The following is a 115343-nucleotide window of genomic DNA, read 5'->3' as shown; positions in this document are numbered from 1 at the left end:
GCGAAAACAGCCAGCCTGAAAGCGGATGCAATCACCAGCGGTGACGGTGGCACTATCACGGTTTTGTCTGAAACTCTGACGAACTTTGCCGGTAGTATTTCGGCAAAGGGCGGGGCTACGGGCGGTAATGGCGGCTTTGCCGAGGTGTCGAGCCACAAGGGTGTCAAACTGACCGGCACGGTTGATTTGACAGCCCTTAATGGTGATATCGGGACTTTCCTGCTTGACCCTGATAGCCTGACGATTGTTGCCGGGGCAGGTGGTAGTCTGGATGGCGTGGCTGGCGACGGCACTGTTGCAGAGAATGACGATAACAACGGGGCGAACACAATATCTGCCGGTGTTCTTGAAGGAATTGCCGGAACGACTAACATTGTTCTTGAATCAACCGGTCTGATTACGGTCAGTACCGACCTCAGTTTGCAAACGACCAGCGGGCACAGCTTTACTCTGCGATCAACCGGGCTGGGTGGCATTACGTTTTCTGACGCGAGCTACAAAATTGTCACCCAGGGCGGTGACATTGTGTTGCAGGCAACATCGCCGGGTGCGTCCATTACCAATATTGGTCAGCTTTTTTCAAATGGTGAGGGTAACCCGGGGCCCGTATCTGCTGGCGGGAATATCACGGTGCTGGCTGCCCGCGATATTCAGCTTAAAGGTGGGCTTTATGCTACTGGTCAAACAACTAGTGGCAACATAACCCTTACGTCGATTGCCGGATCGATCACTGCGTCATCTCTGTCGGGTAAGTCAGCGAAATTGTCGACGGGGACGGGCAATATTGGCGCATCTGGTAACGCCATTAGCGTGAGGGTTGATGATCTTGAAATCAACGCGGGGGGAAGTTTCTTCGTCAACGTTTCCACGCCCTTGAAATCGCTTAATCTTTCGCTCGATCATTTGTTGTCAACCGATACCCAGACCTATCAGCTTACAACAAGTCAAGGCTTCCAGTCTTTTGATCTGACCGATACCGCTGATGCCTATGTTCTGAACACAATTTTAACCCACACCCCCAGTCTGAATTTCACCTTTAGCGGTGAAAAAAGTCTGACCCTTGGTACAGTTAGTGTTGGTACAGGTGATGTTTCACTGACTGTGAATAAGGGGTCGGTGACCGGCGCAGAAGGTGGCAAAGTTACGGCCAGTGCTTTGACCATTGCCGCGCGTGATGGCATTACGGGCGTCTCGGGCGACAATCAGGCTCTTGCGACAGATATCAGCACCTTGAATGCGACCACCGAAACGGGCGGTATTCGTATTTATAACAATGATGCGGACGATAGCGGCCTTTCTGTTGTCAATTTTGTCGCAGGCGGCGGGGCCGAGTTTACGTCCCTTGTGGCTTCGACATATAGGATAACACTTGGACATGTTTCGGTTGGCGCGGGTGAGATTGGGATAGGGTCGCTTGGCAACGATGTTATTGATGACGGTGATGATTCAACTTTTATCGATGCCGCAAAGCTGACTTTGCTGGCGGGCGCGGGCGACAACGGCAGCCTAGGGAAATCCGGGCGGGCACTTTCCACCAACGCCCGTGAACTTAGTTTATTCGCTGCAAATAATATCTATCTTGACGCGACAGCGACAAGTGGCACGGTGACTTTCACGAAGGTTCAGGCCGCAAATGGCGAGATCGGGCTGACCACTCATACCAGCACCAAAATCAATGATATCGGGCACGATACCTATGATGGCCCAAGCAGTGGCAATTCGGGTAATATTGCAATTGTGGTTGATTCTGCCGCAACCTCGGGGACGGCTGCATTCCTTGATATTGATGCGCTGGATGCCGGCGCCGAGGGTGACGTTACCCTTACGCTGACCAACGGTTATGTTAATGCCGATGATCTAAAGGGCGACGATCTGGTGGTTTCGGCTACTGTTTTGGCATCTGCGTCTAATAATTCAACTAATAGTCTGAAAACTACCGTTAATACCGTCGATGTTACGACGCCGGGCGAAAGTGCAAATCTTGTTATTGCTGAAACCGATGCTTTGACGGTCAGGAATGTCCAGACGGCTGCGGGTACCTCATCAATTACGATCAGTAATCAGTCGGGCGATCTGACAATTGCGAAAATTGACAGCACCGCTGCCGTTTCCCTGAATGCAGCGGGCGGCGCCGTCGTGGCGCTGGACGGAAACAGTGTCAAGGGAACGACGTTGAAGCTGGCAGCAAACGGTGCCATTGGATCGTCGGAACATGCCCTTTATACCTATGTGACCGCGCTTGATATTGATAATACGGGCAACATTTATATCCAGAATATCAATTCAACACTGACCAGCCTTGTTATCAAAAATGCTCATGATCAGAACCAGTCTGCGAACGTAATCTCACTGACATCGGATCATTTGGCATTTGCTGTATCGGATGATGCAACCTCGGTATCGCTGAACAAACTCACAAGTGCGAACCTTGAGACGGTTTCCTTTGAGACCGACAGCAATCTTGTTGTTGGCCAGATTGGCACGGCCAATGCGTCAGTATCCCTGACGGCAGGTGGCAACATCGCCGATGATGGCAATGCAAATACCCGTATTGTCACCAGTGGCAAATTGTCGCTTTCCGCACAAAAAGCTATTGGTACCAGTAGTGCTTCTGTCGAAGTGATCGCTGATGACGTTACCTTGAACGCCGGGTCGGACGTTTATTTCCGCGATATCTCGGACCTTGATACATTCTCGCTGACACTTGGTAATGCCGATTCCGAGCACGCAAATAATTATAAGATTGAAGCACAGGGACTTGAATTTGCGCTGACGCACAGCCTTGAGACGGGATACCACCTGGACAAAGTGTTTGATCTGTCTGGCCTGACGTTTGACTTTGGCACCGATGCTGATCTGTCGGTCGGGGCGCTTGATGTCAGCTATAGCACCAGTAATTCGATTACACTGCGGTCCAAAGGTGCCATTAAAGACGACGGCAGCAGCACGACAAGCGTGCTTGCAAACACCATCACACTTTCTGCCGACAAGAATATCGGCGAAAGCAATGACCATTTGTCATTGATGGCTGAATCCCTTACGGCAGGAGCCGCTGATGGCGGGATTTATATTGATGTCAGGAACCCGACTGGTTCGTCTAACTATGTCGGGGCCCTGTCTGTTAAGTCGCTTAACGCCGCAGGTGATATTGTTCTGACCGCCAACCATGGCGATGTCATTTTGGCGGGGCAGGTTAAGACCAATGATCACAACCTTACCCTGACCGTAGAAGACGGTTCCCTTCTTGGCACAAATAGCGGTTCGATTAATGCCGGTACGGCTGCTGCTACCGTTATTACATCGGGCGACATTGGCCGCGATAGCGACGGTGATTACAGCAATGTCTTTACTGTATCTGCGGCGCAACTTGATCTTCAGGCCGGTGGACTGATCCTGACATCAGGCTCGCGTGCGGCAACTATTACGCTGCAGGCCGATGGGGATACTGCGTCATATACGCTCAGCAATGGCGATTTAACCGTGCAGGGTATTTCTGTCGCGGATGGCAATGGCACGCTCAATTTGACGGCGAAAAGCGGCTCGATCATTGACGATACGCAAGATCAGGGCGTGATCTCGGCTGACAAGGTTGCTCTTGTCGCGCAGTCAGGTAGCATTACCAACATTTCATCGACTGCAACCGATGTGGCCCTGACCGCGGCTAACGGTATTTCCTTTACGTCGTCGAACACGCTGACCAACCTGTCGGTTGAAGCCAAATCGACACTCGCGGATGGTGCAACAGTTGGTGCTAACGGGCAAAGTGTTGCTATTTCTTCTGCAAATTCGGTTCTTACTGTTGGTAATGTTACTGGCGGTTCAGCGCTGGATTTCTCCTTCACGGCGGTTAACGATGTTGTATTGGGCCAGGTGGCCCTTGGCTCTGGCAAGGCTGATATTAAAACATCGGGTTCCATTTTCGATGACGGTGATCATACCAACACTAAAGTTACAGCAGGCAGTGTCAGTCTGACCGCAGGCTCCAGTGGCGATATTGGTGCCGATGGCAATGCCATTGATCTTGATGCAGCGAAGCTGTCGGTTTCTGCGGGCGGCGATGTTCGGGTTTCCAGTACACAGGAGCTGACGCATCTGGCGGTGACAAGCACCAATGCCTCGACCGGTTCGACCAAGGTTTTTGACTTTGGCGCAGGCTCCCTCGTTACTCTTACCGATGAGGGCGAGGATCTACGTCTTGGTGTTGGAAGTCTGGGTCATTCAATCACCGATTTCAGTCTGACAACGGCAAAAAATATTGTTGTTAGCGATGTTTTTGCTGATGGAACGGTGTCGTTGGAAACAACCGGTACCGGCCAGTATAGCAATATTAGTCAGTCGGGAAGTGACACCAAAATTGAAGCCGGGAAGGTGGTACTTAAAACCGGTGCGTCGAATAAAACCTATGGTGCCATTGGCAACGCCAATCAGGCGCTGGTTCTTTCGACCAGTGATTTATCGATTACCTCAAAGGGTAGCATCTATATCGATAACAGCAACACGGCACTGACGGGGTTGAACCTTGATCTTGCGCATGTTGATAGTAACAAAGCGACAAAACAAACTTACAGTTTTACCAATATTTCCGGAACAACGTTTACGTTGACGGACAATGGTACAGAAGTGGCGTTAGGAATGACGTCATCCGGGGTGATGAATTTTGCCCTGTCCATGGACCGCCAGATTGCTGCGTCAACGATTGATGCGGGTACGTCTTCTACCGGTTCTGTTTCTCTGACCACGACAGGCCAGGCATCGGGGCAAAACGAGCATGGATCCATTTCTGCCACGTCGATTACGGCCGGAAGCGTTACGCTGAATTCTTATGAGTCTGTTTCGGCGACGACCACGACCCAAAACCTGTCAATTAATTCCAGCTATAACGTCAATGTTACCAATAATACGACGCTCGACAGCCTTAAGCTGGATGTAGATCGGGCCAATGTCGATCAAACTGACAGCTCGAGAAACATCACCTATTCTATCTCCAGTACAGGCCTGACTTTTTCTGGCGTGACCGATAATTACTCCGGTAACAAGGGGCTTGAGATTGGCAATATTACCCAATCCGGGCTTGAGCTTGAAATTACGGCGGCAAAAACGGTTACAGTTACCAAGGTCGATGTCGGGAGCGGCAAATTTACCCTGAATGCCGGGGAAAGCTCTATCAGAGCGGAAACGGGCAATGCCGTGATTACAGCTGACCAGCTGACGTTGAATGGCGGGAATGTCGGTCGGTCTTCGTCGGGCTATTTTACGGTCGATGTAAATAAACTGTCGGGCAGCGTTAAAAGCTCGGTGATGCTGTCGAATTCCGGGGATTTGGCAGTTTCCGATCTGTCGGTCACGAGCGATGATGGTTCGATTAATCTGGAAGTTACCAACGGTAACTTGACCGGTATTGCCGGCACCAACAACATTTCAGCCAGAGATGTTTATTTGCAAGTGGCAAATGGTAATATTGGCGTGTTTGGCAATGCTGTTACAACGAATGCCAGGAATCTGACAATCGAAGGTGGCAGCAAGATCTACCTCACTAATGCATCCGATCTGTTTGCTCTTAATTTGACGGCCAACCACAAAGATAGCAACGTAAACTCATATGATATCCGGGCTCATGGCCTGACATTGAATATCCAGGATATCGGCTCGGCTCTGGATGTTACCAAGCTGATGGATGATACTGGCATTAATTTCGATTTTTCCAGTGACCGCAGTGTTTATGTTGGCGAATTGAATGCAGGAGCAGCCAATTCTCTCAGCATAACGGCAACTGGTTCCGGGAATAGCATTTCTGCCGATACAATTTTCTCGGCAGATGGCAGTTCACTCTCTGCTCGTAATATCAGTCTGACTTCCAAAGGTTCGATTGGAACAGCTGGTGATCAGAACCGTATTAAAACCACAACCAAAGACCTGACGCTGAATACCCATGCGAATGTTTATGTTGATAACCAAATTCATCTTGCATCGCTGTCTTTGACGTCGGATCAGGCAACCGGCGGGGATGCGCCTGTTTATATTTTGACGTCCTCTGGTTTGACCTTTGATGTTACGGATAACGGCACTACGAATGTTAACCAGGTTAAGGATGCGGACGCAGGGCTGATCTTTAATCTTAATACCAAGCGCGCACAGGTCATTGGTACAATTGATGCGGGGTTAAGTGGTTCTGTTACACTTACCAGCCCGGCCAATATTACTGGTGCCGATATCGACAACCATATTACAGCGGGTACTGCGACGTTTAATACCGAAGGCGCCGCCGTGTTGGGAAGCGACGCAACCCCGCTTAATCTGTCGGTCGCAAACCTGAGCACTAATACCGCCAGTGATATTTATCTTACAAATGACCGGTTGCTGAGCAGTCTTGCCATTGCAACGCATGGCGACACAGATGCAACAATTCGTATCGTCGGGGCGGAAGAGAATCACACACTTGTTTCCGGTCAGGTTTCTTCTGCAAATGGTACTGAATACAGTGCGATTGACGATAATACAGGCTTAACCCTGACGCTTTCGGCCGATGGTGACATGACAATCCAGGATATTGATCTTGACGGGATTGGCGAGGTCAATGTCTCAAATAGTAGTGGTGGTAGTCTCTACGGCGACAATGACAGCGAGACGACCATAAATGCAGCGATTGTAGATCTGTCTTCCTCTGGCGGATCGGTCGGAACTGATGGCAAGACGATCCATATTACAGGTGGTGAACTCTCTGTTTATGCTGGTGGTGGCACGGATATCGGCCTTTTGGGACGGGCTAATTTTGACTCGTTGAGGGTTGGTAGTGGCACTGCCAAAGTGGTGAACACGACAGGTGATATTGCCCTTGGTGAGAGCGTTTCATTGAATGGTCAGGATTTTTATCTGAACAACGCTGGCGGATCGATCCTGAGTGGAAAGTTGTCGTATGCGGGTAATGTAACGTTGATCGCCGCAGGTTCCATTGGGAATGTTAGCGCGATTCAAACAATTGCCAGCGGAAACGGAACAACCACGTTAAAGGAAATTTCGGCGACCACCAATGGTCGGGGTGCAACCGGTTCTGTCAACATTGCGGAAACCTACGGGTTAACGGTGACCAGTGTTTCGGCGACTTCTGACGTTACCTTGTCGGCGGGAACCAGCGAAAGTTCCACACGGACACTTACAACCGGGGACATTGACGCTGGCACGGCAACTGTCAGCCTGACGTCTGGTCATGGTGCAGTGGAGGCAAGTTCTGATACGTTGATTACGGCTGGTAAACTGGTCATTTCAGCGACCAGCGAAAGTATCGGGACGAACAGTACCGCTGTGAAAACAACGGCGACTGCTTTGGATTTACGCGCTCCTGGCAACATCTATGTTGAGTCAACCAGTGACCTGTCCAGTCTTTCGATTGATCGTAGCAACGATAAAGATAACAAGTATCATAGTTCGGGCAGAGTTTCGATAACGGCAATTAACCTGACATCATGGGGCGTCGACGTTGATGATTATGACACTACCCTAGATATAACCGACACCACCGGGCTTGATTTTACTTATAAATCAATCGAAGCGTTAAAAATTGGAACCATCAATACTGGTGAAAACGGGTCTGTAAATCTGTCGGCTTCTTATCGTAATCGGGATGATCTTGAACCGGAAGATACCAGGTACTATGGGGATATTACGGCGGTAAATGGCAGTTCCCTGATTACGGCGGGATCCGTCAAACTGACCGCTCAGGGCAGTGCTGCCGCGATTGGTTCGTCTGGAACGTCCCTTAAAATCGATACCAAAACGCTGGAGGCATCGTCGCAAAGTGGTGGCATTAATGTCACCAATGCTTCGGCCCTGGCCTTGAGCAATATTACGACGTCGGGCGATCTAAGCGTTACGATTTCGTCTGGCGATCTGACCGTCGATGCATTGTCTTATGGCTCTGGTAAAAACCTGACATTGACGGCATCGAATGGCCATATCTATACCGGTGTGGGCGCGACACTCTCCTTAAATAGCGGTAATATTTCGCTTTCGGCATCGGACGGTATCGGGTCGAATACATCGCGCCTGCAATTGTCGGGAAGTGGTGCAGGGGAATTCACCGCAGATGTGACCGGTACAGGCAGTATTTACCTGAATGCCCAGAACGGTATGTCGAACAAACTTGTGGCGAAGACAGCCAATGGTGCAATTGACATCGTGTCGAACGGCAATATTGCCCTGACCGATTTGTCTGTGGGCCAGGATGCGGTTGGGAACGATATTATCGTTTTGGCAAAATCGGGTAACATCACCATTGGCGATAGTAATGGCTCGAACGGTGTGGTTGCGGGTGCCAATAACGGCAAGATTAACCTGACAGCACAAAATGGCGCGATTTATGCCGGGAATGCCAGCAGTGCCCTTGGCGCGTTTGAGGTGCGTCTGACGGGCGCGAATGGCGTAGGGACGGCTGACAATGCCATTGCCGCCAGTGGTCAGCGCGTGCTGGTATCGGCAACAAATGCCCAAGCCGGTGTTTACCTGCGTTCTGAAGTTGATGGCACCTTTTCGTCTGTGTCGACAAATGGTGGTAATATTTCGATCAAGGGATCGCAGGGGGCCACCATCCTGGTTGCCAATGCGGTTTCGGGTGCAGGAAGTGCTTCAACGGCAGGGAACATCACCATTTCGACAGCGGGCTCTGGTGGCGATCTGATCCTGGGCAATATTAATGCCAAAGGCTCGTCGTCCGACGGTCAGATCACGTTGACTTCAACGAATGGCAGTGTGGTTGACGACGCCATTGATGCAACCCGCATCGTGGGTTCCTCGCTTGAGGTTAATGCCGGTACAGGCGTCGGCACAACCGAGCGCCACTTGTCGACCACGGTTTCTCAAATCATCGGTAATATTGCCGCTGGTGATGTGTATATTGATGACAATAATGCTGCGGGTGTCACGCTGGGGACAAGCCAGAATGCCTTGTCGCTGGATGATGGTTCGCTGTTGTTTTCGGCAACCAACGCTGTGACACTGACCAACGTTGTCGCAAAGAAAGATGGCGAAACCATTGATGTGACGGCAGCTGATGGCGACATCTCGGTTAACTCTGTTCTGGCCGGGGCCACCTCGTTTGACACCGATACGCAACCATCGACATCAACGGTTAAACTAAAAGCAACCAATGGTTCGATCCTGAACGCACGCAGCGATAATTCGACGGTTATCATGGCAGGGACCCTGTCGCTGGATGCCAAAAACAACGTGGGTGCCCTTACCTGGGAAGACGGTGAGAGCGGCGATAATTCTGTTCGTAAGCCATTGCAGGTTATTATCAAAAACCTTGAGGCAACAACGGGGAGTGATGGTTCTGTTATTGCCATCCGTAACGGCGGAACTGACACGCTGAGCCTGGACAAGATAAACGGCCAGGCGATGACATCTGTTATGGTTTATTCCCAAGGGGATATTACCTGGGGGGATGCCGTTACCGGCAGAACCCTGGACAAACTGATGCTGTCAACTTCTGGTACATTGACGCTGGCAGATACGGTTTCGGCGACGGCCATATATCTGAATGGCGTTAAAGATATTGTCTCGACCAATGTTGACCCGCGTAAATTGACCCTTGAAGCGACAGGGGCCAGCGGCATTCAAATCTATAGCGGTTCACAAGGTGGCACGACCACTTTGAACAGTACCGCCAAGGCATTGGATGTGCAGCTTCTTGAAGGTGATACCAACTCGGCGCTGGTTGTGAGCAACACCGGCGCGCTGACCAAGGCTAATCTGTCTGCCTATAATGACGTGTCCCTGACCAACGATGTCGGCGTATCCGGTGCAACCATTACGACGAATGGCGAGAACCACACTGCACGTATTACGGCAACTACTGGTGATGTGACGGTTGGTACGATCAATTCCGGGCAGACCGGCACTGTGGCGCTTACGGCAACGCAGGGTGCGATCAAATTTGATGGTGACCAGTCGGTGGTAACGGCCAACGTGTTAACCCTTACCAGTTTTACCGGGATCGGCACCGAAGAACAAAGCTTCTCCACGGATGTAAATACACTGAACGCCACGGTAACCGGTACGGGCAATATTTACACCAGTTACAAGGCCAACAGCTCAACTGGCCATCTTGAAACGCATGATGGCGACATTTACGTAACGGGCACATCAAGCCTTGATGTGGACCTTCATCATGTCTGGCTCGAAGACGGGCCAAATAATGAGAGCAGGAAACTTGTCGTTACTGTTATTGGCGGCGATGTGGCCCTAAGCAACGCCTTGAATGGTGGCAATACGGTTGCCAGCCTTGAGGTCACAGCAGCCAATATTTCGACTGACGCCCTGACGACAGGTGGCAGTCAGAGCTATACCGGCACCACGACCCTGAATGGTAACCTGACTGCATCGGCCATTTCCATTAACGGAAATGCCATTCTTGGCGCAAATACCATGACGCTGGCATCCACCAATGGCGGCGATGTCAAAATCACGGGCAGTGTCACGGGCAAAGATGACCAGACGGGGACGGCGCTTACGGTTAATGCCGGGGCCGGAGACGTTGGGGTCGGTTCGGCCACCTCGCACATTTCCCAGATCGCCCTTACCGGTGGTAATATAACGGTCGGTAATGTGACCACTTCAGGCACACAGACCTATACCGGCACGACCACGCTGGGAGGGGGCACTTATATCTCCGGCGGTGACTTCAAGGTTGCGGGTGCGACCTTGCTGGGAACCTCAACAACGGTAAATACATCGTCAAACAACAGTAATGTGACCTTTGACGGTGCCGTCGACAGTGACGGGCAAAACTATCAGGGTCTGGAAATCAATTCCGGTTATGGCACGATCAATTTCAATGGCGCGCTTGGCGGAACCCGTTTGTTGAACAGCATTGTTCTGACCTCGACGAGCAGTCAGAATGACGCGCCAACGGATGGTCAGATCGTGTTTGCCTCGGCTGCCAATGTCAATGTTTATGAAGACTTCAAACAGAATGGTGGTCGTCGTATTGCCTTGCCGAGCTCGATTGAAAGTGAAATCGGCGATATTAAAATTGATGGTGACGCATATCTTAAAGCCGGTGCTTCAAGCATCAAGGCACTGAACGACAACGAAGGCGGATTGGTGCGTTTCTTAGGAACGATTACTGGGAATGGCTCTCAGTTAACTGTCAATGCCGCTTCGGCGATCGAGTTTAATGGCGCTTACGCCGATAATGCTCAGGGTTCGACTCTGGCACTGACAGCACCCAATATTACGGTAAATGCTGTCACCACCAAAGGGGCGCAGTCCTATACCGGGGCGACCCGTATTCTCAATAACCTGACGGCAGGCTCCATCCAGATTGATGGTGCTGCTTCTTTGGCGGCCCAAATCGTGACATTCGGGTTACCGGAAACCCAGACCACCACGTTTGATACCAGTGCAGCCAACGGGAATATCACTCTGACAGGCACCCTTGATGGCGGCAGTGACATTGTGGTTATGAAAGCCGGGACGGGGGCAGTTTCTATTGCTGGTGCTGCGACCAACGTAAATAACATGACCGTTTCGGGCAGCACGATTTCTGTCCATGACGTGACAACCGCAAATGCACAGGATTATACCGGTGTTACGACCCTGAACGGGACCTATCAGGTTGGCAGTGATTTCACCGTTACCGGGGCATCCTGGATTGACGACGACACCACAATCAAGACGCAAGATGGTACTTTGTCCCTTAAGGGAACAGTGAACAGCGTTGCACATGCGGATCTGACGCTGAAGTTAAACCTGAATGGCGGGAATACCACCACTCACTTTGATTACGCCCTTGGCAATACCAATGCTTTGGGAATGCTGACCATCAATGCAGGCGAAAACGGGGTGACCGAATTTGCCCGCACGGCGAATATTTCGGTCATTGACGGTCTTGTTTATACCGGGGGCCTTAAGCTTCTGTTGCCAGCCAATATCACGGCCAGCAACGGCCCGATTAAACTTGGGACCCTGAAACTGGTTGATGACACCGATCCTCTGGATGAAATTGCGGTTAAGCCGCAATCGATTTCGGGTGTTATTGCGACGCTGCCGTCGGGCAATGTCACCATTCGTAGTGGCGATGACATTACGATTGCGGGTTTGATTGGCAAAAATACCAATCTGGTCATGACATCGGGAACGGGTGATATTCGTATCGGGTCCAAAGAAGGCACTAGCGACCAGAAAATTGATGTAAAATCGCTTAATGTTGCGACGGCACGTACGGCCAATCTTTACGGAACCATTGGGGGCATTACCGGTTTTGATGCCTCCTACGAAATCGGCCCGTTAAAGTTTGCGCCGTATTACATCAACGATGCTTTCTGGCGGAACCGCGATTTGCCGCCCGCAGCAACCAAAACAACACCATTGCCCAAGCCGCCAAGCACTCCGCAGGTTGATGCGCTGTTCAATCTGAACACCACAAGTACGGGCATTACGCCGAATGTTGTGGGTGCCTTTGCCGCTCCGACGGTATTGAATGTCGGGACCGCGCCAACAAATCTGTCAGTGGCACCAAGCCCGACCGTGATTACAACACCGGTTAGTGGTTCGACCGGAGCAGGCGTTGTGGTTACACCGCCGTCAGGTTCGGGCGGGATTGCAGGTGGCAACGGGGCTGCATCGAGTGGCGGAACGGCGACTGGCGATGGGGCCACCGGTACAACGACCGAGGGTGGTGATCAGCCTGGTGTGATTGGTGGTCAGTCAGATGATACCGATCTGATCCAGTCGAACGACCAATAAGTCATATCGGGCATTACATAATACTAACCTGAAATGTGAGGAATACCTTGGCTAAGCAAAGCAAAACGAACGGTGCGACAAAAACCGAAACAGCGGGCGCAAACCTGCCACTGTTTTATAGCAAGCCGCGCGCTGTTCTGGCCGAGCGTCATGGCAGCATGTCGTTGACACCAACGTCGGATTTTTCGTTTGCAGCGACCACCAATTCAGTGCCGGTTGTGGCAACCGAACTGCCGATGGTGTGCAAGCATTATCCGATCCTGTTTACCGATGGCGCGCAGCCCCAGATGGTGGCATTGCTGGGTTTGCGGGCATCGGAAAACCTGATGGTTGACGATAAAGGCAACTGGACGCCGGGCACCTATGTTCCGGCCTATATCCGTCGTTATCCGTTCATCTTTTTTGAGAACGAAGAAAAAAGCCAGTACACCCTGTGTGTGGACGAAGACGCAAAAACTGTTGTCGAAGGCACGGAAAATCCGTTCTTTGTTGATGGTGAACCGTCAAAAATGACACAAAGTGCGCTTGATTTTTGCCGCGATTACCAGGCGCATTATGCGGCCACAGCCGAGTTTCTGAAGGCTGTCACCGAAGCCGGGTTGCTGGTGGAAAACCGTGCTGATGCTACACTGGCCGATGGCCGCAAGCTGAGCCTGTCGGGTTTCAAAGTGATCGATGAAGCCAAATTTAATGAACTGGACGATGAAACCTTCCTGGCATGGCGCAAACGCGGCTGGGTGCATCTGGTTTATTGCCATTTCATTTCCAATGGCAACTGGTCAACCCTGGTTGAACGTGCAGCCATGAAGGTTGCCAACTGATCTCATAGCGCCAATATTGGCCGTTGATGAGAAAGCCTCCGACCGTTTTACGGTTCGGAGGCTTTGCTTTTGGCGAACCTGTTAATCAGGAACTGCAGGTCATAATAATAAATTTGATATCGGCTATAACACTGGTCGTTTGTGTTTCGTCCTTTTTATGAAGCCGGGCAGCTATTGGTTTTCGGTGGTTGCCCCGCACGACGAAAAGGCAGGAAAGTAATATGAATATTGTTGTTATTGGTGGTACAGGGCTGATCGGTTCTAAAACCGTTGCCTTGCTGAAAACTCGGGGCCATAGCGTGGTGGTGGCCTCGCCGGCGACGGGCGTTAATGCCTTTACGGGCGAAGGGTTGGACGCCGCCCTTGAAGGGGCGGACGTTGTACTTGATCTTGCCAATTCGCCATCGTTTGAAGACGACGCTGCGATGGCATTTTTTAAAGCAGCAGGTGCAAACCTGTTGCGTGCCGAGCAAGCTGCCGGGGTGCGACACCATGTCGCCTTGTCCGTTGTGGGAACAAATAACCTGCAAGATAGTGGCTATTTCCGCGCCAAGCAGGCACAGGAAGATCTGATCAAGGCAGGATCTATTCCCCTTACCATTATCCAGTCGACCCAGTTCTTCGAGTTTCTGGGCAGTATTGCCGGATCCGCATTTGATGGCGAGACTGTCTGTTTGTCTAATGCGCTGGTTCAACCCATTGCATCGCAGGATGTTGCAACGGCGGTTGCCCGTGTGGCGCTTGCTGCCCCGACCAATGGCACGGTTGAAATTGCGGGACCGCAGCAATTTGGTTTGTGCGAACTGGTTGAACGCTATCTTGGCTGTATGGGCGATGTCCGCCCGGTGATCTGTGATCCGCATGCGCGATATTTCGGCGTGGTGTTAAGCGAACATTCGCTTGTTCCGGGCACGGGGGCATCATTGGGCCAAACCACATTTGAAAAATGGCTGGGGCAATCAGTGCTGGCGAAAAGCGCGTAACAGGAAAACGGAACACGATAATGATCAAACAAATGATGACTGCGGTGGTTCTGTTTGGAGCCGGCTTGGTACCAGGTGCGGTACAAGCCAGCGATGCGCCAAGTGAACAGGCCAAAATCACGGTGGTTTACGATCATAAACTACCCAATGTACCGGGCAAAAGCCTGAAAGGTGTTTTGGTGGAATATGGCCCGGGTGGATCATCACCAGCCCATACCCATCCGTCATCGGCCTTTATTTATGCAACGGTTCTGACGGGTGCGATTACAAGCCAGGTTAATGGTGGACCGATAACAACATACCATGCAGGGGAAAATTTTTCGGAAAACCCCGGCGATCATCATAGTGTCAGTGCTAATGCCAGCGACAGTGAACCGGCGAGTTTGCTAGCCGTTTTTGTTGTTGATAGCGACGAGAAAACGCTAACAACACCGGAATAATCAGTCATTTTTTTAAGCAGGTGGTTTGCTCGTGCAGGGGGCGCCACCTGTTTTCATGGCAGCGAAATTACACAAATCAGGCCCAGCCTAACCGGCTTTCAATGCGTTTGGCGCTGTCTTTTACCAGTTTGATCAGGTCCGGTTCGTTCTGGTTAACCTTGATATCGGGTACTACGATGGAAATTGTGGCAAGGCATTCGCCGTCCGGGTTGCAAACCGGTGATGCGATGCAGGCGACGGAAAAATCAGATTCACCAGCTTGAATGGAAAGCCGGTCAGACAAGGCACGGGCTGCCTTTTGCGACAGGGTAACGGGATCAACTTCTGCCCGCCCGGTTGGCGAGTTTTTGGCACAGCGCCTAAAAATTTCAACCTGTTCATTCTCGGCAAGATGTCCGACCAGCAAGCGCCCCGATGCCGTCCAGTTTAACGGGGTGCGCGTCCCCACCCGCGATGTTACCTGAAAATGGTCACGGCCTTCTTCCATTGCCAAAACCACCATCATGTCGTTATCGCGACCGCATATTTGCACGGTTTCACCCGATTTTTGCGCCAGTTCGTGCATTTCGGCATTGGCCACACCTAACAGGTCCAGCCGGCGCGAATAGGTAAGGCCGTAATAATACAGGCGCGGGCCCAGCCATAATGCGCCGTCATTCTGGCGAATTAGCAGGTTTTTGCCGACCAGATCCTCGACAATGGTGTAGATGGTCGATAGTGGCGCACCAATGCCGTGCGCTATTTCATAGGCGGTGGCCGGTTTTTCGGCTGCTTGCAAAAAATCCAGAATCTGGAGGATGCGGTCAATGCCACTGGTGCGCGACCGGCGTTTGGGCGCGGCTGTCGCGGTATCCTTCATGGCGACTGACGGCATTTTGTCCTCCTGATCCGGTTTTGTTTATCGTTTATAACTAGCGGTAATTTATCAGTCAGGCCAGTTCAGGATCGCCCGTTCCTTGTTTAACGTCCGCTCTTCAAACGGCGTTGCAATAAGGTCGTTGGATTTTTGGGCAATATCTAGTTCTTCGGCCAGGCGGGCGGCGACAATTTGTTCCTGGTCCGGCTGCAAATTGCAGGGATCAAGGAAGAAATAGCCATGTTCAACTTCATGATCGCGGGCAACAATGGGCTGCGCCCCTTTTGCCAGCCGGTCGACCAGATCCCACGCGGTGATGTGGGCGGCGACACGATCAATATCGATGCGTAAACGGTCCAGCGGGTTGTGGGTGGGGTCTGGCGTAATGCGAACCGATACACCGGGGCGACCGTCCAGCGTTGCGTACCATAAATCAAGGGCACGTTTTTCCCGGGCGCGAATGGCAGCATGGTCGCGGGTTTTCCAGGCTTCCAGCGCGGCAATGGCCCCGGCAATGCCTTCCTTGCCCACTTTCATGCCACGGCCAATGCCGCGGTTTTGCAGGTAAATATTGCGCACAATATCTTTACGGCCCGCAACAATGCCCGATGTTGGCCCGCCCAAAAATTTATGCCCGGAATACAGAACAATATCCGCGCCATCACGGATAAAGCCGGTTAAATCATATTCGGACGCGGCATCGACAATAACCGGAACATTATGTTCATGCGCGACAGCAGCAAAGGTTTTGAAAGGGATTTGCCCGTATTCGACCGTGTGGTGCGACACAACATATAAGGCCGCCAGTGTATTTTCATTAATCGCACTGGCAAGATGAAAGGCCGACGCGCTGGTGGCTTGGCCGATGGGCACAACACGCGCGCCGGATAACCGCACAGCCTGATCGACCGGAGCACCATAATTGACCATATGGCCCATTTGCATGATGACATCGGATTTGGGGCCAACATGATTTGGCAATTGTTCAATTGCGCCCAGATCATTTCCGGTCATAAGGGCTGCAATTGAAAGCGTGATACCGGCTGAGCATGATGCTGTGATAAACCCGCATTCGGCCCCGGTCAGTTCGGCAATGGTTTTGCTGGCCCGGCGTTGTAAATCATCAATTTCAACAAAATTACCCAGAATATCGGCAATCGATTGAATGGATTGTTGCCCGACGATAGAGGCACCAAGGCCCGTCATGGTGCCCGACGCATTGATAACGTGGCGCAAGTTCAGTTTTGCAAGAATATCAGCTGACATGATGGGTCCTGTTATTCGTCGTTAAGGGCAATGATGGCTTCAATTTCAACCGTGATCTGGTTGGGCAGCGACCCCATGCCAATGGCTGAACGGGCATGAACACCTTGCGGGCCAAACACATCGTTAAACAGGTCCGAACAGCCGTTGATAACTGCCGGATGGTCGCAAAAATCAGGGGCAGCATTGACCATGCCCAGCAGTTTGACAACCCGTTTCACCCGCCCGAGATCGCCAAGAGCTTCCTGCATGACGGCGAGCAGATTGATCCCGGTCAGGCGGGCATCGGCATAGGCTTTTTCTATGCTAACATCTGCACCGACCTTACCTTTGCTGAGGTTGCCGCTGGTGTCTAACGGCCCTTGGCCCGAAAGAAACAAAAGGTTGCCTTCGCGCACATGGGTCACAAAATTGGCAATCGGGGCCGGGGCCGGGGGCAGGGTAATGCCCAGTTCGGCAAGGCGTTGGGCAGGGGTGTTGCCGGTTGTGGTGGAAATAGTCGACATATTTAACAAAGGCTCCGTTTGGCGGATATTTAAGGTATGTAAAACGTGAATTTATGGGGCGGTATGCCGGTAAAAATGGTTTGGCCCTGCGGTTTTGATATGCGGATGCAGCTGTTTGGCCTGTTCGCGCACAGCGTTGACCGATGCAGGATCAAGGCGTGATTGCGGGTCGTCAAACCGGATTTCCGGGTTGGGCACGGCCGATAACAACATGCGGGTATAATCGTGCTGCGGGTTGGACAACACCGCATTAACGTCACCCCATTCCAGAATTTGCCCGCCATACATAACCAAGATGTCCTCGGCCACATAATGGGCGGTGGCGACATCGTGGGTGATGTAAAGCAGGGCCAAACCCAGATCGCGTTTCATGCGGTTCAATAGTTCAAGCACGCCCTGGCGCACCGAAACATCCAGCATCGATGTTGGTTCATCGGCGATAATAACCTTTGCGCCAACGGCAAGGGTGCGCGCGATGTTGATGCGTTGGCGCTGCCCGCCCGAAAGGTCATGCGGGTGTTTGGGGGCGACAATTTCCGGGTCCAGCTCGACCTGGCGTAACAGGGCATGAATTTCGTCAGTGACGGCTTTGCCCTTTAAATCGCGGCGATAAAGTGCCAGCGGGCGGCGTAAATGATAGTCCACCGTATGGGCCGGGTTTAGCGATGCAAACGGGTCCTGAAAGATCATTTGCACGTTTTTGCGATATTGTTTCAACCCCTTGGGCGTGTTGTCGGTAACGGGGGCGCCATGAAACAAAAGCTGGCCTTCATCGGCGATATATTCGCGCATGATGATGCGGGCGCAGGTGGTTTTGCCACTGCCGGATTCCCCGACCAGTGCCAGGGTGCGCCCGCCCTTCAGGTCAAAGGACAGATCGTGGGCACCACGCACCTTGTGCGCGCCCAGATGAAAGGTTTTGCCAATGTTTTGCAGGCTAACGATGGCAGGGTTTGCGGTCATTGTGCGTTCTCCTGCCGAGGGGCGGGGGCGTGAAAGGACGGAAATGACGCCCACAGTTTTTTGGTGTAATCGTGTGTTGGTGCGCGGTAAATCTGATCCGCTGTGCCCTGTTCCACCAGTTTGCCATCCAGCATAATGCCGATGCGGTCACAGAACTGCACCATCAGGCCCAGATCGTGGGTAATAAACAGCACTGAAAAACCCAGTTGCCGGCGCAGTTCATTAATGCGTTGCAAAATTTCGCGTTGAACCACGACATCAAGGGCGGTGGTGGGTTCGTCCATTACAATCAGTTTTGGTTCCAGCGCCAGGCAAATGGCGATTACAATGCGCTGGCGCATGCCGCCGGAAAACTGAAACGGATAATCGCGCATGCGGTCTGCCGGGATATCGACCAGTTTTAACAGTTCGGCACAGCGTTCGCGCGATTGCGCCTTGCTATAACCGCGATGGCGTTTCAGTAAATCGTGAAACTGGCTTTCAATACGCAAAACAGGGTTCAGCGAATTCATCGCACTTTGAAACACCATGGCGACTTCGTGCCAGCGAAACCGCGCCAGTTCGTTCGCATCAAGGTCGAGCACATTGCGCCCGGCCACCGTAATGTTACCGCCACAAATTAATGCGGGGGGCTTGTGCAGACGGCTGATTGCAAAGGCAATGGTGCTTTTGCCACAGCCAGATTCCCCGGCCAGGCCAAAAACCTCGCCAGGGGCGACATCAAAGCTGACATGATCAACGGCGCGAAAGTCGGTTTTATCACCAACATATTCAATCGACAGATCCTGAACGGATAATAGCGGATTGTTCACAGGCTGCCCTCCCCGGCGCGAACGCGACCAACCCAGCGGGCCAGCGAATTGCCGGTCCGCAAACGTGGGTTGGCAACTTCGTCGATGGCAAAATTAAGCAGTGACAGGCCGGTTCCCAAAAAGACCAGGGCAAAGCAGGGGGTTAAAATATCCCACCATGCACCAACCTGAAGGGCCGACGCATTTTGTGCACTATAAAGCATCACGCCCCATGAAACGGCTTGCGGATCGCCCAGTCCTAAAAATTCAAGTGTGGCTTCAGTAATCACAGCAAAAACAACGCTGCCGATGAAATTGATGCCGACAATCGACACCAGATTGGGAAAAATCTCGGCCGCCATAATGCGCCAGCCTGGTTCGCCCAGCATCTCAGCAGCTTTGACGAAATCCTTTTGTTTGATCGACAGGGTTTCGGCCCGCGTAACACGTGCGCCCCATGCCCAACTGGTGCCACCCAGAATAATGGCAATCACAACCGGGCTTGCCTGCCCGATAAACGATGCCAGAACCAGCAAAAGCGGCAGGTTGGGCACAACAAGGACCATATTGGTCAAAAAACTGATGGCTTCATCAACCTTGCCACCCTTATAGCCTGCGGCAATGCCCATGACGGTGCCAACGGCCGTAATGATGAAACCGGCCCCAAAACCAACCGCCAGCGATGTGCGCGCGCCGTAAATCAGGCGTGAAAACACATCCTGCCCAATGCGGGTGGTGCCCAGCCAATGGTCTGCACTGGGGGGTTGATGGGGCAGGCCAACGCGACGGGCAGGATCAAACCCGGTTAAAAGCGGGGCGGCAATGGCGGCCACTATAATAATTGCCAAAATCAGTAAACCCGTCAGGGCCTTTTTGTTGCGTAAAAGCCCTAGAATAACGTTTTTCATTTCAGGCCCTCCGCAATCGGGGATCAAGCAGAACGTAGCTGACATCGACAATGAAATTGGCGGTTAACATTGCCAGTGTCATAATCAGCAACTGCCCCTGAATAACAGGGTAATCACGGGCCAGAATGGCGTGATAAAGCGTGTTGCCCAGGCCGGGATAGTTAAAGACGACTTCGGTCACAAGCGATCCGCCCAGAACCGTGCCAATGGCAATTGCCAGGCCCGAAACCGTTGGAAGCAGGGCATTACGTGCGGCATACCAGAACATGACCGTGCGGTCCGACAGGCCCTTGGCCCGGCCCATGGTGATATAATCTTCGCCCAAAAGGTTGATCATGTTGTTGCGCATGGTGACAACAAACCCGCCTGTCAGCACAATGGACAGGGTGATGATGGGCAAAATGGCGTGATAAATAACGCTGCTGATATATTCAAACGAAAATGCCGGGTCCAGTGCCGGGTCGGCGGCATAGCCGGTGGGAAACCAGCCCAGGGTGAAACCAAAAAAATACAAGGCGACCAGCGACGTCACCATTGCAGGAACTGACGTTGCGACAATGGCGGATACGGAAAAGATGACGTCAAATTTGCTGCCGCGTCGCCAGGCGGCAACGATGCCCAACATGGTGCCCAGCGTAAAGCTGATCAATGTTGCCGTGCCCATTAGGCCAACCGTCCACACCAGCGCGCGTCCCAGCACCTCGTTGACGGAAAGCGGGAAATATTTGATCGACAGGCCAAGGTCACCGGTAAAAATACTGGCAAGATATGTCAGGTATTGCTGCCATAACGGGGCATCGACAAAGCCGAAAGTCAGTTTCAGGGCCTCAAGATTTTCTGGTGACAGGGTGCTTCCTGCGCTGGAAAACATGATCTGGATCGGGTCACCCGGCAAAAGGCGGGGCAGAAAAAAATTGATGGTCGCCGCCGCAATGAAGGCTGCCAGATAAAAACATAATCGCCGAAGCAGAAAAACCATTGGAACCTCTGAAACTGTAAGTGTCGCGGGCTGCCTGGGGAGGAGGCGGCAGCCCGCGACGATCATTGCGAAGCGGTTTTACTTAACCGGGCGCAATGCAAGCAGGTGCAACAAACGGGCATGGTTCTGGCGTGACAGGGTCGGGTTAACGAACGGATTGTCCTGGGTTGACCAGCCGGTAAAGCGCGTTGTGTTGTACTGATACCAGGTCGGGTTGTTATACACCGGCAGTAACGGCAGGTTTTCTGCGACGATCCGCTGGGCCCTGGTCATGATTTCCTTTTGTTTGTCCATGTCTGACGTCAGGGTGAAGTCATTTAGCAGCTTGGACAAATCATCGTTAAACCAGCGTTGTGCAGTGAAACGGGTTTTACCCACATCATTGCGGTTAAAGGCCTGCTGATAGGGATAATAAGGCAGGGATGCCGCACGAATGCTGTTGATCGCGGCGTCAAATTTACCCGTGATCAGGTCCTGGCCCCAAACGGCTTCTTCCGGGGTGCCGATATTGGCATTGATCCCGGCATCCTGCATGCCTTCAACGGCAATGCGTACCGTATCAATCCAGTCGGTCCATGAATTGGGAACGATAATGTCAAACTTGATAGGCGTTCCGTCGGGATTATCGCGAAAACCGTCATCATCGGCATCGACATAACCGGCCTCGTCTAAAAGGTCCTTGGCGGCATCGACGTCATATTTGGTATATTTGTCAAATTCTTCCAGAACTTCCGGGTCAGTCCAGCTGGAATAAACTTCGCCAAATGTGGTCGGGTCCTGGTTCAGCGTCGGGTAACCATAACCAGCCACATTGACCATGCCCTGACGATCCAGTGTCATGCTCATTGCCCGGCGGAATTTTACATCCTGAAAGGCTTTTTTGTTATCCGCATTGGCGGTTTCCTGGTTGAAAATAAACTCAACCATGCTGCCTGCCGTATACCAGTAATGGAAATGATCCGGGTCCTTGGCAACATAGGTCTGCTCGACATTGGGTAGGAACGATGTGCCCCAGTCCAGCTCGCCGCTGGCAGTGGCGGTGAGCATCTGGTTGTTATCGGCCAATTGCGGAAAGCGGAAACAATCAACCTTCAGGTTTTCGGCATCCCAGTAATACGGGTTGCGGCACTGGTCGTATGTTTGTGGGGTAAAACGGGGGATTTCGGTCATCGGGCCGCTGCCAACCGGGGTTTCGTTGGCAAAGGTGACCGGTTCGGCAATGTCGGCCCAAACATGTTCAGGCACGATCGGCAGTTCGATCAGGCGGTTTACGGCCAGTGAACTGGGGCTGGACAGGCTGAATTTTACGGTGTGTTCGTCAATTGATTCAACTTTATCAAGGATATTCCAGATGGAAACAAAATCCAGTGCCGGGTTTTTTTTGACATAGTTAAAGGTGAAAACAACGTCTTTGGCGGTAAATGCTTTGCCGTCGGACCATTTCAGGCCGTCGCGCAGGGTGAATTCCACGCTTTTCAGGTCGTCCGCGATTTTATAGCTTTTGGCGAGGCGGTAATTGGCCTTGTCATGATCAAAGCGGTTAAAAATCACCAGCGGTTCATAAATGAAATCCGATGTGCTTTGGCGGGCCGATGTCTGGTTGAACGGGTTAAAGTTCCGGACCCAGGTGGTGGCTGGCTCGATATTGGCCGTCAGAACCGTTTCGGCGCTGGCTGCTAGCGGCGGCAGAATGGCAAGGCCAAAAACGGCGGTCGCCAAAAGGCGTTTATGTGTGATCATTGATCTTTCCCTGATAGTAAGATTGTTTTGTTATGCGCCAAAGATTTCTTCGACTTCGGCATGCAGTTGCCTGATATCCACGTTCAAGTTGCCCAAACGGGCTTTGGCTGCGTCCATGCGGCGTATTGTTTCGTCACTTAGCGGACGGGCAGCTTTGGCGGCAGCCAGTGTTTCGGAATTGGTGCCATGACTGTGCAGGGCAATGTCACAACCCGCTTCCAATGTCTGCCGTACCCGTTCGGGCAGGCTGCCCGACAGGGATTCCATATAGACGCAATCCGAAATCAGAACGCCGTCATAGCCCAGTTCGTTTCGGATAACGTCTTTGCAAATAACCGGCGAAACCGAGGCCGGGTTTTGGTCGTCGTAGGCGGAATACACCACATGCGATACCATTGCCCATGGCGTGTCGATCAAATCGATGAACGGCTTGAAATCGGTGGCGCGCAAAAGTGATTTCTCGGCATCTACACGCGGGCGTTCCTTGTGGCTGTCTACCGTAGCGCGGCCATGGCCGGGAATATGTTTCATGATCGGCATGTTGCCAACTTCAAGCAAACCATCGACCACTTCACGGCCCAGCGCACTGATCAATGCCGGATCCTGCCCAAAGGCGCGGGCACCAATAACGTCACTGGTATCGCCAAACACCAGATCAAGGACAGGCGAGCAGCCGCTATCAAGGCCCAGTTCGCGCATCATGGCCCCCATCGCCTGCGATGACAGGCGCAGCGCACGTTTGCTAAGCTCAAGATCGCGGCGTGCCAGTGCGCCAAATTCACCAAATGACCGAAATAACGGCCATGATCCGCTATCAAGATGCGATACGCGCCCACCTTCCTGATCGGTAAAAATCGGGGCATCGTCGCGGCCAACGGCAGTACGAAACTGTTCGGTAAGCTTTTTGACCTGATCGGGGTTTTTCAGGCTGCGGCGGCCTACAAATAACCCTAGCGGATTGGTTTCGCGAAACAGGGCAATTTCGTCGATCGACAAAGTATCATTGGGAATGCCGACAAACAGGGCCAGCGGTGTATTCGAAGACATGGATCATTCCCTGAAAATAAAAGGCCGGTTGGCCCGGAAATTTGCGCAACGAACCGGTAATAACCGGCCCGGATCAGAAGGCACGTATTGTTTGCTAGGGGGCCGGGGCGCGCAGCATGTCGGTGTAAATTCCTTTGCCGGGTAAAGGAATTTCAATGGCGCCAACGGCATCGACATAAAACTGTGTCGGGCCGGGATCACCGACAATAGCGTAGGCGTAACCCATGTTTTTCATGGTTGTCAGGGTGCTGTGTAGCAAAGCCGCCCCGATGCCTTGCCCGCGGGCGTTGACAGCAACGCCGGTTGGCCCAAAAAAACCACGGGCGACGGCGTCGTAGCAGGCAAAACCCATGATCTGGCCATCGCGGATTGCGATCAGGCAGGACGCGGGTTGACGGGCGATGGCTACAAGGGCCTCGCTGGCCCAGTTATCGCTAAAATTATCGCGCACCCAATCGACGACAAGGCGCTGTTCCGGGGCAAGTACCGGACGAATAGTAATGTTCGTTGCGGCAACCTTGCGTCCCAACGCATCAAGGGCGGGCGCATAAAGGCTAACAACCAGATCTGCCATTCCCTGTATTCCATTATTATGTTATCTATGTCGTTATTAAGTATGCTACGGGCAACAAGGAACCACGTCAAGAAAAATTGGCATCGAATTGGTATTTAAAATGGATACAAGATGCGAAAGGTGGCAGCGGCGGGATGCCCGGTGGGGCGATCAAGGGGGCCGATTTATCCGGATGCAAATTAGCGGGATGGGAAGGGTGGTGTCGTCGTGTCTGGTGGATCAGGCCAGTAGATGTTTGCTACCGTACTAGGTGTGTTCAGTGCCGTTGGTTGGGTTGAAATGTCGGTTTGCTATGCTATGCCCGGCGTCGGAACTGGCGATGTTCGCCTATCGGACCGGAGCTGAAGATTCGTCGAAAAATGGCGGGGGTGCCAGTTGTCGATGTCATTTTGTAAAAAAGACCGGGTTTTGTTGTGATCATCCTGACGAAAGGCGAACAGGTTTAACGTTGCCTGGCGAAATTGAATTTCCCCGGCATTGGGTCTTTTGCGCATTAGGCCAGAACTTCGCCAATGTTTCGCGGTGGTGGCGATGTGTTTTTGTGTACGCTGGTTGGCGCTTTAAGGCGCAAGAAATCACCAATGCTTTGCCATCACAATAAAAACCGGCATAGAGACATTTAACCGGTTATTTTCAATTTTTTAAGGTCGGCAGCAGGCACGGTGCTGCGTTTGGCCAGCGCATGGCGCGAAAGCTTTTGGCCTTTGCGCTGGCGTTTTACCGTATTACATAGCGACGGTCGAAGTTGCATCTGCCGTCTGGATGTTATCGTCATTTAAATGGCACGCGGAAAAATGGCGGGGCGCGATTTCGCGTTTTTGGGGCACGGTGGTGCGGCATTTTTCCATGGCAAAGGGGCAGCGCGGGTGAAAATGACAGCCGGGTGGCGGGTCAATCGGGCTGGGCAATTCGCCGTCAATGACCTTGAATTTTCGTTTGGTCAGCTCAATCCGCGGAATTTCTGACAGCAATGCCTGTGTATAAGGGTGGTTGGGGCGGCTGAAAATTTCTTCGGTTGGGGCCTCTTCGACAATACGCCCCAGATACATAATCACAACCCGGTCTGAGATATGCTCCACCACGCCGAGATCGTGGCTGACAAATAAATAGGTCAGCCCCAGTTTTTCGCGCAAATCCATAAAAAGGTTAATCACCTGCGCCTGGATGGAAACATCAAGGGCTGCGACACTTTCGTCGCAGACCAGAAAGTCGGGCCGCACGGCAAGGGCGCGGGCGATATTTACGCGCTGTCGTTGCCCGCCGGAAAATTCGTGCGGAAAACGAAATTTCATTTCCGGGTCAAAGCCAGCCATGCGCAAATATTTGTCGGCATGTTCGGCTCGCGTGCCTTCCAGCATTCCGTGGGTTTTGGGGGCTTCGGTGACGATATCGTCGATCCGCATGCGCGGGTTAAGGGCCGCCATAGGATTTTGAAAAATCATTTGAATGGCAAGGTCGGCACTGGCTTGATCGCGCCGGGTCATGCCTTCGCGTCCGTGGCGAATAACCTCGCCGTCAGATGGCGGAATAATCCCGGCGACAACGCGGCCCAGCGTTGATTTACCACAGCCACTTTCACCGACCAGCCCAACCACTTCGCCGCGATGAATGGTTAAGTCCACCCCATCCATGGCATGGACAACCGGTGGCGTTGGGCTAAGGCCAAGGCGAATTAAGGCCTTGCCAAGTAAGTCCGGGGTGGCCCCAAACCGGCGCGATACGTTTTTCAGTTCGACAATCGGGGTTTTGGCGACAGTTTCAGTCATGGTTAAAGCCCCTCGGTCACGGGATGAAAGCAGCGATATGTGCGTGTGCCGGTATCTGTTCGTTCCGGTATGGTGTGGCATTGTTCGGTGGCATAGCCGCACCGGGTACGAAAGCTGCACCCGCCCGGCAGGCGGGTTAGGCTAGGCGTCATACCGGGAATTTGATGCAGGCGATGGCCTCGCTGGTTCTGGCTGGGAACAGACTGGATAAGGCCCCGGGTATAGGGGTGGCGCGGATCACCAAGAATTTGTTCTACCGGGCCGGTTTCAACCAGGCGCCCGGCATACATTACGGCAATATCATCGGCCAGACGTGAAACAATCGCCAGATCATGGGTAATCCAGATTACTGCTGTACCGCTGATTTCAGCCATTTTTTGAAATTCGGCAATGATCTGCGACTGGATGGTAACATCAAGTGCGGTGGTGGGCTCATCGGCAATGATCAGATCGGGGTGATGCAACATGGCAATGGCAATGGCAACGCGCTGGCGCATCCCGCCCGAAAATTCATGTGGATAGGCATCAAGCCTTTCTTCGGGGCTGGGAATGCCAACCAGCCCTAATGCGTCGCGGGCACGGGCACGGGCGGCTGATTTTGTCATGGGGTCATGGGCCTGTATGGCCTCGGTTATTTGCGTGCCTATACGCAAAACCGGGTTTAGCGTCATCATCGGGTCCTGAAACACCATCGCAATGCGTTTGCCACGCAGGCGGCGCATTTCTTCCGGATCAAGGCCGATCAAATCACGGTCGTCAAAAATGATGCGGCCGCCGGTAACCTTGCCGGGTCGGTCAACCAGCCCCATGATCGAAAACCCGGTTACCGATTTTCCCGAGCCACTTTCGCCGACAAGGCCTAGAACCCGACCTTTTTCAAGCGTGAAGGAAACATCGTTTACCGCCCGCAAACCCGGTGCGGTTTTGGTGCCACCAAATTCGGTGACAAGGTTGGACACCGTTAAAAGGTTCGCCATATCACATGCTCCTCGGGTTCAGAATGTCACGCAACCGGTCACCAACCAGATTAATGGCAACAATCGTGATCAACAGGGCAATGCCGGGGAAAAAGCTGATCCAGTACAGGCCGGATAACAGATATTGATACCCGTTTGAAATCAGCATACCCAATGATGGCTCGGTGACCGACGCCCCCAGCCCGAGAAATGACAGGGTTGCCTCAAGCCCGATGGCGCGCGCCACTTGCATGGTTGAAATCACAATCACCGGGGCCAGGCAGTTAGGCAGAAGGTGGCGAAATAAAATACGATAGCCGGGCAGGCGCAAACAATGGGCTGCCTCGATATATTCTTTTTCACGTTCCACCAGGGCCGAGCTTCGCACCGTGCGGGCATAGGTGGCCCATTCAGCAATGATCAGGGCAATGACAACATTGGTTAGCCCCTTGCCCAGAAAGGCCAGCATCATCAAGGCCATCAAGATGGTTGGGAAGGACAATTGCAAATCGACCAGGCGCATCAAAAGCGTTTCAACCCGTCCGCCAATATAGGCGGCAATCAGGCCAATACTGGTGCCAATGGTGGCCGCCGCAAATGCCGACAGAACCCCGACAATCAGCGATGTACGCAGGCCATAGAGAATCCCTGATAAAATATCGCGGCCCTGATCATCGGTGCCCAGATAATAGGGAACGCCATCGAATGACGATGATCCCGGTGCCAGGCGACCGTCAAGGATATCAAGCTGGCTAAGATCATAGGGGTTTTGCGGTGAAATAAGCGGTGACAGCACGGCCAGAAAAATGATCAGGATCAGTACGCCCAGCCCGATCGCAGCGCCGGGGGACATGACAAATTTTTGCGCCAGTTTACCTGATCGCGCCAGTAAGGATGTCGAAGCCATGCCGGTTGGTAGTGCTGCTGTTTCCTGTGGTCCGTTTGCGGCTTGGGACATGTTATTTGCCCTTTGTGTCCAGCCGGACGCGGGGGTCCAGCAATGTATAACAAATGTCGATGATGAAATTCAGCGCGACAAACAGGATCACCATCATCATCAGATAGGCAACGATCACCGGACGATCGAGATTGTTGATGCTGTCAATGATCAGCTTGCCCATGCCTGGCCATGCAAAGATGCTTTCGGTTACAACTGAAAATGCAATCAGGGAGCCAAATTCCAGGCCGGTAATGGTCACAACCGGGATCATCAGGTTTTTGAGAACATGGGTATAAATCACCCGGTTTTCGCTAAGCCCCTTGGCGCGGGCAAACTTAACATAATCCTGTGGCAGAACTTCCTGCACGCCGGCACGGGTCAGGCGCAGAACCAGCGATGTTTTAAACAAGGCAAGGTTAAGGGCCGGCAGGATCAGATGATGCAAACCATCGGCAGTCAGAAACGACCAGCTGGCATCCAGAAAACTGGCGGTTTCGCCGCGCCCGCCAGATGGTAACCAGCCAAGTTGCACGGAAAACAACAGGATAAACATTAACCCGACCCAAAAGGTGGGCAAAGAAAAACCAAGGATCGATCCGCTCATGATCAGGCGGGAAGACATCCGTTCGGGATGTAACCCGGCATACAGACCCAGGGGTAAACCCACCACAATTGCGATTAGAAGGGCGCTGATTGCCAGTTCCAGCGTTGCGGGCAGGCGCTCGACAATCAGGGAAAGGGCAGGTTTGTTATAAACAAAACTGGTGCCGAAATCGCCGTGGAAAATACCCTGGATAAACATCAGATATTGTTGCCAAAGCGGACGATCCAGCCCCAGATGAGCAACAACGCGGGCATATTCCGCCTGACTGGCATCAGGATTGATCAGGATATCGACCGGATTGCCGATGACATTAACACCGACAAATACAATGATCGTCATGGCCAGAATAACCATGATCGCCTGTATCAATCGCCGCAATAGGGATGCAAGCATTGTGCGTCTCCTGCCCTTGGCTTAATCGATTGAAATGGCAACGCCATCGCGTTGCGGGTCTGCGGCCCCTTTGGATATGCCATTTTCAATGCTGATGGCATGGAGGGCGGCAAAGGCGTAACTTTGGGGCGAACGGGCAACATCATAACCGTCTGCGCGCAAGGAATGTTCAACCGAACGACGGATACGGTTGCAGATATCAATTTTGTTCGATACGCCAATAACGCGCGGTGCGGCAACGGATTCTGTTATCGACATGCCAAAATCAATTACATTCATAATGCCTTGCGCCACTGTCGGCGCAATATAACTGCCACCTGGTGCACCAATGACCATGCGGGGTTTTTCACCCTGAAAAACGATGGTGGGGGCTGCCGAGCTGGCGCGACGTTTACCCGGTGCGATGGATGCCGCCCGCCCCGGGCGCGGATCAAACCGGGCCATGGTACCATTATACATAAAGCCCAGCCCGTCGGTGATGGCACCTGAGGGGCTGCCCAGTGTGTGGGTCATGGAAACGGCGTTGCCATCCTTGTCGATCACGGAAATATGGGTGGTATCGCGTTGCGACATTGCCAGCCGTTCGACCGATGCACGGTCCCCTGCCCGAATGGATGCTGCCAGTTTGGCGGTATATTCCGGGGTGAGCAATTGTTCAAAAGGAACATCAATATAGGCGGGGTCGCCCATATAGGTATCCTTGTCAATCGTCATGCGTTTCATGGCTTCAAACAGGGTGCGCACATGATCATGGCTGCCGTGTTTCATGCTCGCAATGTCGAAATGTTCCAGAATATGCAGCAGTTCGAGCATCGGAAAGCCCGAGCCTGGTGGCGGGCTGGTGGCAATGCGGTGGCCGCGATATTCGCCCCAGATCGGGTCGGTTTTGGTGATGTTATAGGCCGACAGATCGTCTCGCCCGATTAAACCGCCCGATGCCGCAAAGTCATCGGCAATTTGTTGGGCGATTTCCCCATGATAGAAAATGTCGGCACCGCCGCTTTGAGCAATGCGCTCAAGCGTGTTGGCCATGTCGGGATTGCGCAAAATGTCGCCGACATTGCGCAAACGGCCGTCCTCGTGAAAATAGACTTCGCGCCCGGTTTTGGAAAATTTCAGTTTATCAAGGGTGTTGGCATATTGGTCGTTTGACTGGTCTTTGGCCCAATACCAGTGCATGTGCGGGCGGATCAGAATACCGTTGCGGGCATAACCAATCGCCGGGGCGATGATGTCGGCCCAGTCAAAGGTGCCATAATCGCGCAATGCCGTTTCGTAGCCCTTAAGTGACCCCGGTGTGCAAACGGCCAGATAACCGATGTCGGAGATATTGTTTTCCAGAATAAAGCCAAAACCGTCGCGGCTTTGCCCGACCAGTTTGTCTTCCCACATGGTTTCGGTCGCGGCCAGCGGGGCGCGGGCATAAAATTCCAGAATTTCGTGAACGCCCTTGCCAGGCATATAAACCTGCATGGAGCCAAAACCGCCAATGCCGGACATTTGCGGGTCGGCGACCCCCTGGACAAAAGCACAAGCCAGGGCAGCGTCAATGGCGTTTCCGCCCCGTTCCAGAATTTCGGCACCGGCTTCGGCGGCTTCAGGCTGCGGGGCTACGATGGTTGCATTTGTCATTTTTGGCGGATCTCTTTTAACGTGCGGGTCAGAAACGCCTTGACGGTATCAAGCACTTTCATGCGGTCATGCGAAACGCCGGGAACTTCGGTAAGGCTGACGGCAATGCCAGCTTTTTCAAACGATTTTGCCAGTGATTTCAGGCGTTCGGGGCGGGTGTTGCCAGCATCATTGGCCCCTTCCATATAGTATTTGGAACCTGGTGCGTGCATGATTTCCCAGTTTTCAAGGTCGGCAGACCCGACAACCATTTGCACGGCAACCTTCTGCAGGGCAGGGATATCAAGACTAATGCCAAACTGTTCTTTAATGTCCTTAACGCCAACCCACCAGTTGCGTTCGGTATCCAGCAGGGTGACAGATCCTGGTGCCCCAATGGACGCGGCCCACAGTTTTTGCGGATGCAGCAGGGTAAAGCGGTGTGTGAAATGCCCGCCGCCGGAAAAACCGAACATGGCAAATTTTGACCAGTCCTGATCATATTTTTGGGCCATTTCGTCGACCATTGAAATCAGGATTTCGTCGTAACGAATGTCGCCTTCCTGAATGTATTTATAACCTGAACGCGCTCCGTCGCCGCGGGCGTTCATCGGGAAGATCGGGCACAGGATTGCGCAATCGTTATACAGGCCGAATTCGGCAAACCCATCGCGAAATTCGATGGCCGATGTGCGGCCGGTGCCATGAACGGCGACCAGAAGGTCAACCTTGCGGCCCTCTGCGGCGGCTGGTGGCACATAAAGCAGCATGTGAAAACGCGGATCGGCGGTGCAGGCGAAAATTGCCGTATGGCCATAGTCATAGATCGCCTTTGCACGCGCGGCAGAACCGCTCGAACTTAGTTCCTGCATTCGATTTCTCCTGGGGGATGACCGGGGAGGGGGGGGGGCACGCATCGGGCAAGGGAGAGAAAACCCGATGCGCACCGGGGTGGATCATTTAGTTGGCAGCGCTTTTTACGTCGTATGCCAGGGTGTATTTGTCGCCACGCGGGGCGTAGCTGATGGATTTTTTCGCAGCCAGCACAACGTTTTCGTAATGCAGCGGCAAAATCCACAATTTGTTGAAGGTCAGCTCGGATACTTTTTCAAGCAGCGGTTTGCGCGGTGCTTCGTCCAGTGTCGAGGTGGCTTCGTCCAGCAATTTATTGATTTCCGGGTCGTTGACACCGCCGCCATTGTAACGGCCTGTGCCTTTTTCATCGTCGCGGCCTGCAACAACAGCCAGTGCCGGGTTTGAAACTTCACCGGTGTTAATGCCCCATGACCCCAGAAATACGCTGTAGTCGCCGGTGGTGTATTTTTTTGAATACATGGACCAGGGCATAACTTCGACCGAGGTTTCAATGCCAATGCGCGAGAACATCTGACCAACGGCCTGAAGAACGGCGCTGTCATTTACATAACGGCCAGCCGGGCCCTGAATGGTCATTTTAAACTCGTCACCCCAGCCGGCATCTTCAAGCAGCTTTTTTGCGCCTTCCGGGTCATATTTAACCGGCTTGACGGCATCGGAATGACCAAAATAACCCTTGGCAACAAACTGGTCGGCAACGGTGCCGTTTTTCTGCATTACACGATCAACAATTGCCGGGCGGTTGATCGACATCAGTAGCGCACGGCGTACGCGTTCATCCTGTAACGGGTTTTTGTCCAGTTTCGATCCATCCTTAGCAGTGATAAAAGCGGTCGGGGTGTCCATCACATTCACACCCAGAAAAACAAGACGGGTGGACTGACCGCGGATCAATTGCAGATTGTCGGAATTTTCAACCCGATCAACGCCTTCGGCGGGCATGGTTTCGATCAGGTCGAGATCGCCAGACAAAAGAGCCGCCAGACGCGCACCGTTATCAGGGATCATGCGCAGGGTAACGTTTTTCCATTCCGACGGACCGGCGAAATAATCGTCGTTGCGCTCCAGAACCAGGCGATCACCGGGCGAATAGGACACAAATTTGAACGGCCCGGTGCCAATGGCGGCTTTGCCTGAATCAAAATCGGCAACGCTGTCTTGGGCGTGGTCAGCACTGATGATTCGAATGCGGCTAAGGGAGTTTAAGATCATCGGGTCGGGAACTGTGGTTTCGACCACAACGGTATAGGGATCAGATTCCGTAACGTTCTTGATGTTACGAGTATAGGAAGCAAATGCCTGGCTGGGCTTGTCGCGTGCGCGTAAAAGCGAGGCAATGACGTCTTCGGCATCAAATGTCGTGCCATCGTGGAATTTAACGCCCTTGCGCAAATGAAATTCCCAATGGGTCGGATCAACGACTTTCCAGTCGGTTGCCAGTTGCGGATTGTTTTCCGCGGCACCGCCCCGGTTGATCAGGCTGTCAAAAATGTGACGGCTGGCCGCATTGTTGGGCGAACTGGATGTTTCGTGCGGATCAACGGTGGTGAAGGTGGTGGACATGCCAATTGTCAGGCTGGAGTCAGCTGCCATGGCCATTGACGGAATTGCCATGCCAAGCAGCAATCCCAGGCCGGCCTTGCGGGCCATTTCCAGTGTCGGGGTGAGCGACATTATAGTCTCCATTTCATTTAAGATCTCTAGCGGAGCCAGTCCCGGATCGAATATTGGGTTTTGTGCAACTCTGTGGGTTGCTTATGACGCATGATCGGCAGTTCGGTGGATTTGTGTCAATTTTTTTTCTTGTGATGTTACATTGTGTGTAACACTATTACGGCGGTATTTTTGATGGTTCCCATCGGGGGGTAATTACCAGTGTTTTTAGAGTCCGTAACAGATAAAAAGTATGTAATTCAATCAGTTGATACAGCTTTGTCCGTGCTGTTGGAGGTGTCGCGCGAACCGGGGCAAAGCCTGTCATCCCTTGCCCGAAATCTGGGAGAGACAAAGCAAAAAACTTTAAGAATGTTACGCACAATGGAACAGCGAAAATTCATCCAGCGGGCCGAAGATGGAGGATATAACCTTGGCAACGCCATTCTGGTGTTGGGAACTTCCGCGTCCACCCAGATTGATCTGGTAAAACTGGCGAGTCCGGTTTTGGAAACGCTGGGTCAAAAAATGAACGAAACGGTGCAAATCCGGATACGGGATAATACCGAAGCCTTGTGTATTGCCAAATTCGAGCCCTCGCGCGATTTGCGGGTTCATGCCGTGGTGGGGCGGCGGCGTCCGTTGCATGCCGGGTCGAGCAAGATTTTGCTGGCGTTTTTATCGGACAATCTGATTGCACGTATTTTGCCCGACACGCTTAACCGTATTACCGGCAATACGATTACCAACCGTTCCGCGCTGATGCGTGAATTGATGAATATTCGCAAACAAGGCTTTTGCATCAGCCACGGGGAAGTTAGTGATCAGCTGGTATCGGTATCGGTGCCAATTTTTGCGGTTGATGGCTCGGTATTGGCGGCATTGAATGTGGCGGCCCCGGCATTTCGCACGCAGAAATCCGATCTTGATCGTTTTGTCAGTCTGCTGACCGAGGCGGCAAAAGGCATTTCGCGTGGTTTGGGCTGGGTTGGTTAACAGACCTGTTTTGTAATCCGGGTTGGTGAAAGTTACGTTTCTGATGAATTTATCTGACATTGTCGTGTTGCAGGTTATCCCCCGGTTAAATAGTGGCGGGGCAGAACGAACCACGCTGGAAATTGCGCAAGCCCTGACCCGGGTGGGGGCAAAGGCGATTGTCGTAACCGAGGGTGGACGGTTGGCCGATGATATTTGTACGGCCGGTGGCGAGGTTATAAAGCTGCCGGTTGCCAGTAAAAACCCGATCCGAATTATTGCAAATATCTGGAAAATCAGGAAAATTATCAGGGATTACGGTGCGACACTGGTACATGCCAGAAGCCGGGCACCTGCGATTTCAGCCTTCTTCGCTGCCCGTTGGCAGGGGGTACCGTTTGTAACGACCTATCATTCCACTTATTCGCAGCCCAGGCGCGAACCGTTTAAAAGCATCAAGAATTTTTACAGCAGCATCATGGCCCGGGGCGACCGGGTGATTGCCAATTCGCACTTCATTGGCAAGCTGATTGCGCAACGCCACCACACTGGCAATGATCGGGTACGGGTTATTTATCGCGGGCTTGATAGCACATATTTTGACCCGGAAAAAATCACGCCAAAGGCGGTTGCCGCCATGTGCGCCCAATGGGGTGTTGATGAAAACGACCGTGTGGTGCTTTTTCCATCGCGTATTTCGCCCACCAAGGGGCAAATGGTGGTTATTGAAGCGGTCGCACAGCTTGGCCCGGCGTTAAAGCAAGGATTGAAGGTTGTGCTACCGGGGCCTGAACTGGCAACGCCGGATTATATTGCCTTGCTGCAACAACGCATCGGGCAGGCCGGGCTGGGCGATATAGTGAAACTGGTGCCCGAATGCCGAAACATGCCAGTGGCTTATCTGGCGGCCGATGTTGCGATTGGCGGATCATTGGTCCGGCCAGAGGCCTTTGGTCGCACCGCGATTGAAGCACAGGGCATGGGATGCCCTGTGATTGCCAATCAGGAAGGCGGCCCGGCTGAAACTGTGCTGGATGAGGATGCGATGGGGGTGGATGCTTTCACCGGCTGGCTTATTCCCCCGGAAAACCCGGGGGTATTGGCCGTCGCCCTTGAGAAAGCACTTTCCCTAACCCCGGCAGAACGGGCGCAATTGAGAACCCGCGCACGCGCCCATATTATGGCCAGGTTTAATGCCGATCAAATGCGTATCGATACGCTGGCAGTTTATGATGAATTGCTTGGATGTGATTTGGCGGTTTTTTATAAGAAGATCGTTAAGCAGGCAAGTTTGTAAATGTTTCGCGTTTTTCGCTAGATTTTATCTTTGAACTGGGGGACGTGAGGAACGTAAACTTTATGGGTGATCAATGAGTTTGATATGCTAAAACCTGAAATATCTTGATAAGTGTTTTTTTGCGTTTTGGGGGGATTATTTTGAGTAAAGTTCTTGTGACGGGCGGGGCGGGTTTTATTGGTCGTTATACTTGTCGGGCGCTTGTTGCATTGGGGCATGATGTAAAAATTTATGATAATTTTAGCAATGCCAGCCGAGAGGGTTTGACGGGTCTTGGACAGGTGATTGATGCTGATGTTCGTGATCGAGCAGCATTGAAAGATGTGCTTGTTACTGTTGATCATATTGTACATCTTGCTGCGCTTGTTAGTGTGCCGATTTCTATCGAAATGCCCAGGCAGGTTTTTGACATTAATGTAGCAGCTACTGAACAGCTACTTGATATTTGTCGGGAAATTCGATTCCCCGGGCGTGTGATTTATGCAAGTTCTGCATCTGTGTATGCCAATGAACTTACAGGAAATTTCAAGGAGGAATGGGCAACGGGACAGGGGTTGTTGTCGCCTTATGCTTCCAGTAAATTTATGAACGAGGTTCAGGCTGGTATATATAATACCTGTTATGACCTTAAAACGACCGCCTTTCGCTTTTTTAATGTCTATGGTGCCGGACAAGATCCGAAAAGTCCGTACAGTGGTGTTATCACCCGATTGCTGGACGCCCGGGATGAGGGCAAGAAATTTACCATTTTTGGTGATGGGTCCATTACTCGGGATTATATTGCCGTTGAAGATATTGCCGGTGCAATTGCGTTGCTGATTGGATCTAATGGTACCGCACCGCGGGTTATGAATCTTGGTACGGGGTTCGCAACGACATTGAACGAGCTTGTTCAATTCTGGCAGGATGCGACAGGGAAAATTCTTGATTATTCTTATGGTCCTTCGCGCTCCGGTGACCAGCAACATAGCTGTGCCGATAATAGTTTGGTTCGTGAAATTCTCCCTGAATGGCGGCCTGTTTCCTTATCTGAAGGATTGGCGCGCTGGGTTGGTTCATAACCGGACTTTTAGCATCAGAATTTTGTGAAGGATCGGATATGTTTCGGCCTGATCGGACATTGCCTGATCTTCGGGATTTTTCTGTTGAGGATTGCCCCGGTCGTATTAATGAAAGTCATGGCTATCCACCTTAAGTCGGGTGGGTTTCGCCTGATCCTGTTCGTGGTGTTTCCTCAGATTTTCAAGTTGTCGGGTTGTATCTGATGCGAATGATGCAGAAGATGAAGATGCTGAAAGAGAGGGAGCAGAGGTGCCCGGTATTCCGGTGGCCCAGCGTAAATTGCGCGGATGCCCGCCAGACTGACGGTCGATTTTGGTGTTGTCGGTCAGGCTTTGCAGCATGCCGGAAAGATCGACCAGTTTTTCGGCAATGATGTGGGTGACATTGTCTTCGCGTTGCAGTTTGCCTGATACACCTAGCATGGTTGCGGTCATGATTTCACGGCGAAATTCCTCCATTACCTTGGACCATACCACCAGATTGCTAACCCCGGTTTCGTCTTCTAACGTAATAAAAACAATCCCTGATGCCGTCCCGGGGCGCTGGCGGACAATGACCAGTCCGGCATGGGTAATTTTATCGCCGTTGCGCGCAGCATCAAGATCAACCGCGCGTTTGATGCCTGCACCGTTAAGCGCATCGCGTAACATGGAAATCGGATGACCCTTCAGCGACAGGCGCAGGCTGGCGTAATCTTCGATAATTTCTTCGCCCGGCCCCATGACTGGCAGGTTCACGGCGGGTTCCGGGCCAAATTCGGCGGAAACGCCCATATTGTGGTTAAAGTTCTGGGCGGCTTCAAACAAGGGCAAGGCAGCGGGGGCTTTACGTCCTTTGCCAAAGCGTTTGACCGCCCACAGGGCCTCGCGTCGGCGCAGGGCCAGGGATTGAAAAGCATCGGCTTCGGCCAGTTTTTCAAGCGCTGCTGGCGATAGCCCGGTTTGGCGCGCCATCAGGTAAATATCCTGAAAGCCGCCAACCGGGCGGTTGGCGATCAATTTGGTGATTTCAAGTTCCGCCAGCCCGCGCACCTGCCGAAACCCCAGACGCACCGCCAGATAACCCGAAGCACGGCCCATTTCGCGTTCCATTGTGTTGTCCCAGAAACTGTAATTAACATCGACCTCCAGCACCCGGACCCCGTGGTTTCGGGCATCATGAACCAACTGTGCCGGGGCGTAAAAGCCCATGGGTTGGGCATTGAGAAGGGCACATAAAAACACATCGGGATGATGATGTTTTAACCAGGACGACGCATAGGCCAGAATGGCAAAACTGGCGGCATGGCTTTCGGGAAAGCCGTAATCGGCAAAACCCTCGATTTGTTTAAAGCAGCGTTCGGCAAAATCGGCATCATAGCCATTGCGCAACATGCCGTTGATGAATTTGTCGCGATGTTCGCCAATGGTGCCGGTGCGTTTGAAGGTCGCCATCGCCCGGCGTAAATTATCGGCTTCGCCGCCGCTATAGCCCGCGCCGACAATGGCAATCTGCATGGCCTGTTCCTGAAATAGTGGCACGCCTTCGGTCCGTTTCAAAACCGCTTCCAGTTCATCAGACGGGTAATTGACTTTTTCCGGGTTCTTTCGTCGTTCCAAGAACGGATGCACCATGCCGCCCTGAATGGGACCGGGGCGGACAATGGCAATTTGAATGGTCAAATCATACAGGCATTTGGGTTTCAGGCGCGGCAGCATGCTCATTTGTGCCCGGGATTCCACCTGAAAGGTGCCAATGCTATCGGCCCTGCACAGCATTTCATAAACGGCAGGGTCTTCCTTGGGCAGGGAGGTCAGGTCGTAATCGATGTTTTTGTGATGGCGTAATTCGTCAAAGGCCTTGCGAATACAGCTGAGCATTCCCAGTGCCAGCACATCGACCTTCAAAATGCCCAGCGCATCAATATCGTCCTTGTCCCATTCAATAGTGGTGCGGTCTTCCATCGCGGCATTGGCAATGGGGGAAAGTTCGCACAATGGCCTGCGGGTAATGACAAAGCCGCCCACATGCTGCGATAAATGGCGGGGAAAACCGGTCAGTTCGCCAGTCAGGCGCAAAATGGCCTGAATGCGTGTTTCATCGGGATTGATGCCCGACTGGCGCATCATGGCATCATGCGGGCCTCTGCTGCCCGATCCCCAAACGGTTTTGGTCAGTTTGACAATGTTGTCTTCCGACAGGCCAAAAACCTTGCCAACATCGCGCAATGCACTGCGCGAACGATAGGAAATAACCGTGGCGGTCAGCCCGGCCCGGTCACGTCCGTAACGCCGATAAATGTACTGAATGACCTCTTCGCGGCGTTCATGTTCAAAATCGACATCAATATCAGGCGGTTCATCGCGGGCATTGCTGATAAAGCGCGAAAACAGCAATTCAACCTTTGCCGGGTCGACGGCCGTAATATGCAAACAAAAACAGACAGATGAATTGGCTGCCGAACCACGCCCCTGGCATAAAATTTTCTTTGATCGGGCAAAGGATACAATGTCATGCACGGTTAAAAAATAGGGGGCATAGCCCAATTCTTCGATCAGGGCGAGTTCGGCCTTTAACAGCCCTTCAACCTTGGCCGGGATGCCATCAGGATAGCGTTTATGCGCCCCTTCCCAGGTCAGGCGGGCCAGGCGCTGCTGGGTGGTTTCCCCGGAACCATCATTTTCATCGGGATATTCATAGCGCAATTCACGCAAATGAAAGCGGCATTGCTGGGCAATTTCAACGCTGCGTTCCAGCCAGTGGGGATGATCGGGGAACAGGGCCGCCATTTCCCGGGGGGATTTGATATGGCGTTCGCCATTGGGAAATAAACGGTATCCGGCATCCTCGATCCGGCAGTGATGGCGAATGCAGGTGAGAACATCCTGTAATGGTTTACGGGATCGGACATGCATATGCACATCGTTGGTTACGACCACGGGAATGCCCAAACCGGTTTCGACCTTTTGCGAAAACGCCAGTCTTTCGGGATCAAACCCGTCCATAAAACGGCTGACGGACAGCCATAGCTGGTCGGAAAAGCAAGATTGAAGCGTTATAAGCTGATCATAAAACGTCGCAGTGGGAACATGTGGCGGGACGGCAATAAATAAAATCCCGTCGCTGTGGGCCACCACGTCGCTGAGGTAAAGTTCGCATTCTCCCTTGGGCGCACGGCGTTTTCCCAATGTTAACAACCGGCAAAGCCGTGCATAAGCCTGTCTATCTGTTGGATAGCATAAAAGTGACGGGGCATCGGCCAGATCCAGCCGGCAACCAACAATATATTGCAACTGGTCCTGGTGGGGTTGATGGGCGCTAAACCCGCGTACAATGCCTGCCAGACTGTTGCGATCGGTTATGGCAAGGCCGTGAAGCCCTTTGCTGGCAGCGGTTAAAACCAGTTCTTCGGCATGAGATGCCCCGCGCAGGAATGAAAAATTGCTGCTGACCTGAAGTTCGGCATATCGCGGACATTTGGCTGTGCCGCTATCAATCGCAAGGTTGTATTGCGAGGGGGTAACGACTGTGACGGGGGGGATATCTGCCATGATCGCGCTTATGCAAACAGGCCGTGAACGGACCACAGCTCCTGAAGCGTACGGGTATTTTTGCGGGGCTTTGGGCTTTGGGATGTTGTAACGCTCAATGCGTCCTGCGTTGACGGTGTGGGGGTGGCAAAACCGATTTTAAAAGATGGAGCAAATGACATATCGGACGCTGGTTCTGTCGGGCGGCACCCCAGGGTTCGGCAAAGCCAGAGCCATCGGCCAGTATGGTCGTGGATGTGAAAATAATCACGGGTTTGCTCATGCAAGGCAAACCCGCCTTGGTCGAGGTGATCCCACCATTCCGGGCATAGGCGTTCTGGCCCGCTGATTGCGGTAATTTCCAGATCCATACGCCGCCAGCGCAGGGTGGCGGGGGCGCCATCGGCAGTGCGGTGTAAAATTTGAACCGGTTCAGGTGGCTCAATCAGGCGGATGGGGCGTTTGGGTAAATGAATATCAGGCAGGCGTGCCGCTGAGGGGGGAGTACCCACCGGCTGGCGGTTGGTGGCCTTTTCAGGCAGGTGGCAGGCATGGTGGCCGGGGCGAAACAATTGGTCGCGCGGGCCAAGGTGATGACCGATCCGGTCAAACAATTGGGCCAGGGCAATTGAATTGCCATTTTGGCTGACATTGGCGTCCAGGTTGATCTGGCGAAAGGCAACATGTTCGACCCAGGGGGCATAGAGAATGATTTCCTCGATCCCGAAACCGGTATCGACACCAGGCATTTTTTCGGCCAGCAGGCGGTCAATATGCGGGGCGGACTGGCAAGCGGTGCTGGTGGTGATTTGTACCGTATGGGCATGGCCATCTACTCGCACACAGCGCAGAATGATACGGCGCAAACCTTTGTTTTCGTTTTGTAACTGTGTGCATAATTGCGCAACCATCTGTCGAACCGCAGCTTCCAGATTGGCGGCATCGCCCAGCGGTTCGCCATATTTCTGGCGGATCAGCCAGGGTTGATCAGGTAAATGGAAGTTCAAGTGTTCCGGCAGGCGGCCATAAAACTGATCAAGTTTTTGTAAAACATCGGCGCCAAGACGGGTGGTTAAAGTGGCCCGTGGCAAGTCGGCAACATCTTGTAACTGACGAATACCCAGTCGGTGCAGGGTCGTCAGGATATCGGGCGACAAGCGCAGTCCTTCAACGGGGAAACCGCGCGCGGTATTATGGTGGGCAGGTAAGGATAAAATGCGGTCACCGGCATGAAAGCGTGCACAGGCCCATGCGGCACCGGCACTATCGGCCATGCCCGCTTTGCAGGAAAATCCCAGTGTGGTGAGGTCGTGTTGGGCTTGTTTGATCAGGGTTTCTTCACCGCCAAACAAATGGCAGCCGCCCGTCATTTCCAGCCAGAAACCGCCTTCCCCGGCAAGATTATCGCGCATTAAAACCCGGTCCGGGGCAATCCACGGGCTATAGCGGTCCAGATGCTTGATCAGCCGGGTTTGATTGCGGGCATAAAGGCCCGGATCTTCGTTGATATTGAGCAGATCGGGCATAATGCTGCGCGCTTCGGCAAGGCGCATGCCGGGTTGAAGTCCGGCCCTGCGCGCCCCTTGCGACAAACCACAGGTAAGCACACCTTTATGGTCGCTACGCGTGACGATAAAGGGTGTTGTGGCAGGTTGCGACGTTTGATCAGTGTCGGATGACGTTCCGCTCGCAATGCTGTCACGCATGAACGGGCTGTTTATGGGCCGATGTTGTGTGGCAGCAGCCCGGTGACAGTCGGTTTTCCAATGTGTCAGCCACAGATACAAAAAGCGTTGCTTCATCGATAGTCACTTTCCAGCTTGCCGGTCGAACCCCGCGTCCCCCGATCAGGCTGAGTTTTCGATAGGTCCCTTGTGGTTTTATCTGCCAGCGCGACCATGCCGGGGACGGGGCAATATTTTGCCCGGCCCGGTGGTGACGCAAAACAATCAAGCGCGTATTGCCTGCCTCGCATGCCAGTTGCAGGCGTCGTGCGGCGGTTAAATCATAATCGGTGGTTTCAAGGATGATCGTTGCGATTTGGCCCGATTTGGCGGCTTCCTCGCAGGCCCAAAGTGCCGTTTGTTGTTGGTTAATTGTCATCATCACCAGGTTATGGCGGGCCGGGCTGGCAAACAGAGCGGGCGGGTAAAGCTTGCCCTGATCCAGGGCTTTGCGCTGGCGCACCCATAAAACTGTTGGCATCTGTGCCTGTGGCGACGCGGTGGCCTGCAACCCGGCCACATACCAGGCCAGCGCCGATGTTGCGCTGTCATCATGCTCGGTCATGATCTCGTGCAGGCCGGTTGGCATTAAGCCACCAGCAGCAAAATACGGTTTCAGGTCAATATCGCCAAACGCCCGGGTGATAAGGTGTTCTCGGCCGCTATTTACGCTGGCGGCACGGCCTTGCCATTGGTTTTCCGCCTGCATAAGGGCGGCGCGTGCCTGTTGCAATTTGCTGGCCATAAAATGACGCCCGCTATTTGTTCCTATTTTGTTCTTATTTATGTGGGCAGGCAGGTGTCAGAGTCAAGATCAAACCGTTTGGCATCGGACCGGTTTCATTTTTTGATATATAGTCCCGTCACTTACACAGATCATTCCGGTTTCACGATGTGATGTTTATCAATTGTCGATGAGAAGAACTCATGGACAATTGGATCGGCGCGATGCCGCCGCGCGGCCGGTGCCGCGAAAGGCAAGGGCTTCGTCGAGCCTGCCCACCGATTGAGGGGCTTGTTGATCGGTTTTGATCAACGGGTTTTGGCCTTAAATGCCGGACCAGGTGGTGCCGATTGCGTTGAATCGCCAGAGTTAGCCGGAACGGGGATGTTGTAACAAGGTCCGTCCAATTGGTTTGGCAGGTTCGGATCGTAAAACAAGCGACGTGGTAACGGCCCCATGTCGCGCGATGCGATCGACAATGGTTTCAAGGTCGCCCGGTGTGGGGACCAATACTTTTAACAAAAAGCAATCTTCCCCGGTAAGCCGGTGAACCTCGATGATATGGGGCATATTGGCAAAGTGCTGCAGGCAGTGTTGGATATGTTCATGGGTGGTTTTTAACCGGATTATTGCCATTAATCCGAACCCAAGGGCTGCCGGGTTAATGCGCGCGCCATATCCTTGTATAATGCCACGTTCTTCCAGCCTTTTTACCCGTTCGGACATGGCTGGTTGCGATAGCCCGATTTGCCGTCCCAGTTCTGCAAGCGGGGTGCGGGCATTTTCCTGCAAGGCTTCGATGATGGCGATATCAAGCCGGTCAAAATCTGTATGTGCCATTTAACCAATCCTGCCGTAAAAAGCGATGAATCATCGGAAATAACGTAACACAGCCGATGAGTTGCCATGTTGGTTTTTAGGCGATTGATTATAATCGGAAGCCTGACCTTTAATTTTCAGGGGAACGGTTATGAAGTCACCTGTGGTTATTTTGCCCGGTATTGGCGGTTCTGGCCCGAAGCATTGGCAAAGCCTGTGGGAAGACCAATGGCGGGTATCTGCGCGCCCCTTTTTGCGAATGATGCCCGCAGATTGGGATCATCCAGACCTGGAAGACTGGATTATGGCACTGGATGCGGCCTTGGCGCAAATTCCGACACCGCCGGTTCTGGTGGCGCACAGTCTTTCGTGTCTTTTGGTCGTTCATTGGGCTGCCCGGCAGCAAAACACTGCCCTGCGGGCAATTAAGGGAGTGTTTATGGTGGCGCCACCCAACCCGGCGAGTGCACAATTCCCCGTTGAGGCGGCTGGTTTTGCGTCGGTGCCACAGCACGAATTATTGTTTCCAACCTTGCTGGTCGGTAGCGAAAATGACCCTTATGCCCACCCGGAATACATGGCCCGCTGCGCCCGGAACTGGCAGGCGGGTTTGGTGATGGCGGGGGCGTTGGGCCATATCAACGAAGCCAGCAATATCGGGGACTGGCCCCAAGGGCAGGCTTTGTTGGCAGCCTTTGGCACCGGGTTGGGCGATTAAATGATATGCCTGTTTACCCGGTGCATCATGGGCTGGGGGCGGTGACTTTGGCATTGTTATGTCCGGCTGGCAGGGTATTACGGTTTGTGTTCACCCGTACGGATTTGGCAAATGCCGCTATCAACCGCTTGGTCAGGGCACCCACTGGCCAGTGATAAACATGGTTGCGTGTGGCAAGTTCGATAACCGGCAGAATTTCAACCGAGGTCCCGACGACAAAAACCTCGTCGGCGTCCGCCAGCATATCAAGGGTGACGGTTTGCTGGCTGCTTGTCAGTTTCATATCCTGTGCCAGGGCAAAAACATGGTGTTTGGTAATACTGTCGAGAAAACAGATAGGTAAGGGGGAAATAAGCCGGTTATCCTTGATCAGAACAATGTTGGTTGCGGTGGTTTCGGCAATGTTATCGTAGCTGTCGAGCATCAGGGCATCGTCAAAGCTGCCATTTTGCGCCATATGCCGTGCCAATGTGCCGATCATATACATGCCCGAACATTTTGACGCCGTCGGAGCCGTATTGGGGGCTGGTCGGCGCCAGTCAGCCAGCACCAGCCGAATGCCTGTTGTTGCTGTGCCCAGCCTGGCCGGGGTGGGCCAGTCCCAGGCGGCAATGGCAACATGAATGTGGGCGTTGGGGGCGGCGACTGACACACTTTGCGATCCCCGCCATGCGACAGGGCGAATATAACAATCATCAAGGCCATTGGCCCAGATAACGGCTTCGATTGCGCGGGTCAGTTCAGTGACGGTCCATGGAAGGTTATAGCCAACCAGTTCGGCAGATTTTCCCAGTCTTTCAAGGTGGGCCTGACCCAGAAAAACATGTGAATTATAGGCGCGCATTCCTTCAAACACGGCCCCTGACATGTGCAGGCTATGGCTTAATATGTGGCATTCGGCTTTTTCCCATGGCACGAGTGTGCCGTCTATCCAGATAAAGCCGTCGCGGGTACCAAAATCGGTGTGGGTCATAACTGTTCTGCCAGTGTTGAAAACGGAATTAAAGTTGAGGGCAAAACAAATCGTAAAACCAGTGAGCTGTTCTCAGCCCGGTTTGAGGATTCATCACATTGCCATTACGTCAAACCGCTGTAACAATTGTCAGATGACAGTCAGGGGCCAGAGCAGAAATGACGGATCTTTCCCAAAACCCGATGCGCCTAAACGTACCGTTAAATGCCCTGCGCGCGTTTGAGGCCGCAGCCCGACATTTGTCGATCAAGGATGCGTCGTCTGAACTGGGTGTGACGCCGTCGGCGGTAAGCCATCAAGTACGCATTCTAGAAGATATTCTGGGGCTGGAACTATTACGCCGGGCGGGGCCGGGGCTGGAATTGACAGAAAGCGGTGAAAGATTATCGCCTGATTTAAGCGACGGATTTGCCAAGATTATTCAGGCGGTGGGCGATTTGCGACAGGACCATGTGTCGGGGCCATTGCGGTTGACGATGCTGCCCACCTTTGCAGTGCATTGGTTGTCCCCGCGCTTGGCGCGTTATCCGTTTGAAAAGGCTGGTTTTGAATTGCTGATTTCAACCAGCCAGCAGGCAGTTGACCTGGTGGCTGGGGCGGCCGATGTTGCCATTCGCCATGGTCAGGGCAATTGGCCCGGTCTGATGGATGATTTATTGTTTAGCGAAAATGTGACCCTGCTGGGCAAACCGCAGGATGCCGGGGGGACGAACGCCGATATTCGCGCCCGAATTGCCGAGGCTAACCTGTTTTTATCCCAGCATCGACGGGCGAATTTTGCCGCCTGGAATGAAACCTTGCCAGGCGGGCCGATCAAACCGGCGGCTGTTACATTTGTTGATTCCGCCGGTTTGGGCCTGCGTGCGGCCATAGATGGGGCTGGTATTACCCTTGCAAGTGGTGAAATTGCAGCCAGTGATATTGCAGCCGGGCGTCTGGCCCGTTTGTTTAACCATAATGTTGCAGCCGGGGCAGGGTATTATCTGGTTTATCCTGATCGGTTAAAACGCGATCGCCGTTTGCGCAACTTGCGGGCATGGTTGCAAGAGGTTGCGGTGCCACCAGCACTGACCCGACCAGAAAAAGCACAAAATACCTGACCTTGTTTCTGATCCCGATAAACACCCTTTGGTCTTAATCCTCGCCTTCCCAGTAATCAATTGCATCGCGGGTGGCAAAATTAAGTGAAAGGCGACGTTTTGCCTTGTCCCCGCCCGGTGCGGCCCCGGCGAACAGGGCAACCTTGCCTGAATCCGGGTATTGCAGAATATCGGGTTCGTTCATGCTGCTGATCGCGATATAGCGCAGTGCAGTGTTCGTGCCAGCCTGTAACTGGTGGGCGGTTTCGGGGCCGCCTGCCGGGCAGACCACCACATCACCGGTTTTCACGGCATAAATATTGTCGCCAAACCGGACTGTGCCATGCCCCGATAAAATAACAAACATTTCGTCATTGGCATGATGGCAATGAAACGGCCACGCCTTTTTACCTGCCGGAACCTCAACCAGACGCGCGCCGAGCCGGGTTGCGCCAAGCGGGGCGGTAATGGCGGCAAAAGCAGCGGTAAAATGTTCGCCGTACGTTTGTGAACAAAGTTCCAATGCATCCAGGTGAATGATTGGGGCTTTGGGGGGCATATTGGCAGGGTTCATGAGAGACCTCCTGTGGTTATATTATTATTCAGGAGGCAGACGGGGGCCTTGTTCAAGTGAATAAACCTCAGCCTGGTACGAGAAAACTTCAATTGCGAAGCAGGATTGAACCGAGGTTAAATGATGCGAATTTGACAGGGAAAAGGGCAGGAAAGGGGTAAAATGGTACAAACAATAGTCCCGGCGCGCTTTACGACCCGAAGCATAGACGGAGTGGATATTACCGGTTTTGAATGGCGATGTGATAGCCGGGGCGATCCGTGTTTTCGCCCTGTTGTGGTGATTTGTGCCGCAACAGCCGTACGTTGCCGGTATTATGCGCGGTTTGCTGCCTTTTTATGTCGCAATGGCTTTGATGTACTGACATTTGATTATCGCGGTATTGGCGAATCCCGCCCGCACCGCTTGCGGGGGTTTCGTGCCGGTTGGGGCGATTGGGGATTATATGATGTGGATGCGGTTTTGCGTTATGCGCAAACCGGTTTCCCCGGCCAGCCGATTTATGCCGTGGGCCATTCGATTGGCGGGTTTGCCATTGGGTTGGCCCCGTTAAACCATGTTTTAAAACACGTGGTAACCATAGGCGCACAATTTGCCTATTGGCGCGATTATGAAAAAGTTTCGCGCTGGCGGATGTTTTTGAAATGGCATGTTGTCATGCCGGTTTTGTCGCATTCGTTTGGCTATTTCCCCGGTGCCCGTCTGGGCTGGCTGGAAGATGTGCCACACCATGTTGTGCGCGACTGGAGCCGAATGGGCCCGGCATTTGAACACAGCTTGTCTTCGCCGGTATCCGCCGGGCAGCTCAGGCAGAATTTTGCGACGATGTCGGGAAAATTGCTGGCGATTGGTTTAACCGATGATCCGTTCGGAACGGTTGCGGCGGTTGATCGGTTACTGGGATATTACCAGGGCGCATCGCGCACCCATTTGCGGGTTGCACCGGGTGATATCGGTGCCGCAGATATTGGCCATTTTGCCTTTTTCCATGACCGGTTTGAAACCAGTTTGTGGCCGATTGCTCTGACGTGGCTGCGGGACGGGGTTTTGCCTGCCGATGCACCGGGAAACGTTGTGATGAATATAGTGCCTGAACATAATCTGACAGTCGGGGTGGGGTGATAATGATTTATATCGTACAGGCGCAATCGCAACATCGCCCTGGCTGGGAAAAATTGTGGCGTCAGAACATCGTCAGCTTTGGTGCCGGTGACATGACCGACGATGTGATCGACATGTTATGGTACCGTATTCTTGACCCTGACCATGCCATGCAGGCGTGGTTGGCGGTTGAGCGTGCCGATGGCGGTGGTGCGGCGACAGACAGAGTGGTTGGGTTGGCCCATATCATTGTTCACCCCCATACATTTTCCTTACGTAATGTTGCTTATCTGGAAGATTTCTGGGTGTCGGCCGATCAACGTGGTTTGGGCATTGGCGGGCAGATGATGGCCGCGTTGGAAACACAGGTGCAACAGCAAAACTGGGCCCGATTATATTGGTTAACGGCAGGCGATAACCATAATGCCCAACGCCTGTATGATCGGCTGACAGATCGTGTGGATGCCGTGTTGTACAAAATTGATACGGTATGAAAAACGGGCACCATGAGAAAAGGCAACCTCTTGGAGACATGATTTTTCGGTGTTTGACGTCAGAACTTCTAACACCGGTGTTTCAAGCACAGTGTTGTTAATGATATCGACAATGCCCCGGTTGGTTTGACCAGCGCCAATTGCCCGCCTCTGATACGCAGCATTGTTTTGCTATCGTTTTTCGGCCCGTAAAAGGGCCGCGCGTGTGCCCGGTGCCACCTGTTACTCATGAAATGCGGGCGCCAAATATCCCTATTGTGTTCCTTTTTTTTCTGATAGCGAATGGCCAGAGTCAAAATGAAAGCCTGATATATTTGCGCTGCGAGAGAGAATACCGGTTTATGGGGTAATGAAGCCCTGTTTGATGGCGGTTACAACCGCCTGTTCCCGTGTGCGGGCGTTCAATTTCTGGCGACAGTTACGTAAATGCATTTCGACGGTGACGCGGGTAATGCCCATGCGGTCGGCAATGGCGTCATTGCGTAATCCTTTGCACAGCCAAAGCAGACATTCGCGTTCGCGTGGGCTGAGTTTGGGATGATGCCTGATTCTCTGTAGCATCAGGTGAACGTCTGTTTGGGTAAATTGATGATCAAGTTCCTGGCAACGCTGTTGTACGGCATGAGCAGCCAGGATCAGGGTGGTTTCCTTCCCGCGATAGAATTTTGAAAATTCTTCCGCGTTCATTGTGTTGGAAATGGCCAGGGCGCTTAGTTGCTGCGGCATGGGTGTAATTCCCGGAATGACCAGCCCGGCAGTCGATTCCGTTTCGCCAAACTCATTGAGTATTTGCCTGGCTTTGGGCGAAAGGGTGACGGGGAAATCGGTGAAGGGCGTTTCAAATTTTCTAGGTGCAATATAGGCTCGGGCAATATCGATCAGCGGATCGTAGCTGGCATAATTGTTGTCCTGGTAATGGCTCAGCCACCAGTCGGGTAGGGTGGTTAGAAAAACAATGCTGCCATCCAGTCTTTCAAAGCCATAGGTGATCTGACGGGCCCCGAATTTCCTGAAAAAACGCAAGCCAGCCTGCCAGGCGGCTGGCACATCCTGTGCATTATCAAGGGCGTTTAACAGATCAAAGAGATCGTTATTCGGGTTCGAGATCATTTTTGCCCATTATTAATCTGGTGAAAATGAAAACCTGAGGTTTTATATTGTCCGGAGATTTTACCTTGATAAGGTAAAATCTGCCAGGTTGTCAGTAAAAAGGCAGATGCAGGCGATTTAGGATCATGGGACAGGCCATAAAGAAAAGCGTGTTCAGGGCGTAATGAAGCCCCGTTTTATGGCGGTTACAACAGCCTGTTCCCGTGTGCGGGCGTTCAGTTTCTGGCGGCAATTGCGCAAATGCATTTCGACGGTGACGCGCGTAATGCCCATGCGGTCAGCAATGGCGTCATTTCGCATTCCTTTACATAGCCAAAGCAGACATTCCCGTTCTCGTGGGCTGAGAAGGGGGTAGGAAGTGTTCTTTTTCGGGGCCAGATGGACGTCCGTTCGGGATAATTGAGGATCAAGTTCCTGACAGCGTTGATGCACGGCATGCGCAGCAAGGACAAGGGCGTTTTCCTTATCGCTATAAAATTGCGAAAATTCCTGCTTTTCCATTGTATTTGCAATGTTGAAGCCACTGATTTTCAGGGTAGAGGGGGCCATTGTTGGAATGACAAATCCGCTACTCGAGCCTGTTTCGGCAAATTCCTGAAGCATTTGAGCGGCGGGCGCAGAGAGGGAAATTGGCAGATTAACCGATCTGGTATCAAACCGGGTTGGTTTGAAATAAGCGCGCCCGACATCAATAAACGGGTCCAGGCTGGCATAGTCATTTTCGAGATAATAGGTCATCCACCAGTCTGGAAGGGTGGTGAGAAAGACGATGCTGCCATCCTGTCTTTCATGGGTATAGGTAATTTGATTACCCCCATATTTCTTGAAAAACCCCAACCCCGCTTGCCATGCGTCTGGCACAGACAGCGCATTGTCCAGTGCATTTAACAGATCAAAAAGATCGTTATTTAGCTGAAGGGCCATCCCTGCCATTCCGGTAAAAGTGCCTACCTATGGTTTTCCATAGATTGTTTCTAATAATTTATAAGACGAAAATTACCCTGTTGTCAGCACAAACGCATCCGGAGCTTTGAAAGTAAAAAAAATGACATCGATGAAAGTGCTGAATAACGAAGACGTAATATATCATTTTGATAAGTGTTACATCTGACGTTAATGACACATAAGGATAGTTTTTGATTCTATACTTTAGAGTGAGATAGTGAAGATGGTCACTTTTTAAGTCAAAAATATTTGAAAATATTTTTCCGTTTGTAATTATAGATCGCAATAGGGGTGGCTTTGGCTGGGTAGACGAAAACCTGATCAGAGCATAATGCAAGACTTTGGGACACTTGCAAGCAGGGCATTGAACTTGCCTTCTTGGGTTTAAATGGGGAAACTCAGCATGACTTCGAACATGAATAGCGTTGTTACGTCTGCGGATACAGTTGTTGGCGATCTTGCCAATGCGATTGATCGTGATACCAGTGCCGCATTTCTGGCGGGCCATTTTTTACCGTCGGTTCGGGTGGCGCATCAGGATGTCGGGTTGGACCGGTTTGATGCGTTAGAAGCACGCGAGATCCAGATTCCCCAGGGACGGCAGGCATTTCTGGAATTTATTGCTGATTGGCAGAAGAAATATAATGCCAACCTGAAGATCGGCATTATTTCTACCCTGATTTTACCTTTGGCGGCTTGCGGCGGCGGTGGCGGCGGTGGACTGGGGGGTGCGTTTGGTGGTGGATCCGGCGGCAAGGTTGTCGATGGTTACATTTCTGGCGCCACGGTGTCGCGTGTTGATGGATCGGGCAATACAGTTACAACCGATGCCAATGGTAATTTTACCGGCCTGACCGGCAGTGGCGCCATTAAGATCACAGGTGGTACCGATATCAGCACTGGCCTGGCGTTTGAAGGAACATTGACGGCTCCTGATGGTTCCAGCGTGGTCACGCCACTGACAACACTGGTGCAAAAGCTGATTGATGATGGGGAGAGTGAGGCGGATGCACTTTCTGCGGTCAAGGCGGCTTTCAACCTGACTGACGATTTGAAAACCGTTGATCCTGTCGCGACCAGCAACGAAGCCTTGTTCAAGGCTGGCGTTCAGGTTGCCAATATTATGACCATGGGTGCCAAGGCTCTTACCGGGTCGGGCACGGAAGGAAATTCTTCCTCGGCGATTGACATGGTGGCAACAGCCCTTGCTGCCCAGATCAAAGGTGCTGCGGCACCTGTGGCGTTAGACAGTACAGCATTAAATACTGTGTTGCAGTCTGCCGGGGTTAGCTCGACCATTGCTAATGACGCAGCTTCGATAATTTCAGCCAGCAATACCAATGTTGGAAACGCGGGTTCGATAAATGATGTGGTTAAGAGCCAGTATATCGCCCAGGGTGAAGCTGCGAATGCCATTGGAGAAGGGGCCGCATCTGGTGATTTGTCGCAGGCTGCTTCTGAATTTGATGCGGCAGCGCAATCGGCCAAAGCGGAAAATGTTTCGCTAAACAATGGCGGTGTGGGTTCCTTTACGGCTTCGGTTACCGAGGCGGGAGTACTGTCGCTGTCCAACCTGCCGACATCGGGTAATATCACACTGACACTGGATGAAGACGGTGGCGGATCAGTGGTTTATACAGGCGGAACACTGACCATTCCGGCAACCAATGTGGTGACATCCCTTAATTTATCCGGTGTTGGGCGCCCGGTGATTGTTAACGATTTTGGTGCCGTCACAACATTGACTGCTGCAGCAGATGCCCGGACAACGATTGTTGGATCCTATGATGTGCTGCGCGCGTTTATTCCAACCGGAGACGAGCAGCAGGGGGACCCGGTTAATACGATTACGGGAACATTTACGTTCCGTGTTACCGGTATTTCCGACCTTAGCGCTGGCAACACAAATTTCTATAATCTGGCGGACGACATTGTCGATCTTGGCGGCAATAATCGTATTGCTGTGGTTGGGGACACCGATGTCAGCTTTACCATCGCTGCGAGCGGTGCGCAGTCTTTGGCATCCTTATACAGTCTGACAACAACGGGTAACGGCACCGTTACGTTGACGGGCGCAACAGTTGCAAATCTGGCGTCTTCGGTGGCGAAGGTGACGACAGCAGTCAGTACCGGAATTTCCGCCGAAATTACGGATACTGATGGCGCAACGCTTACCTTGTCCAAAGCCTTGTTGAACCGCCTGTCCGCGCTTGATTTTAATGTCGATAACGGCATCGTCAATTATAGTGGGGCAACCAGTGCTGCCTTGCAGGCAGATTTAACCAAGATCGATGTTTCCGGGCATACGGTTGCCATCAATGTGACCGGCGTGATCAACGGTAATTTTTCAATTTCGGACGACCAGCTTGAAGGTCTTGCATCGTTAACAGCAACGGGTACCGGCACGATTACCCTGACAAGCCTTGATGGTGCTGATGATGTATCAGCTATTCTGGCAAAATTGACCGTTGCCACCGGTTCAAGCATTTCCTTTGAAGCTGCGACGGATGAAAATATTGCCCTGACCAAGGCCCAGCTTGATCAGATTGCCAGCTTAACGGTAAGCGGAACAGGTACTATTGCTTATAGTGAGGCAACCAGTAGCACGCTTGTCGCTGACTTTGCCAAATTGCATGCCGGCAGTGAAAAAATTTCAATTTCGGGGGCAAACGGGCAAAGTTTTGAAATTACCAAGGCATTTCTCGATCAACTGGCCCAGTTTACAACCATTTCGGGTGATTTGTCGCTTAGTGGCGTGACAGCGGCTGATCTGGTTGATGATATTGGCAAGATAACTGTCAATGGCGACTTGTCCTTACAAGGTGCGGATGGTGAAGACTTCATTATTGCCAAAGCGTTTCTTGATAATGTGGCGGCGCTGGAGGCCACAGGTAATGGCACCATTGATTTTGAGGGGGCAACCAACGCGGATTTTGGGACGGATTTGGCTAAATTAAGCGTTGCCAATACCGGGTCTATTTCAGTTTCGGGCGCTGATGGCGAGGCCTTTATCCTAACGGAAACACAGCTTGATAAACTGGCAGCGTTTAGTGCCGCGGGCACCAGCACCATTGCAGTATCAGGTGTGACCAACGCCAGGTTGGCAGACGACCTTGGTAAATTGTCGGTGGTTAGTGGTTCGATTACGATTGCAGGTGCGGATGGCGAAAACCTTACGGTAACGCAAAACCAGCTGGATGGTCTTGACAGTGTTTCTGTCACGGGGGCAGGCATTATCACGCTTACCGGGGTAACCGCCGCTAATTTTGCTGGTGATCTCCAAAAGCTTTCGGTGCAAACAGGCAGCATTTCGCTTGAAGGTGCAAGTAATGAAAACTTTGCCCTCAGTAAGGCTCAACTCGATACGCTGGGGCATTTCAGTGCCACCGGCAATGGCACCATTACGTTTAGCGATGCAACCAGTGCGGCCCTTGTTGCCGACCTTGATAAGTTAGGTGTTGCGGATGGTTCGATTTCTGTTTCCGGGGCATCGGACGAGAGCTTTACGATCACTGAAGCCCAGCTGGAAGGGTTGTCTGCCCTGGCGACGACAGGGGCGGGTGATATTACCCTGACCAATGTCACGAATGCGGGGCTGTCGACAGATCTTGGTAAACTGACAATTGGCAACGGCGAACTGGTAATACAGGCTGCTGCGGGTGAAAATATTGTAATTTCCCAAACCGAACTTGCAAATGTTGATCAACTGACAACAACAGGTGGCGGCAACCTGACCATCAATGATGCAACTGGTGGTGCCCTGGATGCGAATTTGGCCAAAACAACGGTTGATGGGGATTTGACGATTAACGGTGCGGCGGATGAAGATTTTACGCTGACCCAAAGTGACCTTGATGCCATAACGGCCTTGAATACAGCTGGAACCGGCGGCATCACCCTGACAGGGGTAACGGCCGCAAAGCTGGCGTCGGATTTGGCGGTAATTACGGTTGAAAACGGCAGCTTTGCAATTACCGGTGCCGCAGGCGAGACATTTAATATTACAGAAACGGATCTTGCCGAAGTAACGACACTTCAGGCAACAGGGGGCGGTAATATCGTTTTGAACGGTGTAACTGCCGGTGGATTTGCGGGCGATCTGGTAAAAATATCTGCCATTGATAACGGGACGATTACCATCACCGGTGCAGAGGGTGAAAACCTGAGCATTACCAAAACCCAACTTGATGATCTTGCGGCCCTGAGTGTGGCGGATGGATCGACAATTACGGTGAGCGGCCTGATAGCGCAGGATTTTGCGGGTGACCTTGGCAAATTGACGGCTACGGGTGGTCTGGTCTTGAGCGCAGCCAATGACGAGAGCTTTTCGATTACGGAAACCGATTTGGCACATATCAACAGTTTTACCGTTAGTGGTTCTGGCGATGTGACGCTGACCGATGTAACCGCCGCTTCACTTGTCGCTGACAGTGACAAAATTACTGTAGATAGCGGCGTGATCAACATTGTTGCGGCCGATGGCGAAAATCTTGGCCTGACCCAGGCACAAGCGGGTTCCTATGGCAGTATTGAAGCGACCGGGGCGGGTAATATTACCATTACCGAGGTATCTGGTGATGTTTCGTCGGTTCTGGATAATCTGACGGTAGCAAGTGGTGTGATCAGTGTTTCGGCGGTTGCTGATCAGGATCTTTCAATTACGGAAGAAGCACTGGGGGATCTTGGTGGTTTGGCTGCAACCGGCACGGGCAATATCGCCCTGACGGAAGCCAGTAGCGCATCTGTTGGCAGTGATCTTGCGAAACTGACGACCGATACCGGTACAATATCCATTACCGTTAAAAGCGTTGATACATCGGCTGTGGCGCTGACATATACCGATATAGCGGGCAAGACGGTTGATATTTCGGCCACAGGTAATGTCGATGTCACGATCACGGCGAACGGAGCCTATGATTTTTCCAAACTGTCTGGCGGGACGGTTCGTTTGGTCATCGATACGACAAATGGCGATGTGAGCCTAAGCGATCTTGATCTGGGTAGTATTGATGAGGTGATTGTTACCGGGCCGAATAATGCCCTTATTCAGGCCGAAGATGTTGACGGACTAACTGTGACATTTAGTGCGACCGGTGAGGGCAACGTGGTTGTTGCCGTTCCTGAAGGCACCACGATTGATGACACAGGCCTTAGTGGCGATGTCGAATATCAGTCCAGTATAACCTACAACGAAAGCGGCACGGCCCTTGACGGGTATCTGGTTGGTGCAACCGTGATGCTGGTGGATGGCGATGGCAACCAGGTGGGGACCCAGACATGGACGACCGATGCCAACGGCCACTACAGCATTGAAGGGTACCAGTTTACCGGGATTCTGCCCGAGAATGTTTCTGTCCGGGTGACGGGCGGTACGGACATGACGACGGGGCAGGCATTTGATGGCGCGTTGTCGGTTTCTGTTGGCGAGAATGCCACCGTGGTAACATCGCTGACTGCAGTAATGCATCAGCTGGTTGCAGGAAATATTTCAACCGATGCTGCTGATGCTCAAAGTGATTTGATCGCCGGATTGGGGCTGGATGCATCGTCGCTTTCCAGCGCCAATGTTTTAACCATTGACCCGGTTGCGGTTGTGGCTTCAGGCAGTTCATCGGCGGTTGATGCCGCCAATGCGGCCACGCTGCAAATTGCGGCCGCGGAAATGCTAACCATTTCGGCGCAGCTTGCAGAAGCACTGCAGCCGGTTCTTTCGTCAGGCGAAAATGATTTCAGCCTTGCCGAAATTTCCGATGCGGTATTGGCACAGATCGCGGTTGCAATTGGCAATGCAAATGGTGCCAGTGTGGACTGGACCAACAGCACGGTTCTGGGCAATCTTGTTCAAAGTGTTGGCAATGCTCTGGTTGGGGCTGAAAACTTTGACGAAACTCAAGAAGTTGCCACTGGCGTCACATTGCAAGATGTGTTTGGCGAAGTTGCGGAACTACTTGCAAATACGGTGGGTTCCCTTGCCGAACTGATGCCGAGTGAACTGCAAATGCAGGATGCCTCCAGCATTGATGCGATGAACCTGATGATTTCAGCGATCAAAATTCAGGCAGCATCAAATGCCACTTTGGGAAATCTGTTAGATGGGTTGTTTGACAGCAATGGTGCTTTCCAGGAAGCCGGCTATCAAGCATTGCAAACTTATAATGACAATTTCTCAGCCAGCTTCCCGACCGATGTTGCAGGTGTTTCGATTGGTGAACTTGTTGAGGGAACGATTTATGGTTCCGCCGGGGCCGACATACTGACAAACGGCGACGAAGGCGGTCGTTTTTACGGAAACGGCGGCGCAGATACCATGACCGGGGGAACCGGCGATGACAGGTTCCATCTTGAAGCGGATCATTTGGTCAGCGGGCTTTCCATTACCGGAACCGACGGTGATGAAGGTAGCAGGGACCGCGTGGTCTTGCACGGCGAAGCCAATGACAGCTTTGATTTCACCGCCAGTGGTATGTCGTTTAATGGTGTTGACCGGATCGACATGAACAATGACGTGGCCGGGCAGACCGTGATTATTGGTGATCAGCTTGCCTCGACGTCGGATGCGAATAATGATGAAACGACAGGCGACATTCGCATCGTTTCACGCATTTATGATAGCAATGACCTTGATGTCGGGATGCAAAATGGCATCACGGTTGATGCATCGGGCCTTACGGAAAACAACCATCTGTATTTTGATGGCGAACGTGCTGTTGACGGTGAAGAAACCTATGGCGGTTTCATGGGCAACGACACGGTAACGGGGGGTGCTGGCAATGATACCCTTATCGGTGGGGCTGGCGATGATACGCTGAGCGGGAATGCCGGGAATGATACCCTTATGGGCGGCGATGGTAATGATGTTCTGAGCGTCACCGAAGGCAAAAACTCCCTTTTGGGGGGCGATGGCGTTGATACCCTGATGGGCGGTACAGGAAATGATACCTTAATCGGTGGCACGGGTGCCGATACGGTTATGGGCGGCGAGGGTGATGACCGCATCTTTATTGAAGGGGACGGGGACTATCTGGTTGGGGGCGAGGGCAAGGATCGTTTCTTCCTGAACTCGACCGCGGATCTTGCCGGCAGCCTTACAATTCATGGTGATGGAACCGAAGTTGGCAGTACAGGCGAAGACCGCCTGGTGCTTCAGCTTGAAGAAAGTCAGAACCCGGTAGCGGTGGACCTGACCGCTGATAACCTGACATTGACGGGAATTGACCGTATTGATGTGGGTATGGATATTGCAGGCATGACCCTGACAATTGACCATGCAATGGCGGCATCTGCCGATAACAATCAAGATGATAATCTTGGTGATATTCGGGTAAACAGCCGGGTTTATGTTGAAAATGAAAGTGAAATTGGCCTGACGGCATCGCCGATCCAAAACGGGATCGTTGTTGACGCATCGGGTTTGGAAGCTGGTGATTCCCTGCTGTTTGACGGCGAAGTTCATGTTGGACTGAATGATCCCCAGACCGGTGATGAAACCTATGGTGGTTTTAGCGGAGATGACACCGTTTATGGCGGCGCCGGGGCCGATACCATCAATGGCGGTGCAGGCAATGATCGCCTGTATGGCAATGATGGTAACGATTACCTTGATGGGGGTGACGGTAAAGACCGGCTTTATGGCGGTGCCGGCGTTAACACCCTGATTGGCGGTGCTGGCGATGACCGGATTTATCTGACCGATGTGTCGGGCCTTTCGGGCAGCGTGATTGACGGTAATGGCGGGTCGTCCACCGAAGCCAATACTGTTGCCCAGGACCGGCTGATTATCGATCTTGAAACGGGGGCTGATGTTGATCTGACAACAGCGCAGGTAAGCAATATAGACCGCATTGATGTGGCGATGGATGTCGCAAACCTCAAGATTATTCTGGGGCATGACCTTGCCATTGCATCGGATTCAAATAACGACGGTACGGGCGGCGATATTCGCATCAACAGCCGGGTTTATGTTGATAATGAAAGCGAAATTGGCCTGACAGCATCACCGATCACCAACGGTGTTTTTGTGGATGCAACAGCATTTGAAAATACAGATTCCCTGCAATTTGACGGCGAAGTTCATGTTGGTTTGAACGACCCGCAAACCGGTGACGAAACCTATGGCGGCTTTAGTGGGGACGACACCATCTGGGGCGGTGCTGGCGGTGACTTCATTATGGCGGGCGAGGGTGATGACCGCCTAAACGGTAATGGTGGCGACGATGTTTTGAACGGCGGGGCCGGATCCGACAGGTTGCATGGTGGGACAGGCATTGACACCATGATTGGTGGCTTGGGAACTGACCGGATTTATATCGACAGCCCATCGGAACTTGAAGACGGAACGTTCATTTTTGGCGGCGCCTATGACCTGGACACGGAACAGGCAAGTGCTGCTGAAGCAAACACAAATGACCGGCTGATCCTGGCTGCGCACGGTGAGTATGATTTCACCGACAACAACCTTGAAACGCACGATATTACGATTGGGCAGATTGACCGTATCGAAATGCGTGAAAATGCTTCGGGTTATACGCTGGCGCTGGGCGATGGCATGGTATCAACGGCGGATGCCAACGGGGATGGAACCCTGGGCGATATCCAGATCGTATCGCGGGCATTCGTCGAAGATGGTGATACTGAAATCGATGTTCCCATCACGGCAGGGGTTGTCGTTGATGCCAGCAGCCTGTCGGCGGATCATTCCATTCATTTTCAGGGTGAAATCCTGATTGATGATGAAACCGGCCTTGAATATGGCGGGTTCTCGGGTAATGACCGTATTCGCGGGGGGCTGGGAAATGACACCATCAATGGTGGTGCCGGTGATGACCGCATCTATTACAGCGGTGGAGCCGATACCCTGATCGGGGGCACGGGACGTGACCGGTTTTATTTGACGACGGCTGTTCTGGCCGCCGGATTGATGATCGACGGCACGTTGGAGGCGGCCACAAATGACCGCCTGTTGCTGACAACGGCGGGCAATTTTGACCTGACAGATCAATCTCTTGCCGATGGCAACGTGACCATTACCAATATTGACCGTATCGAATTGCGTGCCGACGAAGCTGGAAATAATCTTAAAATCGGTTCGCAGCTTGCCTCGACAGCGGATGAGAACGGCGATGGTACCCTTGGGGATATTTCCGTTGTTAGCCGTGTTATTGATGACAACGACAATGATGTCGCCATGACCAATGGTGTGGTCATTGACGGGTCAGAACTGACATCCACGCAAAGCCTGATTGTGGAAGGCGAAATCCAGAATGATCCCGTGGACGGCGATTATGGCGGGTTTACCGGCAATGACACCATGATTGGTGGTGAAGGCAACGATACCCTGCAAGGGGGGGATGGCAATGATACCCTGATCGGCAATGGTGGCGATGATTATCTTATGGGGGGTAGCGGTGCCGATGTGATGACCGGCGGGGCGGGGAATGACATCTTCGCAATGCGTCTGGGTGGGGAAGCTGTAACCGTCGAGTATCCCGATTACACGCCGACCCAGGGTGATTACTTTGAGGTTGTGATTGACGGTTACGCCTATGGCGCAAGGGCAGACGAGAGCGAAACCTCTATCGAGAGTGTTTTGTCCGACCTTGCCAGTGTCATTAATAATGACAGCGGGCATGATTATCACGCCCGTGTGCATGACGGGATATTGCAAATTGCGGGGGTTGGCGAAAGCGTTGCCGTTGATGCCAACACCTATTCACAGGGCACGGCATATGGAACCCAGCCAGAGTCCGAGGGGCTGTTTGCTTTCAGCTTCACCGACACCACCACACCACAGCCAGGTGACTTCCTGCGTTTAACGGTTGGAGACGACGTTTTCCAGGTTCAAATGAGCGATGGCGATACACCGGGTGGGCTGATTTTTCAGTTGGCGGCACAAATTGCTGCCAAGGCGCAGGTGGCCTATGATGAAGACGAGAATGCCGATGTGGTTGACGCGGTTGCGCTTGATACGGATGGGGATTCAAATCACGAAGCGGACCGGCTGTTTATTCATGTCCCTGACGGAAAATCGATAGATTTTGATAATTCAGGCACCATTCATGCCGATAGCGGTTCTGTTTTTGTTGAAACAGATGCAGGTGACAGCTTCAGTGTTGATGTGGACGCGGATACAAATGTTGCGCAAACAGGTACTTTGACATTATCGACAAACGACGCCGATTATGTTGCCGGATCGTTCCTGTCGGTCACGCTGGTCATTACAACAGCGACCGGTGATGTTGAAACCAACTATCTTTCGACCCCGGTTGTTGCAAACAGTGCAGCAGAGAGCATTCAGGCACTTGCCGATGAAATCAAGGCACAGGATGCAGCCTTTGCCAAAAGTGATGGCGACCCGGATGCGACTTTCTTTGACACCATTACTGTTGATGGTGGAACCATCACATTTGCTGGCAAGGAAAACGATTCCGATTTCACCATGGATGCAACATTCCTTGGCGATTTGGGTCCAAATGCGGGTTATATCGATCCTGCACAGGGCGAGAACGATACGTTTGATGCCGTTCTGTTTGATTTTTATGACTTCGCCCAGGAAAATCAGTCGTTGCAGGACCATGGAACTTTCGTTTTGTCGATAGACGATTTCACCCTTACACAACCGGTACATGGTTCGGACAGTTTGGCTGATATTGTTTTGCGCTTTGCCGATACCCTTAAATCCTTTGGCTATACGGTTGGTCTGGAAGATGAACACACGTTGTTTGTGGCGTCAGACGAAGAAATAACCGGCCATTCGATTAATGCCTACCAGGCAGGTTCGGCTTTGGATAACGGTGTTGATGATACGGCAAGCGCACTTTCCGATAGCACCGCATCAATGCTGGACGTGATTACCGACTTTGTGATTGGCGAAGACAAGTTTGATTTGTCGGCCTTGGGCGGGGATCACAATGTTCCGAGCAGCATATCGGTGGACAGTTCGATCACCAATTCGGCGGATCAGGGATTTGATTTGTCGACGGCCTTTGAAGGCCTGACCTTGCAAGGTGATGGTGCCGCCATGTTTGTTGAGGTTTCTGGCGGTGGGGAAGCCGCCGGGGCATATCTGATTGTCGATAATGGTGACGGTGCAGTGAATAGTTCGGAAGACCTGTTTATCAATGTCACCGGCATTAGCGGCGATATAGATACGGCCAGTGTTTCGGATCTTTTTTATTCAGAAACATAGGCTTATTTAAAATCACGGGCGCAGGGGGTGGCAGGTCCACCCCTTGTTGCTTTTCGGGGACATGCACCCTTTGCGGGGGAAGCGGGATTGGTGTTTAACCCAGAATGGAAAACAGGATAGCCTGCCTGGTGCTGATAACGGGGTTGATCAGCACCGCAATATTACCGGTTTCGGGGAATGCAGCCAGCAATCAGGCCGCAGGGACAGCGGTAACGGTGTCGCCTGCGGGGCTTGCGGACAGCATGGACGCGCAACTTGAGGCGCAGAAGGTTGCCGATAGTGCCGCAGGTTCAAGTGCGATGACACCGCTGTTTCGCGACATCGCCAAAAGCATGAACGGTTCGGAAAAACTGGTAAATCAGTTTTTGCAGCAACCTGGAAATGGGGCACGCCCCATGGCAGAAACGGTGTCACAGCCGGGTTTTATCGCCAAGGTTCGCCAGGCGGTGGAAACCCATCCATCTATTCAAAGCAGCATTTATGGTGCCCGCCAGGCCCGCGACAGCGTGGCTGAAGCCAGTGGCGCGTTATACCCCCAGGTCGATTTTGCCTTGGAAGGCGGGTATAATGTTGCGCGCGCCAATGAACGTGTTGGCGAGGATAACGACCCTGATGGTGTTTTATCGGTTAGTCAGTTGCTGTTTGATGCCGGGGAAATCTTTAACCGTATTGATGCAGCGCGTGAAAACGTGACGGGTAGTAAATACGCTGCACTTGATGCGGCGCAGCAATTTTGTCTACGGGCAATTTCCGCGTATTTTGATATTGTTCGGCTGCAAACCAAGGTGTTGCTGGCCACTGACAATCGTGACCGCCACGAACTGATTTTTAAAAGTGTAAATGACCGTGCCGCAGGCGGGGCGGGGACCACGGCTGATGTTTACCGCACCGAAGGCCGCCTGGCCGAAGCCAATGCAAATTTGACCGAACTTATTGGTGAACTTGACCGGACGCGGGCCAGCTATCGCGAATTGTTCGGTGCCGAGGCAACGCACGGCGAACGCCCCGGCCTTGTCCCTGATATTCCCCAAAATGCCGAAATTGCCTTGCAGCACGCCTTGCAGCAAAATCCGTCTCTGGCACAAAGCGAGGCAGGTAGCCGTGCGGCGTCGTTTGAATATGATGCCAGCAAGGCTGCCTGGTATCCGCGTGTATCGATGGTTGTTGAGGGGCGGCAATATGATTTGTCCGAACCGCGTGGCAACGACAATGAAATGCGGTTTTATTTACGTCTGAACTATAACCTGTTTGATGGCGGCAGTGATCAGGCCCGCGAAAGCCGGGCATCGAACCGTTTGTCACAGGCACGCGAACGTGAACGACAGTCCCGGCTGGAACTGGAACGTCAGATATCAAGTTCAATGACCGATATTGTTACCCGTGAACAACGTCTCGCAGCGTTGTCGCTGGCCGCGCGGGCCGAAAAAGAAACCTTCCTGACCTACCTTGACCTGTTTTCGATCGGACGCCGCGATCTGGTAGATGTGCTTGATAGTCAACGTGAATTTTATCAAACCGCGAGTGCGCTGATCGACGCCCGAACGATGGCCGATTTGTCGCGATATGTGTTGTTATCCCTAACCGGCGAACTGTTACCTGGCTTTGGTATAAATGATTTTGGCTGGGAGGCGAAATGAACCGTTCCCTTGGACGTTTGACCCCGCTGCGCGCGATTGATAATGCAGGCGATGAAAAAACGAAAGACCGCCAGGAACTGCCCCCGGAAACGACCCTTCCCCCTGCCCGGAGGTCGGGCAAGGCTGATCGTTCGCCGAACGCCGACGAAAAAAAGCAGATGGAAGATAAACCGGCATTTTCTGCGGATGCCGATACACCAAAACCTGGCGTCAATGGCCCGAAAATTGATTATGTCGAGCAATGCCTGGTTTATTTGTGTCGCCATCATGACATGTCGGTAACAGCCAATTATTTTCGCAATATTGCAGATGGCAATAAGGATATTACCCCGCAAATCTTTGCCGAAATGGCCCGCAAGGTTGGCCTTGCCTGTATCGCGGGTGAGTTTCAACTGGAAACCCTAAGCCATGTATCCTTGCCGGTGGCGGCGTTTCTCGATGATGGCAAGGTGGTGGTAATTGTAAGCCGCGAAGGCCCGCATAAACTGGCGGTATATGACCCGGATTACGGCGATGCCCCGGTGATCATGCCAATTGCCGATTTGCGTGGCGTGTTTAGTGGCCTTGGTATTGCCGTTCGCCCTTATTTTCGTGAAAAGCAGCATGTTGACCATCAACTGGCAAAACGCGGGCGGCACTGGTTTTGGTCGGCACTTGGCAAAAATAAACCGATTTATCTTCAGGTTATTATCGCCGCAGCCCTAACCAACTTTTTAAGCCTTACAGTATCGCTGTTCACGATGGTGGTTTATGACCGCATTCTGCCCAACGAAGCGATTGATTCCCTTATCGCCATGACTTTTGGTGTCGGGTTTGCCATCTGTTTTGATTTTGTCATCAAAATGCTGCGGGCCCATTTTATTGATCGCGCCGGTATCCGCGCCGATCAGGAAATTGGCAGCGAAATTTTTGATCATTTGCTGGATATGCAAATGAAGGATCGGCGCGGGTCGTCGGGGGCCTTTGCCAATACCCTGCGCGAATTTGAAACCCTGCGCGAATTTTTCACCTCTGCTTCGCTGGTTGCGTTGGTGGATATTCCCTTTATCATTCTGTTTTTGTTCGTGATTTACGGTATTGGTGGGCCACTGGTGTTAATCCCGGCTCTGGCTGTACCAACAATTATTCTGGTCGGTATTGGTGTGCAGCCATTATTGGCCCGTTATGCGCAGTCAGCCTTTGAAGAAGGCCAAACCAAGCAAGGTGTGCTGGTGGAAACCATTTCCGGGCTGGAAACGGTTAAAACATCGGGTGCGGCCCGGCTCATGCGGCAACGGTGGAAAGACAGTCTTAAATTTCAGGCCGGGGTTGGTGCACGCAGCCGTCGTATTTCGCATATGGTTGTCAATATGACGGCGACGGCCCAGCAGGTATCGCAAATTGGCATTGTGGTTTTTGGCGTGTTCCTGATCGCGGCGGGCGAAACCTCGATGGGGGCTTTGGTGGGGTCGGTTATTCTGGTGGGGCGGGCTTTGGCGCCCTTGGGGCAAATTGCCCAAACCCTGACCCGGCTCAATCAGGTGCGGACATCATATCGTAATCTCGACGGGTTAATGAAACAGTCAACCGAACGGCAGGACGGGCGGCATTATCTGGCGCGTGCGCGGCTGGCCGGACGGATTGAATTTCAAAATGTCAATTTTTCCTATCCGGGGCAAAATATTGCTGCCCTGCGCGATGTATCCTTCGTGATCGAACCGGGTGAAAAGGTTGCCATTCTGGGCCGTATTGGATCGGGGAAAAGCACGATCCTGCGTCTTATGCTGGGGCTTTATGAACCTGATAGCGGGTCTATTCTGGTCGATGGCACTGACATTCGCCAGATTGACCCATCTGATTTGCGTGCCAACATTTCGGCAGTATTGCAAGATGCGTGGCTGTTTTCAGGGTCGGTCAAACAGAATATTGCCGTGGGGGCCTATCGTCCCAATGATGATGATATTTTGCGTGCCGCCAGCCTGTCGGGTGCCCATGATTTTATCAGCCGCCATCCCAGCGGGTATGATTTGATGATCCAGGAACGCGGTGAAGGATTATCAGGTGGGCAGCGCCAGTCCATTTCACTGGCACGCGGGCTTGTTGGGGCACCACCGATTTTGCTGATGGATGAACCCACCAGCATGATGGATATGCAAACCGAACAAATCGTGGTGAACCGTTTGCGAACAGAGGCCGAAGAACAAACCATTCTGGTTGTGACCCATCGCCCCAGCATGCTTGATATGGTTGATACCGTGATTGTGGTCGAAGGTGGTGCGGTGGTGGCGCGGGGGCCGAAATCGATTGTAAATAAAAAGCCGCCGACATCCACAGAGACATCTGAATCAGTTGAGACATCATCGCCGCCGCAAGGCAAGGCAAACCCGCAGCCAAACGGGGAAAGTGGCCCTGCAGCCGATGCCAACGCTGCCAGCGTAGCTTTTAAGCGCATGGCAAGGGCCAGAAGTGCCAAACCGGTTGCAAAGATCGTACGTCACCGTGACAGCGTTGATGAAGCCCCCCCTAATTCCGACCCCGGTAAAATTGAAGAAAGAGCGGCATTGGGAACTGATAACGACCTGCTGGAGGGTGAAAACGGCCCGCCATTGTCACAGACGTTGGCGCAGCCCCGTGTGGATGATACGGCCACAGGGCAGGCAGCCGCAAAACCGCTAGCCGATGGCAAGGAGAACGGAGATGCGTAACCGTGATCTTAATTCCGAAATCATTCGTCAGATAAACGGTCGCAAATCGTTTTTTTCAGGTTGGGCGTTGTTGTGCGTGATTGCCTTGTTCGTGATTAGCATGATCAGCTGGGCTGCAATTGCCGAGGTCGATGAAGTCACCCGTGGATCGGGCAAAATTATTCCGTCGCAGGATTTGCAAAAGGTGCAAACCATGCATGGCGGCATGATTAAGGATTTGCTGGTGCATGAAGGGCAACGGGTGCATCGCGGCGATTTGTTGCTGGTACTTGATACTACGGCATCGCAAAGCGAATATAACCAACTGGAACAAAAACAGTTTGCCCTGCAAGCCCAGATTGAACGGTTAACGGCCGAAATTCAGGGAACTGATTTGCAGTTTTCACAAGGTCTGACGCAAAGCGCCCCGGCTGTAACCCTGACCCAGCAACGCCTGTTTAAAGGGCGGCAATCGGAACTGGCATCGGAACTGGCGGTGCTGGAACAGCAAAAACAGCAAAAGATAAAAGAACAGCGCGAAGCCGAAAGCGAATTTAATACCGCAAGCGAGGGGCTGGTGCTGTCGCAATCGGAAATCGATATGATCCAGCCGTTGGTCGAACGTGGGATCGAACCTAAATTATCGCTTATTCAGTTGCAACGTACCCATGCAGAGCTGCTGGGAAAACAGCAGACATCGCAGATCCGCATTGAACGGCTTAATCTGGCACTAGGTGAGATTGCCGAGCGTTTTAAAACCATGCATGAAACCTTTCGTAAGGATGCCTTGCAGGAGCTATCCAAAGTTACAGCGGACCTGGCGGAGCTGGAGCAAAGCCTGCCCGCTTATGCCAGCAAAGTGGACCGGTCTGAAATACGCTCTCCGGTCGATGGTATTGTTAACCAGATTTTGAAAACCACTCTGGGCGGGGTGGCGCAACCGGGCGAAGCATTGGTTGAAATTGTGCCGATTAACGATGATTTTCTGGTTGAAGCCCATATCAAACCTGCCGACATCGGATTTCTGCATCCCGGCCAGCGGGTAAAGGTTAAACTGACGGCTTATGATTTTGCCCGTTACGGGTCGCTGGATGGTGAATTGACCACGATTGGGGCTGATGCAATTGAATTGCCCGAAACAAAAGAGCCGGTTTACCCGGTTGTTGTAAGGGTATTTTCGCGTTTAACCGATGGTGGGGGAAATGATCTTGAAATTGTGCCAGGCATGATTGCCGAGATTAACATCCTGACCGGCAGCAAAACCGTTTTGAACTATTTTGTTGAACCGGTGGTCAAGGTTAAGAAAAACGCCTTCACTGAAAGCTGACCAATGATGAATAACAAGGTTCTATAAGCAGGCATGATGCGTGCAATGTTTGCGGGCCTTGTTTCTGCAAACAAGGCCCGCCTGCGACGCCTGGTGAAGGTCCGGTTATGTCAGGATTTCCAAAACCGGTGTTTCCAGCACGGTGTCGCTGATGACATCGGCAATGCCCCGGTCGGTTTGGTGCGGGCCGATATTGCAGGCTAGTGTGGCCCCGAATAACGCCTTGAACACCAGATAGGGCGGGTTCCAGTCGACAATATTGTCGGTTGCACTGCGGATGGCAGTGAATTGATCGGCGACATCGCGCATCGATGCCTCGGACAGTAGCCCGCATAACGGCAAAGGTAGTAGTGCATCGATTTTACCGTTCGATGCCACGGCCATGCCGCCGCCAGCGGTAATAACGGCATTTGCGGCAATTGCCATATCGTGCGCGTTACCGCCAAAAACAGTCAGGTTGTGGCTGTCATGCGATACGCTGGTGCAAACAGCACCTCGCCATTTACCCCAGCCGGTTAAAAAGCCAACCCGGGGCCGGGCATCGACAACGCCGTGGCGATGGGCAACCGCTATAAGGGTAGTTTCTGCAGGTGGTACCACATAACCGTCTTTAACATCGGCAATGATTTCACCCCAGCGGGTAAATCGGGGCTGGTCGATGGTTGCCAGTTTTACCTTGCTGCCCGTTGCCTGTACGCGAAAATCGTTGGGGGTTAACGGTTTGATTTTCATGGTGTCGTAAAGCGGGGCCGGGTCCAATGCCAGGGGAGCACCTATGATTTCACCATTTTGGGCGACCAGGGTGCCGTTGGCGAGAACATGGCTGGCGCTAAAGTTGGTCAGGTCGTTAAAAATGGCGATGTCGGCGCGGCGCCCGGCGGCGATAAGGCCCAGATCGTTGCGGCCCAGCCGGGTGGCTGCATTTAGCGTTGCGGCGCGCAAGGCCCAAATGGCGGGCATGCCATAGGAAACCAGCCGACGTACAACATCGTCCAGCCCGCCATTATCGGCCAAATCATCGGGAAAAACATCGTCTGTGCACAGCGAAACGGTTTGCGGCAAAAAGCCCAGTTCGTTGATGGTTTTAACAAAACCTGGCAATAAATGGTCGTGCGACCCACGCATTTCGATGTGAATACCGGCGCGCAATTTTTCCATCAAATCGTCATTCGATGTCAGTTCGTGATCGGAACTGACACCAGCGGTCATGAAGGTTTGCAGATCCGCCCCGGTTAAACCGCGTGCGTGACCACAAATCATTTTACCCGATGCCAACCCGGCCTGCATGATATTGGTCATGCGGTCGGTCCGGTTAATGACACCGCGCATATTCATGACTTCGGCAACACCGGCAATGTCAGGCCAGGCCAGAAGGTCGGCCATCGCTGCGCCGTCAAAATCCGCGCCGGAAACTTCCAGTCCCGGTGCCGCAGGCACACAGGACGGGGCCAGAACGAGGGCACGTAGCGCCAGATTGCGGGTGGCCGCCGTGGCCCATTTTACACCATCCTTGCCAAGGACATTGCCCAATTCATGCGGGTCCCAGACAATGGTGGTCACACCGCGCGGCACAACGGTTTGCGCATAAATTGCGGGTGTGACCATTGAACTTTCGACATGCATGTGGCTGTCGATCAGGCCCGGTGTGATGAATTTGCCGTTTGCATCAAGGGTGCAATTGGCATCCTTGCGGCTGGCCGGGGCATGGACGCTGGCGATCAGGGGGCCGGTTAGGCCAATATCGGCCGGGCGCATTTCCCCGGTGACCATATCGACGATCTGGCCGCCGGTAATCAGCACATCAAACGGGGCATCGCCGCGTGCGGCCGCGATGGCGCGGCTGCGCAGGGTTTCATCATTTAGATCGGCGGGTTCGCTGGTTCTGGTATTCATTCTTTTTCTGCTTCTGCTTGCAAGGCGGCAAAAATCATTTCGCGGGCGGTAACCGCATCAACACCAACGGCATATTCGGCATTTTTTATGGCGGCTGGGCGCGGGTCCACAATGGTGCGACCGCGTGACGGCCCGGTATTAAGGTCTATGTCAATTCGGGCCGGGGCAAATGTGATGACATCGTCATTTGTAACCGCAATTGCGGCACAGGGATCAAATATGGCCATGCCTTGTCGCCCGCGTGACAGGCCGATATTGATATAGCCTTGGGTCAGGTCGGCTAAAAGCGGGGCGTTTTTGCCTCTGGCCTTTCTGATCGCAACAACATCTTGCGGGGTGGCAATTACCTGACGGCATAAATCAAGATCCACCATCCGCAAGGGCACATTATGGGCAAGCACAATGGCAAGTGCTTCGGGGTCGGCGAATGCATTATATTCCGCCGATGGCGTATGGTTGCCCAGGCTTACGGCCCCGCCCATCCATGTTAGACGGTCTATTTTGGCGGCCAGTTCCGGGCGGGCCAGTATCAGCGCGGCAATATTGCCAAGGGGGCCTAATGCCAGAATATGGCGTTCATCGCCGGGTGCGGTTGGTGCTTGCAGCCAGTTACACAGGGCATCAAATGCCGGGATGTCTGGTTTTAGGGTTGCGGATGGCAGGGATTGGCCGGCGGTTAACATGCCGGTTGGTCCCATAATGCGTTCGGCGGTTTCAAGACGGCCCAAAACCGGGCAGGCCCGTCCGGCATGAATGGGAAATTGCCAGTTAAACAGTGATGCGGCGGCGGCGGCATTGCTGCACACTTGCGGTAACGGGCAATTGCCCGCCACCAGCGACATCCCGTCGATTTTCAAACCGGCATGGGTCACGCATAGCACAGCAGCTATGTCGTCAAACCCCATGTCGGTATCAATCCATATTGCCATCACAGGCCCCCGAAACGGGCCAGTGGGGCTGCTTTTTCGACTTTCAGATCAAAGGAAACGGTGCTGCCAAACGGATGAACCGGCAGGTGCGCATCACATTCGGCCTTAATCTGGCCCAGGGGTGTATCAAGCAGATATTCCCGTGTGCCACCGGCAAAGGATGTGCCACGAACTTGCCCATGGTGGGGACCAGAACCAAGCGTGATGGTGCCGGGGCGCCATGCAAGGCCCTTGGTGTTTGGTGGAACCGTCCCGCGCAGGTCGACATGCTGGGCACCGGTTTTCAACATGCCGTTTTCCAGGGCAAAGACATTTTCGAAGCCGACAAAATCGGCAACAAAATCCGACACCGGGTGATTATAAATTTCTTCAGGTGTGCCGATTTGTTCGATCAACCCGTCTTTCATCACAATGATGCGGTCTGCCATTGCCAGGGCTTCGACCTGGTCGTGGGTGACAAAAATCATGGTCACACCGCTTTCCTTTTGCACCCGTTGCAACTCGGTCCGCATTTCAAGGCGCAGGCGGGCATCAAGGTTTGATAACGGTTCGTCTAGCAGTAATACCTTGGGTTCCATCACCATCGACCGTGCCAGCGAGACACGTTGTTGCTGCCCGCCGGAAAGTTCGGCCGGTTTGCGGGTGGTGAATTTGCCAAGGCCAACGGTTTTAAGGCCCTGATTAACCCGGTCTTCAAGGTCTTTGCCTTTGACGCCCATCAAACGCAGGCCAAAGGCAACGTTTTCGTAAACATTAAGGTGCGGAAACAGCGCATAGGACTGAAACACCAGCCCGACCGGGCGTTTGTTGGCCGGGGTGCGGGTAATATCGGTGCCATCAAGGCGGATGGTGCCCGATGACGGGCTTAACAACCCGGCAATGGCGCGCATGGTTGTGGTTTTACCACAGCCCGACGGGCCAAGCAGGGCGACGAGTTCACCTTTGCCAATATCAAGGTCCATTTCCGGCACGGCAACGTTTTTGCCATAGGACAGGGTCAGTTTTTCAAGGCTGAGAAAGCGGGAATCAGACATAGCGGGAAAATCCTAGGAAACGTTCGGCCAGAAAGACAATACCCAGTGACATGAAAGCCAGAAGTGCCGACAAGGCCGCGACCGACGGGTCATAGGTGATTTCCATATAAGCCAGCATATCGATGGGCAGAGTGCGCACACCGGGGCCCGACAAAAACAGCGAGACCGGTACCTGGTTAAAACTGGTGACAAAACCCAGAATGAAGGCCGCCAGAATACCGCCGCGAATATTGGGCAAAACCACGCGGAAAAACGCGCCAACTCGCGAGGATCCCAGCAAAACGGCGGCTTCTTCAATATCGGATCGTAAGTTGGTCAGACTGGCGGAAACCACGCGCACCGCATAAGGCAGGATTAATGCAGTATGGGCGACAAATAACGCAAACAGAATGCCGGTGTTAAATGGCACGACAAAATAACGCAGCAACGCCAAACCCACGATGATGCCGGGCACAATGATGGGCGAGGAGACAATGGTACGGATGGTTTCGGCGCCGGGCACCTTATAGCGCGACAGAGCATAGCTGGCAGGAACACCCAAAATCAGCGCCATTAAGGTGCCGCCAATGGCGAGAAACAGTGAAATGCCGAAACTTTGCCGGAAACTTTCGATTTCAAAAACCTTGAAAACCCAGCGCAGTGACAATCCTTGTGGCGGGAAAGCCAAAGTTTCACCGGCCGAAAGCGAGGCGGCAATGATAATGGCGAAAGGACCGATCAGAAACGCCAGTACGAGGACAAGAACGAGGGGGGAAAACAGGCGTGATGTCATCGTTTGTTCCTCGCCGTTGCCAGACGTTTAAGCAAAAGATTGGCCGAAAACGCCATGACAATCAGGATTAATGCGATGACACTGGCCGATACAAAGTCATTCGCGACTGTGACACGCTGATACATCAGGGTTTCCAGCATCAAAACCTTGGACCCGCCCAGAATGGCCGGAGTGATATAGGCAGTCATGGAACCGGTAAAAACCAGCGTGCCGCCAATCACCAGCCCTTCGCGGGTAAGCGGTAAAATAACGCGGGTGAAAACCTGTAACCAGTTTGCACCTAAAACCCGCGCGGCGGGCACCGCATCGCGCGGCATGTTTTCAAGCGCGCTGATCAGCGAAATGATCATGAGCGGTAAGAACAACTGCAGCAGGCCGATAAAAACAGCCGTTTCGGTAAACAAAAACCGGATCGGTTCGTCGCTTAGACCAATGGCCACCAGCGCCTGATTGACAAAGCCGGTACGCCCCAAAATAACCAGCCAGGCATAGGTACGTGCGACCGGTGAAATCATCAGTGGCAGGACGACAAGCCCGGTGATCCGGCCTTTGCCTTTGGCGGGCAGGTTCACAATCGCAAAGGCCGCGGCATAGCCAATGACGGCGGCGGCCGCGGTGACCATTGCGGCCAGTTTCAGGGTGCGAAAAAACACCGCCTGATTAAGCGAATGGGAAAAGAAATCAATATAGGCCTGTATGCTCCAGCCGTCGGCGGTGTGAAATCCTTCGGACAGAAGAATAAGCACAGGAACCAGAAAGACGGCTCCGGCAAAAACGGCGGCAGGCATGACCAGGGCAAAGGCCTCGGCCCGGTTCTGAAACATTTTGGGTGCTCGCTTGGGTGGTCATATGTGGAATGCCTGGCGTTGGTGGCGCGAGAGGGCATTCAAAGCTAATTCGGCATTTCGCGGACAATAATGCAGTATGATCAGGGTGCCGTAGCGATTGCATGGCACCCTGGATGCAAGCGTTATTGACCTACTTTTTCGTTCCACTGGTTCAGCCAGGCATCACGATTATCGATCATGACATCGGACGGGATCAAATGCAGGTTGGCAACGGTATCGGCACCATAGGTCAGGTTGTCGGCGATATCGTCGGAAACCTTGACGTCCTTGTTCGCGGGGCTGTCAACCAGACCTTCGGCAAGTTTTGTCTGGATATCGGTCGAGAGCCAGAAATCCATGAATTGCAGGGCCAGATCGCGATGTTCGCTGCCTTTGGTTAAAACCATCACGTTCATGCCACCGGACTGGCCTTCCTTCGGGGTGGCCCATTTGATTGGCAGGTCCATTTTGGAGAAGCCTTTCCAGGCAAATCGGCCAATTGGTGCCGCCCAGATTTCTTCCTGCTGCATCAACTGCACCAATTGGGAGGAGCGGACATAGAAGGTAACGATATCGTCTTTGTGCTTGCCGACTTCTTCAATCGGAGCTTTCAGGGTGGTGTCGTCATCGCCCATAGCCTTGCCCAGCATATAAAGGGTGAGCGGACCCTGGCTGGTGGTGATGTTGGGCAGGGCAACATGGCCGGCCAGCTTGTCAGACAGAAGATCTTTCCACGATGTCAGGTCGATTTTATCGGAACGATAGGCGATCGAGCTTGTGTAAAAGGTATAGCCAAGACTGTGACCATCGCCGTTAGGGTCTTTGGCAATGTCGTAAAGTTTGTCAAAGTTTGCCAGTTTGGATGTATCGATTTTATCGGTCAGGTCCTTGCGGTGGGCAGCAAGGGCATCCTGCGTGGTCATCACCGCGAGGTCAATTACCGGATGGTCCTTGTTGGCTTCCATTTTGGCAAGACGTTCGACCGAATTTCCGGTTTCCACAACCAGTTCACAGCCGCATTTTTCTTCAAACGGTTTATACAGGATTTCCTTGAAGGCATCCTGGGCAAAACCATAAACCGAAATTGTCAGCTTTTGTTCGTCGGCCTGTGCGGAATTAAGGGACAGCAAAAGGGCGCATGAAGCCAGCAGCAGTTTTTTCACAACGTCTCTCCATTGGGAACGTGGGTTTGATAAGGGAAAGCCGGGCCGGTGGAAGACCGAATGATCAGTTCCATCGGAACCCTGGACGTATCAGCCATGACGGTATCGGGGACCGTTCTTTTTTGAGGGGGTGTTGTTGTTTTTATTGCGCGGTTGCCAGTTATTTCAGCCAACAATGCCACAACGGCAATTTCGGCTATTTGTGCCATATCCATATGAACGGTTGTAAGCGCGGGGGTCACAACCGGGGAGAAAATCAAATCATCAAAACCGGTAACACTGACGTGTCCGGGCACCCGAAACCCCGCTGTTTGCAGTTCGGTTAATACCCGCAATGCCAGCAGGTCGGATACGGTAGCAACTGCCGTTACGCCGGTTTCAACCAGATGGGGCAGTTTTAGGGATGCTGTGGTGCCCCCGTTACGCAATATCGGTTCCAGCCAGATGGTTTGATGGCAAATCTCGTGGCCAAGGGCGGCTTTCATGCCGCCAATGCGGTCATTTTGCACGTTCGATGCCGGGTCATTGCCGAGCAGCAATATCTTTTTGTGCCCAAGATCGCTGAGGTGACGGGCAATTTGTTCGCCGCCATTCCAGTGGTCGGCGGAAACAGTGTTGCCTGGAGTGGACGGGGTATCGACCATGGCGACAGGGCAGCCAACTGCGCCAATGCGGGTGCCACGTCGTGGAATAACAATAAGCCCGTCGACACCACGTTCGATTAAGCGGCCAATCGCATCGGTTTGGGTGGTGACTTCGCCGCGTGAATCGGCAATGAGCACGCCATAACCATTATTTGAGGCCGCCATTTCCATGGCCTGGGCAATTTGCGGGAATAGCGGATTGGCAATGTCGGGCAGGACCAGCCCCAAAACACCCGAGCGGCCCGTGCGCAAGGCTCGGCCAGCATTGCTGGGTACATATCCCAGTTCATCAGCTTTTTGCCGGATTTTTTGGACCAGATCTGCCGAAACCCGACCTTTGCCAGACAGCGCATTGGACACGGTTGCCGTCGACACCCCAAGGGCGGAGGCAATTTTGGTCAGGTTGGGTCCTGTGCGCTGAGCGGCCATCAAATACCTGTGCAGAAGCGTTTGGCGATGATTACGGAATTGATTAATCGATTAACCAAACGCTAGTCGAGTCTTTAAAAAGAGTCGAGAAGAAATTGTGGCAAGGTTAGGGGAAATTATTCCGCAGGTGCGAGAAGATTTATAAGCATTTGAAAAACAACAATTTCAAATTTTGCGAATGACAGACAAGGGAAAGCGCCCCGCCAGGGACGAGGTTTTTCTTGACAGTTTATCAGTCACAACTGTAGCATTGGTTCATAATAATGAACAAGTTCAAAATACTGAACTTTAGAAAATACCGGAGGAAAGATGAGTGGTCGTGGCGCTGAACGTATTCTTGAAGTGATCGAATGGCTGGCACGCCAGCCCGCCGGACGAACTCTTACGGACGTTGTTGCCAATCTGTCTTTGCCCAAAAGCAGTGCATTGATGTTGTTACGTACATTGGTGGAAACTGGATATGTGCGCCGTGATGAGGCGGGCCTTTACCACATTCGCCGATTGCCGGGAGAGGCAAGTGCCGACAGCCGTGCCTGGGGCACGGTTTTGCGACTTGTCGATGCCAGCTTGCGCGAAGCAGTCAGTCTGACCGATGAAACCGGATTTATTGGCGTTTTTGATGATGCGCAGCAGGTGCGGTACCTCAACAAGGTGCTGCCGGCGCGCGAAATTCGCTATGACCGCGACATTTCGGTGGCGCGGATTGCCGCACATGTTGCCACCGGGCAGGTGTTGCTGGCGGGGTTAAGCGACGCCGCATTAAATGCCTATTGCGCCGACTTGGCCCGCGAACGTGATGATGTCGACATCAACGAACTGATTGCACAGATCAAAACGGTACGGACCGACGGTTATTCATTGAATCTACAGGGACGGGTCGAAGGGGCGGCTGGCATTGCTGCACCCATTTTTGACCGGAACGGAAACATGGTTGCGGCGCTGAACATAGCAGGACCGCGCGAAAGAATTGCGGCACGGCAGGATGAAATTCTGTCTGTCGTTATTAAGGCAGGGCAACAGGCTTCGGCCGCGCTGTCGGAAATACGTTGCGAAAGCCGATAAAAACAGGTTTTCCGACGCCAGGTCGATGCAATTTCCATCCTACGGGAAAACAGGACATGAAATTGCGATTTAAAAACATTGGGAGGAAGAAGATGACTTTCGCGAAATTGATAAAAGGTGCACTGGCCGGGGCTGTTGCCCTGTCATTCGCCGGGGTTGCACAGGCAGATGATTTTCCGTCACGCGGTATTGAATTTGTGGCGGGTTATGGCCCTGGCGGCGGGCACGACACCATGTTGCGTGCCATGGCAAAGATCATCCAGAATAACGATTTGTCGGAAGTTCCGATTAATGTGGTCAACAAACCCGGTGGCAGTTCTGCCGTGGCCCTTGGATATTTAAATTCGCATAAGGGTGACGGGCATTTTCTGATGTCGGCGACTTCTTCGTTCATTACGACGCCGCTGACCTCGAATATCGGGCTTGATTACACCAATTTCACCCCGATTGCCCGCCTTGGTGTTGATCCGGAATTATTGGTTGTTAACGCATCTGGCCCCTACAAGACACTTGACGATATTGCAAAAGCCGCCAAGGTTTTGAATGTGGGTGGTACGGGCACCGGAACAATCGAAAACATCGTTACCATCAAACTGGCCGAAGCCCTTGGCAAAAAACTGAATTACATTCCGTTTCAGGGTGACGGCGAAGTTGTTTCAGCATTGCTGAGCAATCAGGTTGATTTCACCATTACCAATACCGGCCCGGTCGGCGATTTCATTAAAACCGGTCGCTTTAACGCGCTTGCAATCAGCACGGAAAAACGTGTCGAACTGTTTCCCGATGTTCCGACCTTTATCGAACAGGGTTATGACATCAATCTAAGCCTGTTTCGCGGCGTTGTAGCCGCGGGTGATATTGGTGATACCGAAAAGGCCTACCTTTTGAAAATGGTCAAGGCGATGAGTGAAACCAAGGAATGGCAGGAAAATTATATTCAGCCGAACTCGGTTGTGCCTGACTTTCTGGGACCAGATGAATTTGCCGAATATCTTAAAGGTATGAACGATGTTTACAAAGCATCGCTGACCAACCTTGGCATCATCAAGTAAGAAACTTCCGAAGAAACGGAGTTCTCCATGAAAATTTCGGAGATCATTCTTCTGGGCGGGCTGTCGGTATTTTCCGGCAGCCTCCTTTGGGGCAGCCTTGACATGCCCTATTCAACCGACACCACGTTTGGTCCGGGTTTTATTCCGCTTAACATTTCCATTGCTTTGCTGGCATTGGTTGGTGTTGTCGCTGTTCGGGCAGTGTTGCGTTCAAAACGTGGCTTTGTTGCTCCGCAAGATACCGCTGCACACGGCGGGGATGGGGGCGAAAATGGCGGCGCGGAAACGTTGGGTGCTCTTATGCTTGGCGGTGCAATTTTTGCAATTGCGATCAGTATCTATGCCATGTCGTATATTGGTGTGCTGATCCCGCTCGGTCTTTTGCTGGTCCTTCTGTCGTGGCGGTTTTCGGGGCACGGGTTGCTTAAATCTGTTGTGATCAGCCTGATTGTGCTGGCAGCGATTTACCTGATCTTTTCGGTCTGGTTGCGCATCCCCCTTCATTGACCGCCCGTCCCTTGAACATCTGTTCTGGAAACAGTCATGCTTGATACTCTCGCCAGTCTCAGCGGCGGCTTTGAAACCGTGCTGACTTTTCATAATATTGTTCTGATTTTCCTTGCCGGAATTATCGGGACTGTCATCGGTGCTTTGCCCGGCCTTGGCCCGTCGGCGGGTATCGCGCTGATGCTGCCTTTGACATTTGGCATGCCCCACGCATCGGGCCTGTGCCTTTTGACCGGTGTTTACATGGGGACCATGTATGGTGGCCGCATAACGTCGATCCTGATTAATACGCCCGGCGATGCGCCCGCGATTATTACGGCCCTTGAGGGGTATCCGATGATGCGCAAGGGCAAGGGGGGCCTGGCATTGGGTATTTCGGCCATAAGTTCGTTTGTTGGCGGATTTTTCGGCCTGGCCGTGCTGGTTTTCTTTGCACCCGTGGTTGCGGAATATGCCATTTTTCTTGGGCCGCCGGAATATTTTATGCTGATGCTGGTAGGCCTTAGCACGATTGTTCTGTTAGCGGGCGCTGATGTTTTCAAGGCATTGATCGTTACCTGCTTTGGCTTTTTGGTCAGCACCTTTGGCAGCGATTACATTTCCGGTCATGTCCGGTTTGCGTTTGTGCCTGAATTAATTGAAGGCATTGATTTTGTTGCCATCATCATTGGTCTTTATGGCCTGGGCGAGGTTTTTTATAACCTTGAACGCAAGATCGTTCTGAATTTGGGTAAACCAAATTTCAGTTTTTCCGATTATATTCCTGGCAAAGCAGACCTGAAAGAAGCATCCGCCCCCACAGTACGCGGATCAATTCTGGGAACATTCATCGGCATTCTGCCCGGTGCCGGCGCGACAATTGCGACATTTCTGGCTTATGCGCTGGAACGTAAATTGTCAAAAAAGCCTGAAACATTTGGCAAAGGTGCGATTGCCGGTCTTGCCAGCCCCGAAGCCTCAAACAATGCCGCTGTTCCGGGATCGCTTATTCCGCTTATTACGCTCGGCATTCCGGGGTCCGGCGGAACAGCTATTATGCTGGGCGCGTTGATCATGTTCGGGTTGCAGCCTGGCCCGCTTTTGATGATTCAGTCTGGCGATGTGGTTTGGGCCATGATTGCCGGTCTGATTTTGGCAAACTTCTTTTTGCTGGCATCAAATGTGTTGTTGATCCCGTTATTTGTGAACCTGCTGCGTCTGGTGCAAAAGCACTTGCCCAGTATTGTGGTTGGGCTGTGCATTGTCGGGGCGTTTTCGCTGAATTACGGCACGTTTAATATCTGGATTGCGCTGATCTTTGGCGTTATCGGCTATTTGATGCGTAAGAACGACTATCCGACTGGCCCGTTTATTCTGGCAGTGGTTTTGGCCCCGCTGGCGGAAAACTATTTTCGTCAATCGATCATGCTTGCTCAGGGGTCATGGAGTATCTTTGTCAACCGCCCGGTTTCATTGACGCTGGTTGTGTTTATGGTTTTGGTGGTCTGCGCCAGCATCATCAGCAAGCAGTTTTTACGTCGCCGCCGTGTCGGTACCGAATAGCATTATGCCGCGATCAGACGTTGGTCTGGTCGCGGCCCCGTAAAACTGAATTTTCAGAATAAAAATATAGAATTGAAGGACCGAATTTTCATGGATGCACCCACATCACATTGGCGCAAGGCAGCCTTTACCCCCGAACAAAGCGGTGCTTTGAAAGGGCTTGTGGTTGTTGACCTGTCACGTCTTGTGGCGGGAAATATGACCTCGCTGCAATTGGCCGATTTTGGTGCCGATGTTATCAAGGTTGAACCGGTTTCATCGGGCGATCCGTTACGGGCGTGGCAAAATGCCGGTGTTTCGTCTTTCTGGAAGGTGTATGGGCGTAACAAACGCAGTATCGCCCTGGATTTTCGCAAGGATGGCGCGATTGATATCTTGCGCGGTCTGATCGCCCGCGCCGATGTGCTGATTGAAAATTTCCGCCCCGGCACGATGGAGAAAATGGGTCTGGCACCTGATCAATTGCGCAAGGATCACCCGGGACTGGTGATTTTGCGGGTGTCAGGTTTTGGTCAGACCGGACCCTACAGCCCGCGTCCGGGTTTTGGCACGATTGTCGAAGGGATGTCGGGCTTTGCGCATCGCAATGGCGAGGCCGATGGCGGGCCGTTATTGCCGCCCTTGGCCCTGGCCGACATGATTGCCGGTTTATACGGGGCGTTTTCGGTTATGACGGCCTTGCGGGTGCGCGATGATACCGGGCAGGGGCAGGTGATTGACCTGTCGTTGTTAGAACCGATTATTTCCACCCTAGGCCCCGAGGCACTGGATTTTGCCCTGACGGGCAAGGCAAAGCCCCGGGTTGGCAATGGCTCCAATACATCCAGCCCGCGCAATGTTTATCAAACGGCAGACGGGTTGTATGTTGCCCTTTCAGGATCGATGCAGCGCATGGCAGAACGCCTGTTTCGCCTTATGGGCCGCGACGATATGAACAGCGACCCCCGCTATGCCACCAATGCGGCCCGTGTTGCTCATCGGACAGAGGTTGATAAAATCGTTGGTGACTGGATCGTCCAATATACTCGCGATGAAGTGATGGAAAAATTTGAGGCTGCCGAAATAACAGCATCACCACTTTATAACATTGTCGATATTCACGAAGATCGCCATTTCATCGAACGTGGCGTTTATGTTGATGTGCCTGACGATGACCTTGGTGAAATCGCCATGCACAGCCCGGTTCCGCGTTTGTCTGATACCCCTGGCACCATTCGTTTTGCTGCCCCCCGACTGGGCGAGCATAGCGAACAGATCCTGCGCGATATTGGATATGATGATGAGCGGGTTAAAGCCGTCTTTGACAGTGGTTTGGTCAGCCGGAGTAAGGATAAATGACGGTTTTGCCGGATCAATCCCCTTGTTCGTGGCGGTCCTTGCTGTATGTGCCCGCCAATAATCCGCGATTTGTCGGCAAGGCCCAGCAACGCGGTGCTGACGGTGTCGTGTTGGACCTTGAAGACAGTGTGCCCGACACAGACAAGGAAAATGCCCGCAACCTGTGCGCCGACGCCATTGCCGAGATGGTCGATGGCCCCAGCGATGTATTGGTGCGGATCAATGCCAGCCTGCGGCAGGCCATTCCCGATCTCGAAAAAATCGTCCAGCCGGGGTTAAAGGCCATTCTGCTGCCCAAGGCCGACCGGCCCGATAAAATTGCCCTGCTGGCCGAAACCCTTGATGAACTCGAAGTCGAGCGCGGGATTGCACCAGGAAGCATCAAGTTCATTCCTATGATCGAGGCCCCTGCGGGTTTTTTTGCTGCCAGTGACATTGCCACGGCGTCGTCGCGTTCGGTTGGCTTGCTGTTGGGCAGCGAAGATTTCGCGACCGAGGCCGGTATGGAACCTGACCCGGAAACCTTGTTATTACCGCGCCAGCAACTGGTCTTTGCCGCACGCAAGGCAGGGCTTGTGCCTTATGGCTTGCTGGAAAGTGCGGCCGATTATTCCAATGTTGAAAAGACCCTGGAAATTGCGCGCCGTGCTGCCCGGTTTGGTTTTGAGGGATCGACCTGTGTGCATCCGGCACTGGTGCCGGTTTTAAATCAGGCTTTTTCCCCCAGTGTTGAGCAAATTTCCCATGCCCGCGAGGTGATGGCAACCCTTGGGGTGGCGGCGGCACAAGGCAAGGGCGCGGCGGTTTTGAAGGGCCGCATGATTGACGCCCCGATGCGCAAACGTGCCGAAAGGCTGCTGGTTCGGGCACAGCGTTTCGGGTTGATCTGACTTTTCAGTGTCAGAATAGCACAATAGAAAAACGGGAAACGGCAAGGGCTGTTTCCCGTTTTTGTTTTTCCGTCGGGATAATCAGGCCGCAGGCCAGACCGATTGCAGTTTTTCACCGGTCAGCAGACGGTCGCGGGCGGATTGTTCGTTTTTGCCCAAATCATCGGCAGCATCGGCGATGGCGACCAAATGTTCCTTGGGCAGGGCAACAACGCCGTCAATATCAGCAAAAATAACGTCGCCGGGGCGAATGGTGACGCCTGAAATGGTTACAGGGACCTGCGAATGGCGGGGTTCCTTTTTACCCGTTACACCAACCGGGCTGGGATGGGTGCCAAACAGCGGATAACCCAGTTCACGCACCTGGGCTAGGTCACGGACCGTTCCGTTAACGATGGTGGCAGCAAGGCCGCGGGTTTTTGACCCGGTTGACATTAGTTCGCCCGTGCAGGACCCATCGGCACAGGATGCATCCACCACCATGATGCCGCCCTTGGGCGCATTATCGATGGCGTTGTGATACACATCTTGCGGTTCGCCTTTGCGGTCCGATGGTTCAAACAGAACCGTTACCGCAGGCCCGCACACAACTTCGCCCGGTGCCAGGGTGCCAAACAGGGAAATTCCGCCCAGATAGCCCCACAGGCCCAGATGTTCCATGCTGTCATGGATGTCGCCGGAATACCATTTTTTCAGGCGTTCGATGGCGTTCCAGTCGGTGTCTGAATAGTCAAATTTGTCGGGGGTCATTCTTGTGCATCCTTGTTCTGGGCCTTGGCGATGGCAACTTGCAGATAATTGCTGCTGTTATTGATATGTGCGGCCATGGCTTTCTTGGCTGCATCTTCATCGCGGTTTTTGATCAGGTCATACAGGTGTTCATGTTCCGCACAGGCAACGTCGAGCGATTTGACCGGCACCCGGCTTGTCACCCGGATCACATCCGTGATCAGCCCGTACAGATTGTTGTATAAAACCGCCATCACATCGTTGCCGGCAGATTGCACCAGCGCGCGATGGAAAGCAGCATCACAATCGGTAAATTTGCCAAATTCGTCCGCATTTGCTGTGTTGCGCAGATTGGTCATGGCGGCATCTATTTCTGGTGTGATCGGGTTGTCCCGGGCGACAAGAGCACCGATGACTTCAACCTCGATCATGCGTCGCACATCCATCAACTGAACCAGATAGTCCGGGTTGGTGGAAAAAAGTTGCCGCACGGTCGTGGCCAGGGTGCCGAGAAATTCGGCAACGTCGTCACGCACGATCATGGCGCGTTCGCCATGTTTGCGCCGGACCAGCCCTTTGGTTTCCAGAATTTGCATTGCTTCGCGTACAGATCGCGTGCTGACATTGAAATCGCGCGCGATGGCACTTTCCGATGGCAGGCGGTCGCCAATGGGCAGGTTGCCGCTTAAAATCCGGTTTTCAAGGTCCTCGGCCACGCTTAAATGCAGCCTTTCACGATCTGCCGGGCGAACGGCACTTTCTGTCACCATGCTGTAAATCCTCCATCAACCACAACGTTTGACCCTGTCATATAGGATGAGGCGTCAGATGCAAGAAAACGGATGACGCCGTTATATTCGGTAATTTCAGCCTGGCGGCGCATCGGCACGCGATCCAGGAAGGCATCAATGAATTCTTTGTCAAAGCTGGCTGTTTTAACCCCGCCAAAGGAAATAAGGTTGGTGCGCACCCCTTTGGTACCCCAATAGGTTGCCAGATAGCGGGTCAAATTCAATAGGCCGGATTTCGACGCGGCATAAGAAATGGCCTTCACAAACGGCACCCCGTCGCGTTCTTCGCGGTAGGCATACAGGGCCTGATTGGGCGAAACCATGCCGTAAATCGACCCGATATTAATGATCGATCCCCGCCCGGCTTTTGCCATTTCGCTGCCAATGACCTGGCTGGTCAGCATGACACCGGTCAGGTTGGTATTGATAATTTCATCCCAGTACTGCTGGGGATAATCCTCGAACGGGGCGTTTTGTTCGGCCGATCCGTCGGGTTTGGAATCAATCCCGGCATTGTTGACCAATACATCTGGCACACCCCAATCGGCAATCAGAAGGTCGGTTGCTTTTTGCAGGGCTTCCTTGTCGGTCACACTGGCAACGTAAACCCGGATGTTGTCGGCAACATCGGGGAATTTTTCGGCAATCTGGTCGCGATCAAACGGGCGGCGGCTATAGATGGCAACTTTGGCCCCGGCCTGTGCCAAAGACTGGGAAAATTGCGTGCCCAACTGTCCCAGACCACCGGTGACAACGATGACTTTGTTTTTGACGCTGAAAATATCAACCATGTTCGTTTCTCTCTTGTATGTGGTCGTCAGGATTTATGGAAAAATGTTTACGGATGTTTCGTTCGGCCCACACCGCGCCAGATGGCACGGGCAATTGGCAGGATCAGCAGCGAACAAACGATAACGCCCAGAACCGCCGCAATTGGCCGGTCAAAAAACCCAAGCAGATCGCCATTGGCGATTTGCATCGACATGATGAAGTTGCGTTCAAGAACCGGCCCTAAAACCAGCCCCAGAATGATCGGGGCAATGGGAAAGCCGTTTTCTTCAAGCAGGTAACCAACGATGCCGGCAACAAACATGACGCCGATATCGAAGGTGGAATTGTTGATCGCAAAGGACCCGAGAATGCAGCAGGCCAAAACCACCGGCACGATAATGCCCCGTGGTACCGACAAAACCCGACGCGCCCCTTTGATTGCCAGATACCCGATGGGGAAAAGCAACAGATTGGCGACAAAAAACGTCATGATGATTGCGGTGGGCATGGATGGATTTTCAACAAACAGGCGCGGTCCGGGGTTAAGGCCCTTCATGAACAGCACACCAACCGCGATGGCGGTAACGGCATCGCCGGGAATGCCAAAAACAAGAGCCGGTATCCAGGCGCTGGAAAGCCCGGCATTGTTCGATGTGCTGGCTTCAATCAGGCCTTCTTCGTGGCCTTTGCCGAATTTTTCCGGGGTTTTCGACATCCGTTTGCTCATGCCGTAGGCGATCCAGGCCGCAACGTCGCCCCCGACACCGGGCAAGGCACCAACGGCCGTGCCCAGCGATGCCCCGCGCAAAAAGCTGAACGGATAGCGCATCAATAAACGGCCCATGCCATGGAACGGCCGTGCCCGTGACGTATCAGGGGCCGGGGGAAATGATGCGTTGGCCGAAAAACCGCGTAAAACTTCGGCAAAGGCAAACATGCCGATCATGACGGGAATAAAGCTGACGCCGCCCATGAGGTCGATAGAGCCAAAGGTAAACCGGGGTTGACCACTGGTAACATCCAGCCCGACCGTTGCGATGAGCAAGCCGATCAGCAAGGATATAAAACCCCGTGCCGGGTCGCTACTGCTGACCAGGGCCGATGTCATTAAACCCAGCATGGCCAGCCAGAAGAATTCAAAACTGGAAAACATCAGGGCGACATGGGCCAGAAGCGGCCCGGTCACCAGCAACACCGTGGCCCCGACAAGCCCGCCACAGGCAGAAAAGAAAATACCGATGCTAAGCGCGGTTTCGGCCTTGCCTTTCATGGTCAGGGCATAGGATTCATCGACATAGGCGGCCGATGCCGGGGTGCCGGGGATCCGTAACAGCGCACCGGGAATATCCCCGGCAGTAATCGCCATGGCAGTTGTTGAAACGATCAGGGCAATCGCCGGAACCGGGTCCAGATAAAAAGTTAATGGTACCAGAAGGGCCGTTGCCATGGTGGCGGTCAGGCCCGGTATGGCCCCGATAAACAGGCCATAAACCGCACCGCCCAGAATGGCGAGCAGGACCGGAGCCTGAAAAACGATATTTGCAGCGGTAGCGAGAGTTTCAAATGTCATGCTTGTCACCACGGCAAAGGAAGTGGCCCCGCCGACAGCGGAACATACAGGATTTGTGCAAACACATATTGCAGGCCCAAAATCACGAACAGGCCAACCGGCAGCGCAATAACGAGGCGGATTTGCAAAAGCAGCATCAACCCGATGGTGTAGACCAGCCCAAGAATGGGAAAGCCGACAACCGGTAATGCGTAAATGGCGACAAGAACGCCTGCCATGGTCCAGATTGCGCAGATAATGCCGCGTGTGCGACCGTGCCATGCCGATATATCGAACCATGGCCCGTGATGGGCGGCACGCAGTCCGGTTATCATGATCCTGATTGACAGGCCCAGCATGGCAACACCGATCAAGGTTGGCATCAGGTTGGGGCCAAAGGTGGTTCCTGGCACAGCGGGAAGCTGCTGTGCCAGAAAGATGACCCCAGCCCCGAGAACGGCGAATATCAAACCGATAAGGCGGTCATCGATACGCATGGTAATGCTCCAGCCTATCGCTATTTCGCCAGTCCAAGGGTTTTCATGGTTTTCACCAGCCCTTCACGCGACTGCATGACGGTTTTGGTGAAATCTGCGCTGTTCTGATAGGCAACCGAAAACCCGCGGGATGCCATGAATTTATGGAATTCCGGGTCCTCAGTAATGTCTTTCAGGGTTTTTGACAGGGTATTTGTGATGTCTTCCGGTAGGCCCTTGGGTGCTGCCAGCCCACGAAATGGCAGGGGCGACCAGTTGATGTCAAAGGCCTCGGTGGTCGTGGTAAGGTCAGGCCAGGCATCACTGCGTTCGTTTGAAACAAGGGCCAGTGTTTTGGCTTCGCCAGCTTCTACCAGCGACCGTGCCTCGGCCGGGGATGTCGACACAACATCAATGGCGCCCGCCGCCAGTTGCTGCATGGCCGGGGCGGCCCCATCCGAGGCGATCCAAGGGCTGGCGTCAGGGTTTACGTCAAGCGTGTTTAACAAACCCGCCCAGGCCAAATGCGACAGGCCTCCCCGGTTTGCCCCGGATGCCTTTATATCGCCGGGGTGGGCTTTGACGGCTTTGATAAGGTCTTCCACATTGTTATAGGGCGCGTCGGCGCGGACATTTACGGCAATTGGGTCGGCATTAAAACGACCGATCAGGGTGAAATCTTCGGGCGTCGCACCGGGAATACCCTGTGCGTCATACATGGTCATTTCAATGGTCACAACGCCCAGCGTATAGCCATCGGCAGGGGCATTGGCGATGGCAACATGGCCAACAACACCGCCACCACCGGTCCGGTTGACAACGTTAAACGGCTGACCAAGGCGTTGTTCAAGTTGCTGGGCAACGGCACGGGCCGTGGCATCGGTGCCACCACCAGCCGACCACGGCACAATAATGGTAACAGCCCGTTCGGGCCATTTGGCAAAGGCTGATTGGGAAAAACTTGCACAGGCAAGGGCAATCGCACCAAGGGCGACTAAAGTCCGTTTCATTTTGTTTCCTCCCGAAAGGATATCGCATTTTTGCGTGTTCTTGTCCGGGTTGTTCCCGGTGCTTCACCATCTTATGTCATAAGTCATATGTCAAGAGTAAAGCGACTCAAAATATTCTGCCGGGATAAAATGATTAACTGACGGGAAGAACGGAATGTTGCGCGATACGATTGCCCGATGCGAGACAATGCCGGTCGAGGTGAAGAGCACATAAAAAACGGCCCGGGTCCCCCAATATCTGGCGGATCCGGGCCGTCAAAATTTCAGCCTGACCTGGCTTAACGGTAAAGCAGGGTTGGCAGTGCCATGCTAAGTTGCGGGATGAAAGCCAGCAAAAACAGCACGATCAACAGCGGGATGAGGAAAGGTGCCGTTGCCTTGACGCATTCCTCAAACCGTACGCCGGAAACGCGCGACAGCACATAAAGCACCATGCCAACCGGCGGCGTTAACAGGCCCAGCATTAAATTCAGAATAACGATGATGCCAAGATGCACCGGATCAATCCCCACGCTATGGGCCACGGGCAAGAGCACCGGTACCAGAATGGTGATGGCGGCAATGGTTTCCATGAAGCAACCAACCACCAGAACCAGCAGCATGATCAGGATAATGATCAGATTTTTATTATCGGTGAAACCCAGCACAAAGTTTGCCAGATGCTGGGCGGACTGGTTGGCCGTTAAGATCCAGGCAAAAACCGCGGCCGCGCCGACAATCAGCATGATGGCGGCAGTGGTTTCGATGGTGTCCATGGTGACGCGCAGCAAATGACGGATGGTCAGGGTGCGATAAATTATGGTGCCTAGAACCAGTGAATAGGCAACCGCGCCCACAGCGGCCTCGGTCGGGGTGAACAGGCCGGTGGAAATGCCGCCAATAATAATGACCGGGGTCATTAGCGGTAAAAAGGCTTCCTTGCTGGCCTTGCCGAGAACACCAAACGAAAAGGCCAGATCGCGCGGGTAATTGCGGCGGCGCGAATACCAGGCCACCATGATCATGAGCGAAACCGCCATCAGCAGGCCGGGAACAATACCGGCAAGAAACAGCTGGCCGATCGATACCTGGGCAATGACACCATACAGAACCAATGGCAATGACGGCGGAATAATGGGACCGATTGTTGAGGATGCAGCTGTAATACCAACAGCGAATGAGGTGTCATAACCGGCGTCACGCATGGCTTTAATTTCGACATTACCAAGCCCGCCGGCATCGGCAACAGCGGCCCCTGACATGCCTGCAAAAATCACGCTGGCGCCGACATTAACATGGCCCAGTCCACCTGGCGCCCAGCCAACAAGGGCGCGGGCAAAATTGAAAATACGCACGGTAATGCCGCCGGTATTCATCAAATGACCGGCCATGATGAAAAACGGCACGGCCAGCAAGGGAAAGCTGTTCACTCCGTTGATCATGTTGTGCAGCATGGTTATGGGCGGCATACCGGCAATAAACAGATAGGCCAGCGATGACCCCGCGAGCGCCACGGCAACCGGTGCACCACATATCAGCAGCACAGCCAGCAGAATAAACATAATGGCCAGGCTCATGGTGCAGGTCTCCGCAGGGAATGAAACGCCCGAACCAGTGTAACAATGGCGGTAATGGCCAGGCAGATAACAACGGCCCAGAACATCCATGACCGGGAAACATCAATACTGATCATGCGCTGGCGGCCCATGCGGTTTGCCAGCATAACGCCCGACCATGCGGCATAGGCAAAAAAGCCGGCCGTGATAATATCCATCAGGAAAAACAGGGCCCGTGATGCGGCCTTGGGAATGTAAAGGTGGAAAAAATCCAGATAGATGTGGCTTTTTTTACGGGCGCAAATTGCAGCCCCCGAAAATGTCACCACGATCAGCAAATAGCGGGCGATTTCCTCGGTCCAGGAAATGGAATTATTCAGTACATAGCGCGAAAAAAATTGCAGGAAAACAACCAGAATTAACGCCCAGAACACAGCGAATATCGGTGCATCCCACCAGGAAATATCGCTGATATCGGTTTGTTGGGCATCTATCTGGCTGGTAATTTCCTTGGCAATTTCACTGTCGCTTGAAAGGTTGTTCATGGGCCACCTTCAGCATCAAACAGCAAGACAGGACGGATGAAGCAGGGAGACACCCCATCCGTCCCACTGGTCAGGCAAAGGCAAGCAGCTTACTTGCCAATCGCCTGCAAACGCTCGAACGTTTCGGGCGACCACGGCATATCCTTGCCTTTCAGCAAGGGCTGAACAATGTCCATGAACGGCTGGCGGTCCACATCATGAACCTTCACACCCTGATCCTTGAACCACTGAACCAGGGAAGCTTCCTGATCGCGGACTTCTTTGGTGGCCGATGCCGAGGCATCGCGCAGAATGCTGATAATGATCTTGCGGTCGGCATCATCGATATTGTCATAGGTGGTGCCTGACATAAGGGTGGTCAGGGTGGCAATGGTATGACCGGTCAGGCTGATGTCGCTTTGTACTTCATAAAACTGGCCCGCCTTGATGGTTGGCAGCGGGTTTTCCTGGGCATCAACAACGCCCTGCTGCAAGCCTAGATAAACCTCGGAGAAAGCCATTGGCGTGGGATTTGCACCAACTGCTTTGGGAAACAGGGTATAGGCCGGTGCGTTGGGAACACGAATTTTAAGGCCTTTCATATCCGCCGGCTTTAAAATCGGTTTATTGGCGGTGACCTGCCGGGTGCCATAATAGGTATGTGTGATCAGCACGTTGCCGGTGGCGTCCTGGTAACCTTTTGCCATTTCATCGCGCAGGTCGCTGTTCCAGAAGGCATCCCAATGTTCGTAGTTGCGAAAAACAAACGGATAATCGATCAGTCCAATTTCGGGGTAGCTTTGCGCCATAAAGGCCGGGCCGGTGTAAATCAGATCGACGGTGCCCAAAGACAGGCCTTCATTGATGGATTCTTCGTTGCCCAGCGAGGATGACGGAAAAACCTGCATTTCATAGCGGTCATCAGTTTTGGCTTTGATTTCTTCGGCGGCCTTAAGCAGGACTTTGTGATAAGGCGTTGATTCATCATAGACATGAGCGAACTTCAGAACCGTTGTCGCCTGTGCTGATGTCACAAGGCCAAAGGCAAGGGTTGCAGCAACCAGCGCCGAGGATGGAATTATTGCTTTGAATGACGAGAACATATTAGGGGTTTCCTCCCGAATGGTGATGTAGGTGATTGTATTATCATCATTATTGTTTTTGCCGCCTTCGGGCGGAAAGGCAGGATCACAACGTATTTTGCAAACCTGCCAGTCTTTATTTCGTTATAAGCCAGGGTGTGTCGTGAAATGGCCGGTTACAGAACCGCGCCGATTTTCCACGGCACAAATTCATTGTCGCCATAGCCGAAATCTTCGCTTTTGGTTTTGGTCCCTGACGCCGTATCGAGAATGGTATTGTAAATTTGCAGGCCCAGTTCTTCGTGGGTTTGCAAGCCGGTAATGACGGTGCCGCAATCGATGTCCATGTCTTCGGGCATGCGGGCAAACAGCGTGCTGCTTGATGCCAGCTTAAGCGACGGTGCCGGTTTTGCGCCAAAGCACGACCCGCGACCGGTGGTAAAGGCAATGATATTCGCCCCGCTGGCAACCTGGCCGGTGGCCGATACCGGGTCGTAACCGGGGCTATCCATATAGACCAGGCCGTGTTTGCGCACGGGGTAGGCATAGCCAATGGCATCGGAAACCGGTGCCCGGCCGGATTTGGCAACCGCACCTAACGATTTTTCCAAAATGGTGGTCAGGCCGCCCCGTTTGTTGCCCGGGGAAGGGTTGTTATCAAGGGTGGCATTGTTCTTTTCGGCGTAGTCTTTCCACCATTCGATCATTTCAGCAATGCGTGCGCCGGTTTGAGCGTCGGACCGTGCGATCAACAAATGTTCTGCGCCAAAAATTTCCGGGGTTTCCGACAGCAGGCTGGTGCCGCCAGCTGCAACCAGAAGGTCGCTGGCAACGCCAAGGGCCGGGTTGGCTGACAGACCGGAAAAACCATCAGACCCGCCACATTGCATACCCAAAACCAGTTCGGAAGCCGGGCAGGTTTCGCGCTGGTCCTGCGAGACGATTTTGGCAATACCATCGAGAATTTCGACAGCTTTGCGCACGGCTGATGACGACCCCGCGGCTGACTGGATGTTGAAGCTGGCATAGCGCGCCGCATGTTCCGGGTCTTCGATTTCACCATAGGCGCTAAGCTGGTTTACTTCGCAGCCCAGCCCAACCAGCAAAACACCGCCAAAATTGGCATGGTCGCGATACCCGGCAAGGGTACGCACCAGAATGTCATAGCCTTCGCCGTGATTGACCATGCCACACCCTTGGTCATGCACAATCGGGGCAAAACCATCAATTCCGGGGTATTTGGGCAGCAAAGTACGGGTGGCGGCCTCGGCAATGGCGCGGCATACCGTGGCCGAACAGTTTACCGTGGAAACAATGCCAATATAGTTGCGTGTGCCGACCCGGCCATTTTTACGGCGATATCCCATAAAGGTGTCGCGCGTCGGGCGGGGCAGGGTTGGTGTGTCGGCTTTACCGGCACCCAGACGGGCATCGCCCATTGCCAGATTATGGCTATGGACCAGACAACCCGTTGCAATGTCGGCCGTTGCAACACCAATGACCTGACCGTATTTAACAATCTGGTCGCCAAGTTTGATATCGCACGCGGCAAATTTGTGCCCCGCGCCAATGTCTTCGGCAGTGGTAATGCCAGGTGTCGATACGTCGCCCGCCAGCAAGGGCAAAAGGGCGATCAGGACGTTATCGGTTTCGTGTAATCGAAGGGCGTTAATCTTCATGGTGCGGGAACCTTGTTGATCATGGCGGCAAGGGTCGGTTTTTTTGTTGTGTCACCGTGGCTGTGGGCCCAGTGGATAAACCCTTGAATGCGGCGTTCTACTTTTTGGCGATGGTTCTGGGCAATATCGGCAAGGCGGTGGTCCAGGAACGGATTAAGAAACCGGTCAAGTGTGGTTGCCAGATAGCTTCGTGCGGTTTCTTCCATGCCCGCAGCCGTGAAACCGGGGATCACTTCATTTTCATAAAGTGTTTGCAGGGCATTGAAGGTTTCGGCGTCACCTAGAAACTTTACGACCGATAAATCGGGATCACTGCCTTTGCGCTGCCAGCGTTCAGCCAGCCATGTATGGCCCAGATTTAGAATAAACAGCTTGAGGGCTTCGATATTATCAAGCGTTTCAACCAGTTCTATGGATGGATGCAGGCAGGGTAAAACAAGGCCTTGCTGGTGTTCCACGGCCCACAGGGCATAGGGTTCACATATCGCACCAGCAGGTTCAATTGGTTCGGACACAATTCGGTCGACCAGCGAGTTGGCCCAGATAACCCGGTGTTCCAGCCAGTCCAGAAAGTTACTGTCATCATTGGCGGCTAACGCCAAAATGCAGGACCGTAAAACAGCACCGTTCCCCGGAATTAATTCCATAGGCATAATTGTGATCGGGCGGCCATGTGCAAGAAACCGTTCCCGCAACAATAGTCGTAATTTGGCCGGGAACGACATTTGCTGGTTAAATTCGGCATCGCTATCGGCTGGTTGCGGGGCGTAACCGGCATCGCCGGTATTTGAAACGATGTATTCCGCCTCATTCACAATGATTGCGCTAATTTTGGGCCAGTCCGTGGCCGTTGATAACGCGCGCGTGACAGAACGTACTTTTTGTTGGCGTTCAACCACATCGCCGTTTTCAAGTCCCCGGATATGGACCGGGTATCCTTCATCAGCGGCCAGTGCGGCAAGGCGATTACTTCGGCTGGCGTCCCCACTTGATTGTACGACAGTAATGGGGCCAATTGCCTGGCCATTTTGCAGGGCTTCATCGACGAACAGGTCAAAATGGGCCTGCAAAAACCGGCTGGTGCCAAACTGAACAATGGGGGTAGGGAATTTAGCCGACATGAAGGATGGCTTTCACAATATCTTCGCGGTTATGAACCCATGCTGATAATTGTTCTACACCCTGATCAAACGAAGCCTCATGAGTATTTAACAAATCAACCGGTACGTCCCCGGCACGCATATGGAACATGACTTTTTCGAAGTCTTCCTTAAGGGCGTTGCGGCTGCCCATCATGGTGGTTTCGCGTTTGTGAAATTCAGGGTCATCAATGCAAAGTTCACCCTTGACCACACCGACCAGCACCAGAGTGCCCCCGTGGGCAAGGTCGTTAATAGCGACATTCATGGCATGAATATTACCTGTGGCATCAAAAACTGTTTCAAAACCGTCAACAGGTAACCGGGCGCTGGCATCGTTAACCAGAACCCCTTTTGCGCCTTTTATCATGGCGCATGCGCGGTCAAGGCGGCTTTGACTGGTATCGCGAAGGGTTATTTCGGCCCCGGCAAGGCTGGCAAACAGGGCGGTGCCAATGCCAATCGGGCCCGCACCAACAATCAATGCCTGTGTCCCTGCCTGAATGCGTGAACGGCTTACGGCATGGGCGCCGATTGCCAGAAACTCAACCATCGCGGCGTCACGTGCAGTAAGGCCGGTGGCGGGGTAAAGGTTCGTCTCCGGAACGCAAATCTGGTCACACATGCCGCCATCGCCATGTACACCCAATACCGATATGGATGTGCAGCAGTTTGGTTTGCCAATGCGGCAGGCATGACATGTGCCACAGGTGATATAGGGATTGACGACGACCAGATCTCCGACCGCAATATCGCCGTTCGATGATGCGTCAAGTGCTGTCCCAGACAGTTCGTGGCCCATGACGCGGGGATATTGCAGGAACGGATGCAAACCTTCCATGATGTGATAGTCGGTCCCGCAAATGCCGATGCTGCGAATGGCAACCCGAATATGCCCCGGTTTTGCCTGGGGTCGGGGCGCCGTGCCGCTGGCAAGGGTGCCGGGTTTTACGCATACGATTGTCTTCATCACGGTCATGGCTGTTTCCCTGGTTAAAGTATTTCGGGTCTACACTGCCCAAATTGTATTTTCTACATAAAAAACAAGATGCATTTGCCGTCAACTGTTTTTTATGAATAAAATACTATCAGCGTGCGCAAGATACGTGACAAAGCGATTGCCTTTAAGGAAAACAGCGGGCATTTTCAGTTCAAACGTGCGGGGAAACGGAAAAGACGTGGCAAAAACCAACAGGACATACAAGGAAACCTATAACGCCTGCCTCGACTATATTCTTTCACTTGGGGCCGAGGCGTGCTTGCCGCCCGAAAAGGAAATGGCGGCCAAATGGTCAATTAGCCGCAGTACGGTTCGTGCGGTTCTGGACCACCTTGCCGAGGAAAAAATTATCCATTGGAAGGGGCGCGAGAAAACGGTTTTGCGTTTACCAGCCAAGGCTGATTATTTTCAGGCCAGCGAAACCCGCCCAACGGCTGATTTGATTGAGCCGGCCTTCATGCAATATATTGTCGGCGGGGATCTGGCGCCTGGGACTGTGTTGCGTGAAAGTGAACTTGCAAAAAATTTCGGGGTGAGTGCTTCATCGGTGCGGGAATATCTGATTCGATTTTCCCGCTTTGGTCTGATCGAGAAAAAACCCAATCGTTATTGGGTCTTAAATGGCTTTACCCGTGATTTTGCCATGGAACTTTTTGACGTACGCGAGATGTTCGAGCTGCGGGCCTTTGATACATTTGTTCAATTGCCCCGCGACCATGAAAGCTGGAAAAAACTGGCAGCACTGGGCGATGAACACCGATACCTTCAAGAAGACATTGACGGACGTTACATGCAGTTTCCCCGGTTGGATGACCGTTTCCATCGCCTGATCATTTCGACATTTCACAACCGCTTTGCGGACGATTTTTATGATCTGGTCGCGTTGATTTTCCATTACCATTATCGCTGGAACAAGACCGGCGAAAAAGAACGTAATGCCGATGCCGTTGAAGAACACCTCATGGTGATTGACGCGCTGGGGGTAGGCGATTTTGATGTGGGCCGGATCCGGTTTCGGGAGCATCTTCAAACTGCCCGGCGAACACTTCTGGCATCTGTAAGCTGGGATTAGCCTGCTGGACTGCATGCCTGGTCCGGCCTGTATAGCCCTGTTTGCAGGAAAATGTTTTTAATCCATACAAAACATTTGACAAGCGCCGAGGGCTGACTAAAAATGTCTTTTAACGATAAAAAACAATCAATCCAGGGTATGGCGTCTATCTTTATACGTTTTTGGCAACTGTATTGGCCGTGCTTGTTATTTTGGCGTTTTGCCAGTTAACAGGCGGCTTAATTTTTGCCCGTCTCCCGGTTTGGTTGGTTTGTAAAAACGGCTGTCTTGCCCGCCACGGATTGCTGGTGGTCCGACAGTTTGTCAGGTCGATAATTATAATCGGGAGAAATACGTCGTGACTTCTGAAAGAACCACGGAGCAATCGCCACCGCCGCGTGCCCGTTCGCCATTTTTGTTCTGGATGAATATGACAGGCGATGAGCGCAAGGATCTGGTGCAGAAATTTGCCGCCCTTTTCAGTCTTGTGGTTCTCATTATTGCGTTTTCCCTGACCAGCAACGCCTTCTTTTCGCTTGGCAATGCGATGACGGTATCATTGCAAACCACATCGATTGCCTTTTTGGGGATTGGCGTCACGGTTGTGATCCTGACGGGCGGTATTGATCTTAGTGTGGGGTCGGTACTGGCTTTATCCGGCACGGTGGCTGGTTTGCTGGTCAAGGCTGGTTGGCCGGTTTATGCCGGTATGGGCGCTGGTGTGCTGGTGGGAACATTATGCGGCATTATCAATGGTCTGGTTGTTACCCGCCTTAAGCTGGCGCCGTTCATTGCTACACTGGGGATGATGATGATTGCCCGTGGTGTTGCCCTGCAACTTACCGGGGCGGCGCCTGTATCGCAATTGGGCGAAGCCTTTGGTGAACTGGGTAACGGGTCGTTCTTCCGGATGCTCGAAAAAGGGGCTAATGGACTGCCGCACATGATTTTCCCCGGGGTGCCCTATCCGGTTGTTCTTATGGTCATAATGGCAATTATCGTTGCTTTTGTTTTACGCCGTTTGTCGATTGGGCGGCATATTTATGCCGTTGGCTCTAACGAGGAAGCCTCCCGTCTGGCCGGTGTTAATGTAAATGGCACCAAGATGTTCGCCTATGCCACATCAGGTTTTCTTGCGGGTATTACCGGTATTATTTTGATGTCACGCCTGGTGACGGCCCAGCCTAATGAAGGCGTAATGTACGAGCTTGATGCCATTGCTGCTGCTGTTATTGGCGGTACGTCGTTAATGGGTGGTGTCGGCACAATTTCGGGCACCATGATTGGCGCCTTTGTCATTGGTATCTTGCGTAATGGTTTGAATATGAACGGTGTTTCGTCGTTCATTCAACAAATAATCATCGGTTGCGTGATTATCGGAACTGTTTATGTCGACCACCTGCGCAATCGCCGGTGATCGTTTCTTGCGAAGTTCGACCAATTAAAAATCAAATCAGTGGAGGAAAAAGTCATGAAGAAGTTACTTTTGGGGGCGGCTGTTGCATTGGTGGGCATGACCAGCCTGGCCGCAGCGCAAAGCAATGAAATTGCGGTGATTGTTAAAACCACCAGCTCCAACTATTGGCAGAATGTGCATAAAGGTGCGCAAAGTGCCATTGCCAAACTTGACGGCTATGAAATGTCCTTTCAGGGCCCGGCAACGGAATCTGCGGTGGCAGACGAAGTTAACATGGTACAAAACGCCATTAACCGTCAGGTGGCGGGTATTGTGCTGGCTCCTTCTGATCCTGACGCCCTGGTTCCGTCGGTTAAAAAGGCATATGAAAGCGGTATTCCGGTGGTGATCGTTGATTCATCGCTGTCCGATGCGGGCAAGGAATATTATCAGGCATTTTTATCGACAGATAACCGCAAGGCGGGTGAGCTGTGTGCACAGAAAATGATCGAAAAGGTTGGTAAAACCGGCAAAATCGCGATCATGTCCTATGTTGCGGGTGTTGGCTCGGAAATTGGCCGTGTAGGCGGCTTTACCGATTATATCAAAGCCAATTCCGATCTGGAGATTGTTGGGCCGTTTTATTCGGAATCCCAAATGGCCAAGGCCCTGAACCAGACAACCGATGTGCTGGCCTCCAACCCGGATCTCAAAGGTATTTTCGGGGCCAATGAACCCACTGCAATCGGGATGGGCCGTGCCATTGTGCAGGCAGGGAAAAAAGGTCAGCTTGTTGCCATTGGCTTTGATGGTAACGAAGACTTGCAAGGTTTTGTTCGCGACGGAACGCTGGATGCAATTGCGGTTCAGGGGTCGTATCAGATGGGCGAAAAAGGCATTGAAACCATTGCGACCCTGTTAAAGGGCGAAAAGGTTGAAAGTTTCATCAATACCGGTGTTGTTCTTGTAACCAAGGACAATATTGACGCCGACGAAGCCCAGAACGTTCTGTACTAAATTTGCCAGAACCAGATGTTGCGGGATGAATTTCCGCAACATCTCTGCTGCCCAATGTTGGAGAAAATCGGATGAATGCCCAAAGCCCTGTTGTTGAAATGAACAACATCATCAAACGTTTTGGCGGAATTCACGCTGTCGAAGATGTGTCGTTAAACCTGTATCCGGGCGAGGTTGTCGGGGTGCTGGGGCACAATGGCGCGGGCAAATCCTGTTTGATGAAAATTCTGTCCGGCGCAATGGGCTATGACGGCGGTGAAATTAAAATTCAGGGCGATGCTGTTGAAATGTCCAGCCCGATCGATGCCCGCCATTGTGGTATTGAAACCATTTATCAAACCCTGGCATTGGCAGATCATCTTAATGCCCCGGCCAACCTTTTTCTGGGGCGAGAGCTTAAAACCCGGTTCGGCATGCTCGACGATCGCAAGATGGAAGAAGAAACCAGCAAGGCGTTGCGCAGTCTTAACCCGAATTTTAAAAACATTACCGAAGCCGTCATGAATATGTCGGGCGGACAACGTCAGGTTATCGCCATTGCCCGGGCGATTTATTTTAATGCCCGCATTGTCATTATGGACGAACCTACTGCCGCCCTCGGCCCGTCGGAAACGGCGATGGTGGCCGAACTGATCGAAAAGCTGCGCGAAAGAGGCATCGGCATTTTTCTGATCAGCCACGATATGGACGATGTATGCGAGTTATGCGACCGTATTGTGGTGATGAAAAATGGCCGAAAAGTCGGCGAACATCAGGTAGGCGAGGTAAATAAAGACGATATTCTAAGTCTGATTATCAAGGGCGAATTGCCCGATAACTGGGTGCCGCGTAATCGGACAACAGTGTGACAGGCTGATCAGCGCCAATTGTGCGAAACAAGGGGTGATTGTAAAACCCAATCACGGAAATTTCGAAATGGCGTCCCAAAGGGCGCCATTTTTACATTTGTCGAATATCTTCAGTGGTGAAAGTACCTTGAAGATTTATTTTATAATGATTTTCTATTATTAGCGCAGGCTGATATTTTATAAATGTCTGATTTTGTCAGAATTTTTGTTTCTTTTTACTTTTCAATTTTTACTAAAAAGCGCCTAGTGATGGCAAGAAGGATGGTTGACGCGGGTGTCTCGCAAAACTGTCTGTTTTTGCTATTTGGGGGCAATTTTCATGACAAATCGGTTTTCGGCCGTCCGCTGGCAGCTTTTACTGGGTGTATCAACGGCGGCAATGGGCATTTTGCCTTTAATGACAGCACCGGCTAGCGCTGTTCCCGGTTGTGTTGCCTTATCAGGCGGAGAGACGATCTCGGACTCCCGGACTTGTGCCATATGGAACGGCGGGAATGTTGTTGTTACGGTGGACGGGACGCTGTCCGGTTCTTCCCCGGCTTTAACTGTTGTGTCTGGTGATACCGTCGGAACATTTACCAATAATGGTTTGTTATCAGGATCAACTGGTGCAATTTTCAACTCTGGGTCAATTTCTGCTATATCGAATAACGGCAAAATCACGACGACATCGTCGTCGGCAATTTTCAATAATACTTCAATTGGGACGATAATAAACAGCGGAACAATATCGTCATCGACTAATGTAGTAATTAGTAATTATGGTACAATAAACACAATATCGAACAGCGGAACAATTGTAGCTCCAAATAGCTTTGCAATTATTAATCAGGCCGGAAGGCAGATCGATTTAATCGAAAATTCTAATATTATCTCCGGTACGGCTGGGATCCATAACGAGGGTACTATTGGGCGAATAACAAATAGCGGTACTATCGTGGGTACCGGAAACTATGCCATTTATAATAAATCCGGCGCGGACATGACCATTGTCAATTCCGGGAAAATCGCCGGTAACATTGGATATGATAATACCATCGTCGGATCAATTACGCCTGGGGCTTTCTCTATCGCTGGCGGCGAGGACGATGCTCATTATGGGGTATTGACTGGCAAAACAGGCAGCACCAATGCCGATAACATCGGCAATATCGTTCATGCTTTTGCGGATTTGCATTTAACAAGTGGTTATTTGCTGCTCAACGATAATATCAATGTTGGTGCCCATACGGTTGTTAATAGTGGAGCAACCCTTAAACTGGTGAATGGTTTGTCCATTACTGGTAACTATACACAAACCGGTGGCGGGCTAGTGGTGCAGGCGGCGTCTTCGTCTGAATTTGGGTCATTGGCTGTTTCAGGTAATGCCGCGATCAGCAATACCACGCTTGTGATGTCGGGCAACAATTTGTCGGTGGGCGATACTTACACCATTGTTGGGGCGGGCGGTACCGGGACATACGCGATTTCGACAGCCTCGGTTGTCGGCACTTCGGGGCTCGGGGCGACCACCGCAACCGCGGGTAAGGATCTTGTTGTAACAATCACCAAGCAGTCTGGCGGGGGGTATCAAGTGATTGGTGCGCCCACAGGGAGTGTAGGTTCATCCTTTGGTGCGACACTGGACCAGATCAATAACAGTTCGTCGCCGCAGGCGGTTGCCTTCCAGAACAACGTTTTGGCAGCAATCAATAGCTTGCCGACCAGCCAGCAGGGATCGGCGATTAAAAAGCTGGCCCCGGCCAGTGCCGCCAATAATGTGCAGGTTCTTAATCAGGCCAGTACGGTTATTCAGGGTGCCGTGCAAGGCCATCAGGATTTGGCAATGGCGGGTGCCGCTGGCGATGGAACAACCGGTGTTGCTGCCGGGGGTGATACCAAATACAGCACGCTTTGGGGTCAGGTTCTGGGCGGATCGGCGCATCTGGAAGGCAATTCCGACCAGGATGGCTTTAGCAGCAAAAGCTTTGGTTTAACCACCGGGTTTGATCATTTTGTAACGCCGGACCTGTTGGCGGGGGCCGCTGTTAGCTGGTTGCGCAGCTGGACCGATGGCAGCAATGATTCCAGCGGATCATCGAACAGGACTGATAGCTATCAGGTGACCCTGTATGGCAGTTGGCGGCAGGATCGTTTAACAGTTGATGGTCAGGTGGGTGCCGGCTGGAACCATTTTGACCAGAAACGCCAGATCGACTTTTTGGGCAGCACGGCGAGCGCGGATTATGATGGCCAGCAATATTCGGCCAGCAGCCGGGTGGGCTATGACTTTGCCCTGGGCGATAGCACAACCGTAACGCCGTTTGCTGGACTGCGCTGGATTCATGCGCGGAACGATGCCTATGACGAAACCGGTGCCGGGTCGGCGAATAATTCGGTCGATAGTCTGAATACCGATAGCGTGACCCATGAAATCGGGGCGAAGGCGGCGTGGCAGTTTGATACCGGCCTTGGCATGGTGTCGCCGGAAGTTTCAGCGGCCTGGGTACATGATTATACCAGCAGTGCGATTGACACGACGGGTCGGATTGGTGGCACGGCCTTTTCGGTGCAAAGCGAACGCCTGCCATCTGATGGTGCGCGGATTGGTGTTGCAATCGGGCTTGATACGTTGGAGGGGGCGCGTTTGCGGGTTGAATATGACGGTGAATTGCGGTCAGGCTATCAAAGCCAGACGGGAACCGTACGTGCCGCCTGGGACTTTTAGGGTCGTATGATTTAATAAAACGGCGGCCCTGGTTTTGGGCTGCCGTTTTTGCTTGAACATTTTCTGGCTATCGCGAAGTGTTGCATGGGGTGGGAATAATTTGCAGTTTCACGCCGCCATTTTATCAACATTGCCAAAATACAAGGTTGCTCGATGACGAAACGAACAAAAACAAAAGCAAAGTCGTCTGCCTCAACAGGTGCATCGGGTGATTTGACCGTTCCTCAGGCCATCGAACGCGCTTATGCGCACTGGAATGCCGGGCAAGCCCAGCAGGCAGAAGTTTTTGCGCGCCGTGTTTTGGCTGTGTCACCGGCACAGATTGAATGTCTTCATTTGCTGGGCTTGATTGCTCATGCTTATGACAAGATGGATATGGCACTGGATTATATGCGTCAGGCTTGCGGGTTTTCCTATTCTCCGGGGGGCTATTTTAGCAATTATGCAGAAATGTGCCGTCAAAACAGATTGTTGGGCGAGGCCGAAAAGGCCGCTCGGACTGCTGTTGAACGTGCGCCGGAAATGGTTGGTGCATGGAATAATCTGGGGATTATTTTACAGGAATCCGGGAAACTTGAGGAAAGTATTACATGCCTGAGGCGGGTTGTGGCATTGGAGCCAGAGAACCCGGAGGCTTGCAATAATCTGGCCAATACATTGTTACTGACGGCAAACTTTGATGAGGCACAGCGTTTTTATGAAATGGCGCTGGCGCTTCATCCCCGATACGCTGAGGCGAACAGCAACCTGGCAAATCTTTTGATGAAGCAGGGTAAGTTTGACGCGGCAGAGACATATGCCCAGCGTGCCATTGACGTTAATCCTCAACTTGTTACGGCATATCTTAATCTTGTGGAGATCGCCATCGAGCGTCAGCAGTTTGACCGTGCGATGCAGCGTCTTGATGCCTTGCTTCGGTTTGCGCCCGAAGACCCCTCGGCATTGGCAGCACGGGCCACCGTGTTGCATCGCCGGGGAGATTCCGACAATGCATTACGTGCTGCGATGGCAGCGGTAAAGTTTGCACCGGAAAGTGCCAGTGCCCACAATATATTGGGCAAAACGCAACAGGCACTTAACCGTTTTGAGGATGCAAGGAAATCTTTTGCGCGGGCTCAGGCGCTGCCGGGGCTTGAACGAAATAATGCGCGTATCAACCTGGCTGAAATGTATGCCGCGCAAAATGACAAATCGGCTGCCGTTGCAATTTTGACTGAGGTTGTGGCGGATGACCCCGCACACGTTTTGGCTTGGGGGCAGTTGGCTGATATCAAAAAATTCAGTGTTGGAGATCCTCAACTTGAAGCACTGAAACATCTCTACGCCGAGAATATTTCGCGTTTTGGGCTTATCGATCGGATGGTGTTGTGCTTTGCATTGGGCAAAGCATTTCTTGATGTTGGTGATGGAGAAAATGCTTTTCGCTATCTTGCGGAAGGAAATGCACTAAAACGCGAAACCTTTGATTACGATGGTGGGCAAACCAGTCGATGGTTGCAATCGATTTCCAGCCGGTTTTCGCAAGAATGGTTAAAGGAACGCGCAGGCCGGGGAGACCCTTCCGCCATGCCGGTTTTTGTGGTGGGAATGCCGCGTTCGGGCACGACCCTGATTGAGCAGATCCTGGGGGCGCATCCGGATATTTATCCTGCTGGTGAATTGCGCAATATCAGTACCATTATTGCCAAAAATGATGCTGCAATGTCGCAAGGTAATGGCGCGGGAATGGAAGACCTGGCGGGAATGGCCGGGCAATATTTGGCATCGGTCATCTCCATGGCGGAAGGCCGACCCCATGTGGTGGATAAAATGCCAGCCAATTTTTTACATGTGGGCATGATACATGCAATGTTTCCCAATGCGCGGATCATTCATTGCAGGCGCGACCCGATTGACACGTGCCTGTCATGCTATAGCAAGTTGTTCGCGGCCGAACAGTCATTTTCCTATGATCTGGCGGAGCTGGGCCAGTTTTACCTTGCATATCGCGATTTGATGGCACATTGGCGTAATGTTTTACCCGGTGATCGATTTATTGACGTTGATTACGAAGCCGTTGTTGCCAATTGCGCAGTTGAGGCACGGCGACTAACCGATTTTATCGGGGTTCCCTGGAATGAAGCTTGCCTGGCGTTTCATCAATCAAGGCGCCCGGTCCGCACAGCAAGCGTTAATCAGGTACGTGAACCGTTATATACAACCTCTGTCGGGCGTTGGCGGCCTTACGCCAAACATTTATCACCATTGCTTGCTGCATTTGGCATGGATGAATAGCTATTTGTACAGCTTACCAGCCGGGAATTGTTTTTAGTTCCGGGCGGATGCTTAATTGCTGCCAGTTTTGCGCCCAGCAACAGAAATGGTCAAACCGGGGCACTTCAATGTGTGATACCGGAGTGTTTGCGGGTAATTTTGCCATAAAGGCACGGGTGACCGCGGGCCCAACGGTTGTGTCTTCGACGCCTGAAAAATGAACCTGGGGAAGGTTTCCCAGCCGGGCGGCGAAATCGGCTGGATCAAGCGAGCCCGTAAGGGATGAAACCCCCGCGCGGTCAGTCCAGTACCGGGTGTCGAGGTTGGCTGCAACTGTAACAATGCCTGCTATATCATTGCGTTGGGCTGCCAGTAATGTTGCCAGGGCCCCACCGCCGGAATAGCCGACGATAACAAGTTTCCGGGTGCCGAGTTTGTTTTTGAAAAGGTTTAGGGCCGTGTTAAGGCTTGCGACAATTTCCGGTGCATAGCGTTTAACTGTCCAGTAGGGGCGCGCGCAATTACGGCCATGATCGGGCATGACATATTGGCATGGCCGTGCGAGATACAGCACGGGTCCCTGGTGGGGATCGGCGATTGCCATGCGCAATGCAACAGGGTTATCCGGTGTAGGATTGGTTGATGCGCGGTTGGGTGTAATATAGGCAAGCCCATCGCCTTCCAGATAGACAAACAGGGTTTGACTTTGCCCTGTGTTTTTCCAGGATGCGGCAATATCAAATTCACCGGACGGTACAACGCCAGATGACCAACCCGCTTTGGCAACCAGTTGGTCGCGCAAGGCGTCGCGTTGGGGGACGGTGCTACAGGCAGCAAGACCCCACAGGGCAATGACCAGTAAAAAAATGTGTGCGAGCCTCATGATCGCAATTTCGCCAGTTCGGTTGCCATGTTTTGTACGACACCGGACCAATCGCCAGAGGCCGACTGACGAAACAGTTTCACACTGGGATACCATGGCGTGTCATCACGATCGAGCAGCCAGCGCCAGTCGGGGACAAAAGGCAGCATGACCCATGCGGGGCGTCCCAATGCCCCTGCCAGATGGATTGGTGAACTGTCGACAGAAATCAGAAGGTCGATGACGTTAAAAATGGCGGCTGTATCCTCGAAATCAGAGATTTCGGGACCAAGATTAATCAGGTTCATACCCTCTGGCGGGGTATTGGCATCGTTGGCACGGTCACCTTTTTGAACGGACAGGAATGTTATGCCATCCATGCCAAGCGGGGCCAGTTTTTCCAGCGACATGGATCGTGCGGCATCATTGAAATGGGTTGGTCGCCCTGCCCAGACCAGCGCAACCAGCGGGCGAGGAAGCGTTGCAAGCCGTTTTTGCCATTTGCGAATGCGTCGGGGGTCGGCGGTAATATAGGGTATCTGCCCGGGTAGATCGGCCAGTGTCAGATCGGTAACCTCTGGCAAGGTCATCATTTGGCAATGCATGTCAAAAGCTGGTGGAAGTTCGCCTTGTCGAACAATTTGATCGATCCCGGACATGCGTTTGGCAAAGCCTTCCTGTTCCTGGCGAATTTGCAGAACTATTTTGGCCTGGCTACGCTGTTTTACCCACGGCACCATGCGTAAAAACTGGAACGTATCGCCAAATCCCTGTTCGTCATGAATCAATAAGGTTTTATCGCGAATAACCCGGCCATCCCATAAGGGTTTTTGAACCTTGCGGTCCAGAATTTTGGTATGATCCAGGCTGTAGCGGTATTGATATTCTCGCCAGCCGCGTTTGAAATCTCCGATCAGGAGCAAAACTTCAGACAGATCAAATCGCAAATCCAGATTGCCAGGTGCATGCTGCACCAGCATGTCAAGAATTTCCAGTGCTTCATGCACCTTGCCCTGTCGGCGCAATGTTGCAACCAGCAGCCGCCAGATATGCAATTGTCCGCCATTTGTCAGCAAGGCGCGGGTAAGGGTTTCGGCTTTGACGAAATTGTTGGCGGCAAGTGCGGCGCGGGCTTCTGCCTCGGCCTGTTCCGGAGTTAAGCTGTTCATCGGGAATGCGGCTTTGCCATTATTGTTCGATATGTTCCGTGGTGAGGGCAATCATCGGACGTCTTGTTTATGGATAATTGCCCTGTCGCGTTCATAACTGTGTGATAGACGTTCTATTCTACACCTTGATACCACAGAGTTTACATCGGAATAGAGCAAAAGACGGTATGTGCTTTTGTATTTTGAACCCGTTTCGTGCGTTTACTTGAATTTTCCGATGCCGGGAGGGTCATTCTGATCATGGTGATGCATTAAGCCTGAGTGTGCGTGACGTAATGTTGTTTTTGTGTGGGAAAATACACTTACTTCAAGCATAGGCGGACGATTGACAATGTGGCATTCGGTGCGCGCCAGCCCTCACAGGGCCGAGTTAATTCCACTTTGCGACGTCTGGCGCAATTCCGGCACGGCCAACTCATTGCCGGGTATTTGTTGTGAGCGGCGGGTAATGCCGGGCCGATATGGGGGCAGGGCCTGACATTGCTGTTGGCGATGGCGATTTCGCCGATTTTAAATAATGTCACTACCGTGACTGTGCTGGCCTGCTGATTTGTATCGTGGTGTTTGTGCTTACCACGCTGAGGTTACCAGTTGTTTTCCGTTTTGTTCCCGGATTTCCAACTTCTTCACGATTTTCGTTTAATCGGTAATCGTTTTTTATGATTTAATTATTTGATAATATTAATTTTATCTATTTTGTGAGCGAATAATGGCAAAGCTTGGGTGATGTCATAAAAAGGCCACCCGGCTGGCGGTTATGCCGGGTGGCTAGAAGGTCAGGCTGACTCTGTAAGAAAGACTTACTTTTTTTGCAGCTTCGCCTGTTCAAGTGACCAGTATTCCATATCAAACAGATCAGCCTCGTTGATGGGCTGGAATGTGCCAATCTTTTCGGCAGCATTAATGATGCGGGCGGTTTGTTCGCCCAGATCACCGGCAATGGCTGCGGCTTTTGCATCCTTGCCCAAACCCACCAGCCCGATATTTCTGATCATGACAATACGGGGCCAAGGGTCCAGCTGCACTTTTGGCTCGCTGGCATTGGGTGCATTGCGATTGAAATAGGCACTGTATTTTCCCTGATAATCATCAATTGCGGCCAAAATGGTACTTTCATCCGCATCGGCATCAATAATCATGGGAAATGGTTTAATCCGGATAACATGGTCCGGTGTGGCTGTGCCGCGTTGGGCAATTTTTTCAAGCTCCGGGTTTTCCAGATAAGCCCGGATCGACGGGGTGCTGCGAAAGTCCAGTGCGATGTTGGCGGCAAATGGTGACGCCCCTTTTTGCAGGGCTGCGGCCAACCGGGCTTCAATCGCCGGGGCCAGGGTGGTATCGGAAATTTCGGGGCCGGGCAGGGCAATACCTTTGGCGGCAATGTATTCTTCGGCCTCGGTAACAAAATCAATCATGCGATCATATGATTGTTTTGCTGTCGCCCCAAAGGTAAATAAACCGTGGTTTTTAAGCCACAATCCCTGACAGTTCGGGAACTGGTCAAACAGGTCGGCCCCGGCGATGGACAAATCATAACCCGGCATCACATAGGGCAAAAATGCCAACCGGTCGCCGTAAATCTCGCGCATGATCTGTTCGGAATTTTCCTGATCGGCCAGCACCAGCACGGCGGTGGAATGGGTATGATCCACAAATGTGTCGGGCAGGTAGGCATGCAACAATGCCTCGACCGACGGGTTCGGCGCATCGGCATCCAGCAAATTGCGACGCAGCAAGGAAACCATTTCCGGGTCCGTCAATTTGCCGGCATGGCGGGCATCGTAAAGCGGCTGCAGATATACGCCGGGCAGACCCGGTGCCTCGATGGTTTCAAGGTCCCAGCCACTGCCTTTGACATGGAGGATCCGGGTGCCATCGTCCTGTGTGATCTTGACCGATGTATTGCCACCTCCGTGCAATACAAGGTCGGGCACCTGCCCGATAATGCGGGATGTGTAAACCCGTAGTCCAAGATCGGCGGGTTGGCCCTGTTTTACGGCCTGATCGATATAAAATTGGGCGTCCTGATCATTCCAAAGGTTTTTCATGGGCCGTTTCCGTTAATTGAAGACAAAAAATAATCTGACAAACAAATAAGGTGGCGCGACACCGAGGGAGGGCGGTGCCGCGCCATGATTTCCGGGTTTGGAAATCAGAAATCAAAATCGTCGATATTGTCCTTGGTGAAGACGGTACGTTGCGGCAGCAAAATGATCCCGTTGCCATCCGCTTCATAGTCGTAGCCCTGAACGCTGTTTGGCGAAACTTCGACGGTGCCGATGCCCGGAATGTCGAGTTTGTCGCCAACATTCATCGGGCCGTCTTTAAGAACATGATCAGCAACATAAACTGCGATCTTGCCCTGCTGGGTTACATCCCACAGGCCAAAACGTTCCACTGTGCCGCGTTTGACATAGGGGCGCATGACGTTCGGGGTGCTGAACCCGACAATGGCAACCTTGCCCGCACGATCCAGGTTTTCAGCTGCCTGTGCCGATGCCGGAAGGGCATTTGCATCCGGGGCGATAATGGCATCCAGATCCGGATAGGCCTTCAGGATGCTTTCCGCAGTTTGAAGCGATTTTTGCGCATCATTATAACCATACTGGGTGGTAACAATTTCCCAACCCGGATGTTCTTTGGCAATTTTGGCCTTGGCGGCATTGGCCCAGGCGTTCTGGTCAGTTACCGTCGGGCTGGAATAGAAAAAGGCAACCTTGGCTTTTTCTTTTTTAATGCCGTCATTTGCCATATCGACCAAAAGGCCGCCCAGTTGTTCCGGGGTGCCCTGATTGACATAATAGCTGCGGCATTCAGGTTTAACATCGCTGTCCCAGGTCATGACCAGAACATCGCGCTTCATGGCGCGCTGCAATGCCGGGCAGAGGCCATCGGGCGAAACGGATGACAGGATCAGCGCATTGTAACCCTGATTGACGAAGTTGTTCACAAACTGCACCTGGCCGGAAACACTGGGTTCGGTCGGGCCGTCATAGGTGACTTTTTCGTTCAGTTCCTTGCCGGCCTCCAATGCGCCGTTACCGCCGCTGGTGAAAAAGCCAACCCCGACAAGTTTCGGGATAAAGGCAATCTGGTTTTCAGCAAGGGCAGGCGATGCTGCGGCAAGGATCGACCCCGTGACCGCTGCAGCGATAGTCCATTTAAAGTGACGTCCAAACATGTCGTTCCTCCTCACGATGCTGCGCGTTTCCGGTTCGTCGCCATTATTCGCGCAGCGACAAAGCTGGTAAGCACTGCGCTTCCGTGGCGCAATGCTACCGCAACCACCAGCAACGCACCTGAGAGCGCGCTGGAAATTTGACTGGGAACCCCGCTCATTTGCAGGCCCTGCTGCAAATAACCAATGACCAGTGTGGCCATAAGGGTGCCGATAATGGATCCTTGTCCGCCGTAAATGGATGCCCCGCCCAAAACGGCGGCGGTAATGGCAGGCAACAATGTTGCCGTACCCAGGTCTACCCGGGCAGACCCGAAATAGGCGGACAACACCAGCCCTGCGACACCGGCGAAAACACCGGTCATCACATAGGTGATGGTTTGAATGGTGCGAATGGGAAGTCCGCTATAGCGGGCGGCATGTTCGCTTAGTCCGCATAAAAACACTGCCCGGCCAAAACGGGAAAAATGCAGGATCACGAACAGGATGACGGCCTCAACCAGCAACACCACAAACGGTGCGGGCAGACTTGCGACTTCCAGATAGGCAAAGCTGGTAAAGCTGTCGGGGAAGTTGCCAATGCCTTCGTATCCTCCCGCGCCGACCACACCGGAAAGAACCGTTGCTGCTCCGCTAAACAGATAAAGACTGCCAAGGGTGACCACCAAAGGCTGAATACGGGATAAATGGATCATGCTGGCATTAAACAGCCCCGCAACGGCCCCGGCACCAAGGGCGGCGGCAATACACAGCGACAGCGGCAGCCCAAAGAAGTTGGCAATACCAAAAATGATCGCGCACAGACCAACAGTCGATGCAAACGATACATCAATGCCCCCGGCGATGATCACGATGGTCAGCGGTAAGGCGACAATGCCAATCTGGGCAAAGTCACTGGTACTGTAAAGCAGGTTCGAGAGGTTTAAAAACCGCGGGTTAATGGCGCCGAAAATTGCGAATTCGGCCACAAGCATGGCAAACAACGCCATTTCCCAGCGCAGAAAAATACGTTTCATTGGGTGTTCTCCTGCGCGGTGGGGGCTGTGGCCGGTTTTGTTGCCGGTTTTGCGGGGGGAACTGTTGTCTGGTTCGGTGTGTGGACAGCATAGCGTTTGGCGCGGATGGCTTTTTCAACCGCGATCCTTACGCGACCGTCAAGCAGCAACACCAGCAGCAACACGGCACCGGCAATAAAATCGTTCCAGAAGGCCGGGATTTTCAAAAAGACCAGGGCGCTATCGATTGAGGTCATAAAGATAACCCCGACAAAAACACCTGGAACCGACCCGCTGCCGCCCAACAGGCTGACGCCACCCAACACATTTGCCGCGATCGCCTTAAGTTCAACGCCATTACCGGCCTGATTGGGGATAAATCCGATTTGGGCGGCAAAAATAATACCGGCAAGGGCCGCCAGAACACCCGCGGCAACAAAGGCGCTGATTTGCACCAGATTAACCCGAATGCCCAAATGTCGTGCTGCTTCGCGATTGTCACCAACCGCATAAAAATAGCGACCAAAACGGGTATGGCGGGTAATTGCCCATACTCCGGCAAGAGCAATTATGACAGCCACTGTCAGAACCGAAATTCCGATGCTGCCATTCTCAGCCAGAAATTTAAGTGATTGGGGTAGTTCCTCGATCCATTTGCCGCCGGTCAGGATCAGCATGATGCCCCGAAACAGGCCCAATGTCCCCAATGTTGCAATAATGGAGGGCACACTGAAAAACGTGACCAATATACCGTTAAACAGACCAGCCAAAGCACCGGAGATCAGGCAAACAATGATGGCGGGAACCAGCCCGACATCGTTGTTTAACAGCAAACCCAGAATAACGGCGCTTAGACCCAGTACCGAGCCGCTCGATACATCAATATTTCGCGTCAGAATGACCAGCATGGTGCCCAATGCCACGGTCATCAGAACTAGGCTGTTGGACATGATAACCGATGCGGTCGAAAGCGAAAGGTAACCAGGGGCCGCCATGCCGATCAGAATAAAGGTCAGAACGGTAACGCCAAAAAGGGTCGCAACACGGTTACGGGCGAAAAAATCAAGCATGGCTTGCCGCTCCGGATTCAAAGGCTAAATGGGCAATGGCATCGACATTGATGGCATGGCTTGAAAGCTCGCCGCATTGATGCCCGTGCGCCATCACAACAACACGGTTCGCAAGCTGTTCAATTTCGTCAAAATCCGACGAAATCAGCAACACGCCCATCCCCTTGTCGGCTAGTTGATGAATAAGACGGTAAATATCGTTGCGGGCCGCAACATCTACCCCGCGTGTTGGTTCATCCAGAATAAGAACCCGCGGGTTTGCAGCCAGACATTTGGCCAACAGAACTTTTTGCTGGTTCCCGCCTGAAAGGCGCCCGGCGGATTGGCCGGGGCCTTCGCACTTTATACCAAGCGCATCGCGAAATTCCGAAAATTCGCCTGTTTCCCGTCGTGATCTGGGGAAAAAACCCAGCCGGTGCATCGTATAGCCCGACATGTTCCACGCCAGCGATGCTTCCAGAAACAGGCCGTTTTGCTGGCGATCTTCGGGCAGGTAAACAAGGCCGGCATCGACACAATGACGCGGTGACCGTTTGGTAAGCTCCTGCCCCAACAACCGAACAGTGCCATCATTTGCCGGGCGTAGGCCAAACAGGGTCTCTGCCAGTTCCGACCTCCCGGCTCCAACGACACCTGCAAGCCCGACAATTTCGCCCGCATGTACGGTAAAGGAAATATCGCGAAATCCTTCGCCACTAAAATGATCAAGTTCCAGAACGCAAGCGTCACTGGTGAAATCCTTGTGGTTTTGCCGGCTTTGGGATGTGGTAATCTGGCTGGTACCAGCAGTTTTTGTCATCGCTTCGACAATTTGCTGGTCGTTATATTCTTCCAGCGTGCCGTAAAGAACGATGGCACCGTCGCGTAATACGCTGATAACGTCGCAAATTTCACGAATTTCGCGCAATTTGTGCGAAATAAAGAAAATGCCAACCCCCTGGGATTGCAATTGCCGAACCCGATCAAACAGGGCATTGGCTTCGTGCGGGGTAAGTGCTGATGTTGGTTCGTCCAAAATCAAAACTCGCGCCTTGCGTATCAGCCCGCGTAAAATTTCAACAATCTGTCGGTCGGCAATCTCAAGGGTTGCGGCCTGGGCATCCAGATCAAGTTTTACGGCAAGTTCCGCCACCAGTTTTTCAACATCGTTACGCAGGGATTTGGCTGTAGCGCGCAGGCCAAGGCATATGTTTTCCAAAACAGACTGGTTCGGTAAAATATGGGCTTCTTGCGGAACCAGATAAAGCCCCAGTGCCTGTGCCGCTGCCGGGGAGGCATTGTTCAGGGTTTGGCCGTTGATTTCGATGCTGCCTGATTCCGGGTTAACCAGACCGGCAATTGATTTCATCAATGTTGATTTGCCAGCACCATTGCCGCCTAACAAGGCATGAACCTGTCCAGGTAGCAGGGTAATATCAACCCCTTTTAAAACCGTTGTCCCGCCATATGATTTCCATATGTCGTTTACGCGGACGGCTGCGACGTCGTTATTGTTCCGTTCCATCCCTGCAACCTGTTCATTTGTTCTTATGTAAAACATGTGATCACATTGATGGATTGACGTCAACCTGATTTATGGGGAGTGTTTATTGTGCAATGCGGTAATTTTTGACTAATTTGTTGAATTTTTGCCAGTTTTCACAAGAAAAAGAATTTTGAAATTGGAACAGTTGACGTGATCATTTGTTTAATGAATAATCAAATGAACAAATAACATGAAGCTGGGATGACGTTTATGGTGTCAGATAACACAGACTGGAGCTATGCTGATGCGGAAGAGGAAACTCTCACCCGCATCGCATGGTATTATTATAATGACGGTCTGACCCAGGGCGAAATTGGCGAGAAGCTGGGGCTTTCACGGATCAAGGTTTCGCGTCTGCTTGAAAGTGGTCGGCGCACCGGAATCATTCAGGTGCGCATTAATTCCCGTCATCAGGGATGCCTCGAATATGAGCAACGTCTGCAAGGTCGCTGGGGTTTGCGCGAAGTGCGTGTGGTGCCTCATCTCGAGGATGGTGATCTTAGCGAGCGGCTGGGGCAGGCTGCGGCACAGTTTTTAATGCAACGCTTGCGCCCCGACGATTTGTTGGCGGTGGGCTGGGGGGCGACAGTCAGTCATACTATTCAGCGGCTTGGTCATATGGCCAATGAACGAAATGTTTCTCTGGTCAGCCTGACCGGCGGTGTCGCCACGTATGTTGATGGTATGCGTACGGCAAACTGGGGCAGCAGTGTCCATCTGGTGCCAGCACCTCTTGTCGTGTCCGATCAAAATGTCGCGTCTGCCCTTATGGCGGAGCCCGGCATTGCCGTTGTTCTGGAGATGGCGCTAAACGCGGCTTATCAGCTGGTTGGTATTGGCGAACTGAATGCCGATTCCACTGTTGTACGCAGTGGTTATATCACCCCGGGCGAGGTCGAACCGCTGCGGCGCAAGGGTGCTGTGGGCGATATTCTCTGTCAGTTCTTTGATGACAATGGCGATGCGCTTGATCTTCCCCTTCATCAGCGTGTGGTAGGGGCACGGCTTAATGCGTTGTCAAGTTCGGAAAATGTTATCGCCGCGGCGGGCGGGCTGTCCAAGGTTCGCGCCATTCAATCGGCCCTTAAAGGCAAATATGTCGACATCCTGATTACGGATGAAAAGACGGCCGAGAAATTGTTGGAGGAAAACTAGAATATGGCAAAAGGCGATTATCTTTTAGCCATCGATGCCGGAACCGGCAGTGGTCGGGCTGTGGTGTTTGATCAGGACGGGCGGCAACTGGGCGCAACCCAGCGCGAGTGGTGGCATAAAAGCGACCCTCGTTATCCAGGTTCGATGGATTTTGATGTTGAAGGCAATTGGGCGCTTTTGTGCGACTGTATTAAAGGTGCGCTTGATCAGGCCGGTATTACGGGTGCTGATATTGCCGCAGTCAGCGCCACCAGTATGCGCGAGGCCTTTGTGGCATTTGATCGCGATGGCATGGAAATCTGGGCTTGCGCCAATGTTGATGGGCGTGCGGTCGATCAGGTTCGCCAGTTAAAGGCTGATTTTCCCGGTGTCGAGCAGGACCTGTATCGCAAGACCGGGCAAACGTTTGCCCTGGGGGCTTTGCCGCGTTTGTTGTGGCTCAAGCAGCAAATGCCCGATATTTACGACCGTATTGATAAAATCTGTATGCTGTCGGACTGGGTCGTTGCCCGCCTTTCAGGTGTGATTGTTTCTGATCCGTCCAATGCCGGTACCACGGGCATTTTTGGTTTGCGTGAACGCGACTGGCTGCCTTCTGCCATGTCCCGTTTGGGCTTGCGTGATGATATCTTTCCCCAATCCTGCGAAACAGGAACCGCCGTTGGCACCGTTATGCCAAAGGCCAGTGCTGAAACCGGCCTGTCAACGGATGTCGTTGTTGTTGTGGGCGGCGGCGATTGCCAAATGGGCACTGTCGGCCTCGGGGTTACCGGGCTTGGTGATTGCGCGGTTATGGGCGGTACTTTCTGGCAGCAAATTGTAAATGTGGGACCTGCATTAATTGATCCGGATATGAATGTGCGGATCAATCCCCACGTTATCGCGGGGCTTAATCAGGCCGAAGCGATCAGTTTCTTTGTTGGTGCCGTCATGCGCTGGTTTCGAGATACGTTTGGTCAGGAAGAACTGGCGCAGGTCAGCGATCCGGGGCAGGCCTATACGCTGCTGGAACAGAAATCTGCAAATGTGCCGCTGGGGGCGCATGGTGTTATTCCGGTCTTTTCCGATGTCATGCGCTATGGTGCCTGGTATCACGCGGCTCCATCGTTTCTAAATCTCAGTCTCGATCCTGAAAAATCAGGTAAGGCCGTAATGTTTCGCGCCTTGCAGGAAAATGCCTGTGTCGTGGCCGCACGCAATTTGCGGTCAATTTTTAATTTATCAGGTCAGACGCCCGATCATATTGTCTTTGCGGCCGGGGCGGCGAAAAGCTCGCACTGGGCGCAAATGCTGGCTGATGTTACCGGGCTTTGCGTGAAAACCCCGAAGGTAAAAGAAGCAACGGCGCTTGGTTGTGCGGCCGCTGCGGCAGTTGGTGGCGGGTTTTACAAAGATCTGGCTGGGCTGGGTCGTGAATGGGTGGTTTGGGATGGTGCCTTTGATCCCGATCCCGCTCTTAAATCCGATTATGATGCCATTGGCGATCGTTGGGCCGCTGCCTATGCTGCGCAGCTCTCTTTGGTCGATCAGGGTGTGACAACCTCAATGTGGAAAGCACCGGGGCTTTAGGTCTGATGGCTATCCCGTTTCCGTGTCTCTTATAAATTTTCATAACCACAGGAAAAACCATGCTCGTACAAATGGTTCATATCGATGTTAAAGAAGGCCATGTTGATGAATTCATCGAAGCCTTCCGGATCAATTACGAAGGATCGCGCAAGGAAGAAGGCAATTTGCGGTTTGATGTCCTGCGGGACCCGGAAAATCCTCATAAATTTACCATCTATGAAGTCTTCCGCGATGATGCCGCACTCGATATTCATCGGGGCACGGCACATTATAAGGAGTGTGTGCGCCTTATCGACCCTATTATTAACGGGCCGCGTACCAAAACGTTCTATAACGCTGAAATGGCTGACTATATATAGCCACTGCGTCTGTCTCTGTGCCGCTTTCGAAAAGCCTTTGCCTTTATCGGCAGGGGCTTTTTCTGTTTCACCCCGGCGAATCACCAGGTTTTCTTCTGGTACCGCACGGGTATTGAACGTGCTTTTTGGGCTTTGTATGCCTGTTTTGTATTCTCATTGCGGTCATTGGTTGCGATTTTGTTGGGTCAGTTGCGATTAGTCATTCTTTCAGTTTCGCAGTTTTCGGCGGTTTTTTTAAAAAAACGTCACAAACGTGATTTTTGTTTAAAAAAGGTGTTTACAGGTTAGCGATAGGTGCCTATAACCCGCCTCCACCGACGGGGTGCGGCGCTGGTAACTAGGGCGACGCGGACTGATCGGGGCGGGGATTTCCCCGGAGTTCTTTGACATTGTTGATCAGTAGGAAGGGATGCGCGGGCGGCGTTATGGCGCTACAGTCTGTGCATCCTGGAGACGACGGACCTTTTGGTTTGTTGGGGTTTTGGCCTCAATTGA

82 protein-coding genes (1 of these 82 running past the window's edge) are annotated in these 115343 nt (G+C 52.6%); 31 read left to right on the top strand and 51 right to left on the bottom strand.

The annotated features are described in order from the left end of the window. The 4 genes from J4E05_RS23195 to J4E05_RS23180 form a co-directional block, all read left to right on the top strand. On the top strand, positions 1-12741 hold the 3' portion of the coding sequence (locus J4E05_RS23195; RefSeq protein WP_349600696.1) for a filamentous hemagglutinin N-terminal domain-containing protein. 1203 nt of this gene lie to the left of the window's left edge; 12741 of the gene's 13944 nt are visible here — the last part of the coding sequence; its start codon lies off the left edge, out of view; it ends in the stop codon at positions 12739-12741. 47 nt (positions 12742-12788) lie between these two features. Next, on the top strand, positions 12789-13562 hold the full coding sequence (locus tag J4E05_RS23190; RefSeq protein WP_349600693.1) for a SapC family protein: 774 nt from the start codon (positions 12789-12791) through the stop codon (positions 13560-13562). 221 nt (positions 13563-13783) lie between these two features. Then, a complete protein-coding gene (locus tag J4E05_RS23185) occupies positions 13784-14545 on the top strand; it encodes an SDR family oxidoreductase (protein WP_349600690.1) in 762 nt (253 codons plus the stop codon). Positions 14546-14565: 20 nt separating this feature from the next. Beyond that, the gene (locus J4E05_RS23180; RefSeq protein WP_349600687.1) at positions 14566-14985 is read left to right on the top strand and encodes a cupin domain-containing protein; all 420 of its coding nucleotides are present in this window, start codon (positions 14566-14568) and stop codon (positions 14983-14985) included. A gap of 76 nt (positions 14986-15061) precedes the next feature. On the opposite strand, the gene J4E05_RS23175 is transcribed toward J4E05_RS23180, so the two are convergent. From J4E05_RS23175 to J4E05_RS23095, 17 genes are all read right to left on the bottom strand, one after another. Next, a complete protein-coding gene (locus J4E05_RS23175; RefSeq protein ID WP_349600685.1) occupies positions 15062-15859 on the bottom strand; it encodes an IclR family transcriptional regulator in 798 nt (265 codons plus the stop codon). A gap of 51 nt (positions 15860-15910) precedes the next feature. Next, on the bottom strand, positions 15911-17107 hold the full coding sequence (locus J4E05_RS23170; protein ID WP_349600682.1) for an aminotransferase class V-fold PLP-dependent enzyme: 1197 nt from the start codon (positions 17105-17107) through the stop codon (positions 15911-15913). 11 nt (positions 17108-17118) lie between these two features. After that, positions 17119-17610 (bottom strand): RidA family protein, encoded by a 492-nt coding sequence (locus tag J4E05_RS23165; protein ID WP_085594457.1) that lies wholly within the window; start codon positions 17608-17610, stop codon positions 17119-17121. Between the two features lie 51 nt (positions 17611-17661). Beyond that, positions 17662-18573: an ABC transporter ATP-binding protein gene (locus J4E05_RS23160; protein ID WP_349600679.1), complete on the bottom strand. Its 912-nt coding sequence runs from the start codon at positions 18571-18573 to the stop codon at positions 17662-17664. Continuing rightward, a complete protein-coding gene (locus J4E05_RS23155; RefSeq protein WP_349600676.1) occupies positions 18570-19385 on the bottom strand; it encodes an ABC transporter ATP-binding protein in 816 nt (271 codons plus the stop codon). Before J4E05_RS23155 ends, J4E05_RS23160 begins: the two co-directional genes overlap by 4 nt. After that, on the bottom strand, positions 19382-20272 hold the full coding sequence (locus tag J4E05_RS23150) for an ABC transporter permease (RefSeq protein ID WP_349600673.1): 891 nt from the start codon (positions 20270-20272) through the stop codon (positions 19382-19384). Before J4E05_RS23150 ends, J4E05_RS23155 begins: the two co-directional genes overlap by 4 nt. A gap of 1 nt (position 20273) precedes the next feature. Further along, the gene (locus J4E05_RS23145; protein WP_349600671.1) at positions 20274-21251 is read right to left on the bottom strand and encodes an ABC transporter permease; all 978 of its coding nucleotides are present in this window, start codon (positions 21249-21251) and stop codon (positions 20274-20276) included. Between the two features lie 78 nt (positions 21252-21329). Further along, positions 21330-22991 carry an ABC transporter substrate-binding protein gene (locus J4E05_RS23140; protein WP_349600668.1) on the bottom strand — a complete coding sequence of 554 codons (1662 nt, stop codon included), beginning with the start codon at positions 22989-22991 and terminating at the stop codon, positions 21330-21332. A 30-nt stretch (positions 22992-23021) separates the two neighbouring features. Continuing rightward, positions 23022-24038, bottom strand: coding sequence for a glycoside hydrolase family 3 N-terminal domain-containing protein (locus J4E05_RS23135; RefSeq protein ID WP_349600665.1), 1017 nt, complete (start codon positions 24036-24038; stop codon positions 23022-23024). Between the two features lie 94 nt (positions 24039-24132). Beyond that, positions 24133-24612, bottom strand: a complete 480-nt coding sequence (locus J4E05_RS23130) for a GNAT family N-acetyltransferase (protein ID WP_349600662.1) — start codon at positions 24610-24612, stop codon at positions 24133-24135. 725 nt (positions 24613-25337) lie between these two features. Further along, on the bottom strand, positions 25338-26378 hold the full coding sequence (locus J4E05_RS23125) for an ABC transporter ATP-binding protein (protein WP_349600659.1): 1041 nt from the start codon (positions 26376-26378) through the stop codon (positions 25338-25340). Positions 26379-26380: 2 nt separating this feature from the next. Further along, positions 26381-27355 (bottom strand): ABC transporter ATP-binding protein, encoded by a 975-nt coding sequence (locus J4E05_RS23120; protein WP_349600656.1) that lies wholly within the window; start codon positions 27353-27355, stop codon positions 26381-26383. A 1-nt stretch (position 27356) separates the two neighbouring features. Further along, positions 27357-28292, bottom strand: coding sequence for an ABC transporter permease (locus J4E05_RS23115; RefSeq protein ID WP_371456084.1), 936 nt, complete (start codon positions 28290-28292; stop codon positions 27357-27359). Position 28293: 1 nt separating this feature from the next. After that, the gene (locus J4E05_RS23110) at positions 28294-29271 is read right to left on the bottom strand and encodes an ABC transporter permease (RefSeq protein ID WP_085594475.1); all 978 of its coding nucleotides are present in this window, start codon (positions 29269-29271) and stop codon (positions 28294-28296) included. 21 nt (positions 29272-29292) lie between these two features. After that, a complete protein-coding gene (gene ggt, locus J4E05_RS23105; RefSeq protein WP_085594477.1) occupies positions 29293-30903 on the bottom strand; it encodes a gamma-glutamyltransferase in 1611 nt (536 codons plus the stop codon). Beyond that, positions 30900-31754, bottom strand: a complete 855-nt coding sequence (locus J4E05_RS23100) for an alpha/beta hydrolase family protein (protein ID WP_349600652.1) — start codon at positions 31752-31754, stop codon at positions 30900-30902. The genes ggt and J4E05_RS23100 overlap by 4 nt, the downstream gene beginning before the upstream one ends. An 88-nt stretch (positions 31755-31842) precedes the next feature. Beyond that, positions 31843-33432, bottom strand: a complete 1590-nt coding sequence (locus J4E05_RS23095) for an ABC transporter substrate-binding protein (RefSeq protein ID WP_349600649.1) — start codon at positions 33430-33432, stop codon at positions 31843-31845. 201 nt (positions 33433-33633) lie between these two features. On the opposite strand from J4E05_RS23095, the gene J4E05_RS23090 reads away from it, so the two are divergent. The 3 genes from J4E05_RS23090 to J4E05_RS23080 all read left to right on the top strand — a co-directional run bounded on the left by J4E05_RS23090 (position 33634) and on the right by J4E05_RS23080 (position 36744). Beyond that, entirely contained in the window at positions 33634-34407 is a 774-nt protein-coding gene (locus J4E05_RS23090) for an IclR family transcriptional regulator (RefSeq protein ID WP_085594480.1), read from the top strand. Positions 34408-34450: 43 nt separating this feature from the next. Then, positions 34451-35683: a glycosyltransferase family 4 protein gene (locus J4E05_RS23085; protein ID WP_349600645.1), complete on the top strand. Its 1233-nt coding sequence runs from the start codon at positions 34451-34453 to the stop codon at positions 35681-35683. Positions 35684-35823: 140 nt separating this feature from the next. Next, complete coding sequence (locus J4E05_RS23080; protein ID WP_349600642.1) at positions 35824-36744, top strand: NAD-dependent epimerase/dehydratase family protein; 921 nt, start codon at positions 35824-35826, stop codon at positions 36742-36744. A 105-nt stretch (positions 36745-36849) separates the two neighbouring features. Here the strand turns inward: J4E05_RS23080 and J4E05_RS23075 are convergent, their stop codons facing one another. The 4 genes from J4E05_RS23075 to J4E05_RS23060 all read right to left on the bottom strand — a co-directional run bounded on the left by J4E05_RS23075 (position 36850) and on the right by J4E05_RS23060 (position 43542). Beyond that, positions 36850-40275, bottom strand: coding sequence for an error-prone DNA polymerase (locus tag J4E05_RS23075; RefSeq protein WP_349600639.1), 3426 nt, complete (start codon positions 40273-40275; stop codon positions 36850-36852). Positions 40276-40283: 8 nt separating this feature from the next. Beyond that, on the bottom strand, positions 40284-41960 hold the full coding sequence (locus J4E05_RS23070; RefSeq protein ID WP_349600636.1) for a Y-family DNA polymerase: 1677 nt from the start codon (positions 41958-41960) through the stop codon (positions 40284-40286). After that, complete coding sequence (locus J4E05_RS23065) at positions 41953-42723, bottom strand: ImuA family protein (protein WP_349600633.1); 771 nt, start codon at positions 42721-42723, stop codon at positions 41953-41955. The genes J4E05_RS23070 and J4E05_RS23065 overlap by 8 nt, the downstream gene beginning before the upstream one ends. 348 nt (positions 42724-43071) lie before the next feature. Next, positions 43072-43542 carry an Lrp/AsnC family transcriptional regulator gene (locus J4E05_RS23060; protein ID WP_349600630.1) on the bottom strand — a complete coding sequence of 157 codons (471 nt, stop codon included), beginning with the start codon at positions 43540-43542 and terminating at the stop codon, positions 43072-43074. Between the two features lie 130 nt (positions 43543-43672). Between J4E05_RS23060 and J4E05_RS23055 the strand changes: the two genes are divergently transcribed. Next, positions 43673-44239, top strand: a complete 567-nt coding sequence (locus J4E05_RS23055; protein ID WP_349600627.1) for an RBBP9/YdeN family alpha/beta hydrolase — start codon at positions 43673-43675, stop codon at positions 44237-44239. 25 nt (positions 44240-44264) lie between these two features. Here the strand turns inward: J4E05_RS23055 and J4E05_RS23050 are convergent, their stop codons facing one another. Beyond that, entirely contained in the window at positions 44265-45212 is a 948-nt protein-coding gene (locus tag J4E05_RS23050) for an aminotransferase class IV (RefSeq protein ID WP_349600624.1), read from the bottom strand. A 158-nt stretch (positions 45213-45370) separates the two neighbouring features. Between J4E05_RS23050 and J4E05_RS23045 the strand changes: the two genes are divergently transcribed. Beyond that, on the top strand, positions 45371-46312 hold the full coding sequence (locus J4E05_RS23045) for a LysR substrate-binding domain-containing protein (protein ID WP_349600621.1): 942 nt from the start codon (positions 45371-45373) through the stop codon (positions 46310-46312). A gap of 34 nt (positions 46313-46346) precedes the next feature. On the opposite strand, the gene J4E05_RS23040 is transcribed toward J4E05_RS23045, so the two are convergent. Beyond that, positions 46347-46865 (bottom strand): cupin domain-containing protein, encoded by a 519-nt coding sequence (locus J4E05_RS23040; protein ID WP_349600620.1) that lies wholly within the window; start codon positions 46863-46865, stop codon positions 46347-46349. A 162-nt stretch (positions 46866-47027) separates the two neighbouring features. Between J4E05_RS23040 and J4E05_RS23035 the strand changes: the two genes are divergently transcribed. Continuing rightward, positions 47028-47987: an alpha/beta hydrolase family protein gene (locus J4E05_RS23035; protein ID WP_349600618.1), complete on the top strand. Its 960-nt coding sequence runs from the start codon at positions 47028-47030 to the stop codon at positions 47985-47987. A 2-nt stretch (positions 47988-47989) separates the two neighbouring features. Beyond that, positions 47990-48460 carry a GNAT family N-acetyltransferase gene (locus J4E05_RS23030; protein WP_349600615.1) on the top strand — a complete coding sequence of 157 codons (471 nt, stop codon included), beginning with the start codon at positions 47990-47992 and terminating at the stop codon, positions 48458-48460. Between the two features lie 339 nt (positions 48461-48799). On the opposite strand, the gene J4E05_RS23025 is transcribed toward J4E05_RS23030, so the two are convergent. Next, positions 48800-49570 carry a helix-turn-helix transcriptional regulator gene (locus J4E05_RS23025; RefSeq protein WP_349600612.1) on the bottom strand — a complete coding sequence of 257 codons (771 nt, stop codon included), beginning with the start codon at positions 49568-49570 and terminating at the stop codon, positions 48800-48802. A 153-nt stretch (positions 49571-49723) separates the two neighbouring features. Continuing rightward, positions 49724-50494, bottom strand: a complete 771-nt coding sequence (locus tag J4E05_RS23020; protein ID WP_349600609.1) for a helix-turn-helix transcriptional regulator — start codon at positions 50492-50494, stop codon at positions 49724-49726. 424 nt (positions 50495-50918) lie between these two features. Here J4E05_RS23020 and J4E05_RS23015 point away from each other — a divergent pair, with 424 nt between their 5' ends. The 4 genes from J4E05_RS23015 (at position 50919) to J4E05_RS23000 (ending at position 67327) form a co-directional block, all read left to right on the top strand. After that, entirely contained in the window at positions 50919-61700 is a 10782-nt protein-coding gene (locus J4E05_RS23015; protein ID WP_349600607.1) for a beta strand repeat-containing protein, read from the top strand. A gap of 104 nt (positions 61701-61804) precedes the next feature. Further along, a complete protein-coding gene (locus tag J4E05_RS23010; protein WP_349600604.1) occupies positions 61805-63337 on the top strand; it encodes a TolC family outer membrane protein in 1533 nt (510 codons plus the stop codon). Beyond that, complete coding sequence (locus tag J4E05_RS23005) at positions 63334-66021, top strand: type I secretion system permease/ATPase (RefSeq protein WP_349600601.1); 2688 nt, start codon at positions 63334-63336, stop codon at positions 66019-66021. Before J4E05_RS23010 ends, J4E05_RS23005 begins: the two co-directional genes overlap by 4 nt. After that, on the top strand, positions 66014-67327 hold the full coding sequence (locus J4E05_RS23000) for an HlyD family type I secretion periplasmic adaptor subunit (RefSeq protein WP_349600598.1): 1314 nt from the start codon (positions 66014-66016) through the stop codon (positions 67325-67327). The genes J4E05_RS23005 and J4E05_RS23000 overlap by 8 nt, the downstream gene beginning before the upstream one ends. Positions 67328-67432: 105 nt before the next feature. Here the strand turns inward: J4E05_RS23000 and J4E05_RS22995 are convergent, their stop codons facing one another. The 7 genes from J4E05_RS22995 to J4E05_RS22965 all read right to left on the bottom strand — a co-directional run bounded on the left by J4E05_RS22995 (position 67433) and on the right by J4E05_RS22965 (position 75018). Beyond that, entirely contained in the window at positions 67433-69220 is a 1788-nt protein-coding gene (locus tag J4E05_RS22995) for an adenine deaminase (RefSeq protein ID WP_349600595.1), read from the bottom strand. After that, positions 69217-70149, bottom strand: a complete 933-nt coding sequence (locus tag J4E05_RS22990) for a nucleoside hydrolase (RefSeq protein WP_349600592.1) — start codon at positions 70147-70149, stop codon at positions 69217-69219. Before J4E05_RS22990 ends, J4E05_RS22995 begins: the two co-directional genes overlap by 4 nt. After that, positions 70149-71183 (bottom strand): ABC transporter ATP-binding protein, encoded by a 1035-nt coding sequence (locus J4E05_RS22985; RefSeq protein WP_085594128.1) that lies wholly within the window; start codon positions 71181-71183, stop codon positions 70149-70151. Before J4E05_RS22985 ends, J4E05_RS22990 begins: the two co-directional genes overlap by 1 nt. Then, a complete protein-coding gene (locus J4E05_RS22980; protein WP_085594126.1) occupies positions 71176-71955 on the bottom strand; it encodes an ABC transporter permease in 780 nt (259 codons plus the stop codon). Before J4E05_RS22980 ends, J4E05_RS22985 begins: the two co-directional genes overlap by 8 nt. Beyond that, a complete protein-coding gene (locus tag J4E05_RS22975; RefSeq protein WP_085594124.1) occupies positions 71952-72779 on the bottom strand; it encodes an ABC transporter permease in 828 nt (275 codons plus the stop codon). Before J4E05_RS22975 ends, J4E05_RS22980 begins: the two co-directional genes overlap by 4 nt. Before the next feature lie 146 nt (positions 72780-72925). After that, the gene (locus J4E05_RS22970) at positions 72926-73945 is read right to left on the bottom strand and encodes an ABC transporter substrate-binding protein (RefSeq protein ID WP_085594122.1); all 1020 of its coding nucleotides are present in this window, start codon (positions 73943-73945) and stop codon (positions 72926-72928) included. Continuing rightward, entirely contained in the window at positions 73942-75018 is a 1077-nt protein-coding gene (locus J4E05_RS22965) for a LacI family DNA-binding transcriptional regulator (RefSeq protein WP_349600587.1), read from the bottom strand. The genes J4E05_RS22970 and J4E05_RS22965 overlap by 4 nt, the downstream gene beginning before the upstream one ends. Positions 75019-75327: 309 nt before the next feature. On the opposite strand from J4E05_RS22965, the gene J4E05_RS22960 reads away from it, so the two are divergent. The 6 genes from J4E05_RS22960 (at position 75328) to J4E05_RS22935 (ending at position 81409) form a co-directional block, all read left to right on the top strand. After that, a complete protein-coding gene (locus tag J4E05_RS22960; RefSeq protein WP_349600585.1) occupies positions 75328-76080 on the top strand; it encodes an IclR family transcriptional regulator in 753 nt (250 codons plus the stop codon). Between the two features lie 92 nt (positions 76081-76172). After that, positions 76173-77132, top strand: coding sequence for a Bug family tripartite tricarboxylate transporter substrate binding protein (locus J4E05_RS22955; protein ID WP_349600580.1), 960 nt, complete (start codon positions 76173-76175; stop codon positions 77130-77132). 27 nt (positions 77133-77159) lie between these two features. Beyond that, positions 77160-77639, top strand: a complete 480-nt coding sequence (locus tag J4E05_RS22950) for a tripartite tricarboxylate transporter TctB family protein (RefSeq protein ID WP_349600578.1) — start codon at positions 77160-77162, stop codon at positions 77637-77639. Positions 77640-77675: 36 nt separating this feature from the next. Beyond that, complete coding sequence (locus J4E05_RS22945; protein ID WP_085594114.1) at positions 77676-79181, top strand: tripartite tricarboxylate transporter permease; 1506 nt, start codon at positions 77676-77678, stop codon at positions 79179-79181. A 90-nt stretch (positions 79182-79271) separates the two neighbouring features. Continuing rightward, complete coding sequence (locus J4E05_RS22940) at positions 79272-80519, top strand: CaiB/BaiF CoA transferase family protein (protein WP_349600574.1); 1248 nt, start codon at positions 79272-79274, stop codon at positions 80517-80519. After that, complete coding sequence (locus J4E05_RS22935; protein ID WP_349600571.1) at positions 80516-81409, top strand: HpcH/HpaI aldolase/citrate lyase family protein; 894 nt, start codon at positions 80516-80518, stop codon at positions 81407-81409. Before J4E05_RS22940 ends, J4E05_RS22935 begins: the two co-directional genes overlap by 4 nt. An 81-nt stretch (positions 81410-81490) precedes the next feature. Here the strand turns inward: J4E05_RS22935 and J4E05_RS22930 are convergent, their stop codons facing one another. The 12 genes from J4E05_RS22930 to J4E05_RS22875 all read right to left on the bottom strand — a co-directional run bounded on the left by J4E05_RS22930 (position 81491) and on the right by J4E05_RS22875 (position 93673). Next, the gene (locus tag J4E05_RS22930; RefSeq protein WP_349600569.1) at positions 81491-82159 is read right to left on the bottom strand and encodes an RraA family protein; all 669 of its coding nucleotides are present in this window, start codon (positions 82157-82159) and stop codon (positions 81491-81493) included. After that, a complete protein-coding gene (locus J4E05_RS22925; RefSeq protein WP_349600566.1) occupies positions 82156-82908 on the bottom strand; it encodes a FadR/GntR family transcriptional regulator in 753 nt (250 codons plus the stop codon). Before J4E05_RS22925 ends, J4E05_RS22930 begins: the two co-directional genes overlap by 4 nt. Beyond that, on the bottom strand, positions 82902-83720 hold the full coding sequence (locus tag J4E05_RS22920) for an SDR family oxidoreductase (RefSeq protein ID WP_349600564.1): 819 nt from the start codon (positions 83718-83720) through the stop codon (positions 82902-82904). The genes J4E05_RS22925 and J4E05_RS22920 overlap by 7 nt, the downstream gene beginning before the upstream one ends. Positions 83721-83767: 47 nt before the next feature. Beyond that, complete coding sequence (locus J4E05_RS22915; protein WP_349600561.1) at positions 83768-85270, bottom strand: tripartite tricarboxylate transporter permease; 1503 nt, start codon at positions 85268-85270, stop codon at positions 83768-83770. Positions 85271-85275: 5 nt separating this feature from the next. Beyond that, a complete protein-coding gene (locus J4E05_RS22910; protein WP_349600558.1) occupies positions 85276-85746 on the bottom strand; it encodes a tripartite tricarboxylate transporter TctB family protein in 471 nt (156 codons plus the stop codon). 20 nt (positions 85747-85766) lie between these two features. Next, positions 85767-86735 (bottom strand): tripartite tricarboxylate transporter substrate binding protein, encoded by a 969-nt coding sequence (locus J4E05_RS22905; RefSeq protein WP_349600555.1) that lies wholly within the window; start codon positions 86733-86735, stop codon positions 85767-85769. 278 nt (positions 86736-87013) lie between these two features. Next, a complete protein-coding gene (locus J4E05_RS22900; RefSeq protein WP_349600553.1) occupies positions 87014-88291 on the bottom strand; it encodes a TRAP transporter large permease in 1278 nt (425 codons plus the stop codon). After that, on the bottom strand, positions 88288-88815 hold the full coding sequence (locus J4E05_RS22895) for a TRAP transporter small permease (protein ID WP_085594096.1): 528 nt from the start codon (positions 88813-88815) through the stop codon (positions 88288-88290). The genes J4E05_RS22900 and J4E05_RS22895 overlap by 4 nt, the downstream gene beginning before the upstream one ends. Positions 88816-88904: 89 nt before the next feature. After that, positions 88905-89897 (bottom strand): sialic acid TRAP transporter substrate-binding protein SiaP, encoded by a 993-nt coding sequence (locus J4E05_RS22890; protein WP_349600550.1) that lies wholly within the window; start codon positions 89895-89897, stop codon positions 88905-88907. A 155-nt stretch (positions 89898-90052) separates the two neighbouring features. Further along, positions 90053-91555 carry a UxaA family hydrolase gene (locus J4E05_RS22885; RefSeq protein ID WP_349600548.1) on the bottom strand — a complete coding sequence of 501 codons (1503 nt, stop codon included), beginning with the start codon at positions 91553-91555 and terminating at the stop codon, positions 90053-90055. Beyond that, positions 91552-92676, bottom strand: a complete 1125-nt coding sequence (locus J4E05_RS22880) for a mannitol dehydrogenase family protein (protein WP_349600545.1) — start codon at positions 92674-92676, stop codon at positions 91552-91554. The genes J4E05_RS22885 and J4E05_RS22880 overlap by 4 nt, the downstream gene beginning before the upstream one ends. Continuing rightward, positions 92666-93673, bottom strand: coding sequence for a zinc-binding alcohol dehydrogenase family protein (locus J4E05_RS22875; RefSeq protein WP_349600542.1), 1008 nt, complete (start codon positions 93671-93673; stop codon positions 92666-92668). The genes J4E05_RS22880 and J4E05_RS22875 overlap by 11 nt, the downstream gene beginning before the upstream one ends. A gap of 199 nt (positions 93674-93872) precedes the next feature. Here J4E05_RS22875 and J4E05_RS22870 point away from each other — a divergent pair, with 199 nt between their 5' ends. The 7 genes from J4E05_RS22870 to J4E05_RS22840 all read left to right on the top strand — a co-directional run bounded on the left by J4E05_RS22870 (position 93873) and on the right by J4E05_RS22840 (position 102987). Beyond that, on the top strand, positions 93873-94766 hold the full coding sequence (locus tag J4E05_RS22870; protein ID WP_349600540.1) for a GntR family transcriptional regulator: 894 nt from the start codon (positions 93873-93875) through the stop codon (positions 94764-94766). A 337-nt stretch (positions 94767-95103) separates the two neighbouring features. Next, positions 95104-96162 carry an ABC transporter permease gene (locus J4E05_RS22865; protein ID WP_246833052.1) on the top strand — a complete coding sequence of 353 codons (1059 nt, stop codon included), beginning with the start codon at positions 95104-95106 and terminating at the stop codon, positions 96160-96162. A 54-nt stretch (positions 96163-96216) separates the two neighbouring features. After that, positions 96217-97158, top strand: a complete 942-nt coding sequence (locus J4E05_RS22860) for an ABC transporter substrate-binding protein (RefSeq protein WP_349600536.1) — start codon at positions 96217-96219, stop codon at positions 97156-97158. 71 nt (positions 97159-97229) lie between these two features. Then, the gene (locus tag J4E05_RS22855) at positions 97230-98006 is read left to right on the top strand and encodes an ATP-binding cassette domain-containing protein (protein ID WP_349600533.1); all 777 of its coding nucleotides are present in this window, start codon (positions 97230-97232) and stop codon (positions 98004-98006) included. A 183-nt stretch (positions 98007-98189) separates the two neighbouring features. Then, positions 98190-98420: a hypothetical protein gene (locus J4E05_RS22850; RefSeq protein ID WP_349600530.1), complete on the top strand. Its 231-nt coding sequence runs from the start codon at positions 98190-98192 to the stop codon at positions 98418-98420. A gap of 568 nt (positions 98421-98988) precedes the next feature. Then, on the top strand, positions 98989-100713 hold the full coding sequence (locus J4E05_RS22845) for an autotransporter family protein (protein ID WP_349600527.1): 1725 nt from the start codon (positions 98989-98991) through the stop codon (positions 100711-100713). Between the two features lie 153 nt (positions 100714-100866). Continuing rightward, positions 100867-102987, top strand: a complete 2121-nt coding sequence (locus tag J4E05_RS22840) for a sulfotransferase (RefSeq protein ID WP_349600524.1) — start codon at positions 100867-100869, stop codon at positions 102985-102987. 13 nt (positions 102988-103000) lie between these two features. On the opposite strand, the gene J4E05_RS22835 is transcribed toward J4E05_RS22840, so the two are convergent. The 7 genes from J4E05_RS22835 to lsrA all read right to left on the bottom strand — a co-directional run bounded on the left by J4E05_RS22835 (position 103001) and on the right by lsrA (position 111744). Then, positions 103001-103849 carry an alpha/beta hydrolase gene (locus J4E05_RS22835; protein WP_349600522.1) on the bottom strand — a complete coding sequence of 283 codons (849 nt, stop codon included), beginning with the start codon at positions 103847-103849 and terminating at the stop codon, positions 103001-103003. Beyond that, positions 103846-104997 (bottom strand): tetratricopeptide repeat protein, encoded by a 1152-nt coding sequence (locus tag J4E05_RS22830; protein WP_349600519.1) that lies wholly within the window; start codon positions 104995-104997, stop codon positions 103846-103848. The genes J4E05_RS22835 and J4E05_RS22830 overlap by 4 nt, the downstream gene beginning before the upstream one ends. An 800-nt stretch (positions 104998-105797) precedes the next feature. Next, positions 105798-107045 carry a class II aldolase gene (locus J4E05_RS22825; RefSeq protein ID WP_349600516.1) on the bottom strand — a complete coding sequence of 416 codons (1248 nt, stop codon included), beginning with the start codon at positions 107043-107045 and terminating at the stop codon, positions 105798-105800. 104 nt (positions 107046-107149) lie between these two features. Beyond that, the gene (gene lsrB, locus J4E05_RS22820) at positions 107150-108178 is read right to left on the bottom strand and encodes an autoinducer 2 ABC transporter substrate-binding protein LsrB (protein WP_349600513.1); all 1029 of its coding nucleotides are present in this window, start codon (positions 108176-108178) and stop codon (positions 107150-107152) included. 11 nt (positions 108179-108189) lie between these two features. Further along, a complete protein-coding gene (locus J4E05_RS22815; protein WP_349600511.1) occupies positions 108190-109191 on the bottom strand; it encodes an ABC transporter permease subunit in 1002 nt (333 codons plus the stop codon). After that, positions 109188-110240 (bottom strand): autoinducer 2 ABC transporter permease LsrC, encoded by a 1053-nt coding sequence (gene lsrC / locus J4E05_RS22810; protein ID WP_349600508.1) that lies wholly within the window; start codon positions 110238-110240, stop codon positions 109188-109190. The genes J4E05_RS22815 and lsrC overlap by 4 nt, the downstream gene beginning before the upstream one ends. Further along, entirely contained in the window at positions 110233-111744 is a 1512-nt protein-coding gene (gene lsrA / locus J4E05_RS22805; RefSeq protein WP_349600505.1) for an autoinducer 2 ABC transporter ATP-binding protein LsrA, read from the bottom strand. The genes lsrC and lsrA overlap by 8 nt, the downstream gene beginning before the upstream one ends. A 231-nt stretch (positions 111745-111975) precedes the next feature. Here lsrA and J4E05_RS22800 point away from each other — a divergent pair, with 231 nt between their 5' ends. From J4E05_RS22800 to J4E05_RS22790, 3 genes are read left to right on the top strand one after another with little or no spacing between them, the layout of a single operon-like run. Then, a complete protein-coding gene (locus tag J4E05_RS22800; RefSeq protein WP_349600502.1) occupies positions 111976-112920 on the top strand; it encodes a sugar-binding domain-containing protein in 945 nt (314 codons plus the stop codon). Between the two features lie 3 nt (positions 112921-112923). After that, on the top strand, positions 112924-114489 hold the full coding sequence (lsrK, locus tag J4E05_RS22795; RefSeq protein WP_349600499.1) for an autoinducer-2 kinase: 1566 nt from the start codon (positions 112924-112926) through the stop codon (positions 114487-114489). Positions 114490-114548: 59 nt separating this feature from the next. Further along, positions 114549-114848 (top strand): antibiotic biosynthesis monooxygenase, encoded by a 300-nt coding sequence (locus tag J4E05_RS22790; RefSeq protein ID WP_085595829.1) that lies wholly within the window; start codon positions 114549-114551, stop codon positions 114846-114848. Positions 114849-115343 lie beyond the last annotated feature (495 nt).

It is taken from the genome of Thalassospira sp. NFXS8 (assembly GCF_040148805.1).
GTDB lineage: Bacteria > Pseudomonadota > Alphaproteobacteria > Rhodospirillales > Thalassospiraceae > Thalassospira.
This window is presented reverse-complemented; position numbering and strand designations above follow the sequence as displayed.

Coding starts and splice junctions, on each gene's coding strand:
- J4E05_RS23020 (WP_349600609.1), bottom strand. CDS start 50,494: ATGGCCCTTCAGCTAAATAACGATCTTTTTGATCTGTTAAATGCACTG.
- lsrA (WP_349600505.1), bottom strand. CDS start 111,744: ATGGAACGGAACAATAACGACGTCGCAGCCGTCCGCGTAAACGACATA.
- J4E05_RS22960 (WP_349600585.1), top strand. CDS start 75,328: ATGAGTGGTCGTGGCGCTGAACGTATTCTTGAAGTGATCGAATGGCTG.
- J4E05_RS23160 (WP_349600679.1), bottom strand. CDS start 18,573: ATGACCGCAAACCCTGCCATCGTTAGCCTGCAAAACATTGGCAAAACC.
- J4E05_RS22815 (WP_349600511.1), bottom strand. CDS start 109,191: ATGAAACGTATTTTTCTGCGCTGGGAAATGGCGTTGTTTGCCATGCTT.
- J4E05_RS22955 (WP_349600580.1), top strand. CDS start 76,173: ATGACTTTCGCGAAATTGATAAAAGGTGCACTGGCCGGGGCTGTTGCC.
- J4E05_RS23085 (WP_349600645.1), top strand. CDS start 34,451: ATGAATTTATCTGACATTGTCGTGTTGCAGGTTATCCCCCGGTTAAAT.
- J4E05_RS22790 (WP_085595829.1), top strand. CDS start 114,549: ATGCTCGTACAAATGGTTCATATCGATGTTAAAGAAGGCCATGTTGAT.
- J4E05_RS23010 (WP_349600604.1), top strand. CDS start 61,805: ATGGAAAACAGGATAGCCTGCCTGGTGCTGATAACGGGGTTGATCAGC.
- J4E05_RS22905 (WP_349600555.1), bottom strand. CDS start 86,735: ATGAAACGGACTTTAGTCGCCCTTGGTGCGATTGCCCTTGCCTGTGCA.
- J4E05_RS23130 (WP_349600662.1), bottom strand. CDS start 24,612: ATGGCAGATCTGGTTGTTAGCCTTTATGCGCCCGCCCTTGATGCGTTG.
- J4E05_RS23150 (WP_349600673.1), bottom strand. CDS start 20,272: ATGAAAAACGTTATTCTAGGGCTTTTACGCAACAAAAAGGCCCTGACG.
- J4E05_RS22910 (WP_349600558.1), bottom strand. CDS start 85,746: ATGCGTATCGATGACCGCCTTATCGGTTTGATATTCGCCGTTCTCGGG.
- J4E05_RS22895 (WP_085594096.1), bottom strand. CDS start 88,815: ATGAACAACCTTTCAAGCGACAGTGAAATTGCCAAGGAAATTACCAGC.
- J4E05_RS23000 (WP_349600598.1), top strand. CDS start 66,014: ATGCGTAACCGTGATCTTAATTCCGAAATCATTCGTCAGATAAACGGT.
- J4E05_RS23125 (WP_349600659.1), bottom strand. CDS start 26,378: ATGACTGAAACTGTCGCCAAAACCCCGATTGTCGAACTGAAAAACGTA.
- J4E05_RS23045 (WP_349600621.1), top strand. CDS start 45,371: ATGACGGATCTTTCCCAAAACCCGATGCGCCTAAACGTACCGTTAAAT.
- J4E05_RS23015 (WP_349600607.1), top strand. CDS start 50,919: ATGACTTCGAACATGAATAGCGTTGTTACGTCTGCGGATACAGTTGTT.
- J4E05_RS23025 (WP_349600612.1), bottom strand. CDS start 49,570: ATGATCTCGAACCCGAATAACGATCTCTTTGATCTGTTAAACGCCCTT.
- J4E05_RS23035 (WP_349600618.1), top strand. CDS start 47,028: ATGGTACAAACAATAGTCCCGGCGCGCTTTACGACCCGAAGCATAGAC.
- lsrC (WP_349600508.1), bottom strand. CDS start 110,240: ATGCTTGATTTTTTCGCCCGTAACCGTGTTGCGACCCTTTTTGGCGTT.
- J4E05_RS22850 (WP_349600530.1), top strand. CDS start 98,190: ATGTCTGATTTTGTCAGAATTTTTGTTTCTTTTTACTTTTCAATTTTT.
- J4E05_RS22965 (WP_349600587.1), bottom strand. CDS start 75,018: ATGGCCGCTCAGCGCACAGGACCCAACCTGACCAAAATTGCCTCCGCC.
- J4E05_RS22845 (WP_349600527.1), top strand. CDS start 98,989: ATGACCATTGTCAATTCCGGGAAAATCGCCGGTAACATTGGATATGAT.
- J4E05_RS22890 (WP_349600550.1), bottom strand. CDS start 89,897: ATGTTCTCGTCATTCAAAGCAATAATTCCATCCTCGGCGCTGGTTGCT.
- J4E05_RS23120 (WP_349600656.1), bottom strand. CDS start 27,355: ATGGCGAACCTTTTAACGGTGTCCAACCTTGTCACCGAATTTGGTGGC.
- J4E05_RS23030 (WP_349600615.1), top strand. CDS start 47,990: ATGATTTATATCGTACAGGCGCAATCGCAACATCGCCCTGGCTGGGAA.
- J4E05_RS22925 (WP_349600566.1), bottom strand. CDS start 82,908: ATGGTGACAGAAAGTGCCGTTCGCCCGGCAGATCGTGAAAGGCTGCAT.
- J4E05_RS23115 (WP_371456084.1), bottom strand. CDS start 28,292: ATGTCCCAAGCCGCAAACGGACCACAGGAAACAGCAGCACTACCAACC.
- J4E05_RS22800 (WP_349600502.1), top strand. CDS start 111,976: ATGGTGTCAGATAACACAGACTGGAGCTATGCTGATGCGGAAGAGGAA.
- J4E05_RS23165 (WP_085594457.1), bottom strand. CDS start 17,610: ATGTCGACTATTTCCACCACAACCGGCAACACCCCTGCCCAACGCCTT.
- J4E05_RS22855 (WP_349600533.1), top strand. CDS start 97,230: ATGAATGCCCAAAGCCCTGTTGTTGAAATGAACAACATCATCAAACGT.
- J4E05_RS22980 (WP_085594126.1), bottom strand. CDS start 71,955: ATGACATCACGCCTGTTTTCCCCCCTCGTTCTTGTCCTCGTACTGGCG.
- J4E05_RS22940 (WP_349600574.1), top strand. CDS start 79,272: ATGGATGCACCCACATCACATTGGCGCAAGGCAGCCTTTACCCCCGAA.
- J4E05_RS22825 (WP_349600516.1), bottom strand. CDS start 107,045: ATGAAAAACCTTTGGAATGATCAGGACGCCCAATTTTATATCGATCAG.
- J4E05_RS23170 (WP_349600682.1), bottom strand. CDS start 17,107: ATGTCAGCTGATATTCTTGCAAAACTGAACTTGCGCCACGTTATCAAT.
- J4E05_RS23140 (WP_349600668.1), bottom strand. CDS start 22,991: ATGATCACACATAAACGCCTTTTGGCGACCGCCGTTTTTGGCCTTGCC.
- J4E05_RS23050 (WP_349600624.1), bottom strand. CDS start 45,212: ATGACCCACACCGATTTTGGTACCCGCGACGGCTTTATCTGGATAGAC.
- lsrB (WP_349600513.1), bottom strand. CDS start 108,178: ATGTTTGGACGTCACTTTAAATGGACTATCGCTGCAGCGGTCACGGGG.
- J4E05_RS22915 (WP_349600561.1), bottom strand. CDS start 85,270: ATGACATTTGAAACTCTCGCTACCGCTGCAAATATCGTTTTTCAGGCT.
- J4E05_RS22840 (WP_349600524.1), top strand. CDS start 100,867: ATGACGAAACGAACAAAAACAAAAGCAAAGTCGTCTGCCTCAACAGGT.
- J4E05_RS23095 (WP_349600649.1), bottom strand. CDS start 33,432: ATGTCGCTCACCCCGACACTGGAAATGGCCCGCAAGGCCGGCCTGGGA.
- J4E05_RS22875 (WP_349600542.1), bottom strand. CDS start 93,673: ATGACCGTGATGAAGACAATCGTATGCGTAAAACCCGGCACCCTTGCC.
- J4E05_RS23075 (WP_349600639.1), bottom strand. CDS start 40,275: ATGGCAGATATCCCCCCCGTCACAGTCGTTACCCCCTCGCAATACAAC.
- J4E05_RS23180 (WP_349600687.1), top strand. CDS start 14,566: ATGATCAAACAAATGATGACTGCGGTGGTTCTGTTTGGAGCCGGCTTG.
- J4E05_RS22885 (WP_349600548.1), bottom strand. CDS start 91,555: ATGAAGATTAACGCCCTTCGATTACACGAAACCGATAACGTCCTGATC.
- ggt (WP_085594477.1), bottom strand. CDS start 30,903: ATGACAAATGCAACCATCGTAGCCCCGCAGCCTGAAGCCGCCGAAGCC.
- J4E05_RS22990 (WP_349600592.1), bottom strand. CDS start 70,149: ATGGCAATATGGATTGATACCGACATGGGGTTTGACGACATAGCTGCT.
- J4E05_RS22935 (WP_349600571.1), top strand. CDS start 80,516: ATGACGGTTTTGCCGGATCAATCCCCTTGTTCGTGGCGGTCCTTGCTG.
- J4E05_RS23055 (WP_349600627.1), top strand. CDS start 43,673: ATGAAGTCACCTGTGGTTATTTTGCCCGGTATTGGCGGTTCTGGCCCG.
- J4E05_RS23070 (WP_349600636.1), bottom strand. CDS start 41,960: ATGCGTGACAGCATTGCGAGCGGAACGTCATCCGACACTGATCAAACG.
- J4E05_RS23110 (WP_085594475.1), bottom strand. CDS start 29,271: ATGCTTGCATCCCTATTGCGGCGATTGATACAGGCGATCATGGTTATT.
- J4E05_RS22950 (WP_349600578.1), top strand. CDS start 77,160: ATGAAAATTTCGGAGATCATTCTTCTGGGCGGGCTGTCGGTATTTTCC.
- lsrK (WP_349600499.1), top strand. CDS start 112,924: ATGGCAAAAGGCGATTATCTTTTAGCCATCGATGCCGGAACCGGCAGT.
- J4E05_RS22835 (WP_349600522.1), bottom strand. CDS start 103,849: ATGAGGCTCGCACACATTTTTTTACTGGTCATTGCCCTGTGGGGTCTT.
- J4E05_RS22880 (WP_349600545.1), bottom strand. CDS start 92,676: ATGTCGGCTAAATTCCCTACCCCCATTGTTCAGTTTGGCACCAGCCGG.
- J4E05_RS22985 (WP_085594128.1), bottom strand. CDS start 71,183: ATGTCTGATTCCCGCTTTCTCAGCCTTGAAAAACTGACCCTGTCCTAT.
- J4E05_RS22920 (WP_349600564.1), bottom strand. CDS start 83,720: ATGGTTGATATTTTCAGCGTCAAAAACAAAGTCATCGTTGTCACCGGT.
- J4E05_RS22975 (WP_085594124.1), bottom strand. CDS start 72,779: ATGTTTCAGAACCGGGCCGAGGCCTTTGCCCTGGTCATGCCTGCCGCC.
- J4E05_RS23185 (WP_349600690.1), top strand. CDS start 13,784: ATGAATATTGTTGTTATTGGTGGTACAGGGCTGATCGGTTCTAAAACC.
- J4E05_RS23040 (WP_349600620.1), bottom strand. CDS start 46,865: ATGAACCCTGCCAATATGCCCCCCAAAGCCCCAATCATTCACCTGGAT.
- J4E05_RS22830 (WP_349600519.1), bottom strand. CDS start 104,997: ATGAACAGCTTAACTCCGGAACAGGCCGAGGCAGAAGCCCGCGCCGCA.
- J4E05_RS23060 (WP_349600630.1), bottom strand. CDS start 43,542: ATGGCACATACAGATTTTGACCGGCTTGATATCGCCATCATCGAAGCC.
- J4E05_RS22900 (WP_349600553.1), bottom strand. CDS start 88,291: ATGAGCCTGGCCATTATGTTTATTCTGCTGGCTGTGCTGCTGATATGT.
- J4E05_RS23100 (WP_349600652.1), bottom strand. CDS start 31,754: ATGCAGGAACTAAGTTCGAGCGGTTCTGCCGCGCGTGCAAAGGCGATC.
- J4E05_RS23145 (WP_349600671.1), bottom strand. CDS start 21,251: ATGGTTTTTCTGCTTCGGCGATTATGTTTTTATCTGGCAGCCTTCATT.
- J4E05_RS22860 (WP_349600536.1), top strand. CDS start 96,217: ATGAAGAAGTTACTTTTGGGGGCGGCTGTTGCATTGGTGGGCATGACC.
- J4E05_RS22930 (WP_349600569.1), bottom strand. CDS start 82,159: ATGACCCCCGACAAATTTGACTATTCAGACACCGACTGGAACGCCATC.
- J4E05_RS23175 (WP_349600685.1), bottom strand. CDS start 15,859: ATGCCGTCAGTCGCCATGAAGGATACCGCGACAGCCGCGCCCAAACGC.
- J4E05_RS23135 (WP_349600665.1), bottom strand. CDS start 24,038: ATGTCTTCGAATACACCGCTGGCCCTGTTTGTCGGCATTCCCAATGAT.
- J4E05_RS22995 (WP_349600595.1), bottom strand. CDS start 69,220: ATGAATACCAGAACCAGCGAACCCGCCGATCTAAATGATGAAACCCTG.
- J4E05_RS23065 (WP_349600633.1), bottom strand. CDS start 42,723: ATGGCCAGCAAATTGCAACAGGCACGCGCCGCCCTTATGCAGGCGGAA.
- J4E05_RS23005 (WP_349600601.1), top strand. CDS start 63,334: ATGAACCGTTCCCTTGGACGTTTGACCCCGCTGCGCGCGATTGATAAT.
- J4E05_RS22945 (WP_085594114.1), top strand. CDS start 77,676: ATGCTTGATACTCTCGCCAGTCTCAGCGGCGGCTTTGAAACCGTGCTG.